Here is a 110,798-nt window from a genome sequence, read left to right as displayed (position 1 = left end):
TAGGCCGGCGCGCGTTCGGCGCCATGCGCCAGCGCCGCTTCCTTATGCTCCAGCTCCTCGGCCTGGAACTTGCGGATCGCCGCGCCCAGTTCGGGATCGTCTTCGCCCAGTTCGGCGAGCTGATCCTCATAATGCTTGTCGATTTCGGTCTCGACCGCCGCCGTGCAGGCCATTGCCGCCTCCGGCCCGATCGCCGCCGTCGCCGCACCCAGCGCAAAGCCGGCAACGTCCCAGATCGGCTGGATGATCGTCGGGCGCACGCCGCGTTCGGCGATCAGCGCGTCGAAATAGGCGCGATGTTCGGCCTCCTGCAACGCCATGCCCTGGATCGCCGCCGACATCGGGCTGCGGTCGCCCATCACCGCCAGCTGTCCGGCATAGATGCGCGTCGCGCCATATTCGCCCGCCTGATCGACGCGGATCATCGATTTGATGCCGCCGGGCCGGGGGTCGCCGGGTCGCCATTTGCTCATGTCCGCCTCCGTGTCGCCAGCATCAGCACCACCAACGCGCCGACGATCGAAAAGATCGCGTTGAACCCGGCCAGCGAGATGCCGAGGAACGACCATTGCGGCACGTCGCAGCGGACCACCGGTTGCCGCACGATCGCCGCCAGCAGGTCGTCGCCGGTCGCGTGCAGCGTATTCGCGCAGGCGGTGACCCCCTGCCACCAATGATATTCGACGCCGGCATGGAACACCCCGATCAGCCCGCTGGTCAGGATCGCCAGCCCGGCAAGGATCACCAGCAGCCGCTTGGCCGAGGTGCGCGGCGCGAAGAAAGACAAGGCCGCCAGCACGATCGCCGCATAATGCGGCCAGCGCTGCCAGTGGCACATCTCGCACGGGTACAGCCCGCCCAGAACTTGCGAGCCGAGCGCTCCCGCGATCAGCGTGAGCGGTAGCAGCAGCGCGATCCAGCGCGCGAGCGGCAGGTCGTTGGCACGCATCGGTTCAGCGCTTGCCAGGCTTGGAGGCAGCCGCCGCCATGCGCGTCGGCGGACCGACCCGGCCCATCGTCTGCAACGCATAATAGAGCTGGAAATCGTCGATGCCGCGCTTCTTGAGCGACTCCGCGGTCTCGGCAAAGCGCGGATCGTCCTTGGTATCCTCGGTCAGCGTCTTGTCGTCGATGCCGGCCTCGTTGACCAGATGGCGGCGCAGATCGGCCTCGCGATAGACCGGGCGGCTCTTATAATCGGGGTCCGAAATCTGCGGCACCTTCAGGTCGGGGTCGATGCCGCCTTCCTGCACCGACCGGCCCGATGGCGTGTGGTAGCGCGCGGTGGTCAGGCGCAGCGCGGTGTTCTTCGACAGATCGAAGATCGACTGGACCGATCCCTTGCCGAAGCTGCGTTCGCCCATCACGATCGCGCGGTGATGGTCCTGCAGCGCGCCGGCGACGATTTCCGACGCCGATGCCGTGCCTGGATTGGTCAGCACGATGATCGGCAGCCCCTGCGCCAGATCGCCCGGCACCATTTCCTCGGCGAAATAGCGTTCGGTATCCGCCTTGTCGCGCCCGCGCTGCGACACGATCTCGCCGCGCGCCAGGAAGGTATCGGATACCTCGATCGCCTGGGTCAGCAGCCCGCCGCCATTGTCGCGCAGGTCGATGACATAGCCCTTGGGCTTGTGGCCCAGCGCCTTGTCGATCCCGGCGATCGCGGCGCGGGTGTCGGCGCCGGTCGTCTCGCTGAACGTGTTGATGTTGATGACGCCGATGCCGTCCTTCACTTCCCACTTCACCGGCTTCTGCACGATCGTGCTGCGCACCAGCGTCAATTCGATCGGCTTGTCGCGGCCGGGGCGGACGATGGTTAGCGACACCTTCGATCCCGTCGGCCCGCGCATCTGCGCGACCGCTTCGTCGAGCGTGCCGCCGACGATCAGCTTGCCATCGACATGGGTGATGTAATCGCCCGACTTGATGCCGGCACGCGCCGCCGGCGTATCCTCGGTCGGGGTGATGACCTTGACCGCGCCGTCCTCCAGCGTGACCGACAGGCCGAGGCCCGAATAATTGCCGGTCGTGGCGATGCGGAGATTCTCAAAATCCTTGGCGTCGAGATAGCTCGAATGCGGGTCGAGCGCCGCCAGCATGCCGCGCATCGCGCCTTCCATCAGCGTCTTGTCATCGACCTTGTCGACATAGGACGCTTTCACCCGGTTGTAGACGTCCATGAAATTGTCGAGTTCGCGGAAACTTCCCGCATCGGCCTGCGCCATCGCGCCGGTGGCGACGGGGACCAGCGCGAGCGCACCGACGATCGCGGTTGCCTGAAGGAACGGACGGGACATACGCATATACGCTTGATGCTTTCGACTGCGGTACGGAAGCCACACTAGCGGGAAATCGTTCGGCGATCAAAGCGCTGTCTCGCTGAACCGGACGTGACGTCCGGTCGCGACCGGGCAAAACCGACCGCAGACGCCGGTATCGAACCGGTACCCGACCCTGTCGTCGCCCCATTCTTCTGTCGCCCCGCTACAAGGGGCGAGGGAATAAGGGCCGTTCAGAACGTCCGATCCGGCACTAGAATGCCGACCAGTCGTCCTCCGCTACCGCGAGCGCGGTGTTGCCGGCGACGTGCGGACGCATCGGGACGACGTTCGTCGGACGGGGGGCGGGTACCGGGACGGCGCGGACGGGCGCGCTGCGATGGCCGGTATCGCCGAGGCGGAAGCTGCTGATCTGTCGGGCCATGCCGTCGGCATCGGAGGCGAGGCTGCGCACCGCCGCGGTCGCCTCCTCGACCATCGCCGCATTTTGCTGCGTCATGCCGTCCATTTCCGAAACCGCCGTATTGATCTGGTGCAGGCCCGTCGCCTGCCGCTCGGCCGAGGCGGCGATGCTGGCGACCTGTTCGTCGATCTGCCCGATACGACTGATGATCCGCGCGAGCGCATCGCCGGTATCGACCACCAGCTGCACGCCGGTGTCGATCTGGCTGGACGATGCGGTGATGCGGGTCTTCACGTCCTTGGCGGCATCGGCGGAGCGCTGTGCCAGCGCGCGGACCTCGCTGGCGACGACGGCAAAGCCCTTGCCGGCATCGCCCGCTCGAGCCGCTTCCACCCCGGCATTGAGCGCCAGCAGGTTGGTCTGGAACGAGATGCCGTCGATCACGCTGATGATGTCGCTGATCTCGGCGGAGGCGCGTTCGATGCCGTGCATCGCCTCCACCGCGCGACGGACGATCTCGCCCGACTGGTCCGCCTCGGCGCGCGCCTCGCTGACGATGCGGTTGGCCTGTGCCGCGCCGGCGGCGGTTTCGCGCACGGTCGAGGTGATCTCGTCCATCGCCGCCGCGGTCTCTTCGAGGCTCGCCGCCTGTTGTTCGGTCCGCTGCGACAGGTCGTCGGACGCCTGGCGGATGTCTTCGGCACCGTTGTTGATGCTGCTGGCGGCTTCGGTCACGGTCGCCAGCGTCGATTGGAGCGCCGCGACGGCGGAATTGAAGTCGGCCTTGATCCGCGCGAACGGCCCGGTCAGGTCGGCATCGACGCGCGAGACCAGATCGCCCTGCGCCAGCCGCGTCAGTGCCGCGCCGAAGCTGTCGACGATCAACGTCGTTTGCTGCTCCTTGGAACGTTCGGCCGCGACCAGCTGGTCGCGCAGTGCCTGGGTCGCGCCGGCCAGCTGGCCCAGTTCGTCGCGGCGGCTCCCGGCCGGGATCGCGACCGCCATGTCGCCCGAGGTCATCCGCTTTAGCGCTTCGACCAGTGTCAGCAGCGGCGCCACGACGAACCGTCGGGTGGCAAAGCCGATGGCAAGGATGACGGCAAGGGTCGCGAGGGTGGTGAAGACGAGCAGCATGTTGGCCGTTCGGGCGATCGCGTTCGCCTCGGCGCTGACCTCGGCCAGATGCGCTTCGATCGCATCGGACAGGGTGCTCATCCCGCCCTCCAGCGTTTCGAAGGCTTTGAGAAAGCCGGGCAGCAGCGCCGTGGCGCGGGCCGGATTAGCGGCCGTGGCATCGGCGATCCGTTCGGCGGTCGCGATATAGGCGTCGACCAATGGCTGTATGTGGCGGGCGCGCGCCGCGATGACGGGGGCATCGGCATAGGCGGCATCGGCCGCCAGCGCCTTGCGCAGCGCCGCCGAATCATCGGCCAGCGCCTTGCGGTTGGCAGCGAGGTCCAGATCGCCGGCGGAGCTGGCCCGCAATATCGACAGCACGTCGCCTCGGATCGCGTCATGCATCATGTCGGCGGTCATGTGGTTGCGCAGCAGGGCCGTTCCCTGGCTGATACTGGCGCGCGCATCGGACTGGCGGCCATTGGCCCAGAGCCTGGCGCCTGCGGATCCCAGCACCAGCAGCGCGATCGCAGCGATTGCCGCCAATACCATCCGGTTGACCGATTGCACGCGGGCCTACTCCGATTCGTTCGCTCGGTACGGTCTCGGCTAAATCGGATAATATACGGTTATCGTGCCATCGACTGCGCGCGTTACAGCATCGCCGCCAGATCGACCGGTACACCGTGGCGGCGCAGCTCGATCGTCACGGGCGGCCCTTCCCCCTGCGGCGCGCGACCGATCGGGGTACCGGCGGCCACTCGCGCGTCGACCGGTCCGACGCTGGCGGCAAGACCGGAAACCGTCGTCGTCCAGCCGCCGCCATGGTCGAGGATTACCACCCGGCGATAGCCGCGGAACCGCTTGCTGAACGCGATTCGCCCCGGCGCGGGCGCGACGACGGTGGCTCCCGGTGCGACGGTCAGCGTCAGCCCTCGCGCGCGCACGCCGCTGTCGCTGATTTCGCCGAAGCCGGTCGCGACGCTGCCGCTGACCGGCAGGCGGTAGGCAGGCGGCGGCAGCGCCGGGGTTGCGGCATCGGGCCGGGGCAGCGGCCCGGGCAGGGCGGTCAGGGCTGCGCGGGTGTCGCGTGCCTCGCCCAGTTCCTCCAGCCGGTCGACGATGTCGCGCGCCTGTTCGCCCAGCGCGATCGCCCGGTCCGATTCGATCAGCGCACCGCGCGCCAGCGCACGCGAACGCAACCGTTGTGCCGCCTCTGCCTGCACCAGTGCCAGCCGCTCATTCTCCAACCGCGCGTTGCTGGCCGCCAGTGCCGCCAGCGCGACACCGGCCTGCGCGCGCAATCGCGCCGCATTGGCAATGGCCGTGCGGACCGCGGCGGTGCGCTGCTGCATCGCCGGGACGACGGTGCCGAGCACCGCGCGGACATGGACCAGATCGTCGGTCGATCCGGGCTGCGCGACCGCCAGCCACGCCGGGCGGCTGGCGAGCGACTGCAACGCCCCGACCAGTCGCGCCACCGGGGCCTGCCGGGTCGCCAGCTCGCCGCGGCGGCGGGCGAGCAATTCGCCGATCAGCGCGACGCGCGCCTGTGCTGCCTTGCGATCCGCTTCGGCCGCGACGATGCGGGCGGCGAGCGCCGCCTGCGCGGCCCGGCTACGTTCGGCCCCGGCGTCGGCGGCACGCGCGGCCCGGTCGAGCAATTGCGATCGCGCGCTGGCCGCCGCGGCTGCCCGGCGCGCGGTTTCCAGCCGTTCGCGTCCCGCGGCCACCGGATCGTCCTGCGCCCACGCCGCCGCACCCGCCAGCGCGGTCAGAGCGACGAACAGGGCAAGCGCGCGCCTCATCCCTCGCGGTGATAGGGGTGGCCGGCGAGGATGCTGGTCGCGCGCCACAATTGTTCGGCCAGCATCGCCCGCGCCATCAAATGCGGCCATGTCGCCCGTCCGAACGCGAGCAACAGATCGGCCTGTGCCCGCTGCGCATCGTCGAAGCCATCGGCGGCGCCCAGCAGGAAGCGTGTTTCGCGCACGCTATCGTCGCGCCAGCGGCCGAGCTGGGTCGCGAACGCCATCGACGGCAGGTCGCGCCCCTTTTCGTCCAGCATCACGATGCGCGTGCCCGGATCGACCGGCGGTATCTTGCCCCCGCTATCGGGCAGTTCGGTGATCTTCGTTGGCCAGCCGACCCGCTTCAGATAGCGGTCGATCAGTTCGGCTTCGGGACCACGCCCGATCCGCCCGCGCGCGACGATATGCAGCAGCACGGGCGGACAGGCTTTATGCGTGCGCGGTCGGGTTCAGCGTATCGCCGAACGCCCACATCCGCTCCAGATTGTAGAAGGTGCGGACTTCGGGGCGGAACAGGTGGACGATCACGTCGCCGGTGTCGATCAGCACCCAGTCGGCGGTCGGCAGCCCTTCGATTCGCGACGGGCGGCCGAACTCGGCCTTGACCCGTTCGGCCAGCTTGGTCGCCATCGATGCCACCTGCCGGCTCGACCGGCCGCTGGCGATGACCATATAATCGGCGATGCTCGACTTGCCCGCGAGCGGGATCGACACCGTCTCGACCGCCTGGTCGTCGTCGAGGCTGGCGAGCACCATGCGGTGCAGCGCTTCGGTCTCGCTCATGGCATCGGTCGGGTCGGTAGGGGTCGGCAAGGGTATCAGCTTTCAGGGGCCTGTGCGCCGGACCGCGCGGGTGGAATTACCCGACGGTGCCAGGCGGGATCGGCGGCGCGGATCGCGGTCGCCGAAGTTGGATCGGGGCGGAAGCGCAAACGGACCAGCGCCGGCAAACTCCACACCGTCCATCGTCTCGCCTGGCCTGCGGGCCGCGCATGGCGCCGCAACCAGCCCATCGCAGGACTAGCGAGGGCGCGCCCATCATAGCCCGGACGCGCGACGACCGCAATCGCCACCGTCCGGGCAATGCCGCGCCAGTCGCGCCAGCGGTGAAACTCCGCGAGATTGTCCGCCCCCATCAGCCAGATGAAGCGATGCTGCGGGTACAGCCGCACCAGTTTGCGCAAGGTATCGACCGTGTAGCGCGTACCCAGCCGCCGTTCGATCGCGGTCGGCCGGATCGGTGCATGCCGCGCGACCCGCCGTGCCGACGCTAGCCGGGCGTTGAGCGGCGCCATGCCGGCGGCGGGCTTCAGCGGATTGCCCGGCGACACCAGCCACCACACCTCGTCCAGCGCCAGCGCGCGCTTGGCGGCAAGCGACACCCGGCGATGGCCGCGATGAGCCGGGTTGAACGATCCGCCGAGCAGGCCGATACGGCTCATCTATCCCAGTCCTCGCGATCATGGCGGATGCGCAGGATTTCGACCTGATCGGGCAAGGTGCGGTAGATCAACAGATAGGGCGCGCCGCGAACCCGCAGCACGCGGCTACCTCCGCTGATCGGCCGTCCGGCGTTTGGAAAACTGTTGAGGATCGCGGAGCGCTGCCGCACCGCAGTCAGAATTTCAGATGCCACGATCGGTGCTGCGTTATCCGGCAGCCACTGGTTGATCCGGCGAAGATCCTCAAGCGCGGGTCTTGTCCAAACGATCAGCGGATCCGGCTCCGGTGCCGTTCGATCATCGCGTCGAGTTCCGCCATGACGACTTCGTGCGGAATCAGTTCGCCCCGGTTGGCAGCATCGATTCCCACTTGCGCGAAAGCCAGCAATTCCTCGTCCTCATGCGCCACGCGACGCAACGCATCGGCGGCGAACTCGTCCCGCGTGATGCCCCTTGCGGCAGCCAGCCGACTGATCGCATCATCGGTCGCGGCATCGATGGCAGTGGTGATCGGTCGCATCTCCATCCGCCCAACCTATGCCGCACGACCCCCGCCATCAAGGCCGGGTCTGACCGGTCCCGCGCACGATCCACTTGTACGTCGTCAGCCCCTCCAGAGCGACCGGGCCGCGCGCATGCAGTCGGCCGGTGGCGATGCCGATCTCCGCACCCAGCCCGAATTCGCCGCCATCGGCGAACTGGGTCGATGCGTTCCACATCACGATCGCCGAATCGACACGCGCGAGGAAATGCTCGGCGGTCGCTTCGTCGGACGTGACGATCGCATCGGTATGATGCGATCCGTGCGCGGCGATATGCGCGATCGCGTCGTCGACCCCGTCGACCAGCTTCACCGACAGGATCGCGTCGAGATATTCGGTGTCCCAGTCGTCGTCATTCGCTTCGAGGATAGCGGGATGCAGCGCCCGCACCTCGGCATCGCCGCGCAATTCGCAGCCGGCATCGAGGAGACCGGTCAGGATCGGCAGCGGATCGGCGTAGGCGCGGTCGATCAGCAGCGTCTCCGTCGCGCCGCAGACGCCGGTCCGCCGCAGCTTGGCATTGACGACGATCTCCCGCGCCATCGCCGGATCGGCGGCACGGTCGACATAGCTGTGGTTCAGCCCGTCGAGATGCGCGAGCACCGGCACGCGCGCCTCGGCCTGGACCCGCGCGACCAGGCTCTTTCCCCCGCGCGGCACGATCAGGTCGATCAGCCCTTCGGCCGCCAGCATCGCGCCGACCGCGGCACGATCGGTCGTCTGGATCAGTTGCACCGCCGCTTCGGGCAGTCCGCCCGCGACCAGCCCACGCACCATCGCCGCGTGGATCGCGCGATTGCTGTGGATCGCCTCGCTCCCGCCGCGCAGGATCGCCGCGTTCCCGGCCATCACCGCCAGCGCCCCAGCATCGGCGGTAACGTTCGGCCGGCTCTCGTAGATGATCCCGATCACGCCGATCGGCACGCGGACCCGGGTCAGCACGAGCCCGTTCGGCCGTTCGCGCCGATCGATGATCTCCCCGACCGGATCGGCCAGTCCCGCCACCGCCTCGACCCCCGCCGCCATCGCCTCCAGCCGGGCCGGGTCGAGCCGCAGCCGGTCGAGCATCGCACCCGACAGGCCGCTCGCCTGCGCCGCGGCGATATCGCGTGCGTTGGCGGCGAGGATGAGGGTGGCGTCTTCGCGGATCGCGGCGGCGGCGAGGCGGAGGGCGGCGGCTTTGCTGGCGGTCGGGGTTGTCGCGAGTCGCTGCGCTGCCATCAGGGCGTCGGCGCCATAGCGGGCGATCGTGTCGGCGGTGCTGTGTTCGGCGGTCATCGCGCTACCCCATCGGTTTGCGCCGCTTTCGCGCAACCGATAGGCCGCGTCCAGTCGAGAAAAGGGGGCGCCCTTTCGGACGCCCCCTTCCTTCCTTGGCGCTATCGATTAGAAATTGACGCGCGCACCGGCATAGAAATACCGCCCGGTCACCGGGAAGATCCCGCTGTCCGACCCGGTGCCGGTCAGGCCATAGGGCGGCAATTGGTCGTTCACATTGTCGACGCCGACGTAAATGCGGAAATTCTTGTTGGCGCGAATGCCGAACTGAATGTCGTGAATGAACACTTCCGGCAAATAGATGATCGGAAAGGCGTCGGCGTTGGTCGGCGGCCGATCCTGTTCGTAATTCTGCAGGTTCCACGACCCCAGCGTCTGGCGACCGATATACTGGGTGGTCAGCGCGATATCGAACGGCCCGGCAAAGAAATTGGCCGAGAACAGGCCGCGCCATTCGGGATCGCCCAGTACATTGTTCCGGCGCGTATAGCGGTCGGGATCGGTCAGGAACGTATATTGCCGCCGCGTTTCCAGCCAGCTGACATTCGCCGACAGGTTCAGGCGGATGTCATCGGTGAAGCTGTGACGATAGGCGACTTCGGCATCGATGCCCGACGTGGTCAACTTCGCATAGTTGAATGGCCCGTTGGTGAAGCCGTTGCCCTGCAGGCCGATGTTGAAGTCGGGGAAGCCGGCGAAGCGGCGGCCCTGCTGTCCCGCAAAGGTAAAGTCCGCGATCGGATCGCTCGACCGGCGGCGAATGACCTGCGCGCAGAACGGATTGTTGATGCCGCCCGGATCGTCATAGCAACGATTGACCAGCGCCTGCGGGGTGATCGTGTCGATCGCCTGCTTGATCTCGATATTATAGTAATCGACCGTCACCGAGAAGCCGGGCAGGAAGCGCGGCGCGAACACGCCGCCCAGCACGAAGCTGCGGCTGACTTCGGGTTCGAGCGCGGCATTGCCGCCGTTGGTGCCGAGGATACCGGAGGTAGGGGCATTGGTCCACGGAACGACTTGCCCGTCGGGCAGGGTGATAGTGGTCGGGATGCCCGCCGCCGCGCAGTTGCGCGCCCGGTTCGGGTCCTGGTTGATGACCGTTTGGCTGCACGGATCGGTGAAGCTGTTGGCGAAGGTCTGGCTGGTTCCGGCATAGAGTTCGGCCAAGTTCGGCGCACGCGTCGCCTGTGCATAGCTGGCCCGGAATCGCAGACCGCGTACCGGCGAATAGATGCCGGCGACGGTGTAGGCATAGACCGCGTCCTGGAGGAAATTATACTTGGATGCGCGTCCCGATGCCTCGACCGACAATTCCTGGACGAAGGGAAGGTCCGCCAGGATCGGCACGCGGATTTCGCCGAATGCTTCCGTGACGCTCACCGCATCGGGGTTCGAATCCTGGATCGAATTCAGGAAGGTATTCGACTGGCCCGGTGCATATTCGCCCTTGGTGAAATCGTCATAGGCCGAGAAATAATCCTCGCGGCGATATTCGACGCCGAAGGCGATGCCGATCGGACCGCCGGGCAGGCGCAAGAATCCCGATGTGTCGCCCGACACCGAATAGACGGCGTTGAGTTGTTCGGCCCATTGCTTGCGCGACGAGGTGTAGAGCGAATAGGCGATGCCGTCGGGCGTGGTCAGCGGGGCACCTTCGCCGAACAGGTTCAGCGGTCGGCAGCTTGCATCATCGTTTGCCGCGCTGGCATCGGCGTTGATACGACACACGATCTGGCCCGATACCGGGTCGCGTACGGCATTAGCGGCGTTGTTGAACTTGCGGATGTCGACGTTGCCACCGGTTTCGTAATAGGTTTCGGTCCGGCCGTAATTGACGAATGCGTCGTAATTCCAGTTGCCGGTGTCGAGCAGCACGCCTCGCGCACCGACGACCGCGCGATAGGTCTGGCGTTCATGCTGTTCGGCGCGGGTGCCGATGTCGTTGTTGAAGCGGAAGAAGGTGAACGCGCTGCTATTGTCGGTCGCGGCTAGTCCGTTGAGCACGCGGATCGTCGAACGTGCCTGTTCAGTCAAATACGGATTATCTAGATAAAAGGTTGGCGTGAGGCGACCATTGACAAAGGTCGGCTGGGTCGAGGTCTGGTTGGCGGTGACTTTGACGTACTTCGCTTCGATATAAGGTTCGAACGCGCTCGACACCTCAAAATGCGACAGCAGATTGACGTTGATGCGATCCAGCCCCGGCAGGAGCATCGCGCCTTCGACGCCGCTCGCGGTGCGGCCACCGAGGACGCCGCCGCCAGTCGGGCGAAGGTCGATGGTCGGCGTATCGCGGACCAGCGTGCCGTCGGGCAGGAAGATATAGTTGCTGTTGATGCGTCCGTTGGTAGGGGACAGTTGTCCAGTGCAGACCGCAGCACGGCGCGCGCCGTTGGTCGCTGTCGCGACCGGGCAGGCGGTGATGACGGTGCCGCCCAGCGAGATGATGCCGAACTTCGATCCCGGGTTGCGGAAGAAGGTCGTGTCGGGGATACCGTCCCCTGCCGGCGGTTCGTTGCGTGCAGTGCCGTCCGGGTTGACGAACGTGGTGCGCTGCGTCTGGTAGAATCCCGGCACGCCCGAGAAAGCGCCGGTCTGCTCATCCCGGTCGCTGAACAGCACCTGGTCGGAATAGGCATATTCTGCCGAGATCGCGATGTTGCCGCGGCCTTCAGCGAAATTCTTGCCCCACAGGCCGGTCACCAGATAGGATCCGCGGTCGCCACGGCTAGACGCGCCACCCTGAACACGGGCGTCGAAGCCCTCGTAATCGCGCTTCAGTACGAAGTTGACGACGCCCGATACAGCGTCCGACCCGTACACGCCCGAATTGCCGCCGGTGACGGTCTCGACGCGTTCGAGCAGGGCGTTCGGAATGGTATTGGTATCGACGCTGAAGGTGCCGGGGTTGCCCGATACGTGGCGACGGCCATTGACCAGAACCAGGGTCCGCGCGGGGCCGAGTCCGCGCAGATCGAGCGCGTTGATGCCAGCAGTGCCGATGCTTGCGGTCGAGTTCGCTTGGTTAAAGGTCGAACGCAGGGCGGGCAGGCGGTTCAGGGTTTCACCGACCGATACCTGACCGACATTTTCGAATTGCTGCGCGGTAAGCGTCGTGACCGGAACGGCGGTATCGAGGTTCGGCCGCGCGATGCGCGATCCCGTGACGGTGATGACCTGCGTCGGGTCCTCGGCATCGTCGACCGACTGACATTCGACGCGTGGATCGCCGGCGATGCAATCGGCGGGACGCGGCGATGTCGTGGTGTCGGTAGTCTGCGCGAAGGCGAATTGCGGTAGCAGCGCGATGCCGGCAAGCGCCGTTGCACCGAGAAGACGGTGTGTTTTCATTGATTGCCCCGTTTTGAACGCGGGAAATACCCGGCGTTTGCAGCAGGAAAATCAATAATCTCGGCCTTGGCAAGCCGTACCCGGACTTCCGTACAACGAGGCAACAAATTGTTACAGAAATCCGATCAACACACCAACGTGCCGTGCAGCACTCGCAGCATATACAAAGGATACGCCTTAGAATTATAATAATGCTACACGGCAACACTTCGTTACAATGGGTTGGTTACCGCTCGACGCACATCGCGATACCCATGCCGCCGCCGATGCACAGAGTCGCCAGTCCCTTCTTCGCGTCGCGGCGCTTCATTTCGTAGAGCAGCGTGGTCAGCACGCGCGCGCCCGATGCACCGATCGGGTGGCCGATCGCGATCGCGCCGCCGTTCACATTCACCTTGTCGGCGCTCCAGCCCATGTCCTTGCCGACCGCGAGTGCCTGTGCGGCAAAGGCTTCGTTGGCTTCGACCAGGTCAAGATCGTCGACGCTCCAGCCGGCCTTTTCGAGCGCGCGGCGCGAGGCGGGGACGGGGCCGATGCCCATCACCGACGGATCGACGCCGGCGGTCGCCCAGCTCTTGATCGTGGCGAGCGGTTCGAGGCCGCGTTTGGCGGCTTCGTCGGCCGACATCACGACCAGCGCGGCGGCACCGTCGTTCAGGCCCGATGCATTGGCGGCGGTCACCGATCCGTCCTTCTTGAACGCCGGGCGCAGGCCCGACACGCCGTCGATGGTCGCGCCGGCACGGATATATTCGTCCTGATCGACGACGGTGTCGCCCTTGCGGCCCTTGATCGTCACCGGCGCGATCTCGTCGGCGAAGCGGCCCTCGCCGCGCGCGGCCTCGGCGCGGTTCTGCGAGCGGACGGCGAATTCGTCCTGCTCGGCGCGGGTCACCTGATATTGCTCGGCGAGGTTTTCGGCAGTGATGCCCATGTGATAGCCGTTGAAGACGTCGGTCAGCCCGTCCTTGATCATCGTGTCGACCATCGTGCCGTCACCCATCTTGGTGCCGGCGCGCATCTGTACGGCATGCGCCGACAGCGACATGCTTTCCTGACCGCCCGCGACCACGATCGTCGCGTCGCCGGTCTGGATCGCCTGCGCCGCCAGCGCGACCGCGCGTAGCCCTGATCCGCAGACCTGATTCAGCCCCCATGCCGGCACTTCCTTCGGCACGCCCGCCGCCATCGATGCCTGCCGCGCCGGGTTCTGGCCTTGTCCGGCGGTCAGCACCTGGCCGAGGATCACTTCCGACACGTCCTCCGGCGCGACGCCGGCTTGGGTCAGCGCGGCGGCGATCGCCTGCCGGCCCAATTCGTGCGCGGGCACCGCGGCAAAGGCGCCGAGAAAGCTTCCGACGGGGGTACGCTTGGCGGCAACGATGACGGCGTCGGTCATGGGCAATCCTTCTCCTAAAGCTTCGCAGGCTATCTAATGTGGGGCGCGTCGCTTAGCCAGCGCGCAAGCGGTTCCCACAGGACGCTTCGTCCGCGACTGCCGACGATCATGCCGACATGGCCGGCGGGGACGATGCGCCGGTCGGCCAGGCCGATCGCGCTGGCGGCGGGGACGATCCGGTCACTTTCGGCGACGAACTCGACCATCGGCACGGCATGCGTGGCGGAGGCGACGTCGCCCGCTACCCGCCAGCGTCCGCCGCCCGGCAGGTCTGCGTCGAACAGGTCGTCGAACAATTCGCGTCCCGCCGCATAGGGAAGCGGTGCCCCGGCATTGGCCCAGTCCTCCAGTGCGAGGAACGCCTGTGCCTTCGCCGATGCGGGATCGAGATCGGCGAAGGCGACATATTTGTCGACGGTGCGCCCCGGATCGAGCTGCCAGAACATCGCCTGCAGGAACTCCATGGGGACCAGCCCCATCTGTTCGGCGGTCGGCTGCGCCATCGTCCATTGATCGGCGATGGCGGCACGCGTCGCCTCGCCGAAGCCGGCGAAATGCCACGGCGTCGCGATCAGCGCGATGCCGGCCGTGTCGACGAACCCTGCCGCCGCGAGCGCGATCGTGCCGCCGAGGCAGTATCCGACCAGCAGCGGCGGTGCGTCGAGCGTCGCACACAACCGCGCCGCCGCCTGCGCATGATCGCCAAGGTCCATCGATCGATCCGCCGGCCCCGGCGCCCCCCAGTCGACCAGCAGCACCCGCAACCCCTGTCCCGCCAGCCAGCGTAGCAGCGAATTGTCGGGCGACAGGTCGAGGACGAAGGGCGGATTGATGAGCGACGGGATCACCACCACCGGTCGCCCGGTCCCGCCATAATCGTGCAGCACGATCCGCCCGTCGCGCGCGACCGGTTCGGGCATCGCCGCGCGCGGCAGGCGCGGCGCGTCCTGATAGGCGCGCAAGCCGGCCAGCGCACGGGCACGCCGGGCGGGGTCGTCGGCGGTTTCGCTGCGCAACATCGAGAGAAACAACGGTAAAGGCCGTGGCCCGTGTTGCGGCGCGGTATCAACCGGTGTAGCCATGAGCATATCTTTCGCGCAAGGATTTCGCATGAAGAAGGCAGCGGCCGACGGCAGCCCCGTCATCATCAAGAAATACGCCAATCGTCGGCTCTATAATACCGAGACGTCGTCCTACATCACGCTCGAGCATCTGGCTGCGATGACGCGCGAGCATCGCGACTTCAAGGTGGTCGACGCCAAGACCGACGACGACATCACCCACAATGTGCTGACGCAGATCATCATGGAGGAAGAGAGCCGGGGCCAGACGCTGTTGCCGGTCAGCTTCCTGCGGCAGCTCATCACGCTGTACGGCGATTCGATGCAGGCGATGGTGCCGGGTTATCTGGAGGCGTCGATGGACAGCTTCCGCCGCAACCAGGAACAGTTCAAGACCGCGGTCGAGGGCGCCTTCGCCCATTCGCCCTTTGCCGAGATCGCCAAGCGCAACCTCGCAATGTTCGAGGCGGCGGCGCATGCGTTCCAGCCGGGCGCGGCCGGTACGCCGACCCCGACCCCCGCGACCTCGACCGAGGCGCCGGCTGCGAAGGTCGACGAAATGGCCGCACTGCGCGCCGAACTGGCGCGGTTGCAGGACAAGGTCGACAAGCTGGGCTGAGCCGGGCGGGGGGAGTTGGACGAACGGCGCTCCACGGCCGCAAAATCCTATCGCTTCCCCCGATAGGCCGGGAGTGCGATGCGGAACCGGATTGCCGCCCCGCGCAGCGCGAACCCGGCTGTCGCCGCCGGCAGCGCGGCCAAGAATGGTGGCAGCCCCAGCGCGACGAGCACCACATGCAGCCCCGCCGCCAGCGCCGCCGCCGTCACATATAATTCGGGTCGCATCAGGATCGACGGCACGCCGGCCAGCACGTCGCGGAGAATGCCACCGACGCACGCGGTCAGCACCCCCATCAGCGCCGCCTGAAGCGGTGGCACGCCATGGCTCAGCGCCTTGGCCGCGCCGAACACGCCGTACGCCGCCAGCCCTGCCGCATCGAGCCAGTCGAGCGCCTTGTCATGCCACCAGCGTTCGGGCGTGAACCAGACCAGCAACGCCATGCCGACACAGATCGCCGCGACCGGCGATCCATGGACCCAGAACACCGGCGCCCCGATCAGCAGGTCGCGCACCGTCCCGCCGCCGACCCCGGTGATGAGCGCGAAGAACGCGGCGGTGACGAAGGTCTGTGCCGCCCGCGTCGCCGCTAGCGCACCCGAGCCTGCGAACACCGCGATACCGATCATGTCGAGCGCGCCGAGCATCTGCCCCAGCGCCTGCGGAGAAGGAACCATGGCGTCTCGCTAACGTACCGCAGGATATGTGGCGAGCGATAGCTTGCCGCACCACCGCCCGATCGGGCAAAGGAACGCCATGCGACGCCTGTCCTCCGCCGCCACGCTCACCACCGTCCTGCTGGCCGCGCTGGCCGGTATCGTCGACGCGCTGGCGTTCAGCGGGCTCGGTGGTTTCTTCGCCTCGTTCATGAGCGGCAATTCGACGCGTTTCGGCGTCGGCCTCGCCCATGGCTGGGACTATACCGCCGCGACCGCCGCCGCGCTGGTCCTGTCCTTCGTCGCCGGGGCGATGCTCGGCACCATCGCCGGCGCCGCGGCGGCCGAGCGGCTGGGACAGGGACGACGGGCGGAGGCGGTGATGGGCCTCGTCACGCTGATGCTCGCGATCGGCGCGGCGATGGCCGCCTTCGCACCGCTGACGCTTGCCATGCTGATGCTGGCCGGCGCGATGGGCGCGCAGAACGGCGTCGTCGCCCCCGATGGCGAGGTAAGGATCGGCCTGACCTATATGACCGGTACGCTGGTCCGCATCGGCCAGCGCCTCGCCCGTCGCCTGCTCGGCGACCGCTCCGCCCCCGGCCTGCGCCGCGACGCGCTGTTGTGGCTCGGCTTCGTCGCCGGGGTGACGATCGGTGCGATCGGCTGGAACTGGCTGGGGCTGGCGGCCTTGTGGGTCGTCGCCGCGCTGTCGGCGCTGCTGACGATGCTGGTCGCCCGCGTCGAACTGCAATAACGCTCCAACTGGATCATGATGGCAACAGGTAGAATCGTTCGTGCTGAGTAGGGGCTGAGCGAAGTCGAAGACCCGTATCGAAGCACCTGCCCCAGAAGGTCCTTAGACACGCCATTTCGATAAGCTCAATGGCTACTCGGACGAACGGGTTGGGCTCATTTCATCACGCTCCAGTCCCGTCTCGGTTCCCAATCCGTTCGGTTCGAGCAGCTTCGAGCCTGTCGAGAACGCCGTTGTTCGAGGCACCCCCTTCTCGACTTCGGTTCCCGACAAGCTCGAAGCGAACCGGGGCCGGGGACGTGGCGGAAGGCGTCAGGCCTCCCCCTCCAGCGGCAACAATCCGCGGACCTCGCCGATGAACCGCACCACCGAAATCGGCTTGGTCACATAGGCGTTGGCTCCCGCCGCGCGCACCCGGTCCTCGTCGTCGCGCCCCGAATAGGCGGTGACCGCCATGATCGGGATCGTGCGCAGCCGCGTATCGCCCTTCAGCATGGTGATGAGCTCCAGCCCGGTCATATGCGGCAGCTGGATATCGGTGATGATCAGGTCGGGCAGGAAACCGCGCGCCTTCGTCACCGCCTCGCGCCCATCGCGGACCGGTTCGGTATCATAGCCATGCGCACGCAGCAGGTCGCAGAACAGCTTCAGGTTCAGTTCGTTGTCCTCGACAACGAGTACCCTTTTTGCCACGCGCGTTGCATCCTTTGATGATCGTGGGGACGGTGTAGGCGATGCGGCAGCGTGAGACAAATATTGACGCAGCGACACTTGCTTTACAAGCACTTGCTTGGATCGTCAGCGATGAAGGCCGCGCGTCGCGCTTCCTTTCGCTGACCGGTGTCGACCCGGCCGACCTGCGCCTGCGTGCCGGACAGCCGGCATTTCTGGTACAGGTGCTCGCCCATCTCGAATCCTACGAACCCGATCTGATCGCCTGTGCCGATGCGCTGGACGTGCCGCCCCCGGCGTTGGTGCGTGCCCGCGCCGAACTGGAGAATGCATGAAACCCTTGCTCATCACCGATTGCGACGAAGTCCTGCTGCACATGGTCCGCCATTTCGGTAGCTGGCTGAAGGACGCTCATGCGATCGACTTCCGTCTGCACGGTGGCGGCTTCGCCGAATCGATGACGCGTGCGGACGGCACGACGCTCGAACCGCTCGAAATGTGGGGCCTGCTCGACGGCTTCTTCCCCGCCGAAATGGCGCGACAGACGCTGGTCCCCCATGCGCGCGAAGCCTTGGCCGCGCTTGCCGAACAGGCCGATATCGTCGTCCTAACCAACCTGCAGGATCATTGCCGCACCCATCGCATCGATCAGCTCGCGACGCACGGCATCGTCCACCGCGTCGAATGCAATCAGGGGGGCAAGGGGCCGCCGGTCGCCCGGCTGGTCGCCGAATATGACCCCAGCGTCACCGTTTTCGTCGACGACCTCGCCGTCCATCACCAGTCGGTCGCCGACACCGCGCCGCAGGTGTTCCGCCTGCACATGGTGTCCGAACCCGATCTCGCCGTCCATGTCGCCCCGGCGCCCGCCGCCCATGCCCGCATCGACGACTGGGTCGAGGCGCAGGGCTGGATCGAGGCCCGCTTCGCCGAAGGGCGTGGGCCACAGGCTTGACCTCGTCCCCGATCAACGGAAAGGAACGCAACCATGGCATATGACATCCCCGCAAAGCTGGCCGAACGCGGCCTTTCGCTCCCCGCCGCCGCCGCCCCGGTCGCCGCCTATGTCCCGGCGGTCGAGGCCGGCGGGCTGCTCCACCTGTCGGGCCAGCTGCCCTTCGAGGACGGCAATCTGATGACCGGCCGCGCCGGCGAAGACCGCGACCTCGCCTATGCGACCAGCGCCGCCCAGAAATGCGCACTGATGATCCTCGCCCAGGCCGAAAAGGCGCTCGGCAGCCTCGACCGGATCGAGCGCGTCGTGAAGCTCGGCGTGTTCGTCAATTCGGCGGGCAGCTTCACCGACCAGCCCAAGGTCGCCAATGGCGCATCGGAACTGATGGTCGAGCTGTTCGGCGATGCCGGCCGCCATGCCCGTAGCGCGGTCGGCGTGCCCGTCCTGCCGCTCGGCGCCGTCGTCGAGATCGACGCGATCCTCGCCATCCGCGCATAAGCCCGTTCGGACCCGCCGCTGTTGCGATCGCGCAACAGCGGCGGGTCACCATGTGTCTCATAAGCAATTTCCGTTGTGCGGCGCGGCACGCTGGGACATATTCGGTCGCAGGGCGTCAGACCGCACGGGCCGAAAAGGTCCACCGAATCGCGGCGACGTTCGAACGCAGGAGAATCACCACGGAACCTAGAAAGGGTTTACGATGCGATTCTCGACCTTCCTTCCGGCCGTCGTCCTGGCCGCCACCACCGCGATGCCTGCCTTTGCGCAGGAGGAAACCGCACCGCCCGAACCGATCACGATCAGCGGCAGCGCGTCGGTCGCCTCCGATTATCGTTTCCGCGGCGTGTCGCAGAGCGACAAGAACGTCGCGGTACAGGGCGGCATCACCATCGCCCATGAAAGCGGCGTCTATATCGGCACCTGGGGTTCGAACCTCGCCGGCTGGGGCACGTTCGGCGGCGCGAATCTCGAACTCGACCTGATCGCGGGCTACAAGAAGACCTTCGGCACCGCGACCGTCGATGCCGGCGTCACCTGGTACACCTATCCGGGCGGTGCCGACGAAACCGACGTCGTCGAATTCTATGGCAAGCTGTCGGGCACCGCCGGTCCGGCGACGCTGACCGCCGGCGTGTTCTACGCGCCCAAGCAGACCTCGCTCGGCTATTTCACCGCATCGGCGACGCCGCCGGTCGCGGGCGACGGCAGCCGCCAGAAGAACCTGTATCTCTCGGGCGACGCCGCCGCCGGCATCCCCGAAACGCCGGTCACGTTGAAGGCGCATATCGGCTATTCGGACGGCAATCCCGGCCTCGGCCCCAACGGCACCAGCCTTGCCCCCACCGGCAAATATTGGGACTGGCTGATCGGCGCCGACTATACCTACAAGAATCTGACGCTGGGCGTCGCCTATGTCGACACCGACATCTCGCGCGCCGAATCGGCCTATATCGAGCCGAACTTCAGCAAGACCACCAACGGCAGCCCGATCGCGGCGAGCACGGTGGTGGTATCGCTGACCGCGGCGTTCTGAGGACGAAGAAACGTAACAACCCCGTTCGTGCTGAGTAGGGGCTGAGCGCAGTCGAAGACCCGTATCAAAGCACCCGCCACAGACGGTCCTTCGATACGCCATTTCGACAAGCTCAATGGCTACTCAGGACGAACGGGAAAAACGTTACCCCAAACCAAACCCGTTCGGTTCGAGCAGCTTCGAGCTTGTCGAGAAGCGTCTGTCGAGGGGGGTCGTTCGAGGCACCCCCTTCTCGATCGTGGTTCTCGACAAGCTCGAACCTACGCTCGAAGCGAACGGGAAAGGGGTAGAGCGCGAAACAAACAGAAAAGGCCGGCCACCCACCTCGGGCGACCGGCCTTTCCCGTACTCGAACCGCAAACCCTTACGGCGTGGTCGTCCGCGCCGTCTGCCCATCGCCCGCCGGCGCGGCGATAATGTCGCGCGTCGTCGCGCCCTTGTCGACGACGTTGGTCCCCGGATCGGCCACGCCCGAACGGATACCGGTATCGGCATCGGCATTGCCCGCCTGTTCCAGCGTCAGCCGTTCGGTCGCGCTGCGCGGGGCCGGACCGCCGAACAGCGCCTGCATTGCCTGAGTCGACGCGGCGGTATCCTGCGGACGCGCCGCGCCCGGCTGCGGCGGCACCAGCGAATAATCGGGCGGGATCACCAGCGGCGCCTGCCGCGCGACCGCGAATTCGTCGGGGCGCGACCGGTTGAGGGCATTGCCCTGACACCCGGCAAGGATCAGGCCCAGGCTGCCGAGAATGATGAAGTTACGCATTGGCCTTCTCCACAGGAACGTCGGTCTTCGGCTTGGGCGTGAACAATGCCCGGACGAGCAGGATCACGACGCCGATCGAAATCGCCGCATCGGCGATGTTGAATACCAGAAACAGGCTGTAGCCGAAAACATGCAGGTCGGCATAATCGACGACATAGCCGAAGCGCACCCGGTCGACGATATTGCCCAGCGCCCCACCCAGCACGAGCCCCAGCCCGATCAGCTCGGGCTTCTGCGTCTCGCGTCGGATCCATACCGCCACCCCGGTCGCGATCAGCGCGGTCATCGCCACCAGCGCCCAGCGCGCGGTCTCGCTCCCCGCCTGCAACAGCCCCAGCGACACGCCGAAATTCTGCACGAAGCGCAGCGTGAAGATCGGCAGCACGTTCAGCTCGGCGCCGGGATAGTCGATACCCATCGGCCCGGTGACCCAGTATTTCACCAGCTGGTCGACTGCGAAGACGAGCAGCGCGATCCCGATCGCCATCTTTCGCATCACGCCACCACCTTCGCGCATCGCCCGCACAGATCGCCGTCCGCCGCCACGTCGGGCAAATGCCGCCAGCAGCGACCGCACTTGGCTTCCTCGGTCCGGGTCACCGCGATCTCGCCATCGCCCTGCGCGACTTTCGCCACGATGAACAGCTCGGCCAGTTCATCGGCGGGCAGCGGCAGCACCGGGACCGTCACTTCGGCCTCAAGGCTGGAGCGCACCGTCTTCGCCCGGCGCAGCGGCTCAATCGCCTCGGTCACCTGCTGGCGCAGCCGGCGCACATCGGCCCATTCGGTGCCGAGCGGCTGGTCGGCGGGCAGATGCGGCAATTCAGGCCATTCGAGCAGGTGCACCGACCCGTGCTCGCTCGGGAAACGCGCCTGCCACACTTCCTCAGCGGTGAACGCAAGGATCGGCGCGGCATAGCGGACCAGTGCGTGGAACAGCACGTCGAGCACGGTGCGATACGCCCGCCGCCGGACGTCGCCCTCGGCATCGCAATAGAGCGAGTCCTTGCGGATATCGAAGAAGAAGGCCGACAGATCCTCGTTCGCGAAATCGGTCAGCGCGCGGGCATAGCGGTTGAATTCGAACGCTTCTGCCGCGCTGCGCAACTCGGTGTCGAGCTGCCCCAGCAGATGCAGGACATAGCGTTCCAGCCCCGGCATCTCCCCGACCGCAACCCGCTCCTCCTCGCCGAACCCGTCCAGCGCGCCCAGCATGTACCGGAAGGTGTTGCGCAGCTTGCGATAGGTATCGCCGGTGCCGGCCAGCACTTCCTTGCCGATCCGAACATCCTCGAAATAATCGGTCTGCGCGACCCACAGCCGCAGGATATCCGCGCCCGATTCGCCGATCACCTTCAACGGATCGACGACATTGCCGAGCGATTTCGACATCTTGCGGCCATTGCCGTCGAGCGCGAAGCCGTGGGTCAGCACCGCCTTGTACGGCGCCTGTCCCCGCGTGCCCGAACTCTCCAGCAACGACGACTGGAACCAGCCGCGATGTTGGTCCGACCCTTCGAGATACAGGTCGGCGCGCGTGCCCTCGCCGAACCGCTTCTCGATGGTGAAGACATGGGTGCAGCCCGAATCGAACCACACGTCGAGAATGTCGGTCACGACCTCATAGTCGGCCAGCGCATAGTCCGGCCCGAGCAGCGCCTGATGATCGGCGGCATACCACGCATCGGCGCCGCCCTCACGGAAGGCGGCCAGAATGCGCGCATTGACCGCATCGTCGCGCAGATAATCGCCGGTCGCCCGGTGCACGTACAGCGCGATCGGCACACCCCACGCCCGCTGCCGGCTGATGACCCAGTCCGGCCGCCCCGACACCATCGCCCCGATCCGGTTGCGTCCCTTCTCCGGCACGAACCGCGTCCGTTCGATCGCGTCCATCGCGATTTCGCGAAGCGTAGCGCCATTACTCTCCCTCTCCCCTTCAGGGGAGTTCCGGGTCGGTTGTGCCCCCGGCACAACCTCAACAGCGCGGGGCGCTGTTGACCCGGAACTGGCCGGGGAGAGGGGCAGTGCGTCGAGGTTTGTGATCGAAAGCAGCGGATCCGCAACCCCCTCTCCCAACCCTCTCCCCTCAAGGGGAGAGGGCTTGGTCGGCCGGTCCATCGGAATGAACCACTGCGGCGTCGCGCGGAAAATCACCTTCGCCTTCGACCGCCAGCTATGCGGATAGCTGTGCGCGAAATCGTCCGACGCCGCCAGCAACGCGCCCGCCTCGCGCAGGTCGCGACAGATCGGCCCTTCCTCCAGCTTGCCGCCACGCCCGGCGGCAACGAACTTCGGGTTGATGACGCTGCCTTCGCCGCCCAGCCACGCCCAGTCGTCGCGATACCGCCCATCGCCCTGCACCGCGAACACCGGTTCGATGCCATGCGCCTTGCACAGCTCGAAATCGTCCTCGCCGTGATCGGGCGCCATATGGACGAGACCGGTACCGGCGTCGGTCGTGACAAAATCGCCCGGCAGCAGCGGACGCGGCTTGGCAAAGAACCCGCCGCGCGCATGCATCGGGTGGCGGGCGGTTGCGCCGGCTAGTTTTGTACCGATAAGTTGCGCTTCAACGAACTGCGCCAATCCTTCGATCTCGGACGCTGTATCTGCTTCACCGTCAAGCTTCTGAAGTTGTAAGCCGGTCCGCGCCTTGAAGCTGTCGATCAGATCGAAAGCGACTACGTACCGCCTGCCGTCATTTGCTTTGAAAAGCTGGTAGGTGATTTCCGGCCCATAAGCCAAAGCCTGGTTCACCGGAATCGTCCACGGCGTCGTCGTCCAGATCACCGCATGGGCACCGACCAGTTCCGGCGCGTTCGGCGCATCGACGATCTCGAATGCCACGTCAATTTGAGTGGAAACGACATCCTCATATTCGACCTCGGCCTCGGCCAGCGCGGTCTTTTCGACCGGCGACCACATCACCGGCTTGGCCCCGCGATAGAGCTGACCCGACATGGCGAACTTCAGCAATTCCTCGGCGATGGTCGCCTCGGCGTCGAACTTCATGGTCAGATAGGGGTCTTCCCAATCGCCCATGATGCCCAGCCGCTGGAACTGGCCCTTCTGCACATCGACCCATTTCGCGGCATAGGCGCGGCATTCGGCGCGGAACTCGGCCGGGGGCACTTCGTCCTTGTTGCGCTTCTTGGCGCGATACGCTTCCTCGATCTTCCATTCGATCGGCAGGCCGTGACAGTCCCAGCCTGGGATGTACGGCGCGTCCTTGCCCATCAGCGACTGGGTGCGGACGACGATGTCCTTGAGCACCTTGTTCATCGCATGGCCCATATGAATGTCGCCATTGGCGTAGGGCGGGCCGTCATGCAGCAGGAAGCGTTCGCGGCCCTGCCGTTCGGCGCGCAGCCGCTCGTACAACCCGATCCGCGCCCAGCGATCGAGGATCGCCGGTTCCTTGGCGGCAAGGCCCGCCTTCATCGGGAAGTCGGTCTTCGGCAGGAAGACGGTGTCGCGCCAGTCGCGCGTGGTGTCGGGCGTATCGGTCATAGGAGCGCTCGCGATTAGCCGATGCCGCGCCGCTACGCCAGCGGGTGATATCGCGGCGACCGCAGCGCTTTCCTACATGCGGGCGACCGGTCAGGATGGCGGCGTTCTTTGCATTGTCGATATCGCTGCCACATCGGACAGAAATGTTCGCGCAAAGGCGCAGAGGACGCGAAGGGGTCGCGTCCGGGGCAGGTGTCCCGCGACCGGGAGACCCTGCCGCCCGCCCGAACAACGAACGATCATCCGAGCCGCCGGGCCCGCCCGGAACGCAACCCCTTTGCGTCCTTAGCGCCTTCGCGCGAATCCAATTTCTTCTTCTAAGCGCCACCGGCGCCAACTTCCGCGCCCGAAAGTGACGGACCAACCCTCCAAGCGATTGGAAAGACTTAAGCGAACGGCCCGTGCAAATCCGCGAACCGTGTCACCTTCGCCAACTTCCGAAGCTACTCCAGCACCGCCCGCGCGCGCTCGCAATCCAGCGCCATCTGTATCTTGAGCGCATCGAGCGACTCGAACTTCGCCTCCGGCCGCAGATAGTCGATCAACGCGACCTCGATCACCTGCCCGTAGAGATCGCCCGAGAAATCAAAGAAATACGGCTCGAGCAACTCGATCGGCTCGCCCGCGATCGTCGGCCGGATGCCCAGATTCGCCGCGCCCTTCAGCACCCGCCCATCGCCCAGCCGCCCGGTCACCGCGTAAATGCCATAGGCCGGCCGCAGATACTTGCCCATCGACAGGTTCGCCGTCGGATAGCCAAGTTGCCGCCCCAGTTGCGCGCCCGCTTCGACCACCCCCTCGACCGCGAACGGCCGGGTCAGCATCGCCGCCGCCTCGCGCGGGCGTCCCTCACGCAGCGCATCGCGGATGCGCGACGACGACACCACCGCCTGTCCGTCCCCGACCGGCGCAACCGTCTCGGCGACGAAGCCATAATGCGCACCCAGCGACCTGAGCACCCCGACGTCCCCGCTGCGGCCCTTGCCGAAGGTAAAGTCGGTGCCCGTGACCACCCCCGCCGCCCCGACCATCGCCGCCAGCCGTTCGGCCGCGAACGCCTCCGCCGACAGCCCGGCCAGCGCCGCATCGAAACCGAACACCAGCATCGCATCGGCCCCGGCGGCCGCGAACAGCCGCTCGCGCTGGTCGAGGCTGGTCAGCCGGAACGGCGGCAGATGCGGCTGGAAATAGCGCCGTGGATGCGGGTCGAACGTCGCGACGATCGCCGGCCGTCCCTCCGCCCGCGCGCGCGCCACCATGCGGGCGACCACCGCCTGGTGGCCGGCATGGAAGCCGTCGAAATTGCCGAGCGCGACGATCCCCCCGCGCATTACCGCCGGGATCGCCGCCCCTCCGTCGAGACGCTGCATGGGGTCGCCCCCTAGCGCCCGGCGGGCGCGGACGAAAGGGGCTGCATGCCCGCGCGCAGCACGCGCAGCGCGTTGCCGCCCATGACCTTGGCGATCTCGCCCGCGGTCAACCCCTGCGCTCGCAGCGCCTCGGCGACCAGCGCGACCCACGCGGTATCGAACCCAGTCGTCACCGCCCCGTCGAAATCGGACCCCAGCGCGACATGGTCGATCCCGGCAATGGCGCGGACATGCACGATCGCGCGGGCGATCGCCTGCGGATCGGTCGAACACACCGCGCCCGGCCAGTAACCGATGCCGACGATCCCGCCGGTCCGGGCGATGCCCTGCACCTCGGCATCGGTCAGGTTGCGGTTGACCCGGCAGGTCGCCTGTACCCCACCATGGCTCGACACCACCGGCCGCTTTGCCACCGCCAGCACCTCGGCCAGCGCGGCATGGCTTGCATGGGCGACGTCGACGATCATCCCCATCGCCTCCATTCGCGCCACCACCTGCCGCCCGAACGGGGTCAGCCCGCCCTTCGCCACGCCGTGCATCGACCCGGCGACCTCGTTGTCGTAGAAATGGGCTAGGCCGGCCATGCGAAACCCGCTGCGATACAGCCGGTCGAGATTGGTCAGGTTGCCGTCCAGCCCGTTCAGCCCCTCGATCGACAACATGCCGCCGACCGGCCGCACCGGCCCGCCCGCCGCCCGCGCCGCCAATAGCGCGTCGAGTTCCCTCGCGCTGGTCACCACCCGCAACTGCCCGTCCGACGCCTTGGCCGCGCGCCGCAGCCGGGTGGCGTGCCACAGCGACCGGTTGAGTAGCGACCCCCAGGTCCTTACCGGCTGCAACTGCGCGATCGCCAGCGGGGTGATGTTGTCGCTGTTGCCGTCGTTCGCCTCATAATTCTGCCCGCGCGGCGTCTTCGTCACCGACGAAAATATCTGCAGCGCGACATTGCCCTCCTGCAACCGCGGCAGGTCGACCTGCCCCCGCGTCGCGCGCGTCAACAGGTCGCGCGACCACAGCAACGTGTCGGCATGCAGGTCGACGATCGGCGCGGCGAAGCGCGGGCGGGGCGGCGTCGCCATCCGCCTCGCGAGCGCGGCAGACGGTTCGACCTTGTTCATCGATCGCTCGACGATGCCCGGCGCCAGCGAGAAGAAGGCAGCCGCCAGAACCGCCAGCAACGCGACGCCCCACCAAACCGCCCTACGCATGTACCGCCAGACCCCCACGGCACCGGACTCGGCGCCGACCCGCCCTTTAGCGGTTCTGCGCGGCGCGGAGCAACGTGACGAAGCTGTATGCCGGACGATCTCCGTCCGCACTGTGCTCCTCGCGCCACGTTTCATGCCATCCGGTAAAGGGCGGCACCACCGCATCGCCTGTCGGTGCGGCATGGACCTCGGTCAGTTCGACCCGCTCGATCCGCGGCAGCAGCAGCGCGATGATCTCCGCACCCCCGATCACCGCCGCATCGGGGCCGGCGAGCGCCAGTGCGGCGTTGGCGTCATGCGCGACCTCGGCCCCTTCGGCCCGCCAGTGGCGGTCCCGCGTCAGCACGATATGCCGGCGGCCGGGCAGCGGCGACGGAAAGCTCTCGAACGTCTTGCGCCCCATGACCATCGCCCGGCCCATCGTCAGCGCCTTGAACCGTTTGAGGTCGGCGGGCAGGTGCCATGGCAGCCGCCCGTCGACGCCGATCACGCCATTGTCGGCGCGGGCGAGGATTGCGTCGATCATATCGCCACCGCCGCCTTGATATGCGGTTGCGCGACATAATCGTGCAGTATGAAATCCTCGTATCGATAGCCGTCGATCGCGTCGGGCCGCCGCGCGATCTCCAGCCGGGGCAGCGGTCCGGGCGTCCGCGCCAATTGCTCGCGCGCCTGGTCAAGATGATTTTCGTAAAGGTGGCAATCGCCACCGGTCCAGATGAACTCGCCGACCTCCAGATCGCATTGCTGCGCCAGCATATGGGTCAGCAGCGCATAGCTGGCGATATTGAACGGCACTCCCAGAAAGATGTCGGCGCTGCGCTGATACAGTTGCAGCGACAGCCTGCCGTTCGCGACATGCGTCTGTAACAGGCAATGACACGGCGACAGCGCCATCGCCTGCAACTCGCCCGGATTCCAGGCGGTCACGATCTGCCGGCGCGATGCGGGATTGGTGCGGATGGTATGGATCAATTCGGCGATCTGGTCGATATGCCGCCCGTCCGTCGCCTCCCAGTCACGCCACTGCTTGCCATAGACCGGGCCGAGATCGCCATTGGCATCGGCCCATTCGTCCCAGATGCTCACCCGTTGCTCCTGCAACCAGCGCACATTGGTGTCGCCGCGCAGGAACCACAGCAATTCGATGATGATCGATCGCAGGTGCAGCTTCTTGGTGGTCAGGACCGGAAAGCCCGCCGACAGGTCGAAGCGCATCTGGTGCCCGAACACCGACCGCGTACCCACGCCGGTGCGGTCGTCGGTCGGTACGCCTTGCGTCAGGGCGCGCTGCATCAGGTCGAGATAGGGGGTCATGGGCCGACACCTTGGAAATCAACGATACCGTTCGTCCTGAGTAGCCATTGAGCTTGTCGAAATGGCGTATCGAAGGACCGTCGCGGATGCTTCGATACGGGTCTTCGACTGCGCTCAGCCCCTACTCAGCACGAACGAGGTTTGTGCGTGTCATTACACACCCGCCGGCCGCTTGCACAAAAAAAGGGCCGGTGCGTCGCCGCACCGGCCCAGGGGTTTTCCGCAGGAGGAAAGTAGTGACCGGGCGGCAGGGGACTAGGCCGCCGCCCGGAAGAGGAGAAACTCAGTAGTTGTAGGCGCGCTCGCCATGCTCGCCGAGGTCGAGACCTTCCAGTTCGACTTCCTTCGAGACCCGGCCGCCGGTCAGCGCCTTGGCGACGAACCATGCGATGGCGGTGCCGACCGATGCCCACACGATGGTGACCAGCACCGCGAACACCTGCACGCCCAGCTTGGCGCCCATGTCGTAGTCGGCCGCACCCGGACCGCCCAGCGACGGAGCATAGACGACCGCGGTACCGATCGCGCCGATGATGCCGCCGACGCCGTGGATGCCGAACGCGTCGAGCGAGTCGTCATAGCCGAGCTTGGGCTTGAGCACGGTCACCGCGAAGAAGCAGACGACCGAGGCGACGGCGCCCAGCACGATCGCGCCGAACGGACCGGAGTTGCCGGCAGCCGGGGTCACCGCGACCAGCCCGGCGATGATGCCCGAGCAGAAGCCGAGCGCCGAACCCTTATGCCCCGAGAATTTCTCGGCCAGCATCCAGAACAGGCCTGCCGAAGCGGTCGCGACGAAGGTGTTGATCATCGCCAGACCCGCGGTGCCGTTGGCTTCGAGCGCCGAGCCGGCGTTGAAGCCGAACCAGCCCACCCACAGCAGTCCGGTGCCGACCATGGTCAGCGTCAGCGAATGCGGAGCCATGCGCTCGGTCGGGAAGCCCAGCCGCTTGCCGAGCAGGATGGCGAGCACCAGCGACGACACGCCGGCGTTGATATGAACCACGGTACCGCCGGCAAAGTCGAGCGCGCCCGCCTTGAAGAAATAGCCGCTGGCCGCCCACACCATGTGCGCGATCGGGAAATAGGTGATCGTCAGCCACACGATGGCGAAGACCATCACCGCGGCGAACTTGATGCGTTCGACCACCGAGCCCAGCACCAGCGCGATGGTGATCGCGGCGAAGGTCATCTGGAAGCTGATGAAGACATATTCGGGGATTTCGACCCCGGCGGTGAAGGTCGCGGCCTGCGACGCCGAGGTGACGCCCGCGAGGAACGCCTTGCCCGGGCTGGAGATGAAGTTCGACAGCGTCGCGTTGGTCACGTCGGGACCGAAGGCCAGCGAATAGCCGTACATCACCCAGATCAGCATCGCGAGCGAGGCGACCGCGCCGATCTGCGTCATCACCGACAGCATGTTCTTGGTCCGGGTCAGACCGCCATAGAACAGCGCGAGGCCGGGGACGATCATCATCAGTACGAGGACGGTCGACACCATCATCCACGCCGTGTCGCCCTTGTTCACCGTCGCGACCGGGGCGGCGGCGGCGGCCGGCGCCTGCAGCGCGGCGTCCTGTGCCCAGGCGGGCAGCGCGGCGAACAAGCCGAGTGCCGCGCCCGCCATCAATTTCTTCGGATGTTGCATGATGCCCCCCATCACAGCGCGGTCAGGTCGGTTTCGCCGGTGCGGATGCGCACCGCCTGTCCGACGTCGAGAACGAAGATCTTACCATCGCCGATCGCACCGGTGTTGGCGGCGGCCTGCACCGCTTCGACCACGCGTGCGGCGATGTCGCTGTCGCACACCACCTCGATCTTGATCTTGGGCACCATGTTGGTGCTGTATTCCGCGCCGCGATAGATTTCGGTCTGGCCCTTCTGCCGGCCGAATCCCTTGACTTCGGTCACGGTCATGCCTGCGACACCGATCTCGGTCAGTGCTTCGCGTACCTCATCCAGCTTGAAAGGCTTGATGATGGCGATGACTAATTTCATGTCGCCCCCTCGTCGCATGATTGCTCAAGGGGACGCTTCGCAACCTCCGTGCCAAACCGCATCTCGCCGGTTTCGAACGGGTTGACGGCTGGCAACCATGGTTACCAAGCGGTTAATTTGTGCAACGCGGCGCGATTGCCTGTTTTTCAGGCAGGTTGGTCGACGATCTTCCGGGCATCGTCCAGATCGTCCGCATCGACCATCACCCGGACCGGGATCAGCAGCCAGCTGCCATCGCCAATGCTCGCCTCGCCATCGAAGGCGACCGCCGAAATGCCTTCGCTTTCGAGCCGCCCGACGATGATCTGCGCCTCGACGCGCGGAAAGCGCCCCAGTTCGGTCAGCGGCATCAGGCGGTGCCGCCGACGGTCAGCCCGTCGATCAGCAGCGTCGGCTGGCCCACGCCGGCGGGTACCGACTGCCCCGATTTGCCGCACATGCCGACGCCCTCATCGAGCGCGAAGTCGTTGCCGATCCCGCGCACCTGCTTCAGCACCTCCGGCCCGTCGCCGATCAGCGTCGCGCCCTTGATCGGTGCGCCGATCCGGCCATTCTCGACACGATACGCCTCGGTGCAGGAAAACACGAACTTGCCCGACACGATATCGACCTGGCCCCCGCCAAAGGATTTGGCGAAGATGCCGTTCTTCACCCGCGACAGCAGCTCGGCGGGGTCATCCTTGCCCCCCGACAGGAAGGTGTTGGTCATGCGCGGCATCGGCGCATGCGAAAAGTCCTGACGCCGGCCATTGCCGGTCGGCGCGACGCCCATCAGTCGGGCGTTCAGGCGATCATGGATATAGCCTTTGAGGATGCCGTCCTCGATCAGAATATTCTCCTGCGTCGGCGTGCCCTCGTCATCGATCGACAGCGATCCGCGCCGGTCGGCGATCGATCCGTCGTCGATCACCGTCACGCCGGGCGCCGCCACCCGCTCGCCGATCCGCCCGGAAAAGGCGCTGGTGCCCTTGCGGTTGAAATCGCCCTCCAGGCCATGCCCGATCGCCTCGTGCAGCAAAATCCCCGGCCAGCCCGCGCCCAGCAGCACCGTCATCTCGCCCGCCGGCGCGTCGACCGCCTCCAGATTGACCAGCGCCTGCGCCAGCGCGACGTCGATCGCGCGGTTCCGCGTCTCGGGCGCGAACAGCGAATCGTAGAGATAGCGCCCACCGATCCCGAAGCTGCCCGTCTCGCGCCGCCCGTTCGCCTCGACCACGATCGACACGTTGAGCCGCACCAGTGGCCGGACATCGGTGGCGATGAAGCCATCGGGCCGCACGATCTCGACCACCGTCCACGACCCCATCAGGCTCGCCGACACCTGCGCCACGCGCGGGTCGCGGGCGCGGGCAGCGGCATCGATCGACTGGCACAGTGCCACCTTGTCGGCGAAGGGGATCAGGTCGAGCGGATCGGCGGCGGTATAGAGGTGCCGGTTGTTCCCACGCGGCGGCGGTGCCTTGGCCCCCTTGGCCGGATCGATCAGCGCCATCGTCTCGCCCGCCCGACGGATCGCCGCCTCGGACAGTTCATTGGCATGGGCGAAGGCGGTCGTCTCCCCCGACACCGCGCGCAGACCGAAACCGGCATGGGTGTCATAAGACGCTGTTTTCAAACGCCCGTCGTCGAAGCCGAACGCTTCCGAGCGGCGATACTGGAGATAGAGCTCGCCATCCTCGGCATTCGCGAGCGTCGCCTGCGTGGCGCGCAGCGCGGCGGCGGGGTCGAGGTCGCCGGAGTAAAGGTACGAGCGGGGATCGGTCGGGGTCATCCACCCAATATAGGATCGCGGCGGCACGGGGGAATGGGGCGCGGAAGTTGGCGAAGGTTACACTAAACGACTGTTGGCGAGAGGGCGAGAGGGCCGCTATCGCATTGATTTGCTGTTATTATTCTTTGCTTGATTGCGATGACGATACTTTTTTGGGTGTCGAAGTTTGCGTACGAAGGGTCGATGCGCGTTGTTGCAGGCCGCTATCCGCGAACATTCTCGCTTTCGGTCCACCAGCGGACGTCGCGGGCTTTTCCAGATTGACAGATAACCTGCTCCAGCGCCGTCGCGAGGCGTTCGATGGTCTCGACGACGGATATTCTTCGAAACCAAAGACGGACATAGGGCCGGTTGGGCTGAATGAAGAGAAGCAGGCCGTCGTCCCATTCGCCATAAAATCCGCAGCCGACCCACAGTGGGAAGGAAGGGTTTTCGATCCGGACCAGCCATCCCCAGTCCTCCAGGATCATCCGCGAAACGATGAATCCGTGCTTTGGCAGTTCATTTTTCAGAAGATTAGCAACGCTTTCGCCGATCAGGCTCTCGCAGTCCGAATCTCGGTCACATAATTCCGAAGACCTGAACTCAAGATTCGTGCGCATCGGCGGAAGGTAGCTAACCATGCTGCGCCTCGCCATCCTAGTCGCACAACGATACCGCCCATATCGAATGGGCGTTCGAGATTATTTTTGCACGGTTCAGAGAACGTGCGGAAGCCTGTCAGGCTGGCGAGTTGTAGGAAAGCTGTTCTGGTAAGCCTCGACTGTCGCCTTCGCGTAGGCCGGGCCGCTACCGGCTCCCGGTCTGCGAAATCAGTGGGAGATGTCAGCCTGCGCTGGGATAGCGTTTGGGGCGGGGCTATCGCCGCCGCGGCGAAGTCGCGTCGTCGGCCGGCGGGCAAGGGCGAGCTTGCCCGTCACCGGCCGTCCGGGCGCCCAGTTCGCTCGCCCGTCAGTCGATCTCAGCGCCCGGCGCCGTCCCCATGATCCTTCAGCTTGCTCTGGTCCGCCCCATCCGCCGGGCCGCCGACCAGCACGAAGCGCCGGTCGCAATAGCCGCAATCGACATAGCCCGTCTCGTCGATCTGCAACCACACGCGCGGATGGCCGAGCGCGGGAGCGATTTCGCCGGCTCCGTCGCAGGCGACGCGGGGGGTGGTGACGCGGAGGAGTTCGGGCGGAGGCAGCATGTCTGCGCGAATAGCAACGCCGCGAACGCTCGACAAGTCGGTGCTTGGCTTGGGGACGGGGCGGGCGTATCGGCAACCCCATGCAAACCCAAGCCGCCATTTCGATCCGCGACCTGTGCAAGACCTACGCCGCGGGGAAGGGCGGGGCGCCCGCCAAGGTCGCGCTGGACGGCGTGTCGTTCGACGTGCCGCGCGGTCAGATATTCGGACTCTTGGGGCCGAACGGCGCGGGCAAGTCGACGCTGATCAACACGCTCGCGGGGTTGGTCAACAAGACCAGCGGTTCGGCGTCGATCTGGGGCTTCGACATCGACCAGCATCCGCGCAATGCCAAGGCGTCGATCGGCATCGTCAATCAGGAAATCCTGTTCGACCCGTTCTTCACCCCCGCCGAAACGCTGGAGATCCAGGCCGGCCTGTACGGCGTGCCCAAGACCAAGCGCCGCACCATGGACCTGCTGCGCGCGGTGCATCTGGAGGACAAGGCCAATGCCTATGCCCGGACGCTGTCGGGCGGCATGAAGCGGCGGCTGATGGTCGCCAAGGCTATGGTCCATTCGCCGCCGGTGCTGGTGCTCGACGAACCGACCGCGGGCGTCGATATCCAGCTGCGCCAGCAGCTGTGGGACTATGTCCGCGAACTCAATGCCGATGGGGTGACGGTGGTGCTGACCACCCATTATCTCGAGGAAGCCGAGCAATTGTGCGACCGCATCGCCATCATCAACCATGGCCGCGTCGTCGCCAACCAGCCGACCCGCGAACTGGTCGGCATGGCGCAGGAAAAGGCGGTCGAACTGACCCTCGATCGCGACCTTGCCGAATTGCCCGACGCGCACTGCTTCGAAAAGGTCGAGCGCAAGGGCGACCGGTTGCTCGCCATCACCTATCGCAAGGACGTGGCCAACGCCGGCGAAGTCCTCGCGGCGGTCAGTGCGCAGGGCTATGGCATCGTCGACGTCGTGACGCGCGAGGCGGACCTCGAGGATGTGTTCCTCAATCTGACGAATAGCTGAGCCGTTCGTCCCCACTGGCGTACCCCGGCGAAGGCCGGGGTCCAGTTACGGAACGGTTATGGACAGCCACTGGCGTCCCCCAACTGGGCCCCGGCCTTCGCCGGGGTACGCCAGTGGGGGGGGCGTCTATTCGCCTTTTGTTCTTGCACTGCTACCGTCCGCAGGCCATTGTAAACCCGCGCAATGTCGGACCCCACCCGCAAGATTATCCATGTCGACATGGACGCCTTCTTCGCGTCGGTCGAACAGCGTGACGCCCCCGAGCTGAAGGGCAAGCCGGTCGCGGTCGGCGGGTCGAGCGGGCGCGGCGTGGTTGCCGCCGCCTCCTATGAAGCGCGGGTGTTCGGGGTGCGCTCCGCGATGCCCTCGGTCACCGCCCTCCGCCGCTGTCCCGACCTGATCTTCGTCCGCCCCCGGTTCGAGGTGTACAAGGCGGTCAGCCAGCAGATTCGCGCGATCTTCCACGACTATACCGATCTGGTCGAGCCATTGTCGCTCGATGAAGCCTATCTCGACGTGACCGAAAACCGCCGCGGCCTGCCCAGCGCCACCGCGACCGCCGAGGAAATCCGCGCGCGTATCCTCGCCGTCACCGGCCTGACCGCTTCCGCCGGGATCAGCTACAACAAGTTCCTGGCAAAACTCGCGTCCGACATGAACAAGCCCAATGGGCAGTTCGTCATTCCGGTAAAGGCCGGCCCGCGCGTCGTCGCGTCGCTGCCGGTCGGCAAGTTCCACGGCATCGGCCCCAAGACGGTCGAGCGCATGGAAGCACTCGGCATCCGGACCGGCGCCGACCTCGCCGGCTGGAGCCTCCCCGACCTGCAACGCACCTTTGGCAAGGCGGGCGGCTGGTATCACGGCATCGCCCGCGCCGAGGATCACCGCCCGGTCCGGCCCAACCGCGTGCGCAAGTCGTCCGGCTCCGAAACCACCTTCCACCACGACCTGACCGATCCGGAAGCGATCGAGGAGCGCGTGCTGGCGATGGCCGACGACGTCTGGGACTGGGTCGAAAAGACCGGACAGCACGGCCGCACCGTGACCGTGAAGGCGAAATATGCCGACTTCCGCATCGTCACCCGCAGCCGCACGCTGACCGCCCCGGTCCACGACCGAGCGACCCTCCACGCGACGGCCCGCAGCCTGATCGCGACGCTCTACCCCTTGCGCATGGGATTGCGGCTGGTGGGGGTGACCATGGCCGGCTTCGGCGCGGGCGAGGGTCCGAGCGGGCAGCTCGACCTATTGTAAGGGCGGGGCCGCACCGCAACCGACCATCGTCATTCCGGCGAAGGCCGGAATCCATTGTGTCGGGTGTTCTCGATTTCGCCGCGCCGTCGCCCCATCCATGGATTCCGGCCTCCGCCGGAATGACAGCGGATCACGGCCGGTCGGCGATCCAACACTTTGACGCCCGCCCGCAACCCGCCTACAACCACACCGTCCCCGGGGGAGCGTTTCGTCACGCTTGAGAGGAAGGCCGCAGCCTTCGACCCGCTGAACCTGATCCGGCTGACACCGGCGTAGGGAGGGAGCGGCCAATTCAGTCCCGCCCCCTCCGCATGGAGTGGAATATGGCAGACATCCCCGCAAAGGCCGAAATCGGCGTCACCACCGGCCCGATCCGTGGCAGCCGCAAGATTCACGTCGGCCCGCTGAACGTCGCGATGCGCGCGATCGACCTCGACCCCTCCTCAGGCGAACCGCCGCTCAACGTCTATGACACCTCGGGGCCGTACACCGATCCCAATGCCCGCATCGACATCATGGCCGGCCTGCCGCAGCTTCGCCGCGACTGGATCATGGCGCGCGGCGACGTCGAGTCCTACGACGCCCGCGAAATCCGCCCCGAAGACAATGGCCAGCTCGGCCCCGACCGTTCGGGCGGGGTCCAGCCCTTCCCCAACGTCGTCAAGCGTCCCCTGCGTGCCAAGGCTGGCGCGAACGTCAGCCAGATGCATTACGCCCGGCGCGGCATCATCACGCCGGAAATGGAATATGTCGCAACCCGCGAAAATCTCGGCCGCGAGATGCTGCGCGAATATGCCCGCGACGGGGAGAGCTTCGGCGCGGCGATCCCCGATTACGTGACCCCCGAATTCGTCCGCGACGAAGTGGCGCGCGGCCGGGCGATCATCCCCAACAACATCAACCATCCCGAAACCGAACCGATGGCGATCGGCCGCAATTTCCTGGTCAAGATCAACGCCAATATCGGCAACAGCGCGGTCGCATCGAACGTCGCCGCCGAAGTCGACAAGCTGGTCTGGTCGATCCGCTGGGGCGCCGACACGGTCATGGACCTGTCGACCGGGCGCAACATCCACGACACCCGCGAATGGATTCTCCGCAACTCGCCGGTGCCAATCGGCACGGTGCCGATCTATCAGGCGCTCGAAAAGGTCGGCGGCATCGCCGAGGAACTGACCTGGGACATTTTCCGCGACACGCTGATCGAACAGGCCGAACAGGGGGTGGATTACTTCACCATCCATGCCGGCGTCCGCCTGCCGTACATCCCGATGACCGCGAAGCGCGTGACCGGCATCGTCTCGCGCGGCGGGTCGATCATGGCCAAATGGTGCCTCGCCCATCACCGCGAATCGTTCCTCTACGAACATTTCGACGAGATCACCGAGATCATGAAGGCGTATGACATCGCCTATTCGCTGGGCGACGGTCTGCGCCCCGGATCGATCGCCGATGCGAACGACGAAGCGCAGTTCAGCGAGCTCTATACGCTCGGCGAACTGACCCACCGCGCCTGGGCGCAGGACGTGCAGGTCATGATCGAAGGCCCCGGCCATGTGCCGATGCACAAGATCAAGGAGAATATGGACAAGCAGCTGCAGGTCTGCGGCGAAGCGCCCTTCTATACCCTCGGGCCGCTCACCACCGACATCGCGCCCGGCTATGACCATATCACCAGCGGCATCGGCGCGGCAATGATCGGCTGGTACGGCACGGCGATGCTCTGCTACGTCACGCCCAAGGAGCATCTGGGCCTGCCCGACCGCGACGACGTGAAGGTCGGCGTGGTGACCTACAAGCTCGCCGCCCATGCCGCCGATCTGGCGAAGGGCCACCCCGCCGCCAAGATGCGCGACGATGCGCTGAGCCGCGCCCGCTTCGAATTCCGCTGGCGCGACCAGTTCAACCTGTCGCTCGACCCCGACACGGCGGAATCCTACCACGACCAGACGCTGCCGGCGGAGGGGGCCAAGACCGCGCATTTCTGTTCGATGTGCGGCCCGAAATTCTGCTCGATGAAAATCACACAGGAAGTGCGCGACTTCGCGGCCAAGCAGAACGCGCCGGCGAATACGTTCCTCGCCGCCGACAAGGCCGACGCGGACCGCGCGGCGTTCGCGGGCGGATCGGTCGCGGCGGACGCGGGCATGGCCGAAATGAGCGAGAAGTTCCGCGAGAAGGGCGGCGAGGTGTATCTGCCGGCGGAGTGAGCCGACCCAAACTCCTCCCCGCTACGCCGGGAGGAGTTTGGAACGAGGTTTACGCGCCAATATCAGGGTAGCATAATCGGTAAATGGCTGATTCTTTGCTCGATCGAATGAAGCAGGACTGGGGGCGTCAGCCGGCTGCAATTTTTGCTCAATGCATATCGATATGTTTGGCTGTCGGCTTGGCTGCGTGGGGTTCTGCTGTTCCGCCATCAGGGGGCGGACTTAAATATTCCGCTTCATCTGCAAGCATTCCCTTAGCCTTGTTGGTCACCGGGGCATCAGTGACCGCTACATTATGCAGGCCGATTTTCCGAAAAACGGTGGTTGGAGGGTTTTCAATCGCATTGGTGCTTGCCTCAGCATGTATGCTGGTTTTTGCGCAGATTGCGGCTGAGCCAATAGTCAAGACCACGCGTTACACTAATGGGAATTACATCGGGCCGCTGATAGATATCGCATATTGGGCAGTTTTTTTGCTTTACGCCGCTATTTGCTCACAACCGGCGACCGAAAGAATTGCGGCAACGTGGGGGAAAACAAAATCAGACGACGGTAAGGAGCATGGCGTTTCTCTCGCCGAACTTGCCCTATTCGCGTTAACGTGGGGTTGGTGCCTGTCCGGAGCCCAGCAAAGGATAGTAGGTGCCTTTGTTGTACAGCGAATCGGGCAGTAGCTAAGCCGGACGTATCAATTCGTGTGTCAGTATCGGGGGAAATCAAACTGGGTTCTTGGTGTCAATAATGATACCGGCACTGCGCAACCTGCACCGCCTGCTCCGCGCCAGCCCCCGTCACCCGGTACACCAACCGATGCTCATGGCTGATCCGACGCGACCACCAGCCTGACAGGTTGCCGCACAACGGCTCGGGCTTGCCCGTCCCCTTGAACGGATGCCGCCGGCATTCCTCGATCAGCCCGTTGATTTTCTCGACCATCTTGGCATCGTTCGCCTGCCAATAGCGGTAATCGTCCCATGCCGTCGGCCAGAACGACACCTTCACGGGAAGGGAACGCCTTCGTCACCTTGCTCGAAGCCCCGCACCGCCTCCAGCAACCGCTCCGCATTCTTCGGCGATCGCAACAGGTACAGCGTCTCCTCGATCGACGCCCATTCGCTGGCCGAAACCATCACGACGCCCTCTCCGCGCTGACGGGTAATCGCCACCGGCACCCGGTCGGCAACGACGCGGTCCATGACCGATTTGAGATTGGCGCGAGACTCGGTGAAGCTGATCGATTCCATGTGACCAATGTACGGAACATTGTACAGAAGGCAAGGGCGCCTCAAAACCCCTGTCCTACAAGTTCCCAATATGTTCCCCTCCCGCGCATGCGCAACCATACTCCGCTCTCCGAGCATTCGCCCGCGCCCGTCCCGGCGCCTGTCTCCTCCAGCGACCTGACCGTGCCGTCCGAGACACCCTATCTCGACGCCAACGGCTATGACCCCGCCGACTATCAATGGGTCCCCGTCCGCCGCAAACCGCGCAGCGATGGCTGGACCGATGCCCGGCAACGCAGCTTCATCGAAGCGCTCGCCGATGGCGGGTCGGTCAGCGAGGCGGCGCGCGCCGTCGGCATGTCGGCCAGCAGCGCCTATCGCCTGCGCCGCTCGCCCGGCGGCGAGGCCTTTGCCCGCGCATGGGATGCCGCCGTCGCCCAGGCGGTGTCGATGCTGGTCGACGTCGCGTTCGACCGCGCGATCAACGGCACCGTCGAACCGGTGCTCGATGCCAATGGGCGGCGGATCGGGTCGCGGCATCGCCCCGGCGACCGGATGCTGATGTTCCTGCTCGCCGCCCATTATCCCGACCGCTACGGCAAACAGCAGCGTCGCCGTCCCGCCCGTGGCGAGGCGGAGGCGCCGCCCCCCACCCCGACGCCCAGCGTGGCGGAGGCGCTCGACGCATTGACCCCGGTACCGCCGGCCGAGCCCGAAAAGCTGATGTCCCCCGCCGATCTCGACGTCGCGATCGAGGTCGCCGACCTGAAGGATGGCGAACTGCCCGGCTGGCTCGACCCCGATCGCCGGGCCGAACCGGTCCCGGTCGCGTCGCCGAGGCCCGAAGCGCGGGCGGTGGAATGGGACGAAGAGGACGAGCTGTACCTGCCCGAACCCGGTCCGCTGGGCGAGGCGTTCGAGATCGAGCTGGAACTGGCCAAGCGCGGCATCACCGTGCCGCGCCCGAAACCGCAGCCGAACCGACGCGCACGCCGCAAGGCGCGGCGAGTGTGAACTTCGTGAACTTTGGACGCGAAAAGGGGCGCCGCGCGACCTGACGCGCGACGCCCCTCATGGCCCGGAACGGCCGACTTACATCTGGTTGCGGACGGCCTGTTCGACCTGCGCATTGTCGTCGTCGTCGGCCTTGTCGGCGGCGTCCTCGCCCATGTCGCGGACGTTCTCGGCCTGCGCCTCCAGCGCGTCCTCGACCTGTTCGTTGCTGGTCATGTCGGCCTGGTCTTCCAGTGCGTCGGCCTTGTTCTCGGTCATCGCCTCGATATTGTCGGCGGCCTTGTCGTCGGCATTGCCACCGCACGCGCCCAGCAGCATCAGCGCGGCCAGACCGGTCGCCGTCATCATCGTCTTCATGGCAAATCCCTTTTATCTCGTTCCCGCCGGATTGGCGGTCGGGCGCATCAATCGCCGATACCCGCCGATGGTTCCGCCAGCGTATCGAGCGCGGGCAGCGACCAGTCGATCGTGCCGCGGCCATGTTCGGCCAGAAAGGCGTTGGCCTGGCTGAACGGACGGCTGCCGAACCACCCGCTATGCGCCGACAGCGGCGAGGGGTGGCGCGCGCGCAGTACTAGGTGACGGCCCCCCTGGCTGACATCGCGGACGAATGCCGCCTTCTTCTGCGCATGCGATCCCCAGAGCAGGAACACGGTCGGCTCAGCCCGTTCGGCGACGGCATGGACCACCGCGTCGGTAAACGCCTCCCACCCGCGCCCGGCATGTGACGCGGCACGGTGCTGTTCGACGGTCAGCACGCTGTTGAGCAGCAGCACCCCCTGCCGCGCCCAATGCTCCAGAAAGCCGTGCGCCGGCGGGGTCAGCCCCAGATCTGTCTGCAATTCCTTAAAGATATTGCGCAGCGACGGTGGCACGGCCACGCCCGGCCGGACCGAAAAGGACAGGCCATGCGCCTGTCCCGGCCCATGATAGGGGTCCTGCCCGAGGATCACGACCCGCACCCTGTCGAGCGGGGTCAGCGCCAGCGCCGCGAACCAGTCGCGCGAATGTGGCAGGATGCGCTTGCCCGCCGCCTTCTCGGCGGTCAGGAAGCTGCGCAGGTCCGCCATCGTGTCGCTGGCCAGCACGGGGCCAAGCGCCGCTTCCCAGCTCGGATCGATGCCCGCGATCATGTCCGCTTGCGGACGAACTCGGCGCGCAGCACCAGTCCCTTGATCCCGTCGAACTTGCAGTCGATCTCCTGCGCGTCGCCGGTCAGGCGGATCGACTTGATCAGCGTCCCGCGCTTCAGCGTCTGGCCCGCGCCCTTGACGGTCAGGTCCTTGATCAGCGTCACCTGATCACCATCGGCCAGCACGTTGCCGACCGCGTCGCGCACCACGACCGCGTCGTCGTCGGCCGCCGGTGCCGCCGCCTGCGATGCCGGCACCCATTCGCCGCTCGCCTCGTCATAGATATAGTCGTCGTCGCCCATGCCGTCCCCCTTGTCGCCGCGGGGGTAGCCGAGCGGGCGGCCTCAGAACAAGCCCGGCACCTCGCGCTGCACGGTCGACGGGCGCTGGGGTTGCAGCAGCGTGCGTCCCTCGACGCCGTCGCCGGCGACGCGCAGGCCGTCGCGGGTCGCGGCCGTCGCCGCCGCCGATCCGATCCGGGTGCAGCTCCGCCCGGCGAGGAAGTCGAGCGCACGGGCGACCGACTGCTCGCGCACGTCGCCCAGCGGATAGTTGATGTCGTCGTTGGCGACGCAGGTGTTGGGCACGACCGAGGCCAGCCCGTCATAATAGGCCGCCGATCGCGCCGAATTCTGCACCGCCAGCGCGACCACGCGCAACCGGTCGTCGCATGCCGCCTTGTCGAGCGCGATCTGCCCGACCGGCTTGCCATAGGTGTTGGTGCCGATCAGCGCCATGTTGTTGCCGAGATAGGGGACGAAGGCATTGATGACCAGTTCGCTCGCCGATGCGGTGCGGCCGGTGCCGATGAAGGCGATCTTGGTCGGCGTCACCGACTGCGCGGTCGGGGCGAAATAGCGCGTCTCGTTCTCGGACGATTTCTCGGGGCGGAAGGTCGTGTAGCTATAGACCTGGCTGGTCGACTTGCCGCCGCCCAGCAGGTCGCCCATCAGATCGGCGACCGAGATCAGCCCGCCGCCATTGTAGCGGAAATCGATGATGAACTCGGTGATCCCCTGCGCGCGGAAGCTGGCGAACGCGTCGCGCAGCGGCTGGTTGGCGGTGGTGATGAAGGTGCGCAGGTTGATATAGCCGACCCGCTTGCCGCCGTCGGTCAGCACCTTGGCGCCATAGCGGGTCGAAACCGGCAACAGCGCGTAATCGGCCTTGGCGACGGTTTCGGTGCGGGTCGTTCCCTCGGCGGTGACGAACTGGAAGGTGCGGCTGGTCCCGACCGTATCGGGGCCGAGCGCGTCGTTCAGCCCGTCGACGCCGCTGCTGTCGATGATCGACGACACGCTGCGCAGATTGCCGCTGCTCGTGCCGATCTGCAGGATCTCGGTCCCGCGATCGATGCCGGCATTCAGCGCCGGGGTGCCTTCGAACGACTCGATCACGAACAGGCGCCGTCCGCTGGAATCCAGTGCGAAGCGGGTACCGAAACCGGCGGTCTCGCCCGCGTCGTAATAAGCGTCTTCCTCGGCGATCGAGGTCAGATAGGTGAAATAGCGGTCGCGCCGCTGCGCCCGCGCGGTCGCGGTCAGCGCGTCGATATAGCCGTCGACCGTGGCATAGGGCGTCGGGTCGAGGCTGGCGGGCAGCGTTTCGGGGAACAGATACCATTCGCGCAGCTGCGCCAGCGCCCAGTCCTGCCGCTCGCGCAGCGAACAGCCCGCGGTACTGGTCGGCGTCGGGGTCGGCGTGGGCACAGGGGTCGGCGAAACACCGCCGCTGCTTCCCCCGCCCAGGACGCTTCCGCCCCCGCCGCCGCCGCAGGCCGACAGCATCGCCAACACGCCCAACGCCGCACCGAACTTTACCCGCACAACGCGCACTCCATGATGTCGCGACAGCCTAGGCCGCGCATCGCCGAAGGGAAGGGGGATTCGCCCGTGCGCTAACGTACTGCGTCGGTTCAGTTCCCCTTCATCGCGTCGAGCAGCCGCTTGACCTCCTGCGACCGGCCGCGCGGCAGGATCAGCACGTCGTTGCCGCTGGCGACGACGATCAGGTCGCTGACCCCGACCATCGCGATCCGCACCCCGTCCGACCGGACGAGGCAGCCGGTCGCATCGAGCAGCGTCACGTCCCCGCCGGTGGCGTTATGGGCATCGTCGCGGTCGCTGATCGTATGCAGCGCGTCCCAGCTGCCGACATCGCTCCACCCCATCGTCACCGGCGCGACCGCGACCCGGTCGTCGCGCTCCATCACCGCATAGTCGATCGAGTCGGACGGGCTGGCGGCAAAGGCTTCCGCGTCGGGGCGGATGCAATTGCCGTCGCGCTGCGCCCGGTCCATCGCGCCCTGCGCCGCGTCCAGCATCGCCGGCACGAACCGGCCGATCGCTTCCAGGAATCGGTCGGCGCGGAACAGGAAGATGCCACCGTTCCATGCATGGTCGCCCGATGCCAGCATCGCCTGCGCCGCATCTAGCGGCGGCTTCTCGACGAAGCGGTCGACGCGGTGGACCCCTTCGGCCAGCGGCGCGCCGACCTTGATCCAGCCATAGCCGGTCTCGGGCGCATCGGGGGCGATGCCGAACGTCACCATCCAGCCGTCCTCGACCAGCGGCAGCGCGCGGTCGATCGCGGCGCGGAAGGCGTCGAGGTCGTGAATGACATGGTCCGACGGCATGACCAGCAACGGCGCGTCGCCGCCGCCTGCCGCGATCGCCGCCAGCGCGATGGCGGGTGCGGTGTTGCGGCCCATCGGCTCGAGGATGATCGCCTGCGGGTCCGAACCGATGGCGGAGAGCTGTTCGGCGACGGCATCGGCATGGGCGGCGTTGGCGACGACGATCGGCGCGGCAAAGCCGTCGCCCGCGGCCCGGCGCGCGGTCAGCTGCAGCATCGTCTCGGCGGCGGTCAGGGCCAGGAACTGCTTGGGCCGTTCGGGACGCGACATCGGCCACAGACGGGTGCCCGCCCCCCCGGACAGAATGACGGGGACAATGGCGGACGAAACGGGCATGGATCGGATCTCCGGAAAGGATCAGGCAGGCGAAATCCGCCCGCCCGGACGGGCAAGCGACTGTTGCGATACAACAACGATGTGACAATGCGTATCCATCGCGTTCAGTATTTCTTTGCCCTTTCGCGCGATACGGGCTGGGTGTCGGACTGGCTTACACCTGTATCGAGAGCCCGGCGATGATTCGGCTGTTCAAACACTATATCCCGCACGCCGTCTTGCTGCTGGGGTTGCTCGACTTTCTGGCGCTGCTGGTCGCGGCCGAACTCGGCTGGGTCACGCGGGCGATGCAGATCGACATGGGCATCGACCCGATCCACACCCGTATCCCGCAATTGCTCAGCTTCGCGATCAGTCTGGAAACCGCCCTGGTCGCGGTCGGCATCTACGGCACCGATGCGCTGCAATCGATCAAGTTCGCCGCCGCACGGCTGATCGTCGCGGTCGCGGTCGGCGCGATCCTGCTGGCGGTCGTGTTCTTCCTCGCGCCGTCGATCACCTTCTGGCGATCGAACCTCGTCTACGCGTTGGGCTTCGCGGCAGTCCTGCTGCTGGTGCTGCGCATCCTGACCGGCGCACTGCTCGGCGGACAGGCGTTCAAGCGGCGAATCATCGTGCTGGGGGCGGGGCCGCGTGCGCAGCGGCTTAAGGAACTGTGCCAGACGCCCGGCGCCGGTTTCGTCGTCGTCGGCTATGTCGCGATGAGCGAGGCGAACCGGGTGATCCCCGAAGCGATCGCCCGCGACGCCATCTACAACCTCGCCGACCATGTCGTGCTGCTCGGTGCTTCCGAAGTCGTGCTGGCGCTGGAGGAACGCCGCAACGCCCTGCCGCTCAAGGACCTGCTGCGCATCCGCACGACCGGCGTGCATGTGAACGAAATCTCGACCTTTCTCGAACGCGAGACGGGCCGGGTCGACCTCGACAGTGTCAGCCCGTCATGGCTGATCTTCTCCGACGGCTTCTCGTCGGGGCGCATGGTGTCGAGCGCGTTCAAGCGGCTGTTCGACGTGACCGCCAGCCTGTTGCTGCTGACGCTGACACTGCCGGTGCTGGTCGTCGCCGCGATCGCGGTGAAGCTCGACAGTCGCGGGCCGGTCTTCTACCGCCAGCGCCGCGTCGGGCTGTACAGCACCGGTTTCGACATTCCCAAGCTGCGTTCGATGCGCACCGATGCCGAGGCGGCAGGCACCGCCGTCTGGGCCGAAAAGAACGACCCGCGCATCACCCGCATCGGCCGTATCCTGCGCAAGACGCGGATCGACGAACTGCCGCAATGCTGGAGCGTGCTGATCGGCGAGATGAGCTTCGTCGGCCCCCGCCCCGAACGCCCCGAATTCGTGTCGGCGCTGGAGGACAAGCTGCCCTATTATGCCGAACGGCATATGGTGAAGCCCGGCATCACCGGCTGGGCACAGATCAACTATCCCTATGGCGCGTCGATCGACGATGCTCGGCAGAAGCTCGAATACGACCTCTATTACGCCAAGAACTATTCGCCCTTTCTCGACCTGCTGATCCTGCTGCAGACGCTGCGGGTCGTGATCTGGTCGGGCGGCGCGCGGTAGGCGCATGCTGATCGGGATCATCGTCTGGGGTCATGCGATCGCCGCCTTGCTGTTCGGCGCGCTCGCCTTCTGGACCGCCGATCGCGGCGCGGCCGATGCCGCCCTGCCGCGCGGCTGGCTGTCGGTGTCGCTGGCGCTCACCGCGCTGTGGACGCTGTCGGTCGCCGGGATCGGCGACGGGCAGGCGATCTCGCATCTGTTCGCCGGGCTGCGCACGCTCGGCTGGCTGGTGCTGCTGATCGCGATCCAGCATCGCGCCGGGGCGAAGGGGGCGGGGCTCGGTCGCACGCTCGCTTATGGCAGCGTCGCGGCGGTCGATCTTGCGCAACTGGTCCTCGACCTCGCCGCCGCCGCCGCGCCGGCGACCCAGGCGGCGGCAATGATCGCGCAGGTGTCGACGGTGCTCGGCGCGCTGGCGGCGCTCGGCGCGTTGCTGCTGCTGCACGGCATGTTCCCGGCGGCGACCAGTGCGGCGACGCGGCTGGTGCTGGTTGCGGCCGGTGCCTTCTGGCTGATCGACGTCAATCTGTGCATCGCCGCCTATCTGCTGGGCCAGGTGCCGGAGGAACTGGTCGCGGCGCGCGGCGTCGCGCTGGCGGCGCTGGCGCTGATCGTCGCGCTCGCGCTGTCGCGGCCGGGCGAGGGCGGGGTGCAATTGTCGCGGACCGCCACCTTCCACACGCTGTCGGCGCTAGGGCTGATCGCCTATTTCGTGGTGACGATCATGGCGACCAGCCTGATCGCGACGCTGGGCGGCGGCTATGCCCGGATCGGTCAGACCGCGTTCGTGTTCGGATCGACGGTCGCGGTGCTGACCGCCGCTTCGTCGGGCTGGCTCCGGGCCTGGGTCAAGGTCAAGCTGGTCAAGCATCTCTTCGCCCATCGTTACGACTATCGCGCCGAATGGACCCGCTTCACCGAGACGCTGGGCGAACCGAAGGGCGCCGCACCGCTCGACGAGCGACTGGTCAAGGCGGTGGCCGACCTGACCGATTCGCCCGCCGGGCTGCTGTTGGTCGCGGAAGGGGAAGGGCTGGCGGTCGAGGCATCGTGGCGCTGGGAGGGCGATGCGCTGGGCGATGCGGGGGACAGCATCGCGCTGGCCGGGCATCTGCGCGCGACCGGTCGCATTCTCGAACTCGATCCGCTCCGCGAACGCTGCGAAGGGCCGGACGGCGCGGCGGTCCCGGCGGCGATGCTCGCGCATGGCGAGGCATGGGTGGTCGTACCGCTGCCGCATCTGGGGCAACTCGCCGGGGCTATTCTGCTGGCGCGGCCGCTGGTCGCGCGTGCGCTCGATTGGGAGGATTTCGATCTGCTGCGCATCGCCGGGCGCCAGGTGGCGAGCTATCTGGCCGAGGAACGCGCGCAATCGGCACTGGCCGAAGCGCGCCGGTTCGAGGAGTTCAACCGCCGCTTCGCCTTCATCCTGCACGATGTGAAGAACATCGTCAGCCAGCTGAGCCTCGTCGCCCGCAACGCCGTGCGTCACGCCGACAATCCCGATTTTCGTGCCGACATGGTCGCAACGCTCAATGAATCGGCCACGCGAATGAACGATCTGCTCACCCGCCTGTCCGAACGCGAGCCGGCGCGCGAACAGGCGCTGCGTCCGGTCGCGCTGGCGACCGTCGCGGCGGGATCGGCGGCGCGGTTCCGGGCGCGGGGGGCAGTGGTGGTCGATGGCCCGGCGACGCTCTACGCCTCGGCCGATCCCATGCGGTTGCAGCAGGTGATCGATCATCTGGTTCACAACGCGCTCGACGCGGGTGGCGCTGATCCGGTTCGCATCGTGCTGGGCGCGGCGGGCGACCGGGTGTGGATCGAGGTGATCGACACCGGCATCGGCATGACCGGGCAGTTCATCCGCGATGACCTGTTCCGGCCGTTCGTGTCGTCGAAACCGTCGGGCTTCGGCATCGGTGCGTTCGAGGCGCGCCAATTAGCGGTCGCCATGGGCGGCCGGATCGACGTCGACAGCCAGCCCGGCCGGGGGTCGCGCTTCCGCGTGACGCTGGTGGCGGCCGTCCCCATGCTGGAGCAAGCGGCATGACTACCCGCAAATGCCTGTTGATCGTCGAGGACGATGCCGGGCTGCAACGCCAGTTGCGCTGGGCCTATGAAGGCTATGACATCATTGTCGCGGGCGATCGCGAGGCGGCGATCGCCGCCGTCCGTGCGGAGGAACCGCAGGTCGTGACGCTCGACCTCGGCCTGCCGCCCGATCCCGACGGCGTGAGCGAGGGCTTCGCGACGATGGAAGCGATCCTGCGCGTCAAACCCGATACCAAGATCGTCGTCGCCAGCGGCCATGGCGACCGGGCGAGCGCGCTCCGTGCCATCGATCTGGGGGCATGGGATTTCTATGCCAAGCCGATCGATATCGACGCACTGGGCCTGATCGTCGCGCGCGCCTTCCACGTCCATGCGCTGGAGACGGAGAACCGCCGGCTCGCCGAGCGGATCGAGGGACAGGCGGTGCTGGGCGGCATGATTACCGCCGCACCCGAAATGTTGAAGGTCACGCGGACGATCGAGCGCGTCGCCCCCGCCGACGTGTCGGTGATGCTGCTCGGCGCGTCGGGGACCGGCAAGGAATTGCTGGCGCGCGGCGTCCACGACGCATCGCGGCGCAAGCGCGGCAATTTCATCGCGATCAACTGCGCCGCCATCCCCGAAACGCTGCTCGAGAGCGAGTTGTTCGGGCATGAGAAGGGCGCGTTCACCGGCGCGGTCAAGACGACCGAGGGCAAGATCGAACAGGCGGCGGGCGGCACGCTGTTCCTCGACGAAATCGGCGACGTGCCGCTGCCGCTCCAAGTCAAGCTGCTGCGCTTCCTCCAGGAACGGGTGATCGAGCGGATCGGCGGACGCAAGCCGATCCCCGTCGACACGCGGATCGTGTGCGCGACGCACCAGGATATCGACGCGATGGTCGCCGATGGCCGCTTTCGCGAGGACCTCTATTACCGGCTGGCCGAGATCGTGGTGCGCATCCCGTCGCTCAGCGAACGGCCCGGCGATCCGGCGCTGCTGGCAAGGCACTTCCTCGACCGGCACGCGGCGCAAATGGGATTGGGGCAGAAGCGCTTCGCGGCCGACGCGCTGGCCGCGATCGAGGGATGGGGCTGGCCCGGCAACGTCCGCGAGCTGGAAAACCGGGTAAAGCGCGCGGCGATCATGGCCGATGGCAAGGCGGTGACCGCCGCCGATCTCGACTTAGGCACCGCACAGGCGACATCGGGACCGATCAATCTGAAGGCGGTGCGCGAGGCTGCGGACCGCTCGGCGATCCGCTCGGCACTGGCACAGGCGCAGGGCAATATTTCGGGCACCGCGCGGTTGCTCGGGATCAGTCGCCCGACGCTCTACGACCTGATGAAAAGCTATGACCTGCAACCCTGACCGATCGATCCGCGCGCTGCTCGGCATAAGCGGGCTGGCGATCGTCGCGGGCATGCTCGCGACGATCGGCGGCGTGCTGCCCGCGCGTGCCGATGCCGCCGATGCGAAGACCAAACTCGCGCAGGCGTTGGCGCAATATGAGGGTGGCCATTGGACGCAGGCGCGCGAAGCGGCGCAGGCGGCAACCGCTGCCGATCCGAACTACGGTCTGGCACAGGCGGTACTTGCCCGCACCCATCTGGTGCTCGGCGAAGGCGTCGCAGCGCAGGGCGCGATCGACCGGGCGGTGGCGGCGGGCTTTGATCCCGACCGCATTCATCAGCTCCGCGCCCATGCCAGGTTGCTTCAGGGCGACGCGACCGGCGCGATCGCCGAGGCCGACCGGACGCCGGCCCGCTACCGCCCGTATGCCGACCGCATTCGCGCGCAAGCGCTGGCGGCCGGTGGGGACGTCGCCGCCGGGCTGAACGCATTAGAAGGAATCGTCGCCGGCACCCCGCAGGATGCGGCGTCGTGGGTCGCGCTCGGCCAGTTGCGGATGGGTGCCGGCGATATGGTCGGTGCGGTCAATGCCGCGGCCGCCGCGGTGCAGGCGGCCCCGTCGTCCCCCGACGCACTCCGCCTGCGCGCCGAAACGGTCCGCGCGCAATATGGGCTGGTCGCGGCACTGCCGTGGTTCGAGGCAGCGTTGCAGCGCGATCCGTACGGTTACTACACCCTCATCGAATATGCCGCGACGCTCGGCGATGCCGGCCGGGCCAGCGCGATGCTGGACGCGGTGCGGCGGGCGATGGCGGTCCGGCCCGACAGCGCGCAGGGCTATTATCTGCAGGCGGTGCTCGCGGCGCGCGCGGGCGACTATGATACCGCGCGCAGCATCCTCGACAGGACCGGGCGCGGCGTCGCCGGGGTGCCGGGGGCATTGTTGCTCGGCGCCTCGATCGATCTGGCGCAGGGTAATGCGGGACAGGCGGCGGTCGCGCTACGCGAACTGGTCGCGCGGCAGCCGACCAACGTCACTGCGCGCAAGCTGCTGGCGCTGGCACTGTTACAGAGCAATGCTGCGCAGGACGCTCTGGACTATATCCGGCCGGCAGCGGCGCGGGGGGACGCCGACAGCTATACGCTGACGCTGACTGCGCGGGCGATGGAGCGGCTGGGCGACCGGGCGGGGGCTGCGGCGATGCTCGACCGTGCCGCCTCGCCCGCGCGCGGCCGTTCGAGCGCGTTCGCGCCTGACGACGATCTGGCGATGCTGGCCGAGGATGCGCGGCTGACCCCCGGCGATCCGGCGGTGGCGGTCCCCTATATCCGCGCGCTGGCGGCGGCGGGCAACACCGCCGAAGCGGTCGCGGCGGCTCGGCGGGTCACGACGGCCAATCCCGGCGCGCCCGCCGCGCAACTGGTGCTGGGCGATGCGCTGTCCGCTGCCGGGCGGATGGCCGAGGCGGCCGATGCCTATGCCCGCGCCGCCGCGACCCGCTTCGACGAGGCGACGATGCTGCGGCTGGTCGACGCGCGCGACCGCGCCGGGCAGCGCGCGCAGGCGAGCGCGGCGCTCTCGCTCTACCTTGCGCAGAACCCGACGAGCGTCGCCGCGTTGCGGCTGGCGGGGCAGTGGCAGGCGGCCGCAGGCGAAGACGCTGCCGCGATCGACACGCTCGAACGGCTGCGCGCGCTGGTCGGCGACCGCGATGCGGCCTTGCTGGCAGCCCTCGCCAACGCCTATGCCGGCACCGGGCAGCCGGGCATCGCGCAGGATTATGCCGCTGCCGCCTACCGCATCGCGCCGGCCAATCCGCTGGTGACCGATGCGCTCGGCTGGGCGTTGTTCGCGAACGACAATATCGGCGCGGCGATCCCGGTGATGGCGAAGGCGGTGCGGATCGCGCCCGCCCATGCCGGCATCCGCTGGCACATGGCGCAGATCGCCGCCGCCGCCGGGGATCGTCCGGCCGCCATCGCCAATGCCCGCGCGGCGCTGGCCGACCGGGGCTTTGCCGATCGCGCCGCGGCGCAGGCGTTGATCGCGGGGTAGCGGCTGGTTAGGGCCGGCGGCATGACCGATCCACTCCTTCGCATCGCCGCCGCGCTCGAACGCCTGTCGCCACCGCCGCCGCCCGCCGCCGATCCGCTGGCGCATCCGGCCTATGGCTGGGACGGGGCGGTGCTGTCGGCAGCGCGCGGCTTCCGACCGCTGCCGATCGAGCGGCTGGTTGGGATCGATGCGCAGAAGGACGCACTCACCGCAAATCTGGCGCGGCTGGCGTCGGGGGCGGCGGCGCACGACGTGCTGCTGTGGGGCGCGCGCGGTACCGGCAAGTCGGCGCTGGTTAAGGCAGCGGTCGGGCAGGTGCAGGCGGACGGCGGTGCGCTGGCGCTGGTCGAGGCACCGGCGACGGCGCTCGCCAAACTACCGGCGCTGTTCGCGCTGCTGGCACCGGTCGAACGCGCGTTCGTGGTATTCGTCGACGATCTGGGCTTCGACACGCCCGCCGATGGCCGCGCGCTGCGGTCGTTGCTGGAGGGCGGCGCGGAAGGGCGTCCGCCCAACGTCCGGCTGATCGTCACCGCCAACCGCCGCCATCTGGTCCCGCGCGACCTGAAGGAACAGGATAGCGCCATCAACCCGCGCGACGGCATCGACGATGCGCTGGCACTGGCCGACCGGTTCGGCCTGTCGCTCGGCTTCCACGTGGTCGATCAGGATCATTATGTCGCGATCGTCGAACGCTATTGCGCGGCGTACGAACTGCCGTTCGACGGACAGGAAGCGATCAACTGGGCGACGAAGCGCGGCAGCCGCTCGGGGCGGGTGGCGTGGCAATATGTGACCGAACTGGCGGGCCGGCACGGCAAGGCCATCTAAATCCTCCCCGGCACGGGGAGGATTTACGCCTCCGCCATCTCCGCCAGCGCCAGCCAGCGCTCCTCCGCCGCATCCTTTTCGGTTCGCGCTTTCTCGATCTGCGCGGTCAGTGCTGCGAAGCGCTTCGGGTCCTTCGTATACAGCACCGGATCGGCAAGCAGCGCCTCGTCGCGTTCGATCGCCGCCTCCAGTTCCTCGATCCGCTTGGGCAGCAGGTCGAGGTCGCGCTGATCCTTGTAGCTCATCTTCGTCGATTTAGGCTTCGGCGCTGCCGCCTCGACCGGCTTGGCCTTGGCCTTCGCCGCCGTCCGCTCACGACGCTTCGCCACCCAATCGGCATAGCCGCCCGGCACGACATCGACATGGCCAGACCCGTCCAGCCCCAGCGTCACCGTCACCGTCCGGTCGAGAAAATCGCGATCGTGGCTGACGATCAGGACGGTGCCGGCGTAGTCGCCGATCACCTCCTGCAACAAATCCAGCGTTTCGAGGTCGAGATCGTTGGTCGGTTCGTCGAGCACCAGCAGGTTCGACGGCCGCGCAAACTCGCGCGCCAGCAACAGCCGCGACCGCTCGCCCCCCGACAGCGTGCCGATCCGCGCCTCGGCGATCGACGGATCGAACAGGAACTCCTTCAGATAACCATGGACATGCTTCTTGGAGCCATTGACCTCGATCCAGTCGCCGCCATCGGCCAGCACGTCGCGCACCCGCTTTTCCGGCGCCATCAGCTTGCGCTGCTGGTCGATGACGATCCCGTCGAGCGTCTGCGCGCGCATGATCTTGCCCGCATCCGGCTCCAGATCGCCGGTCAGCAGCCGCAGCAGCGTCGTCTTGCCCGCACCATTGCCGCCGACGATGCCGATCCGGTCGCCGCGCCGGACGCGCAGCGAAAAGTCCTTGAGCACCGTGCGGTCGCCGAACGCCTTGGTCACATGCTCGGCGTCGATCACCACCTTGGTCTTGGTATCGTCGGCTTCGACCTGAATCTTGGCGGTGCCCTGCGGCCCCTGCATGGCTGCCCGCTGCGCCCGCAATTCGTGCAGCTTTTCCAGCCGCCCCATGTTGCGCTTGCGCCGCGCGGTGACGCCGCGATGGAGCCAATGCTCCTCGATCTTGAGCTTCGCGTCGAGCCGCTGCGCCGCGCGTTCCTCTTCGGCGGCGGCCTGTTCCATCCACGCCTCGAACCCGCCGAACCCGATCTCCGCCCGGCGGATGCCGCCACGATCCAGCCACAACGTCGACTTGGTCAGCCGCGTCAGGAAGGTGCGGTCGTGGCTGATGACGATGAACGCGCCGTTATAGCGGTTCAGCCATTCCTCCAGCCATTCGATCGCCGACAGGTCGAGATGGTTGGTCGGCTCGTCGAGCAGCAGCACGTCGGGATTTTCGGCCAGCGCCCGCGCGATTGCCGCCCGCCGCCGTTCGCCGCCCGACGCCGTCGCGGCTTCGCGGTTCAGGTCGATGCCCAGCTGGTCGGCGATCGCGTCGACCTCATGCTCGGCCGGCGCACGCGGTCCGCGCAGCGCGAAGTCGCGCAAGGTCGCATAGCCATCGACCTTCGGATCCTGTTCCAGCAGCACGACATGCGTGCCCGGCACGATCGTCCGGCGCCCTTCATCGGCATCGATCGATCCCGCGATCAGTTTGAGCAGCGTCGTCTTTCCCGCGCCATTGCGCCCGATCAGCGCCAGCCGGTCCCGTTGCCCGACATGGATGTCGAGCCCGCGAAACAACCAGCCATTGCCCTGGATCAATCCAAGGCCCTCATAGGACAATATCGGTGCAGCCATGTGTGGCAGGTAAGCCGCAGTCGCGAACGAAGCAAGTTACGCCAGCCTGTCTGCCCTATTCACGGGGTGTTCAACGCCTTGCCCCTATGCCACGCCCTATGTCGATGGTCGTTCGGTTCCTCGTTCTGGGATTGCTGGCGGTATCGGGGGTCGCGCAGGCGATGCCCGATCAGTTGCTGCGCGATCATCAGGCGGCCCGGACCGCGCGGGCGGAAGGCAGGATCCTGCCGCTGCGCGAGATCGAACGCCGCGTCGTTCCGCAGGTTCGCGGCGCACAGTATCTCGGCTTCGACTATGATCCCGATCGCGGGATTTACACGCTCAAATTCCTGCGCGATGGGGCGGTGATCTGGGTCGATGTCGATGCCCGTACCGGCCAGGTCACCGGCCGCAGTCGTTAAGCAACTAGGGGAGAACAGCCGATGCGCGTCCTGATCGTCGAGGACGAACCCAATCTCGGCCGCCAGCTGCGTGCCACGCTGGAGGGCGCGGGCTATGCCGTCGACCTCGCCACCGATGGCGAGGAGGGGCATTTTCTCGGATCGACCGAAACCTATGACGCGATCATCCTCGACCTCGGCCTGCCCGAGATCGACGGGCTGACCGTGCTCGACCGCTGGCGCAAGGAAGGGCGCAGCGCCCCGGTGCTGGTGCTGACCGCGCGCGACAGCTGGTCGGACAAGGTCGCCGGGCTCGATGCCGGCGCCGACGATTATGTCGCCAAGCCGTTCCAGACCGAGGAACTGATCGCCCGCCTGCGCGCGCTGATCCGCCGTGCCTCGGGCAATGCCTCGGCCGAACTGACGGCGGGCGATATCCGCCTCGACACGCGGTCGGGCAAGGTCACGCGCGCCGGCGAACCGGTGAAGCTGACCGCGCAGGAGTACAAGCTGCTGAGCTACCTGCTCCATCACAAGGGCAAGGTCGTCAGCCGCACCGAATTGATCGAGCATATCTACGATCAGGATTTCGATCGCGATTCGAACACGATCGAAGTGTTCGTGACGCGCATCCGCAAGAAGCTGGGCGCCGACGTCATCACGACGATCCGGGGCTTGGGCTACAGCCTCGACGAACCGGGCGCGCCGAAGCCGGCGGGCGCCGAGGACTGAGCACAACATGGCGACCGGCGCCGACCCTGCCCCCCGCGCGCCGGCGCCGTGGCCCTATGTCCGGGTGACGGGGTCGCTGTCGCGGCGGATGATCGTCGTCGCGGCGCTGTGGATCATGCTGTTGCTGGCCGGCGGCGGCTTCGCGCTCGACCGCGTGCTGGTGTCGGCGGTGACGCGCAACACCGACGACGGCCTCGAATATCTGCTCAATTCGCTGATCGTGTCGGCGGAGATCGATTCGACCGGCGAGGTGACGTTCAACCGCCAGTTGTCCGACCAGCGGTTCCTCGAACCCTATTCGGGGCTGTACTGGCAGGTGAGCGGCCCAGGGCACGAAACCTGGCCGTCGCGTTCGCTCTGGGACCGCAAGCTGCCGGTCGATCGCAGCCATCGCTACACCGATATCCGCGTCTATGACGCCAAACCCTTTCCCGAACAGAAGCTGCGCATCGTCGAGCGCGACCTGACGCTGCCGGGATCGCCGACTGTTTGGCGGTTCCAGGTCGCCGAGTCGCGCGACGTGCTGGACGGGCTGATCGCCGCGCTGCGCAAGACGCTGGTACGCTCGTTCGCGCTGCTCGGGCTGGGGCTGATCGTCATGGCGACGCTCCAGACTTGGTACGGCCTGCTGCCCTTGCGGGCTGTGCGCGATGCGATCGCGCGGCTGCGCGCCGGGCAATCGGCGCGGGTCGAGGGATCGATGCCCGCCGAGGTCGCACCGCTGGTCGAGGAACTGAACGCGCTGGTCGAACATAACGACCGACAGGCGGAGGAGGCGCGGCGCCATGCCGGCAACCTCGCCCATGCGCTCAAGACCCCGCTGACCGTCATCATGAACGCCGCCGCCGCTGGGCAGGACGATCTGGCCGACACCGTCATCCGCGAGGCGCGGACGATGCGGCGGCAGGTCGACCACCACCTCGCCCGTGCGCGCGCGGTCGGACGGCGCGGATCGGCACATAGCCGCGCGGAGGTCTGGACGTCGGTCGAGGCGGTCGAGCGCGCCGTCGCCCGCCTCTATCCCAATGTCCGCATCGATATCGACGGACAGAAGGATCTGGTGGCGCGGATCGAGCGGCAGGACCTCGACGAAATTCTCGGCAATCTGGTCGAGAACGCCGCCAAATATGGTGGGGGCAGCGTATTCGTGACGGTGCGTGCCGATGCCGGCTTCGTCGAACTGCTGGTCGAGGATGACGGGCGCGGCATCCCCGAGGCCGACCGGCTGCGCATCTTCGATCGCGGCGTCCGGCTCGATTCGGGGAAGCCCGGCACCGGTCTCGGCCTCGCCATCGTCCGCGACGTCGCGGAAATTTACGAAGGCACCGCCTCGCTCGAGGAAAGCGAGGACCTGGGCGGATTGCTGGTCAGGTTGCGGCTGCCGGCTGCCTGAAGGTCGCGCATCGCCTCCGCCGCGATCGTCACGCTGCGCTTGCGCGCCGCCGGATCGAACATCGCGCCGGTGATGATCACCTCATCGACCTGGGTGCGCTCGATGAACCTGGCCAGCCCATTGCGCACCGTCTCCGGCCCGCCGATCGCCGAACATTCGAGGACATGGTCGAGCATCGCATTGCCCTGCGTACCGATCCGCTCGCGATAGCCGGCGACGGGCGGGGGCAGCTCGATCGGCTGGCCGGTACGGATCGCGACGAACATCTGTTCGGTCGAACTGGCAAGCAGCCTTGCCTCGTCATCGGTATCGGCCGCCAGCACGATGAACGCGGCGGCGGCATAGGGCTTGTCGAGCACCGCCGACGGGCGGAAGTTGCGCCGATAGGCCTCCAGCGCCTGATCGAGCGCGGCCGGTGCAAAGTGCGAGGCGAAAGCATAGGGCAGGCCGAGCATGGCCGCCAGTTGCGCACCGAACAGCGACGATCCAAGGATCCACAGGTCGACCTTCGCCCCGGCCCCCGGCACCGCGCGAATGCCGCCGCGTGCATCATCGGCGAAGTAACGCTGCAACTCGACCACGTCCTGCGGAAAGGCATTGGGGTCGCTGTCCAAGGTCCGGCGCAGCGCACGGGCGACGATCTGGTCCGATCCCGGCGCGCGGCCGAGACCCAGGTCGATCCGCCCCGGATACAGTGCGTCGAGCGTGCCGAACTGTTCGGCTATGGTCAGCGGCGCATGGTTCGGCAGCATGATCCCGCCTGCACCGACGCGGATCGCCTTGGTCGCGGCGGCGATATGGCCGATCACCACCGCCGTCGCCGCGCTGGCGATGCCGGGCATGCCGTGATGTTCGGCGACCCAGTAGCGATAGTAGCCAAGGGCTTCGGCATGGGCGGCAAGGTCGGCAGCGGCGGCCAGCGCTTCGCCGGAAGTGCCCCCCTGACGGACGGGGACGAGGTCGAGCATCGAATAGCGGGTCATGGCAAGGAGATGGGGCGTCGGTTGCCGATTGCTACCCAATCCCGCATTGCCCGGCCCCAAGCAAAGCTACGGCAGTAACTCGCCCCGCATCACGGTGACGCACTGCCCGCCCAATATGGCACGATCCCCGGCCAGCCCGCAGGTCAGATGCCCGCCCCGCGCGCTCGCCTGATAGGCGGTGAAGCGGTCGCGCCCAAGCCGTTCGGCCCAGAAGGGGGCGAGCGCGGCATGCGCCGATCCCGTCACCGGATCCTCGTCGACGCCCCAAGCGGGCACGAACACCCGGCTGACGATATCGGCGACGTCGCCCGGCGCGGTGACGATCGCCATCACCTCGCATGCCGACAGCGCCGCCATGTCGGGCGCGCAGGCGCGGACCGCCGCGGCATCAGGCAGCAGGATGATGCTGGTCTGCTGCGCGCCCGAAACGCTGGCGAATACTTCGCCATCGCACCCCAGCGCGGCGAGCAGCGCCGCATCGGGCGCAGGCGCGACCAGCGTCACCGGCAGGTCGAGCGTATAGCCATCGCCGTCGCGCCCGACCGTCAGCACCCCCGCCTTGCGCGTGGCGAAGCGAACGACGTCCCGCTCGCCCAACACGACATGCCCGCTGGCGAGCGTGGCATGACCACACATCGCGATCTCGACGGTCGGCGTGAACCAGCGAAGCGCATAGTCGGCCTCGCCCCCCGTCGGCACGAGGAACGCCGTTTCCGACAGATTATGTTCGAGCGCGATCGACTGAAGCAGCGTGTCGTCGGGCCATGCGTCGAGCAGCATCACCGCCGCCGGATTGCCCGCAAACGGCCGGTCGGTGAACGCGTCGACGACTGTGAACGGCATCACCATCAATAGCTGCCCACGCGCTTGCCGAACCAGTGCGGCGTCACGTCTGCTTCAACCAGCGGATTGTCGGTGTCGACATGGCCTTCGGGATCGAGATGAATCAGCACCTCGACCTTGGGGAAGGCGCGGCGCAGCGCGTGTTCGACCCCTTCGACCACGTCGTGCGCGTCGGCGACGGTCATGTCGCGCGCGACCTCCATATGGAATTGCGCGAAGTCGTGGCTGCCCGAACGGCGCGTGCGGAAGTCGTGGATGCCGCGCAACCCCTCCTGCCGGGCCGCGACGTCAAGGAACGCGCGCCGTTCCTCCTCCGGCCATTCCTTGTCCATCAACTGGTCGATCGCCTGGCTCGATGCCTGAAACGCGCCCCAGCCCAGCCACAGCGCGATCAATATGCCCATCACCGGATCGGCGCCGCGAATGTGGAATACCTGGTCGAGCACCATCGCGACGATCACCGCGAGGTTGAGCAGCAGGTCGGACTGGTAATGGACATTGTCGGCGCGGATCGCGACCGATCCGGTGCGGTCGATGATCGATTTCTGATAGGCCAGCAGTGCGAAGGTCGCCACCATCGCGATCACCGACACGCCGATGCCGAATTCGACGTCCTGAGTCTCTCCCGGCGCGCCGAAGGCCGCGATGGCCCGCCATGCGATGCCCGCCGCCGAAGCGGTGATGAGCATCACCTGAAACAGTGCCGCCAGTGCCTCCGCCTTGCCATGGCCGAAGCGATGGTCATGGTCGGCGGGCGTCGCGGCGAGGCGCACGCCGTATAGCGTCACGAGGCTGGCGAGCAGGTCGAGCGCGGTGTCGGCAAGGCTGCCGAGCATCGCCACCGACCCGGTATGCCATGCTGCGAACCCCTTCAGTCCCAGCAGGAACAGCGCCATCGTCACCGACGCGATGGCGGCGCGCGTGGCGAGCGGGATCACCCGCTTGCGTTCGGTCTCGGTCATGGGAACAGCAATCCTTCCGACCAGCCATGGGCGGTCGCAGTGAACAGGCGGCGTTCGTGCAGCCGGTGCGCACGATCCTGCCAGAACTCGATGACCTTCGGCGTCACGCGGTAACCGCCCCAGAAGGGTGGGCGGGGCACGTCCTGTCCCGCGAACCGATCCGACATTTCGGCAAAGCGCGCCTCGAACGTCTCGCGCGAATCGAGCGGTCGCGACTGGTCCGATGCCCAGGCGCCAAGCTGCGAATCGCGACTGCGCGATGCGAAATAGGCGTCGGACTCGGCATCGGTTGCGCGTGTCACCGCACCTTCGATCCGAATCTGCCGCCGCAGCGATTTCCAGTGGAACAGCAGGGCAGCATTCGGATTGGCGGCGAGGTCGGCGGCCTTGCGTCCTTCGCGATTGGTATAGAAGACGAAGCCGTCGGGGCCATGGCCCTTGAGCAGCACCATCCGGACCGACGGGCGTCCGTCGGCATCGGCGGTGGCGAGCGCCATCGCATTGGGATCATTGGGCTCGCTGGTTTTCGCTTCGGCGAACCACTGATCGAACAGGGCAAAGGGATCGGTCATGTCCCGCCACATACGCATTTTCGGCGGCGATTTCACCCCGGTGCTATCGCCCGGCGCGGAACGAGTCATTCCGCTGCGAATTGAATCGGTTGAGCAACAATTCGGGGACCTCCAGCATGGCGGCGCGCGCATATTGGCAGGGGCAGATTCGCCTCGCCCTCGTTTCGATCCCGGTCGAAATCTACAGCGCCACCAAATCGGGGGCGAGCATCAGTTTCCGCCAGATCCACGAACCCAGCGGCAAGCCGATCCATTACGAGAAGTCAGTCACCGGCATCGGCCCGGTCGATCCGGACGAGATCATGAAGGGCTACCAGATCGAGAAGGGCGAATATGTCCTGCTCGACCAAGAAGAGATCGACGCGGTCAAGCTGGAGTCGAAAAAGACGCTGGAGCTGACCCAGTTCGTCGACGCCCACGAAATTGACGTGATCTATTACGAGAAGCCCTATTTCGTGGTGCCCGCCGACGATCTTGCCGAAGAGGCATTCATCGTGCTGCGCGAAGCGCTGAAGCGGACGAAGAAGGTCGGATTGGGCCAGTTGGCGCTGCGCGGACGCGAATATGTCGTCAGCCTCAAACCCTGTGGCCGCGGGCTGGTGCTGGAGACGCTGCGCTATGCCGATGAGGTCAACCGCGCGCAGGGTTATTTCCGCGACATTCCCGATGGCAAGCCCGACGAGGACCTGCTCGATCTCGCCGAAACGCTGATCGCGAAAAAGACCGCGAAGTTCGATCCGCAGGAATTTCACGACCGCTATGTCGATGCGCTGAAGGATCTGGTCGAGCGCAAGGTGAAGGCCAAGGGGCGCAAGATCGTCGATACCAGCGAAGAGGAACGCCCGAGCGGCGGCAATGTCGTCGACCTGATGGCCGCGCTCAAGAAGTCGCTGGAGAAGGGCGGCGCGGCGAAGGCGAGCGACGCCAAGCCGGCGCCCAAGAAACGCGCCGCCCCCAAGGCCAAGCCGTCCGCCAAGACCACCGCCCGCAAGCCGGCGGCGCGCAAGCGCGCCTGACATGGCCGCGTCCGATCCACTGGCGACGTATAACGCCAAGCGCGATTTCGCGCGCACCGCCGAACCGGCGGGGACGCTGGCGAAGGGCAAGGGCAATCGCTTCATCGTCCAGAAGCATGACGCCACCCGGCTGCATTATGATTTCCGACTGGAGATCGACGGCGTGCTCAAAAGCTGGGCGGTGACGCGCGGCCCCAGCATCGACCCCGATCAGAAGCGCCTTGCCGTCCGTACCGAGGATCATCCTTTATCCTATGCGGAATTCGAAGGCGTGATCCCGGCGGGCGAATATGGCGGCGGCACGGTGATGCTGTGGGACGAGGGGACATGGTCGCCGATCAAGGGCAAGTCGGCCAAGGATCTGGAAAAGGGGCACCTCCATTTCGTGCTGGCGGGGCAGCGGATGCGCGGCGAATGGCTGCTGGTCCGGCTGAAGCCTCGGGGCAAGGAAAAGCGCGAGAACTGGCTGCTGCGCAAGGTCGCCGATGGGCAAGCGGGTGGTACCGACACGCTGACCGATACGCTGCTGACCAGCGTCACGACCGGGCGGACGATGGAGGAGATCGCCGCCGACAAGCCGCCGGCAAAGCCGAAGAAGCGCGCCAAGGCCAAGGCGAGTCGACCCGGTTTCACCGAACCGCAACTGGCGACTCTGGTCGACAGCGTACCGGCGGGCAGCAACTGGCTGCACGAGGTCAAATATGACGGCTATCGCATCCTGATCGCGACCGGTGGCGACGGCCCGCGCCTTTATACCCGTACTGGGCTGGACTGGACGGACAAGTTTCCGGGCATCGCCGACGCGGCGGCGAGCCTGCCGCCGGGGTTGCTGCTCGATGGCGAGGTCGTCGCGCTGCACGACGGCAAGCCCGATTTCTCGACGCTGCAGGCGGCGATCAAGGAAGGCGGCGACATGCGCTGCTTCCTGTTCGACCTGCTGGCGGATAGCGGCGGCGACCGGCGCGACGAGCCGCTGGTGCGGCGCAAGGAGCGGTTGCAGGCGGCGCTGGCCGGTGCCGATGCGCGGCTGGCCTATTCCGAGCACGTCACCGGATCGGGCGAGCAATTGTTCGAGGCGATGTGCCGTGAGGGGTATGAGGGGATCGTGTCGAAAACGGCCGACGCCCCCTATCGCGGCACCCGGAGCAGAGCCTGGGTGAAGGTCAAATGCACCCATCGACAGGAATTCGTCATCGTCGGCTGGAGCCCCAGCGAGGCGCGTGGGCGGCCGTTCAAGTCGCTGTTGCTGGCGGTGCAGGGCAAGGACGGGCTGCGCTATGCGGGGCGGGTCGGCACCGGGTTCGACGCCGCGACCATGGCGGAAGTGCGCGACGCGCTGGCGCCGCTGGAGCGCAAGACCGCGCCGCTCGACCTGCCGGCACCGGTGCGGCGCGGGGCGCGGTTCGTGAAGCCCGAACTGGTCGCCGAGATCGCCTTTGCCGAATTTACTGCGGATCAGATCGTCCGCCATGCCAGCTTTCTGGGGCTACGCGGCGACAAGGCGGCCAAGGACGTGGTGCGCGAGACGCCGGCGCCGGTCGAGCGGACATCGGCGGTGCGGATCACCAGTGCCGACCGGGTGATCTTTCCGGGCGACCGGCTGACCAAGGGTGATCTGGCCGACTATGTCGATGCGGTCGCGCCGCTGTTGCTGCCATGGGCGGCGAACCGTCCGATCAGTCTGGTGCGCTGTCCGCAGGGGCGGGCCAAGGCGTGCTTCTTTCAGAAACATGATGCGGGTAGTTTCGGTGATGCGGTCGACCGCGTCGAGATTGCCGAGAAGGATGGCGGGCGCGAACCCTATCTGTTCGTCCGCGACGCCGCCGGGCTGCTGGCCTGCGTGCAGATGGGGACGATCGAGTTTCACGGCTGGGGCGCGGGGGTCGGCGATGTCGAGCGGCCCGACCGGATGGTGTTCGACCTCGACCCCGATGAGGGGCTCGATTTCGGCGATGTGAAGCGCGCGGCACACGACCTGCACGGGCATCTCGCCGATCTCGGACTGGCGAGCTTCGCGATGCTGTCGGGGGGGAAGGGCGTGCATGTCGTCGTGCCGCTGACCCCGCAGGCGCAGTGGCCGGCGGTCAAGGATTTCGCCGATCGCTTCTCGCGCGCGCTGGCGCAGGCCGAGCCAGATCGCTTCGTCGCGACGATGGCGAAGGCGAAGCGGAAAGGGCGGATCTTCATCGACTGGCTGCGCAACCAGCGCGGCAGCACCGCCGTGCTGCCCTATTCGGCGCGGGCACGGGCCGGGGCGCCGGTGGCGGCCCCGGTCGCATGGCGCGAACTCGACGATATCGACAGCCCGGTGCGCTGGACGATCCGCGACGCCGCCGACCTGCGCCAGCGCGCCGACAGCCGGCTGCTCGCCGGCTGGGGCGTCGCCGATCAGGTGTTGCCCGATCGGTGATTACTGCGCGCGGCGCTCCGCCAGCGCGCGCTCCCACGACAGCGCGTCGCGGACGATCTGGTCGAGATCGGCATGTTGCGGGCGCCAGGGCAGCGTCGACAGGATGGTGCTGTTGTCGGCGACCAGCGCGTCAGGATCGCCGGCACGGCGCCCTTCGAGGCGGCGGTCGATGGTCAGGTTGGTGACCCGGTCGACGGCGTCGAGCACCTCGAGCACCGAATAGCCGCGGCCATAGCCGGCGTTCATCGTGTGGTTCTTGGTCGGATCGGCCATCAGCAGGTCGAGCGCATGGACATGGGCATCGGCCAGGTCGGTGACGTGGATATAGTCGCGCACGCCGGTGCCGTCGGGGGTCGCGAAATCGGTGCCATAGACGCCGACATGGCTGCGCTTCCCGATCGCCGCCTCGACCGCGACCTTGATGAGGTGGGTGGCACCCGCCGTCGACTGGCCCGAGCGGCCTTTGGGATCGGCGCCCGCCACGTTGAAATAGCGCAGTGCCGCATAGTTGATCGGGTGCGCGGCGGCGACGTCGGCCAGCATGATCTCGGTCATCAGCTTCGACATGCCATAGGGATTGATCGGCTGTTTCGGGCTGTCCTCGCGCACCGGCACGACCTCGGGAATGCCGTAGGTCGCGGCGGTCGAGGAGAAGATGAAGTGCTTCACCCCCTCGGCCACCGCGCTTTCGATCAGGCTGCGCGAGGCGGCGGTGTTGTTGCGGTAATATTTGAGCGGGTTCTCGACCGATTCAGGGACGACGACCGATCCGGCGAAGTGGAGGATGGCATGGACCTTGTGCTCGCGCAGCGCCGCACGGACGGCATTGTCGTCGGCGATGTCGGCGACGACCAGCGCGGCGCGCGAATCGACCGCCCAATCGAACCCGGTGACCAAATTGTCGATCACGACGACGTCATGTCCGGCGTCGAGCAACGCCAGCACCGCATGGCTGCCGATATACCCCGCCCCGCCCGTCACCAGAACCTTGCCGTCGCTCATCTTGTCTGTCCCCGATTGTACCGCCGCAGCGCGCGCCTATCTCCCTGACAGAAGGAGATTACGCAATGGCTACCGAACAGGCGATCTTCGCCGGTGGATGTTTTTGGTGTACCGAAGCGGTATTTCGCGATGTAATCGGCGTCGAAGAGGTCGAAAGCGGCTATATCGGCGGCACGACCGAGCATCCGACCTACAAGCAGGTCTGTAGCGGCGATACCGGCCATGCCGAGGCGATCCGCATTACCTACGACCCGGCGGTCATCGGCTATGACGAGATGCTCGACATCTTCTTCGCGACGCATGATCCGACGCAGCTCAACCGCCAGGGCAATGACGTAGGTACGCAATATCGCTCGGCGATCTTCCCGATGTCCCCCGAACAGGAAAGCGCGGCGCGCGCCGGGATCGAGCGGGCGGGCGAAGGCCGCGGCAAGATCGTGACGACGATCGAACCGCTCACGACCTGGTATCCGGCCGAGGATTATCATCAGGAATATTGGGAAGGCGAAGGACAGCGCAATCCCTATTGCCTCGCGGTCATCCCGCCCAAGTTGCAGAAGCTTCGCAAGAGCTTCGCTGCGCGGACGCGGAGTGCCGAGACCGCCTGATCGCACCCGGAACCGATGTAAATGCCGCTGGCCTGTTACGGGGCTTTGGTGCAAGGGCCGTGCCAACCATGGCGCGGCCCTTGTGTCGTCTCCGGGAAATTGCTATTCGGAACATGGCCTTGGGGGCATATGACATGGGGGCGATGGACGACCCCGCGAAGACGGACCGGCTGGCGGCGATACGCGATCATCGCCTGACACAGCCGACCGGGGACGCGGTGCAGGACGATCTGGTGCGGTTGGCGGCACAGATATGTGCGGCCCCGGTTGCACTTATCACCGTCATCGATGCCGATTGGCAGTGGTTTTCCGCCCGGGTCGGCACCGACGCTCCCGGCACCTCGCTCGACGACGCGATCTGTGTCCATGCGCTCGATGCCGACGACATGCTGGTCATTCCCGACCTGTCGGCCGATCCCCGGACCTGCGACAGCGGGATCGTGACCGCCGGACCGATGGTGCGCTTCTATGCCGGCGTGCCGTTGCGCCTGAACGGTGTGGCGATCGGGACGCTGTGCGTGCTCGATGTCGCGCCCCGGCCGGGGGGGGTAAGCGACCTTCAGCGCGAGATGATGCGCAGCCTCGCGCGGCAGGTGGTGACGACGCTGGAGACGCGGCGGCTGCTCGCCGAACGCGAAGCCACGCTGGCACGGATCGCCGATGCCGAGACGGCGCTCAGCGGTAACGAACAGCGCTGGCAGGGATTGTTCGAGAATCTGGGCGACGGCTTCGCACTGGGCGAGGCGCTGCGCGGCAAGGACGGCCGGGTCGTCGACTGGCAGTTTTTCGATGCCAATCCGGCATGGTACGCGCTATGGGGCATCGATCGCGCGACGATGCTGGCCAAGACCGGACGGGTGCTCGATCTGGCCGCACCGGCGCGCTGGGCCGATGACCTGCACGGATTGCTGCGCGACGGGACGCCGGTCGGCTTCGTCCACCATATCCCTACGCTGCGCCGCTGGTTTCGCGGGCATTGTTTCCGGATCGATAGCGAACGCTTCGGCGCGATCCTGCAGGACATTACCGACGAACGTGGCGCCGACGGCCGGCAGACCGCGCTGATCGAACTCGGCGACATGCTGCGCGACTGTCACGACGCCGCTGCGGTGGCGCAGGTCGCATCGACACTGGTCGGCGGGACGCTGGACGTCGCCGGCGCCGGATTCGGTCGCATCGATGCGACGACGACGCATATCGAGATCGAGCCCGACTGGACGCAAGCCGGCGAACCGATGCTGGCCGGACGCCGCAACCTGTCCGATTTCGGTACATTGCACGACGCGATCGAGCGCGGGGAGGCGGTGGTCGTGCGCGACGTGCAGACCGATTCACGCACGCTCGGTCGCGCCGATGCGTTGCTGGCGATGCCGATCGGCGCCTTCGTCATCGTGCCCGTGCGTCGCGACGGCCGTACCGTGTCGGCATTTCTGGTCCACGACCCCGCGCCCCGCAGTTGGCGGGCAGAGGAGATCGGGTTCCTGCGCAAGGTCGCGGACCGGGTCGAGGTCGGCATGGGACAGGTCGAATCGGAAGCACGCCAGAGCCTGTTGATCCAGGAACTGGCGCACCGGTTGAAGAATACGCTGTCGATGGTGCAGGCGATCGCGTCACAGACGCTGCGCGGCGCGGCCGATCGGGAGCCGCTCGCCGCGTTCGAACGGCGGCTGCAGGCGCTGGGCGTCGCGCATGACGTGCTGGTCGACCGCAACTGGGTCGGTGCCGACATGCGCACGACGATCGGCCAAGTGCTGGCGGTGTTCGGCTGCGACGATCGCATCGCCCTGTCGGGTGGCGACGTCGCGCTCGGCGCGCGCGCGGCGCTTTCGCTGGCGCTGATCCTGCACGAACTGGGCACGAACGCCGTCAAATATGGCGCGCTTTCCGATGCTGCCGGTCGGGTATCGATCGACTGGACTGTTACCGACGGGGTACTTCGCTTCGACTGGCGCGAGACGGGTGGTCCATCCGTATCGGCACCGAGCCGGCGCGGTTTCGGATCGAAGCTGCTTCGACTGGGGCTGACCGGCAATGGTGACAGCGAAATTCGCTTCGATCCGGCGGGGATCGTGGTGACGATGCACGCTACGCTGTCCGACCTGACCGCAAGCTGACGCTATTCCGGTCGCTTGCGACCGACCTGCCGTACTCGACCTTCCAAAACAAAAAGACCGCCCGGTGAGGGGCGGCCCTTTGTTCTCCGTCGGTAAACCGGACGCTTAGCGTACCGTACCGCGACGGACGAGGTTTACGATCGCGAGCAACACGATCGCGCCGACCAGCGAATACAGGAAGCTCGTGACGGTGATGCCGTTATTGATGTTCGCCCCGGTCACGAAACCGGCGATCACCGCACCGACAATGCCGACGACGATGTTCAAAAAGATGCCCTGCTGCGCGTCGGTCCGCATGATGATGCTGGCCAGCCAACCAACGACACCGCCCACGATGAGCCAGAGAATGATACCCATTTGACGTCCCTCCATTTGGTGCCTGCGACCCGGCCTGTGCGTACCGGGTGTACAGATGGAAAGACTCACAACGGACTAGCTTGTTCCGCCTCCGTATTTAACGGATACTCAATATTTCCGCTGCTGCCGTTCGTATAACGTCTTGTAGTGCTGAATCCGCGTCACTCGCAGCCCCGGCATGCCCGACCGGTCGACTGCACGCTGCCACCCGGCGAATTCCTCCGCCGACAGGTTGTAGCGCATGCAGACGTCGTCGACGCTCAGCAACCCGCCGTTGACCGCCGCGACCACTTCCGCCTTGCGCCGCACGACCCAGCGAGTCGTGTCGGGCGGTGGCAGCGAGTCGATCGTGAGCGGTTCGCCGAGCGGACCGATCACCTTTGCCGGACGGATTTTCTGGTTCTCAATCATACTGGACCTCGAGCCGGGGTGGGGACCCCTGAAACCTACTTCTGCGGTCATGCGGGCTTACGTTTGAACATGGGCTAAAACGGCTAGGTAAACATGGTCTTCATTCGCGCTGGGCCCATGCGGGTTTCACGACGGAACGGTGTTCCGCCACGATACACGGGTCGAGCAACGCCGCCGTCCAGCGGTTGAACGCGCCGTCGGTCGGGGTCAGCAGCGATACCGGCGCACGTTTCCACGCGAGCCGCGTCTGCAACCGGGCCGTCGGCGTCGCCGCCTGCCGCCCCGTCGCCGCAGCCAGCAGCACGGCCAGCTCGGTCGGCAACGGCGTGACCGCTATCCCACGGTCGAAACGGGCGAAACTCAGGTCCAATGCATCTTTCCCTCATGGGTTTCTAACGACATAGCTACGCCGGACAACTGAAGGTCCGGTAAATGGCACGGTATTTTTGCAAGCCGGCCGTGAAAGGATTATCGGCGGGATCATGAATGCCGCTGATTTTCAACTCGAATCACCGATTTCCGCGCGGCGGATCGTCGTCGCCATGTCGGGCGGGGTCGACAGTTCGGTCGTCGCCGCCCTTGCCCATGCGACCGGCGCGGAGACGATCGGCGTCACGCTGCAACTGTACGACCATGGCGCCGCGGTCGGACGTGCCGGTTCCTGCTGTGCCGGGCGCGACATTCGCGATGCGCGGGCGGTATGCGACCGGCTGGGCATCGCGCATTACGTCTTCGATCACGAGACCAGTTTCCGCGAAACGGTGATCGACGATTTCGCCGATGCCTATCTGGCAGGGCGTACCCCGATCCCGTGCGTCAAATGCAATATGGGGCCGAAGTTCACCGACCTGTTCGCACTGGCCCGCGATCTGGGGGCGGATTGCCTCGCCACCGGCCATTATATCCGGCGGGTGGTGGGGCCGAATGGCGCGGAACTGCACCGCGCGGTCGATCCGGCGCGCGACCAGAGCTATTTCCTGTTCGCGACGACGCAGGACCAGCTCGATTTCCTGCGCTTCCCGCTGGGGGGCATGCCCAAGGCGCGCGTGCGCGAGATCGCCGCCGAATTGGGCCTCGGCGTCGCCGGCAAGCCCGACAGCCAGGACATCTGTTTCGTACCCGATGGCGATTATGCCGGGCTGGTCCGCAAGCTGCGCCCGGAAGCCAATGACGGCGGCGAGATCGTCGATCTGGGCGGTCGGGTGTTGGGCCGGCATGCCGGTTTGGTCGGCTATACCGTCGGGCAGCGGCGCGGGCTGGAGATCGGTGGCCTTGCCGAACCGCTCTATGTCGTGCGGCTGGAACCGGCGACGAAGCGGCTGGTCGTGGGACCGCGCAGCGCGCTGGCGGTGGGCGCGGCGCGGTTGTCGGAGATCAACTGGATCGGCGGCGATCATGCCGGCCCGCTGACCGCGAAGGTGCGGTCGATGGCGAAACCCGTGCCGGCACGGCTGGACGGGGACCGGCTGGTATTCGACGCCCCCGAATATGGCGTCGCGCCGGGGCAGGCGGCGGTACTCTATGCCAACGACCGCGTTCTCGGCGGCGGCTGGATCGAAGGTACAGAAGCCGCGTAAAAAATCCTCCCCGGTACGGGGAGGGGGGCCAGCGAAGCTGGTGGAGGGGGTTCGCCGCGCAACGCAACGGCTGCGAGTGCCGACACCCCCCTCCACCATGCTGCGCATGGTCCCCCTCCCCGTACCGGGGAGGAACTTGCGGCCATCGCCACCACCGCCTACAGCCCGCGACCGATGCTACCTGCGCTCGCCCATGTCCGCGACTGGATCTTCGATCTCGACAACACGCTGTATCCGGCGTCGTCGAACCTGTTCGCCGAGATCGAGGCGCGCATGGGGCAATATATCTGCGACCTGCTCGACTGCGACGCGGCGGAGGCGCGCCGGGTGCAGAAGATGCATTTCCATAACCACGGCACGTCGCTGTCGGGGTTGATGGCGGAACAGGCGGTCGATCCGCACCATTTTCTTGATTTCGTTCACGATATCGACCTTTCGCCGCTGGTGCCCGATCCCGATCTGCCGCGCCTGTTGGCCGGGCTGCCGGGACGCAAGCTGGTCTTCACCAATGGCGATGCGCCCTATGCGCGGCGCGTGCTGGAAAAGCTGGGCCTGTCGGGCAGTTTCGCCGGCATCCACGACATTCATGCCACCGCCTATCGGCCCAAACCGCATGCCAGCGCCTATGAAGGACTGTGCGCGGCATGGGAGATCGACCCGACGACCGCGCTGTTCGCCGAAGACATGGCGCGCAACCTGATCCCGGCCAAGGCGGCGGGGATGACCACCGTCTGGGTCGACAACGGGTCCGAACAGGGGCCGGGCGTGGCCCGTGACCATATCGATTACATCACGCACGACATCGTCGCGTGGCTACGCTTCGTGGAGGAATCATGACCGACCTTGCCGCCCAGATCGACGCCGCCTGGGAAAACCGTGCCGAACTGACCGTCCATACCCAGGGCGAGGTCCGCGACGCGGTCGACGCCGCGCTGGCGCTGCTTGATTCGGGCGAAGCACGGGTGGCCGAACCGGTCGGCGACGGCTGGCAGGTCAATCAGTGGCTGAAAAAGGCGGTGCTGCTGTCGTTCCGCCTGAACGACAACACCATCATGGACGGCCCCGGCGGCACCAACTGGTTCGACAAGGTGCCAAGCAAGTTCACCGGCTGGGGCGAGCATCGCTTCCGCGAGGCGGGCTTCCGCGCGGTGCCGGGCAGCATCGTCCGCCGCGGCGCCTTCGTCGGCAAGGGCGCGATCCTGATGCCGAGCTTCATCAATATCGGTGCCTATGTCGGCGAAGGCACGATGGTCGATACCTGGGCGACGGTCGGCAGCTGCGCGCAGATCGGCCGGAACGTGCACCTGTCGGGCGGGGCGGGCATCGGCGGCGTGCTGGAACCGCTGCAGGCCGATCCGGTCATCATCGGCGACGGCGCGTTCATCGGCGCACGGGCCGAGGTCGCTGAGGGTGTCCGCGTGGGTGAGGGCGCGGTGCTGTCGATGGGCGTGTATCTGGGTGCCTCGACCAAGATCATTGACCGCGCGACCGGTGAAGTGTTCCGCGGCGAGGTGCCGCCCTATGCGGTGGTGGTACCCGGATCGATTGGTGGCGGCGACGGCAAGCCGGCGCTGTATTGTGCGGTGATCGTCAAGCGCGTCGATGCGCAGACCCGGTCGAAGACCAGCATCAACGACCTGCTGCGCGACTGATGCCGGCCCCGCCGCCGGTCAGGGGGCGGTGGCGTCGACCGGCGGCTGGTTCGCCAGCGACTTCGCCACCGCTTCGGCCTGCGCCAGCACGCGCAGGACATTGCCCTGCGCCAGCGCGCTGAGGTCGCTGTCGGACCAGCCACGTCGCGCGAGTTCGGTGAAGAGCAGCGGATAGCCGTCGACGCCGCCCATGCCTTCGGGACCGGTGCCCGAAATGCCGTCATAATCGCCGCCGATGCCGACATGGGCGCGCCCGGCGACCTTCGCGATGTGCTCGACATGATCGGCCATCGTCGCGGCGGTGACGCGGGGGGCGGGGTTGACCGCTTCCCATGCCTGCAGTTCCGGCGGCGTCTCGCGACCATATCGGTTGCCCGGCAGCCCCTGTGCCTTGGCATAGGCGCCGCGCCGATTGTCCCAGCCGTTCCACGCGCTCGACAGGAAGGCAGGATAGGCGTTGACCATCACCACGCCGCCATTACGCCCGATCGCCGCCAGCAAGGAATCGGGAATGTTGCGCGGCCGGTCGGCAATGGCGCGGGCGTTGGAGTGCGAGGCGATGACTGGCGCCTTCGTCACCGCCAGTGCCGCCGCCATCGTCGCGTCGGACACGTGCGCGACATCGACCAGCATCCCCAGCCGGTTCATCTCCGCCACGACCTTGCGGCCAAAATCGGTCAGCCCGTTCGCCTGTGGGGCATCGGTCGAACTGTTGGCCCAGCCGACGCTCTTGCCATGGGTCAGGGTCATGTAGCGGACGCCGAGGTTATAAAATTGTCGTAGAACCGAGAGGCGGCCATCGATCTGATGACCGCCCTCGACACCGATCAGCGAGGCAATACGGCCGCTCTTCGAAATTCGCGCCATGTCGGCGGCGTCGCGAGCCAGCGCCATGCGCGCCGGATTGGCGGCGATCATGCGGCGGACGATGTCGATCTGTTCGATCGTCGTCTCCACCGCCTGCGGACCTGTCGTCGTCGCCGGAATCCATACCGACCAGAATTGCCCGCCGACATGCCCCTTCGCCATGCGTGGCAGGTCGGTCTGGAGCGGCGGTTCGATGCGGCTGGTGTCGGCGTTCAGGTCGACCGCCTCGACCGCGGCATGATGCCCGTCGCGGATTTCCCATGGCAGGTCGTTATGCCCGTCGATGATCGGGGTGCGCGCCAGCACGCGTTCGGCACGCGCGATATCGGCGGCGGACGGGGCGGGGGCCTGCGCGGCGAGCAGGAACAGGGGGAGCAGCATCGGGCGCCAAGCTAACGCGTCGCGTAGGACGCCGACAAGTGCTACAGCGGGATACCTCCATGCGTTCGCTGCATGGCCGGTGGGAGATGCGCCGATGGTTGCCCTGTTGCTGCTGCTGGCCGGTCAGGCCGCGACGCCCGCCCGCCCGATCCCGTCGCCGCCCGAGCGGATCTCGATCTTGGTCGATCCCTGCGCATCGCAGCGGCGCAATTCGCAGGACGACGAAATCCTAGTGTGCGGCGAGGCGGCACGGACGCCACGTATCCCGCTGCCGTCGGAGCGGACCCCGCCCGACCGACCGCTGGCATCGAACCCTTATGCCGACGGGCGTGGGGCGATGGGCGCGACAGCCAGTCCGTGCGCAACCAGGTCGGAAGGGTGCACGACCGGGGTCGATATCTTCGGCGGGGGAACGTTCCTCGTGCGGGCGGTCGGCAAGCTGATCGATCCGAACAGTTGCTGCGAAGAGCCGGGCGAGGCGACCAATGTCGGCAAGCTGCTTAGTGACATGGTGCGCGGGGTGAAGGGCGGGCCGTCGAAGAAGGAACGGGCCAAGCGCGTGGCGATTCCGCTCGATCCGGCGGTGCCGTTGCCGGTGGCGGTGACGCCGTAGGAGCTTGCTGAAAGGCTTCCGATCCTCTCCGGCACGGGGAGGAGGACCATGCACAGCATGGTGGAGGGGGCTGTCCGCAAATGGGGCGGTAGCGTTCCTGGCCCGCCCCCTCCACCAGCTACGCTGGTCCCCCTCCCCGTGCCGGGGAGGATTTGCGGTCCGACCGTGGGGGGAAATTTGCTTGACGCTGACCCTGGGGCGCAGCGCTCGACCAGACCGGTCCCTTCGACAACGGCCGACGCGGAAGTAAATCCCGCGTCGTCGGTCGTCGCTGTGGCGACGCCGGCCGGCCGTCGCTTTGTGCGCTCGGGGCTTTGCCCCTTGCGCACCGGTCAGCAGCTTCGCTGCTTCACTCAAAGCTTGGTGGTCAACTCCGGCACCACGGTGAACAGATCGCCCACCAGCCCAACATCGGCCACCTGGAAGATCGGTGCGTCCTCGTCCTTGTTGATCGCGACGATGACCTTCGAATCCTTCATTCCCGCCAGATGCTGGATCGCGCCGGAGATGCCGACCGCGATATAGACTTCCGGAGCGACGATCTTGCCGGTCTGGCCGACCTGATAGTCGTTGGGGGCATAGCCGGCGTCGACCGCCGCACGGCTCGCGCCGACCGCGGCGTTCAGCTTGTCGGCCAGCGGATCGATCAGCGCGTGGAACTGCTCTTCCGATCCGAGCGCGCGACCGCCCGAGACGATGATCTTGGCGCTGGTCAGCTCGGGGCGTTCCGACGCGGCGATTTCGGCACCGACGAACTTCGATACGCCCTTGTCACCGGTCGACGTGACGACTTCGACAGCGGCCGAGCCACCCGTCGCTTCGGCCTTGTCGAACGCGGTGCCGCGCACCGTCAGCACCAGCTTGGGATCGCTGGTCTTGACCGTCGCGATCGCATTGCCGGCATAGATCGGGCGGGTGAAGCTGTCCGGTCCCTCGACTGACAGGATCTCGCTGATCTGCATGACGTCGAGCAACGCGGCGACGCGGGGCGCGATGTTCTTGCCGGTCGTCGTCGCGGCGGCGACGAACGCGTCGTGGCTGCCCATCAGCTCGACGACCAAAGGCGCGACATTCTCGGCAAGGTTATGGGCATAGGCCGCGTCGTCGGCGACCAGCACCTTGGTGACGCCTGCAATCTGCGACGCAGCCTGTGCGACGCCGTCGACGCCTTGTCCGGCGACCAGCGCCTCGACCTCACCCAGCTTGGCGGCGGCGGTGACGGCCGCAAAGGTCGCGTCCTTGACCGACTGCCCGTCATGTTCGACCCAAACCAGCGTCTTCATGCGACCACTCCCAGCGTCTTCAGTTTGCCGACCAGTTCGTCGACATCGGAGACCTTCACACCCGCCTGCCGCTTCGACGGTTCCTCGACCTTGACCGTCGTCAGACGCGGCGTGACGTCCACGCCAAGATCGGCGGCAGTCTTGGCCGCGAGCGGCTTCGACTTGGCCTTCATGATGTTGGGCAGCGAGGCGTAGCGCGGTTCGTTGAGGCGCAGGTCGGTGGTGACGATCGCCGGCAGGTTGAGCGCGACCGTCTCCAGCCCGCCATCGACCTCGCGGGTGACGTTGACGCTCTCACCCGACACCTCGACCTTGCTGGCGAAGGTGCCCTGCGGATAGCCGGTCAGTGCGCCGAGCATCTGGCCGGTCTGGTTGTTGTCGTCGTCGATCGCCTGCTTGCCGAGGATGACCAACTGCGGCGCTTCTTCGTCGATCACCGCCTTGAGCAGCTTTGCGACGCCGAGCGGTTCGACCTTGGTCTCGCAGGTGATCAGGATCGCGCGGTCGGCGCCCATGGCGAGAGCTGTGCGCAGCGTGTCCTGCGACTTCTGTTCGCCGATCGAGACGACGACGATCTCGGTCGCCACGCCCTTTTCCTTCAGGCGGATCGCTTCCTCGACCGCGATCTCGTCGAACGGGTTCATGCTCATCTTGACGTTGGCGAGGTCGACGCCCGACCCGTCCGCCTTCACGCGGGGCTTCACATTGTAATCAAGCACACGCTTGACCGGCACCAGCACCTTCATGGGCACTCCCTCTCAAAACGTTTTGCGCGGTGGCATCGCGGGTTTCTGTGGCGGTTCTGCGTGGGTTTCGCAAGTCCGGTATGGAAACGCCGGGACGCCGTAGCGGCAGGCGGCGACCCTAGCCCGAATCGCCCTGCCACCCCAACGAAAAAGGGCCCGGACGTTTCCGTCCGGACCCTGTTTCCGACTGATCCGCCGCTTACAGCAGTCGGACCAGAACCATCACGACCAAGGCGCCCGCCCCAAATCCTTTGACAAACGACCATGCCAGTCGCGTGCCGCCAGGAGCGGGCCGGACCGCCATGGCTCAGGCGGCCTTCTGCACCTCGGCGACGATCTTCTTGGCGGCATCGCCGAGGTCGTTGGCGGGAACGATCGCCAGACCCGAATTGGCGAGGATGTCCTTGCCGGCCTGCACGTTCGTCCCTTCGAGGCGGACGACCAGCGGCACCGACAGGTTCACTTCCTTCGCGGCGGCGACGATGCCTTCCGCGATGATGTCGCACTTCATGATCCCGCCGAAGATGTTGACGAGAATGCCCTTCACCGCCGGATCGGCGAGGATGATCTTGAACGCCGCGGTGACCTTTTCCTTGTTCGCGCCGCCGCCGACGTCGAGGAAGTTGGCCGGGAACATGCCGTTCAGCTTGATGATGTCCATCGTCGCCATGGCGAGGCCGGCGCCGTTGACCATGCAACCAATGTCGCCGTCGAGCTTGATGTAGGCGAGGTCGTACTTCGACGCCTCCAGCTCCATCGCGTCTTCTTCGGTGGTGTCGCGCAGTTCCATCAGGTCCTTGTGACGGAACATGGCGTTGCCGTCGAAGCCGACCTTGGCATCGAGCACGACCAGCTTGTTGTCTTCGGTGACGGCGAGCGGGTTGATCTCGATCTGCTCGGCATCGGTGCCGAGGAACGCGTCATACAGCTTCGACGCGACGCTGGCGGCCTGCTTGGCGAGGTCGCCGGTCAGTTCGAGCGCGGCGGCGACGGCGCGGCCGTGATGCGGCATGAAGCCGGTCGCGGTGTCGATGTCGATCGAGTGGATCTTTTCGGGCGTGTCATGCGCGACGGTTTCGATGTCCATGCCGCCTTCGGTCGAGGCGACCATCGAGACGCGGCCCGTCGCGCGGTTGACGAGCAGCGCGAGGTAGAATTCCTTCGCGATGTCGACGCCGTCGGTCACGTACAGGCGGTTGACCTGCTTGCCCGCGTCACCGGTCTGGATGGTGACCAGCGTGTTGCCGAGCATGTCGGTGGCATGAGCGCGGACTTCGTCGGCGGTCTTGGCGAGGCGGACGCCGCCCTTGGCGTCGGGACCCAGTTCCTTGAACTTGCCCTTGCCGCGGCCGCCGGCGTGGATCTGCGCCTTCACGACATAGAGCGGTCCGGGCAGCTTCGACGATGCCTCGACGGCTTCCTCGACGCTCATCGCCGAGAAGCCGGCGGGCACCGGCACGCCGAACTTCGCGAGCAGTTCCTTGGCCTGATATTCGTGAATGTTCATGGATTCGCCTTCCGCCTCTCGGGTGGGTGTCTGTTAAGTTGGCAAAGTTGCCACGCCTAGAGCACATGCCGGAGGCCGAATCCAGCCCAAATCGACCTTAATGCAACTGCGTCGCAAATGCTTTACGATATATCGGTCAGGACCGGGGCGGGGGATCGACCGATCGCGATTTGCCGCAGGCCCCCGCTATGGCGTCGCAATGTTCTGCCCGAGCCGCTATATGCGCGCGATGCACTGGGCAATCGGCATCCTGATCTTCGTCGCGACCGTGATCTTCATGGAAGGGTTCGCCTATGTCGCGCATCGCTGGCTGATGCACGGGCCGGGCTGGTTCCTGCACGCCAGCCATCATGCGCCGCGCCACGGCAATTGGGAATGGAACGACCTGTACGCCGCGATCTTCGCGGTGCCGTCGGTCGTCCTGCTGCTGGGCGGGGTGCAATGGGGCTGGTGGCCCGGCACGATCTGGATCGGCGCGGGCATCGCCGCGTACGGCGCGATCTATTTCGGATTCCACGACATCATCGTCCATCGCCGGTTGCAGCACCGCTATTTACCGAAGTCGAGCTATATGAAGCGGATCATCTCCGCCCACCGGCTGCACCATGCGGTCGAGACAAAGCAGGGCACGGTCAGCTTCGGCTTCCTGTGGGCGCCCAAGCCCGAAGACCTGAAGGCCGAACTCAAACGGCGCGGCAATGCCGGGGTACGCGCCGCCACCGCGAAGACCCGCGACCCCATCGAGCATCCATGACGCCGGAGGGCTGGCAGGCACGCGCGCTGTCATGGGCGCTAGCGATCTTCGCGACGCTGGCGATGGTCGGGGCAGTCGCGACCATGTCGACCGACGGCGGAACGTCGCGTTCCGGCGCCGAAGTTGACACCGGCCCGGTGCAACGGGTCGATCCGCGCACCGGTGAGCCGGTGCCCGCGACCCCGCCCGCGCCGTTCACGACCGGCGCGCCCCGCGTCGAAACGCCGCAAAGCATCGCGACCGCGCGACAGGCCGACGCCACCCGGGCGGTATCGCGCTGGCTGGAAGTGCTGACCTATGCCGTGCTGGCGCTGGTCGCGGTGCTGGCGGTCGGCGTGCTGGCGCTGTTCCGTATCGCGCAGGCATTGGGCGAACCGCGCGACTGACGCGGTGATCGACGATCCGTTCTTCTATGCGCTGGCGGTGCCGGCGGTGGTGATGCTGGGCCTCGCCAAGGGCGGCTTTTCGGGCATGGGCGCACTGTCGCTGCCGATGCTGGCACTGGCGGTCGATCCGGTGCGCGCGGCAGCGATCCTGTTGCCGATCCTGATCGTGCAGGACGTGGTCGGCGTCTGGGCGTTCCGGCGGACGATCGACTGGCGGGTGATCGGGTGGATGCTGCCCGGCGCCGGGATCGGCATCATCCTCGGCTATCGTTTTGCCAGCAGCGTGCAACCTTCGGCGGTATTGGCGCTGGTCGGGGGGATTTCGATCGCGTTCGGACTGTGGCGGCTATGGACCGAACGGCATGGGATGCCGGTCGCGCAAGCCTCCCCCGGCTGGGTCGGCACGCTGTTCGGCGTGGCGTCGGGTTTCACTAGCCAGATCGCCCATGCCGGACAGCCGCCGTTCCAGCTATGGGTGCTGCCGCGTCAACTTCCGCGCGATATACTGGTGGGGACGACGGCGCTGTTCTTTGCGGCCGTCAACTGGCTGAAGGTGCCAGCCTATCTGGCGCTCGGGCAGTTCACGCCCGCCAATCTGGCGACGGCGGCGGTGCTGCTGCCGGTGGCGATCGCGTCGACGGTGGCGGGCGTATGGCTGGTGCGGCGCGTGGCGGCGCGCCGATTCTATACCGCGATCTATGTACTGATGATCGTGGTCGGCGTGAAGCTGGTGTGGGACGGGGTGTTGTGAGCAGGTCGCGTTGCGTCGCTAAAGACGTTGCACATCGCCGCCAATCGCGACATCCGTAGTATATGCCGCATTTCAGTGACTATATCGCGTTCGCGGATGAGAGCGGCGACCATGGTCTAGTTTCAATCGACCCGCAATTTCCCGTCTTCGCGCTCGTATTCTGCCTGTTTCGGAAAAGTGAGTATGTCGATCGGGTCGAGCCAGCCTTTCGTCGGTTGAAGTTCAAGTATTTTGGTCACGACGCGGCAATCCTGCATGAGCGAGAGATACGGAAACAGGAACCTCCATTCGCGTTCCTGCGCCAGGATTCTGCGATCCGAGAAGCTTTCATGTGCGATATCAATGCGATCGTCGCAGACGTGCCGGTAAGCGTCTATGCAGCGGTCATCGATAAGGTCGCGCACAAGGCGCGCTATGCCAACCCATGGAATCCATATGAAATCGCCATGCAATTCTGCATGGAGAAGTTAAGCCTTCAGCTCAGCGATGATGGACAGGCAGGCCGGATAACCCATATCCTGTTCGAAGGGCGGGGGCGTGAGGAGGATCGGCAACTCGAGCTTGAGTTTCGGCGTGTCGCGGCGAACGACAAGCGATGGGGATGGCGGTCGATCGATTTCACGCGGACGCCGCTGGAGCCTGTATTCGTTCCGAAAGCGGCCAATCTGGCGGGCCATCAGCTGAGCGACCTGATCGCCCGCCCGCTCGCGTTACGCGTGCTACGACCGGACCAACCGAATCGGGCTTTCGACATCATCGAAACGCGGATCAAGGATCTTAAAATTTTTCCGTGACCCAATGAACGAAGGGGCTCCGGCATACCGAAGCCCCAACGTCGACCGGGGAAGCCCAATCCTTGTTCGGTATATGAGACCGATATGCGAAATTGGCAACAACGGCTCCAGCTATTCGGGTAAGCGTGCTCGGCGCCATGGCGCAGGCCGGAGCCTAGTCGGGAAGGCTTTTCCGTACCTTGTCGACGTCCTGCAACTAGGCCGCGACCTTCGCCGGGATACGAAGATTTTCGCAGAGGTTTCGAACAGGCGGGAACGCTCGGTCGGCCGGCCAGCCCGCCAACTAACTATTTGTTTCGATTTGGTATCGACCAAAAATTTCGCACTTCAGTCGTGTCACGTCCTTCCCGCTACCTAACGATCCAGGAACGATGGCGACCTGTTCCGAGTCCAGTTCCTGCTACCGTGAGTTCGCAAAGAAATTAGGCGCTTGGACAGACGCATATTTATCTTAAGCATATGAAAATCAGTCAGAACATCATTGATTTGATTGGTCCGGTATCGTGGGTAAAGCGATTGGTATCGTCTCGCGATATTGCCGAATACTGTTGTACGCATTACCCGTTCGTCCCGCTTTGAACGGCGCGTTGCGGGCGGTCCGGTCGATCCGTCCCGCTCGCGTCCAGCGAAGGGGAGAACAGCAGTGAAGACGCGTTTGATCGCCGCCGCGATGGTGGCTGCCAGTTTCGCATCCGCAACGCCCGCCATCGCGCAGAAACTGGCCAAGCCGTCGGCGGGTCAACGGTTGCAGGAGCAGACGGCGAACGACGTGCCGCGCTGCACCCGCAAACTGGGCACCGTTTCGATCGTCGATGGCGACAATTCGTCCTACTGGACCGCGTGGAACCTCGCGCCGCCGTCCAAGCTGCTGAAGGTGTTGGTCGCCCGGTCCGGCTGCTTCAATATCATCGATCGCGGTAGCGGGCTGAACGCCGCCGAGAAAGAGCGCGCGATCGGCGGCAATCTGGGCCTGCAACGCGGATCGAATGTCGGGCAGGGGCAGATCAAGGCCGCCGATTATGTGCTCGTCGCCGAGGTGCAGGGCGCCAATTCGAATGTCAGTGGCAACGGTATTGCCGGCGGGGTCGGTGGATTGCTGGGCGGGCGCGTCGGCGGGTTGATCGGCGGGCTTCGCAGCAAGAAGATGGAGGCGAACACGGTGCTATCGCTGACCAACGTCCGCACGACCGAAACGATCGCGACCGAAGACGGCTATGCCGCGAAGAACAACATCTCGCTGGGCGGGGGCGGGTTCTTCGCCGTGGCCGGCGCGGTCGGCGGCGGATATGACAATACCGATATCGGCCGGATCGTAACCCTGTCGTTCATCCAGGCCTATGCCAAGATGGTCAACAGCCTCGGCCTCATCCGGCCCGGCGCGGAAGGGACGGCGCAGGCGGCCCCGGCCAAGACCTTCACCGCGCAGGCGCCGGTGGCGATGCGGGCATCGGCGGTTGCCTCCGCCAAGGTCATCCGCACCTTGCCGGTCGGCAGCATCGTCTATCCCACCGGCAACAAGAACGGGCTGTTCTGGGAAGTCGCCGACGAAAACGACAATGTCGGCTGGGTGCTGAACACGAAGCTGGCTCCGTCGCAGGCCTCGCCCGACGCGCCGGATATCCACTGATCGGTTACAGGCTCTGGAGGCCTTTACGTCGAACCGGCGTCGTCCCAGCCTGCGCTGGGATGACGTCTGGCTCGGTTCGGCTAGATCAGTATCCGGGGCGGCGTTTCCGTAAGGGCGAGCGCCCGCTAAGGCGTTGCGTCTGCGGCACGTCCCCTCCACCGTCCTGCGGACGGTCCCCCTCCCCGATGAACGGGGAGGATCACCGCTCAGTCGAACAGGCTCGACACCGACGATTCGTCGGCGATGCGGCGGATCGCTTCGGCCAGCAGGGGCGCGATGGTCAGGTGGCGGATCTTCTTGCCCTGCGCGATCACGTCGTGGTTGCCGATCGAATCGGTGATGACCAGTTCTTCGAGCGCCGACGCCTCGACCCGGGCGACCGCGCCGCCCGACAGCACGCCGTGGGTGCAATAGGCGACGACGCCGACCGCGCCAGCCTGTTTCAAGGCGGCGGCGGCGTTGCACAGCGTGCCGGCCGAATCGACGATATCGTCGATCAGGACGCAGAAGCGTCCTTCGACATCGCCGATGATGTTCATCACTTCCGATTCGCCGGCGCGTTCGCGACGCTTGTCGACGATGGCGAGCGGGGCGTTGTGGAGGCGCTTGGCGAGGCTGCGGGCGCGGACCACGCCGCCGACGTCGGGCGACACGACCATCAGGTTATGCTCGCCGAAGCGGGTCTTGATATCCTCCGACATGACCGGCGCGGCATAGAGATTGTCGGTCGGGATATCGAAGAAGCCCTGGATCTGCCCGGCATGGAGATCGACGCAGAGCACGCGGTCGGCGCCGGCCTCGGTCACGATATTGGCGACCAGCTTGGCCGAGATCGGGGTGCGCGGTCCGGGCTTCCGGTCCTGTCGGGCATAGCCGAAATAGGGGATGACCGCGGTGATGCGCCGTGCCGACGCGCGCTTCAGCGCGTCGATCATGATCAGCATTTCCATCAGATTGTCGTTGACCGGATAGCTGGTCGACTGGACGACGAACACGTCCTCGCCGCGGACATTCTCCAGCACCTCGACGAAGATTTCCTCGTCGGCGAAGCGGCGGACGCTGGCTTTCGTCAGCGGGATTTCCAGATAGTCCGCGATCGCGGTCGACAGGGGAAGGTTGGAATTGCCCGCCAGCAGCTTCATGGGTGCGCCCGTATCCATGATGGAAAGAATGGGTGCGCCATAGAGGGCGCGGACGATTTGTGAAACCCATGTGACGCCGGCGTTTGCGCCGATGCGACAAATGGGCGATTGGGCGGCCCATGACCGTCACCCGTTTCGCCCCCAGCCCGACCGGCTTCCTCCATATCGGCAATCTGCGCACCGCGCTCCACAACTGGATGTTCGCGAAGATGGCGGGCGGGCGGTTCCTGCTCAGGATCGACGACACCGATGGGGCGCGCAGCGAAGAGCGGTTCGTCGAGGCGATCCGGCGCGATCTGGCGTGGCTGGGGCTGGTGCCCGATGGCGAGGAACGGCAGTCGGCGCGGTTCGATCGCTATGAGGCGGTGTTCGCCGACATGGTCGCGAGCGGGCGGATCTATCCAGCGTATGAGACGCCCGAGGAACTGGATTTGCGGCGCAAGATCTTGGCGGGGCGGGGGTTGCCGCCGGTCTATGATCGGGCGGCATTGAAGCTGAGCAACGATGATCGCGTGCGGCTGGAGGCTGAGGGGCGGCGGCCGCACTGGCGCTTCCGGCTGGAGGCGGCGCCGATCGAGTGGGACGATATGGTGCGGGGGCCGCAGCGGTTCGACGGGGCGCTGCTGTCCGATCCGGTCGTGCGGCGCGCCGACGGGTCGTGGCTGTATCTGCTGCCCTCGGTCATCGACGATGCCGATATGGGGGTGACCCATGTCGTGCGCGGCGAGGATCACGTGTCGAATACCGCGACGCAGATGCAGATGTTTCAGGCGATGGGCGCGACGCCGCCGGACTTTGCGCATGAGGCGCTGCTGGTCGGCAACGAGGGAAAGCTGTCGAAGCGGCTGGGGTCGCTGGGCGTCGACCATTTCCGGGAGCAGGGGGTCGAGCCGGAGGCGGTGGTGGCGCTGCTGGCGCGGCTGGGGACCAGCGATCCGGTCGAAGCGGTAGTCGATCCGGCACCGTTGATCGATGCGTTCGATTTCGGCCGGTTCGGGCGGGCGCCGGCGCGGTTCGACGAAGCGGAACTGGCGCAGGTCAATGCGCGGATCATGCATCAGTTGCCGTTCGAACGGGTCGCGACGATGCTGCCCGCAGGGATGGATGCGGCGGCGTGGGAGGCGGTGCGCGGCAATCTGGAGCGGGTGGCGGATGCCGCCGACTGGTGGCGGGTGGTGACCGGGCCGGTCGACAAGCTGCCGGTGGCGGATGAGGATCGGGCGTTCCTGGCCCGCGCGGCGGAAGTTGCGGCGGGGCTGGACTGGAGCGATCCTTGGAGCGAACTTACGGCTACACTGAAGGCGGAGACCGGACGCAAGGGCAAGGCGCTGTTCCTGCCGCTGCGCCGCGCGCTGACCGGCATGGACCATGGGCCGGACATGGCGGCGCTGTTGCCGCTGATCGGTCGCGAGCGGGCGGTCGAACGGTTGAGAAGCTGACGCGCACGTCAGCTTTACAGACCCGACGATAGGGTATCTCATCGCATCAGCCGATTGGACGGCAGGAGATACGAATCGAAGGGACGGTGGCATGGCATATCAGGGACAACGTGGCCTGAGCCCGGTGGGCTTGGGCGTTGCGATTGCGATCAATGGCGGCCTGCTGGCGCTGGCGATGATGACGGCGACGACCGTCATGCGCGGGCCGGTCGACAAGCCGCTGGAAACCGAAGCCATCCCGATCGACCCGCCGCCGCCGCCGATCGACGAGGTGAAGCCGGTCGAGCGGGTCGTCAACGATCCCACGCCCGCGCCGCTGCCGGTCGTGCCGCCCGCGCCCTATCCGGTGCCGGGGCCGGCGATGGAGAGCACCGACGTCATCCCGCCCGCACCGCCGCCGCCGGTACCGCTGCCGACAACGCCGAGCGGGGTGGGTACCGGCACGCCGGTGACGGTCGCGACGCCGCTGCCGGTGCTGGTCGCGGCGAGCGTCGACCCGCGGTATCGCGCCGATTTCCAGCCCGACTATCCCGCCTTCGAACGCAATATCGGCCGCGACGGCGTGGTCGTCGTCCGGGTGTTGGTCGGCAGCAACGGGCGGGTCAGCGCCATCGAACCGGTGCGATCGACCAGCGATGCGTTCTTCGAGGCCACGAAGAAGCGCGCGCTGTCGAAATGGCGCTTCCGTCCCGCGACGCGCGATGGGGAGGCGGTCGAAAGCTGGCGCGAAATGACGGTGCGCTTCACGATGCAGGATAGCTGAAGGCTGGAAGAATCGGTTCATGCGAAGGCGCGGATCAGGTTGCAGCGGGCGCAACCTTTTTCGCGTCTTCGCGTGAATCATCCTTTTTTCGAAGGCGGCACCGGGGGCTGGCGCAGATACGCCCCCACGCCTATCTTGGGCGGCGTGAAGCTGCGTCACCTCTTCTCGCCGGTCCATGCCATCCGCGATTTCGCGAATTTCGCCCGTGCGCGCGAGAAGCATGAATGGTGGTTCCTGCTGGCGTCGATCTGCGTCGTGCTGGTGATCGGCTGGGCCTTCGTCCACGATTCCTATTTCGAACGGGCGTACAAGCCGAACATCATCTATTTCGAAAGCTGGCCCGCGAACCGCACCGATGCGGAGATCATCGCCCAGCAGAAGATCGACCAGGCCAAGCAGGAGGCCGAACAGGCCGAGTTCGAACGCGAACGCGCCAAGCGGCAGGCAGAGTGGAAGAAGATCGACGACAAGCTGAAAAGCTGGGGCATCTGAACCAGTCTGACGAGGATGCGCGCTGGATGGGCGCGGCGCTGACGCTGTCGGCGCGAACGCGTGGGAGCACCGCGCCCAATCCCAATGTCGGTTGCGTCATCGTCGCGGACGGCCGGGTCGTCGGGCGCGGCTGGACCCGGGCGGGCGGGCGGCCGCATGCCGAAGCCGAAGCGCTGGCGCAGGCGGGCGATCGGGCACGGGGCGCGACCGCCTATGTCACGCTGGAGCCGTGCGCCCATGTCTCGACGCGGGGGCCGGCCTGTTCCGATTTGCTGATCGAGAGCGGCGTGGCGCGGGTCGTCATCGGCCTGACCGATCCCGATCCGCGGACCGATGGACGGGGGATCGCCCGGTTGCAGGCGGCGGGGATCGAGGTGGTTGCCGGCGTCCGGAGCGAGGAAGCGGCGCGGGCGATGGCGGGGTTTTTGACGCGGCGCGCGCTGGGGCGACCGTTCGTCACGCTGAAACTGGCGCTGTCACTGGATGGCGCGGTATCGCGCGCCGATGGGCAGAGCCAGTGGATCACTGGACCACGCGCGCGCGCGCACGGCCATGTCGAGCGCAGTCGCCACGAGGCGATCCTCGTCGGGCGCGGTACGGCGGAGATCGACCGGCCGAAGCTGGACGTGCGGCTGCCCGGCCTGACCGGTCGCAGCCCACAGCGGGTCGTGCTGTCGGCCGATTGCGAAGCCATGGACGGGTTCACGATGCTGCCGGGGATCGAGGCACTGGTCGATCTGCCGGGCGACCATGTGCTGGTCGAGGGCGGGGCGGCGACGGCGGCGGCGTTTCTGCGCGCCGATGCGGTCGACCGGCTGCTGTTGTACCGCGCGCCGATCCTGATCGGGCATGGCCGGACGCTGCCCGATATCGGGCTGACCGATCTGGCGGCGGCGCACGGGCGATGGCGGCTGCACGACGCCCGGATGCTTGGCAGCGACCGGCTGGAGGTCTACGAGCGCGTCAGGATCGAGCGATAGACCGACCGGTGCCTCCCGCCCGCGCGGGAATGGCGCGGTGGCTGCCGAACGATCCACGATGAGGAGCGAAGCGTGTTTACCGGAATAGTCAGCGACGTGGGGCGCATCGAATCGATCGACGGGCCGGGCGACCTGCGGGTGCGGATCACCTGCGCCTATGACACGACCACCATCGACATGGGGGCATCGATCGCCTGTTCGGGCGTGTGCCTGACCGTGGTCGACAAGGGGCCGGGCTGGTTCGCGGTCGATGTGTCGGGCGAGACGGTGTCGCGCACCGCCGATCAGTGGGTCGCGGGACGTCCGCTGAACCTCGAACGCGCCTTGAAGCTGGGCGACGAACTGGGGGGCCATATCGTCACCGGCCATGTCGACGGCGTCGGCACGGTCGTCGCCACCGAGAGCGACAAGGATTCGACCCGCGTCACCTTCGCGATCGGTCGCGCGCTCAGCCCGTTCGTCGCGACCAAGGGGTCGGTGACGATCGACGGCGTGTCGCTGACCGTCAACGACGTCGCTGATGACGCCGATGGTACGCGCTTCACCGTCAACCTGATCCCGCATACCCAGGCGGTCACGACGCTTGGGACGCTCACGCAAGGGCAGTCGGTCAATATCGAGATCGACGTGCTCGCCCGTTATCTGATGCGAATGGAACAAGTCCGTGGCCAACGCTGAACTGGCGGGTCTCCGCCACGCTTTCCTGTCGTCCCCCGAAGAGATCATCGACGAGGCCCGCAACGGGCGGATGTTCATCCTGGTCGACGACGAAGACCGCGAGAATGAGGGCGATCTGGTCATCCCGGCGCAGATGGCGACGCCCGACGCGGTCAATTTCATGGCACGGCACGGGCGGGGGCTGATCTGCCTCGCCATGACCAAGTCGCGGGTCGAGCAACTCGGCCTCGACCTGATGGCGCGCAACAACGGTACGCGGCACGAGACCGCCTTCACCGTCTCGATCGAGGCGCGCGAGGGGGTGACGACCGGTATTTCGGCCGCCGATCGCGCGCGGACGATCGCGGTGGCGATCGACGCCAGCAAGGAAGCGTCGGAGATCGTGACGCCGGGCCATGTCTTCCCGCTGGTCGCGCGCGAAGGCGGCGTGCTGGTCCGCGCCGGCCATACCGAGGCGGCGGTCGACGTGTCGCGCTTGGCCGGCCTCAATCCCTCGGGCGTGATCTGCGAGATCATGAACGAGGACGGGACGATGGCGCGGATGGACGACCTGGTCGGCTTTTCGCAGCTGCACGGCCTGAAGATCGGGACGATCCGCGACCTGATCGCCTATCGCCGCCGCCACGACCATCTGGTCACGAAGCGCGCGGAGACGGTGTTCGAGAGCGAATGGGGCGGCGAATGGCGCGCCATGACCTTCTGGAACAAGGCGACGGGCAGCGAGCAGGTGGCGCTGGTCAAGGGGTTGATCGATCCGAGCAAGCCGACACTGGTGCGGATGCATGCGCTGTCGCCCTTTGCCGATCTGTTCGGCGAAGGCGGCGAGCGGGGCGGATTGCTGCGCAAGTCGATGCGGATCATCGGTGAGGAGGGTGCCGGCGTCGTCGTGGTCATCAACCGGCCGCGGCCCGATGGCCTGACGCTGGCGATCCATGCGCGTAGCGGTGCGCCGGTGCCCGACATGGAGGAACTGCGCGACTATGGCGTCGGCGCGATGATCCTGAACGAACTGGGCGTCGAGGACATGGTGCTGCTGACCAACACCCACCACACGCTGGTGGGGCTCGACGGATATGGGCTGAAGATCGTCGGCGAACGGCCGATCACGGAGAATTGATATGGCGAAGATACTGATCGTCGAGGCGCGATTTTACGACCATCTGAACGATCTGCTGCTCGAAGGCGCACGGGCGGCGATCGAGGCGGCGGGGCATGAACATGAGACGGTGACCGTCCCCGGCGCGCTGGAGGTACCGGGTGCGATCGCGATCGCCGATGCCGCCGAGACCTATGACGCGTTCGTCGCGCTTGGGGTCATCATCCGTGGCGAGACCTATCATTTCGAGGTCGTGTCGAACGAGAGCGCGCGCGGGATCATGAACCTGTCGCTGGAGGGGGTGCCGGTCGGCAACGGCATCCTGACCGTCGAGAACGAGGCGCAGGCGCTGACCCGCGCGAAAAAGGACGAGAAGGACAAGGGCGGCGAGGCGGCCAAGGCGGCGCTGGCGATGCTGGCATTGCGCGAGCGGTTTTCGGTGTGACGACTTAGAACGTGATGACATTAAGCCAACCCGTTCGTCCTGAGTAGCCATTGAGCTTGTCGAACTGGCGTATCGAAGGACCGTTGGTAGCAGGTGCTTCGATACGGGTCTTCGACTTCGCTCAGCCCCTACTCAGCACGAACGGTTCTACCTGTTGTCATCATGTTCTAGATCCTCCCCCGCACGGGGAGGAATTCAGGCGGGCGCCGTTGCTCCGACCGGGCCCACATCGGCCGGTTCGCCGCGCGAATAGACGCCGGTGAGGAGACCCGCCGCCAGCACACGACCGGCCATCGCCTCGACCACCGCGCTGCGGCCCGGATTGGGGTCGAGATGCGGGGCGTCCTTCAGCGCAAAGAGCTGGAAGGCGTAGCGATGCTCGCCATGGCCGGTCGGCGGATCGGGCGGCAGCCAGCCTTCGCGTAGATAGCTGTTGCGGCCGACATCGCCGTGCACCGCATCGCCGTCGCCATCGGGGCGGATCGCGCCTTCGGCAACCTGTCCGTCGCCCGGCGCGATATCCCACAGAATCGCGTGGACGAGGGGCTGGGTCGAGGGAGCGTCGGGGTCCTCGACGATCAGCGCCAGCGAGGTCGCGTCCGCCGGTACGCCGCGCCAGTGGAGCGGGGGCGACACCCCTTCGCCATCGGCGGTGAAACGTTCGGGCAGCCGCTGTCCATCGGCAAAGGCGAGGCTGGCGAGGTCGAGGCTGGCGAAGCTGCCCAGCGCCGGATCGACGATCGTCAGCTTCGACGCGCCGGCGCGGACATTGTGCAACAGGGCGCCGAGCCACCCCGGAACATGTTCGAGCATGATGGTCCTTTCGTCGCGGTTTCCCGCCGATAACCGGTGAGACCGCCGCCGGGGTCCGCCGCGCGCGCATAAATCGGCGCCGCGATGCGGCGATCCCGCCCGTTGATGCGTTGGCGAATGGGGACAGGGAAAAACCGACCAATCGATAAGGGTGGCGATGATCGACTGGTGGCGAAGTTACTGCGGGTCCGCGCCCGTAGCTGGTGACTGGTTGGCGCGATGGAATGGCGATCCGCTGTTGATCACGCTGCTGCTCGCCGCGCTGGTGTTGGCGGCGCGGTTGCCGGTCGGGCGGCGCGGTGCCGGTCTGTCGGGCATCACCGTGCTGGCGATCACCTTCGTCTCGCCGCTCTGTGCGTTGAGCGTCGCGCTGTTTTCGGCGCGGGCGGTGCATCATCTGTTGCTAATTGGGTTCGCGGCGCCATTGCTGGCGATGGCGTGGCCGGTGCGTGGGCGGGTGGCGGTGACGCTGCCGCTGTCGACGGCGATCTTGTGGGCGTGGCATCTGCCCGTGCTCTACGATGCGGCGTTGGCGCATGTCGGTGTCTATTGGCTGATGCAGGCGACGTTGCTGGCGAGTAGCTGGGCCTATTGGGCGTCGATCCGGCGGGCATCGGCTATGGAGGCGGTGGCGGGTATCGCCGGTGGCGCGGTGCAGATGGGCTTTCTGGGCGCGCTGCTGACCTTTGCCGGACGGCCGCTATACGAATCGCATATCGCGACGACCTTCGCGTTCGGGATCGGGCCGCTGGCCGACCAGCAGATGGCGGGGCTGATCATGTGGGTGCCGGGCATGGCACCCTATGCCGTCGCGGCGGCGTGGATCGCGGCGCGGCGCTGGCAGGACTTTGCGACCGGGCGGGCGGCGGCATGATCCTGACCTGGGTCAAGGGGCTGCATATCGCCGCGCTGATCCTGTGGTGCGCGGGGCTGGTGGCGTTGCCGCTGGTGCTGTCGAAGCATGACGTGGGCGAGCGGCAGGCCGATTATGCGCGGCTGCGGCGGATTACCCATTATGGCTATACCCGGATCGTTACCCCTGCAGCGGTGATCGCCATCGCCGCCGGTACCGCGCTGATCTTCCTGCGCGGGGTATTCGTGCCGTGGATGTTCGCGAAGCTTGTCGCGGTCGGGCTGCTGGTCGTGATCCACGGGCTGACCGGCCATGTCGTGGTGCTGATGAGCGAGCGGCGCGGCGAATATGCGCCGCCATCGTCCAAGCCGCTGCTGGCGGTGACGCTGGCGACGATGACCGCAGTGCTGACGTTGGTGCTGGGTAAGCCGGTCCTGCCCGACCTGGTTCCGGCGTGGCTGAAGACGCCGCAGCATCGTCAATTGCCGGTAGAGGCGACCCCGACTTGATATTCGAACACCAACTTGCCGCCATGCCAGCCGGTAAAGCCGGTGAAGCCGAGCGCGAACAGCGAGAGCAGGATGCCATAGGGCAGCACCGCCGTCTCATAGCCGGTGGTCAGGCGATAGCCCCAGTTCGCGCCGAGGATCGAGAGCAGCATCACCGCGATGATGAAATGCGTCCAGCTCGCCGCGCGCGCGCGGATGCCGGGGACGGCGAGCAGCTCGACGGTACCGGCGATCCCGGCGAGGACGCCGAGCAGGAAGCCGGCGCCCGACGCCCAAAGCGCGGCGCGCGCCCAAAAGCTGTCCCCGGTCCACCAGTAGATCGCATCGGCGCCGAAGGTGCAGGCGGTCAGCGCCACCGGAAAGGCGACCAGCATCGCGTGAATCGGGTGACCGGCGACCGCGACCTTCGATTCGGTGCGGTGGAACGCCGGATTGGCGCGGATCGGGTCGACCAGTCGTTCGTCGACCGCGGCATCCGGTTCGGTCATGCGGCATTCCCCCTGCGGCGCTTTATCGTCGGGGGGACAACGGTGCTGGCCGCCGGTGGTTGCGCCGGGCCGTTGTCGGTGCTCGACCCGGCCGGGCCGCATGCCGCGTCGGTCGCGACCCTGTGGTGGGTGATGCTGGCGGGGGCGGTGCTGCTCGCCGGGCTGGTTTTCGCATTGCTTGCGCTGGCGATGGTGCGGCGGCACAGCAAGGCAGCGGTGGTCGAGCGGCGCTGGATCATCGGGCTGGGGCTGGTGATGCCGAGCGCGGTGCTGCTGGCGCTGCTCGGCTATGCGCTGTTCCTCGGCGGGCGCATCCTGCCGACGCCCGCGCCGGATACGGTGACGATCGGGGTGGAGGCGCGGCGCTATGCGTGGGCCTTTCGGCATCCGGGCGGGCAGGTGACGCAAGGGGTGCTGCACATCCCGGCGGGGCGTCCGGTCGATCTGGTCATTACCGCCACCGACGTCATCCACAGTTTCTGGGTGCCGCGGCTGGCCGGCAAAATGGATGCGATACCGGGACATACCAACCGGTTGCGGATCGTCGCGGCGCGGCCCGGCACCTATCGCGGCGAGTGTGCCGAATATTGCGGCACCGGCCATCGCGAGCATGGCTTCACGGTGATCGCGCATGATGCCGCCGGCTGGGCGGCGCTGAGGCAAGGCCAATGAAGGCGCTGAAACTCCATCGCGACCTGACCGCGATCTGGCGGACCGAACCGGGCCTGCGCGGGCAGCTACGCTCGGTCAACCATTCGGACATGGGGCGGCGCTTCATTCTCGGCGCGTTCTTCTTCTTCGCCGTCGGCGGGGTGCTGGCGATGCTGATCCGCGCGCAGCTCGCCACGCCGCACAGCGCGTTCGTGGGACCGGCGGTCTATAACCAGCTGTTCACGATGCATGGCAGCGTCATGATGTTCCTGTTCGCCATCCCGATGTTCGAAGGGCTGGCGATGTACCTGTTGCCCAAGATGCTGGGTGCGCGTGATCTGGCCTATCCGCGGCTCTCCGCGCTGGGATGGTGGTGTTACGTGTTCGGCGGCAGCATCCTGATCGTCGCGATGCTCGCCGGGGTCGCACCCGATGCCGGCTGGTTCTTGTACCCGCCGCTCTCGGGCAAGACCTATACGCCCGGAATCAATTCCGACGTCTGGCTGCTGGGCGTCACCTTTGTCGAGATTTCGGCGATGTGCGCGGCGATCGAGATCGCGGTGTCGATCCTCAAGCTGCGCGCGCCGGGCATGCGCCTCGACCAGATGCCGTTGTTCGCATGGTATATGCTGGCGACCGCCGGCATGATGCTGTTCGGATTTCCGCCGCTGATCCTGGGATCGATCCTCCTGGAGGTCGAGCGCGCGTTCGGCTGGCCGTTCTACGATCCGCAACTGGGTGGATCGCCGCTATTGTGGCAGCATCTGTTCTGGCTGTTCGGCCACCCCGAAGTCTATATCATCTTCCTGCCCGCCGCGGGCGCGGTATCGACAATCCTGCCGGTGATGGCCCGGACCAAAATCCTCGGATACGGCGCGCTGGTCGCGGCGATCATGGCGCTGGCGTTCCTCAGCTTCGGGCTGTGGGTCCACCACATGTTCACGACCGGCATTCCGCACATGGCGCTGGGTTTCTTTTCTGCCGCGTCGACACTGGTCGCGATCCCGACGGCGGTGCAGATCTTCGCCTGGCTCGGCACCTTATGGGCGGGGCGGCCGCAACTGAAACTGCCTATGCTGTATCTGATCGGCTTCTTCGTGGTGTTCGTGCTGGGGGGCCTTACCGGGGTGATGCTGGCGGTGGTGCCGTTCGACGGACAGGCGCACGATACCGCCTTCGTCACCGCGCATCTCCATTATGTGCTGGTCGGCGGGTTCGTGTTCCCGATGCTGGCCGCCGCCTATTACTGGCTGCCGCACTTCACCGGGCGCGGGCGGGTGATGCGGCTGGGCGAGGCGGCGTTCTGGCTGATCTTCATCGGCTTCAACATGACCTTCTTCCTGATGCACCTGACCGGATTGCTGGGAATGCCGCGGCGGATCGATACCTATCCCGCGGAAATGGGGTGGATGTGGCTGAACCTGTTGTCGTCGGTCGGCAGCTTCCTGATGGCGTTCGGCTTTGCATTGTTCGCGATCGATGTCGGGTTGCAGATCTGGCTTGGCCGCTTCCATCGCCGCAATCCGTGGAACGCGGCGACGCTGGAATGGGCGATGCCGACCCCGCCCACCGCCTATAATTTCGCCAGCCTGCCGCGCGTCGCCGGGCGCGATCCGGTCGAGGATCGGCCGAACCTCGCGGTCGAACTGGCGCGGGGGGAGGGGTGGCTGGGTCATACGCGACATGGCTGGCGCGAGACGATGGCGGTCGACATGGTCAGCGGCGCGCCCGATCATATCGTCATCCTGCCGACCAACAGCTGGCTGCCGATCACGACCGCCGCGGTTCTGGGCGGATTTTTCCTGTCGATGCTGTTCGGACTGTATCCGGTTGCGCCGTTGTTCCTGATCGCGGTCGTGTTTCTGGGCTGGCGCTGGGCATGGAGCAATGGACGGCGGCGCGATTACGGCCCGTTGCCCGCCGGACCCGGCGGGGCGATGCTGCCGATCGCAAGCGAGGTTACGGGGACGACCGGCTGGTGGGGCAGCGTCTTCGCGTTGGCGGCCAGCGCGACGCTCTTCGCCTCGCTGTTGTTCGGCTATGCGTTTTTGTGGACGGTCGCGCCCGACTGGCCGCCGCCGGTGCGGGTGGCGCGCGCGCCGTTCGAACTGGTGCTGGCGCTGGGCGGGGCGGCGGTCGCCGTCGTCGCGATGCGCCGGGGGCGATGGGCGGCAGCATGCTGCGGGCAGGTTGCGATCGTCGCGGCGCTGCTCCTGTTGGTGACGCTGCGACTGCCCGGACCGACGACCCATGCCTATGCAGCGACGGGGGCGATGGTTTCGGCCTATGCGATCTTCCATGCCGCGCTGGCGGCGGTGATGCTGGCGTTCCTGCGCGCGCGGGCCAAGGCCGGCTTTATCGGCGGAGCACGGCAGGGCGAGTCGCGCACCGTGCGGTTGTGGAGCGACCATGCGGCCGTGAGCGGGATCGTCGCCGCCATAGTCGTCGCGCTGCCGGGATGGTTCGCGTGACTGCGCTGCTGCGCATGACCGCCGGCCTAACGCATTGGGCGGTGGCGTTCTGCGTGTTGTATGGCCTGCACGGCATCGGCTGTGCCGGCGGATGGGCAGCGGTCGCGATCGGGCCGGTCAGCGTACAGCGGCTGGTGCTGTTGCTGGCGTGGATCGGGGCAGTATTGGCGAGCGTCGCGCTGACGCTATGGTTGTACCGGACGCGCGGCGACGCGTCGACCGACCAGATCGGCATCGTGCTCGGCTGGATCGGGGTCGCGGCGATCGTCGTCACCGGGCTGCCGATCGTGACGTTGCCGGCCTGTCTATAGGATACGAACCGCGTCTGCTGCGTTGCAGCATCGATTGACAACCGGGAGATCGACATGGCCACATCGACCGACCGCGCCTTGCGCTGGCCCTACAGGGTGGTGGCGCGCACGGTGCCTATGGCTGGGGTGTGCTCGACCGGCTGCTCGAAGAGGATCTGCCGATCGTTGCGGTCAGCGGCGCGTCGGCCGGGGCGCTGAACGGGGCGGCACTGGTCAGCGGCATGGCGATCGATGGGCGGCAGGGGGCCAAGGATGCGCTTGCGCGGCTATGGGGCAGCGTGTCGCGCAACTCGCCGTTGCAAGCGTTCGATACCGATTTCTGGATGATGCCGGCGTTCGAGCCGCTGTTGCGGAAATCGCTAGAATTCAGCAAGCTGATCAGCCGCTACATCGCGCCGCTGTCGCCGGGGTTGCGCGACATGCGGGCGCTGCGGCGAGTGGTCGGCGACAGCCTCGACCTGACCGCGCTGACCGCGCGCCATGCCATCCCGCTGTCGATTGCGGCCACCCGGGTCGCGACCGGGGCGGCGCGGCTGTTCCACAATGACGAGATCACGCTCGACGCGCTGATGGCGTCGGCCTGCCTGCCCGAATTGTTCGGACCGGTGACGATCGACGGCGAACCCTATTGGGATGGCGGCTTTTCGGCCAACCCGGCGCTCGAGCCATTGATCTTCGGCGGGCATGGTCAGACCGATATGCTGATCGTGCAGATCACGCCCTTTGCCACGGCCGAGACGCCCGATACGCTGGTCGAGGTGATGGCGCGGATGAGCGATATCGGCTTCAACGCTTGTCTGCTCCGCGACCTGAAGGCGTTGACGGAAGTGCAGGCGATCGCCCGGCGCGCCCCGCCGATCGACGACAATTTCACCGCGCTCGCGCAGACCAATTTGCATCTGATGGAGGCGGCACCGGCGCTGTCCGATCGCGGCCCTACCGGCAAGAGCGACACGCGCCGGTCGCAACTGGAGGCGTTGCGCGAACTGGGACGGGCGACCGCCGATGCGTGGCTGGCCGAACATGGTGCACGGCTGGGGCAGGGATCGACGCTGACCGAATTGCCCGAGGCGGTGGCGGCCTGATCATGCGGTGACGATCGTGCCGTCGTCGACCGTCACCGGCCAAGGCGTCAACGACTGGCCAGGGCATGGGCCGCCAAGGCATTTGCCATCGTCGATCGCGAATAGCGCGGCGTGCCAGCTACAGGTGATCGCGCTGCCATCAGGCGTCAGATAGGCGTCGAGCGTTTGCGCGAGCGGCAGGCCCATATGCGGGCAGCGATCGACATAGCCGACCACCGCATCGCCGCGCCGCACGACGAAGCCGTGGAACCGCCCGGCGCGCAGTTGCAGCACGAAGTTGCGCGCGCGGCCGTCGGCGACGTCGGTCAGCGGGCCGAGCTTCACGCCCGCCGGGGTGGCAAAGACGCGGGCGTCGCTCATTCGGGCAGGCGCGCCTTCGCAAAACCGGTCCAGACATCGTCGTAATCGAGCTGCATGGTCGGCGCGGCCATCGCCCAGCGGCTTGGCTTCACGACATGGCGGGTTTCGAACATGAACGCCATCGTGTCAGTGATCTTGTGCGGTTTGGGGTCGGCGGCGACCGCCTTGTCATAGCTTGCCTGATCGGGGCCGTGGCCGTTCATCTGGTTGTGCAGCGATGCGCCGCCGGGCGCAAAGCCGCCCTCTTTCGCATCATAGGCGCCGGTGATGAGGCCCATGAATTCGCTCATGACGTTGCGGTGGAACCAGGGCGGGCGGAACGTACCTTCGGCGACCATCCAGCGCGGGGGGAAGATCACGAAGTCGCAATTGGCGGTTCCGGGCGTGTCGCTGGGGCTGGTCAGCACGGTGAAGATCGACGGGTCGGGATGGTCGAAGCTGACGGTGTTGATGGTGTTGAAACGGGTCAGGTCGTAGCGGCAAGGGGCGAGATTGCCGTGCCAGGCGACGACGTCGAACGGGCTGTGGTCGAGGGTGGTGGTCCACAGGCTGCCCTGGAATTTCTGGATGACCTCGCACGGGGCGTCGCTGTCTTCATACCATGCGGATGGCGTCTCGAAATCGCGGGGGTTGGCGAGACCGTTGGCGCCGATCGGCCCGAGATCGGGCAGGCGGAACAGGCTACCGTAATTTTCGCAGACATAGCCGCGCGCCGCTCCGTCGGGCAACCCGACGCGGAAGCGGACGCCGCGCGGGATGACTGCGATCTGTAGCGGGGCAAGGTCGATGCGGCCGAGTTCGGTGTCGATCGCAAGGGCGCCTTGCTGCGGCACGATCAGCAGCTCGCCATCGGCCGAGAAGAAGGCGCGGTCCATGTCCTTCGTCGCGGCATAGAGGTGAATGCCGACGCCGCTCTGCGCGGCGACGTCGGCAGTCGCGCCGTAGGTGACGAGGCCGTCGACCCAGTCGGTCGGTTCGGCCGGCAGCGGCAACGGGTCCCAGCGCAGGCGGTTAGGGCTGGGCGGCGGGCCGGCGATTGGGGCGGTCTGGAGGGTCTTCGCACCGGCATAGGGCACGAACGCGCCATGGTTGGCGGTCGGGCGCAGGCGGTAGAGCCATGAGCGGCGGTTCTCGGCGCGGGGCGCGGTGAAGGCGGTGCCGGAGAGTTGTTCGGCGTAGAGGCCGAACGGAACATGCTGCGGGCTGTTGCGGCCGATCGGCAAAGCGCCGGCGACCGCTTCGGTGGCGATGTGGTTGGCGAAACCGGGGTGGTAGGTCATGGTCACCTCATCATTCCTCCCCGCGAGCGGGGAGGATTTTGGTCGTTGCCCGCCGGGCCGACCGTCGCGGCGAAGCCGCGCCTTGTGGCCCGGCTCCGTCGCGCTGGCCGGTCGACGGCAGCGCCTGCGCGCTGCACCGCGACCGAAGCGTCGCTTCGGTCTTGGTCAGGCGTCGACCGTGATTACCCCGCGCCGGATCTGATCCAGTTCGATGCTTTCATACAGCGCCTGGAAATTACCGTTGCCGAAGCCCTCATTGCCCTTGCGCTGGATGATCTCGAAGAAGATCGGCCCGAACATCGGTTCGGTAAAGATCTGCAACAGCAAGCCTTCCTCGCCGACATTGCCGTCGATCAGGATGCGGTTGCGCTTGAGGCGTTCAAGGTCCTCGCCATGGCCGGGCACGCGCTTGTCGACCAGTTCGTAATAGGTCTCGATCGTGTCCTGCAACTTCACGCCGCGCGCGCGCAGCTTTTCGACGGTTTCGAAGATGTCCTCGGTGGTGAAGGCGAGGTGCTGGATGCCTTCGCCATTATAGTCGCGGATGAATTCCTCGATCTGGCTCTTGTCGTCCTGGCTTTCGTTCAGCGGGATGCGGATCGCCTTGTCCGGTGCGATCATCGCCTGGCTGAACAGGCCGGTCGCCTTGCCCTTGATGTCGAAATATTTCTGTTCTTCGAACCCGAAAATCTGGTTGTAGAAGGCCGACCAGGTGCGCATCTGCCCGCGCTTCACATTGTGGGTCAGGTGGTCGAGCAGGTCGAGACCGACATTGTTTTTGGCCTCCGCTTCGGCAGCACCGGGAATCGCGTCCCAATCGTCGTACAGCGACCCGGCCGCACCGTGGCGGTCGACCAGATACAGCATCGATCCGCCAATCCCCTCCAGCGCATAGCCTTCGCCCAGTACGCCGCGTGCGGGATTGGCCGGTTTGGCGCCGCGTATGACGGCGGCCTCGAACGCAGCTTTCGCATCAGCGACGCGGAACGCCATGCCCGCTGCCGATGGTCCGTGCTGCGCAGCAAAGTCCGCAGCATGGCCGTCAGGAATACGGTTCAGCAACAGGTTGACGCGCCCCTGTTTATAGCGCACGACGTCGCGGTCACGATGCTTCGACGCGGCGACGAAACCGAACTGTTCGAGCTGCGCGGCCATGCGATCGAGATCGGGGGCGGTGAATTCGCAGAATTCAAACCCGTCGAGACCCATCGGGTTGACGTCCATATGCTCCACCGGTGCACCCTCCTAGTTCGTATCAATTGATACGAACCTGATCCTAACCATAGCCGGTGTCAAGCGTCTCCCAAGGTGTCGGCGAGAAGCGGTCGGCGAAGAATTCGACGAAGGCGGTAACCGCCGGGCGCGGTTGCGCGGCGTGCAGCGCATGGATGGCCAGATCGCGCGCGCCCGTCCATTCGGGCAGGATATGGATCAACCGCCCGTCGGCGAGCGCGGTGCCGACGTCCCAGAGCGAGCGAAGCGCGATGCCGACCCCGGCAAGTACCAGTTCGCGGACGATCTCGCTGGAGTCGGTGCGGACGTGCGATATCCCTTCGACCAGTGCGCGTTTGCCGGGACGGAGCAGCGTCCATGGCAATTGCCCGTCGGCGGCGAGCAGCCGATGGCCGGGTAGCGCGGCGGGGCTGGTCGGCGCGCCGTGCGCGGCAAGATAGGCGGGGCTGGCGCAGACCACACGCCGATTGCCGGCCAGCCGCCGTGCGACATAACCGGCGGGCGGATCGGCAGTGATGCGGATCGCGCAATCGATCCGCTGCGCGGCGAGGTCGACATAGCCGTCGGACAGCGTCAACTCGAGCGCGATCGCCGGATAGGCGCGCAGGAAATCGCCAAGATGCGGCGCTATGTGCAGCCGCGCGAACGAGGTTGGTGCGGCGATCCGCAACGGACCGGCAGGGGCCGCGGCGGCGCCGGCGACACGTGCCTCCGCTTCGGTCAGTGCTGCAAGAATCTGAGTCAGTTCGCCATAGAGTTGCGCGCCGACCGGGGTCGGATGGAGCCGCCGCGTGGTCCGCTCGATCAGCCGCACGCCGAGCCGCGCCTCCAGCCGTGCCAGCCGTTTCGACACGATCGCCGGCGAGACGCCCCAGCTCCGCGCGGTCGCGGCGATGCTGCCGTTGTCGAGGATCGCGACGAACAGCGCATGGTCAGGATCGAAGGCCATTCGTTCCTCCATGGAATGACTGTGCTGTGATTATGATCGCTACCGACACGAAAGGCGATACGATATGTCTGCGGTATACAACAACCGTCTTCCCAGCCTCTGCCGGAATGACGATGTGCGAGGAGAATGTCGTGCCGCAAGCCTATGTCGATCGCGCCGGACTGTCGGTCGCCGCCGAACTGGCCGAGTTCGTCGAGGCGCAGGCGCTGCCCGGTACCGGCATTCCCGCCGATTCCTTCTGGGAAGGCGTTGCCGCGATTTTTGCCCGCTTTGCCCCCGAGAACCGCGCGCTGCTGGCCCGGCGCGATGCGTTGCAGGTGCAACTGGATGCTTGGTTCGTCGAGCGCGCGGGCCAAGCGATCGACCCGGCCGAACAGGAGGCATTCCTGCGTTCGATCGGCTATCTGGTCGACGAACCCGCGCCGTTCACGATCGATCCGACCGACGTCGATGCGGAGATCGCGACCCTGGCCGGGCCGCAACTGGTCGTTCCGATCCTGAATGCGCGGTTCCTGCTCAACGCCGCCAATGCGCGCTGGGGCAGCCTGTACGATGCGCTGTACGGGACCGATGCGATCCCCGGTACGGCGGCGCCCGGCGGCTATGACGCGGCGCGCGGGGCGGCGGTTATTGGGTGGGCGAAGGCGTTTCTGGACGAAGCAGTGCCGCTGGCGGGAGGAACCTGGCGTGACTGGACCGGGGAGACGCCGGGACTGGCCGATTCGACGCAACTGGTCGGACGCGCAGGTAACAATCTGCTGCTGCGCCATCACGGGCTGCACATCGAACTGGTCATCGATCGCGACCATGCGATCGGCCGCACCGATCCGGCCGGGCTGGCCGATATTCTGCTCGAATCGGCGCTGATCACGATCTGCGATCTTGAGGATTCGGTCGCGGCGGTCGATGCCGCGGACAAGGTCGCCGCCTATGCCAATTGGCTGGGGCTGATGCAGGGTGATTTGTCGGCGAGCTTCGCCAAGGGCGGACGGACGGTCACTCGCACCCTTGTCGCCGATCGCCACTATGTCGGCAGCGATGGCGGGGAACTGGTGCTGCCGGGGCGATCGCTGTTGTTCGTCCGCAATGTCGGCCATCTGATGACGACGCCCGCGCTGCTGCTGGCCGACGGCAACGAGGCACCCGAAGGCATACTCGACGCGATCGTTACCAGCATGATCGCGCTGCACGACGTGAACGGTCCGCGGGCCAACAGCCGGACCGGATCGATCTACATCGTCAAGCCCAAGCAGCATGGGCCGGAAGAGGTCGCCTTCACCGACCGGCTGTTCGACGCAGTCGAGGATCTGCTGATCCTTCCCCGTCACACGATCAAGGTCGGGGTGATGGACGAGGAACGGCGCACCTCCGCCAATCTGGCGGCGTGCATCCATGCCGTCCGCCACCGGATCATATTCATCAATACCGGCTTTCTCGACCGTACCGGCGACGAACTGCACAGCGCGATGCATGCCGGCCCGATGATCCCGAAGGGCGAGATGAAGGGAGCGGCATGGATCGCGGCGTACGAGGATCGCAACGTCCAGATCGGCCTAGCCTGTGGCCTTGGCGGTCGGGCACAGATCGGCAAGGGGATGTGGGCCGCGCCCGACCGGATGTCGGACATGCTGGCGCAAAAGGTCGCGCATCCGATGAGCGGAGCGAGCACCGCATGGGTACCGTCGCCGACCGCCGCGACCCTGCACGCGCTGCATTATCACGCGGTCGATGTTGCGCAGCGACAGGCGGCGCGGGCGAGCGAACCGGTTGCGCCGTTGGCACAGTTGCTGACCCTGCCGTTGGCGACGGGACGTAATTGGCACGCGGACGAGGTCGCGCGCGAACTCGACAATAATGCGCAGGGGATCCTCGGCTATGTCGTGCGCTGGGTCGATCAGGGCATCGGTTGTTCGAAGGTGCCCGATATCCATGACGTCGGGTTGATGGAGGACCGCGCGACGCTGCGCATTTCATCGCAGCATATCGCCAACTGGCTGCTGCACGGGGTTTGCACGGCAGCGGATGTGGATGCGGCGTTCGATCGGATGGCGGTCAAGGTCGATGCGCAAAATGCCGACGATCCGGCCTATCGGCCGCTGGCGGGCGGTGTCGCGCTGGCCGCGGCGCGGGCGCTGGTGTTCGAGGGGTTGGCGCAGCCCAATGGCTATACCGAGCCGTTGTTGCATGCGTATCGGAAGGTAGCGAAGGCAGCAGGGTGATGGCAGGGTGATGGCAGGATGGCGACATGAACGACCTTCGCCGCTTTCTTATTGAGGCACTCACGCGGGTCGCAAATGGCGGCGACATTGATAACGCGGAACTCGATGTTGCCGTACCTGACCCGTTTGTCCTCCATCCCGTTGAGCGGACCGCATGGCGAGAGTTGAGTCACTGGGCGGACGACGATGACATCAGAACGAAAGACGCGCGCTACGCCATCCTGAAGCGCAAGCGTATGCGAGATTGTCTGTTGGAGTTGAAAGGGGCCAGCCGCTGACCGCCTAAGCACTCACTTTACCGCCACGCCCCCCGCCGCCGGCTCCAGCGCGTTGATCGCGGCATGCACTCGCGCCTCGATCTCCTCGCGGGGCAAGCCGGGCGGGATCGGTTCGAGCAGGCGAATCGTGATCACACCCGGCCGGCTCGGCCCGCGGCGCGGCATGCAGTGGCCGCTGTCAAGCGCGACCGGGATCACGGCCATGTTCAGCGCCTTGTACAGCCCCGCAAAACCGGAGCGCAGCGGCGGGGCTTCGCCGACGGGGACGCGTGTTCCTTCGGGAAAGATCAGGACCGAGCGGTTTTCCTTTCGCGCGGCGGCGGCTTCCTTCAGCATCTGGCGCAGCGCCTTGGACGATGCATCGCGGTCGACGCCGATCGCCCCGTATGCGCGGGCGGTCTTGCCCCAGAAGGGCATGTCGATCAGTTCGCGCTTCATCACGATCAGCGGGCCGTCGATCCGCTCGGCCATCTCCAGCGTTTCGAACATCGCCTGATGCTTGACCGCGAACAGATAGGTGCCGGGCGGGCGTACCCCTTCGACGCGGACCCGCACGCCCAATATCCAATGCGCGAGGAAACGATGCACGCGGATCCAGACATGCGCATGGGTGTGCATTGCATCGCGACTGACCGCAGCCGATAGCGGCGCGCTAAGCACGATCGGCACCGACGCGGCGTAGAACAGGATGCGGAACAGCCACGTCCGGACCCACGCGATCACAGATCGATCCCCAGCCGCATCACGATCCCCCGCACCACATATTTATTATACTCGCCGAACAGCAGCGCGAAGCCCGGATGGCCGGTCACTGGATCGCGGACGATCTCGACCGAATTGCCCAGCGCATGGCGCAACTCCATGGTCGCGCGCGCCATATGCCAGTTCGAGGTGACCAGGCGGATCGAGCGATAGCGGTTGCGGCGGACCCATTCGGCGGTCTCGTCGGCGTTGGAGCGGGTGTCGACCGCTTCCTTGCCCAGATCAACGCAGCAGCGGAACAACGCGCGCGGCGCATCGATCGCGGCGGCCAGTTCGCGCGGGCGGACATCGGGATCGACGCCGGTGATGAGCATCCGCCGCGCCTGCCCTGCCGCCAGTACGGCCAGCCCGCGCTCGATCCGGCCCGACCCGCCGGTGGGCACGACGACGCCGTCGGTCCGCCGGTCGAGGGCGCCGGGTTGCGGCAGGGTCACCGCGAACAGCGCGAAGCCGAGCGCGTAGAGCAGCAGCAGAACCGAGAGGATGCGTCCCATCACAACACCCGCGCCAGCCGCCGCAGCACCGCGACCCGCGCCGCGAACATGGCGAGCAGGGTGAAGGCGACGGGCAGCAGCGCGATCACCAGCCAGTCGAGCGGTTGCAGCGAGACGCCATCGGCCAGTTGTGAATCGAGCGATGCCATACGCTGGCCGAGCGCCGCCACCAGCAGGGCGCCGGCCAGCGCGCCGATCAGCCCGCCGGTCAGCGTGTCCTGCCCGATGCGCCGCTGGAACAGCCGCGCGATCTGAAGATCGGTCGAACCCAGCATGTGCAGGATGTCGATCGTTCCGCGATGCGTATCAAGCCCCGCCCGCGCCACCAGCAGTACGACCGCCGCCGTCGCACTCGCCATTACCAGCACCAGCCCGAGCGCGGTCCAGCCGAGCGCGGCGACGAAGGCGCGGACCGGGGCGAGCCAGGTCGCATGGCGATCGACGCGGATGCCGTCGCCGACGGCCTTTGCCAGCGCCTCGACCCGGGCCACCGTCGCGTCGTCGCCGCTGCGCAAATCGACATCGACCATTGCCGGCATCGGCAGATCGGCGTCGAGCCCGGCCTCGCCCAGCCATGGTTCGAGCAGTTCGGCAAGGCGGGCGCGGTCGACCTCATTCGCGCGGGCGACGTCGGCAGAGGCACGCAACCGGTCAAGCAGCGTCGCGGTCACTGCATCGCGCCGGGCGGCGTCTCCCTCGATCACCTGTACCGTCAGTCGCGCCGCCAGTTGCCGGTCGAGTGCGCGGCCGGCCCCCTGTGTCGACAGGCCGAGCGCCGCGCTCAGAGTCGTCAGGAAGATCATGATTGCCATGATCCACACCATCGCCCGCCGCCCCTGCCGGTCGTCGAGCAGCGGCTGCACCGCCGCGCGCCCGATCATGCCGCAACCATGGGGTCGAGCAACCGCCCGCCGTCCAACTCCATCACCAGCGCGTCGGGGACGCGGTGGAGCAGGTGATGGTCGTGGGTCGCCATGACGACAGTGGTGCCAAGCCGGTTAAGCGAGGCGAACAGCTTGAGTAGGCGTTCGGCCATGATCGGATCGACGTTACCGGTCGGTTCGTCGGCGACGAGGATTTCGGGGCGGGTGATTACCGCGCGGGCGATGGCGACGCGCTGTTGCTCGCCGCCCGACAGCGTCGGCGGACGGGCATCGGCGCGGTCGGTCAACCCGACCCATGCCAGCATCTCGGCGACCGGCCCGGCCAGTTCCTCCTCAGGCATGCCGGCGACGCGTAGCGGCAGCGCGATATTGTCGCGGGCCGACAGATGCGGGACCAGACGGAAATCCTGAAACACCACCCCGATCCGCCGCCGGAACCCGGGCAGGCGTTCGCGCGGCGACAACACCATATCCTCCCCGAACAGGCGGATCACGCCCCGGCTGGGCCGCTGGGCGAGATAGAGCAGGCGCAGCAGCGAGGTCTTGCCCGCGCCCGATGCGCCGAGCAGGAAATGGAACGTGCCTTCGCGGAGCGTGAAGCTGAGGTCGCTCAGCGTTTCCGGCCCGTGACCATAGCGAAGGCCGACATTCTCGAACTGAACGATACTGGCCACGTGCGCCCTTGGATTCCGCCGGTGACCAACGCCAATCGCACATGGGGGCGTTTGTCTCAAGCCGGGCAACATCGCGCCTTGCCCGGATGGCGTCTGCGCCGTAGATTCAACGTTCGATTTCAAGCCGCGCCCGGTTCGCTCCGCATCAACGGTGGCGCGGCGCGGCTCATGCAGGGGGCAGGGGACGCGATGATCCTCGAATGTACGCAATGCCATATGCGCTATCTGGTCGCCGATTCGGCGATCGGACCGGCCGGGCGAACGGTCCGTTGCGCGGGATGCCGGCATAGCTGGTTCCAGCCGCCGGCGATGGTCGATCTGGGCCATGGCATGCCCGAAACCCTACCGCCCGCCGAACCGGTCCGCGTGCCGCAGCCGGTGGTCGCCGATGCCGCGCCCGACATGGCGCGCGCCGCGCCGGCCAGCGACTATGCGCCCGCCGCCGCCCCGGTCTTTGCCGAATCGGCCTATGCCGCCGATGTGCCGCGTCCGCTCCGCGCGCGCACCGCCGAACCGGCGCGACGCTATGTCGACCCCGACGCCGAGCGTGGCGAGACGGTCAGCGCCTTCGCCCATCAGCCGCCCTTCGTCCCGCGCCGCAATCCCTCGCGCCGCCGCACCGCGATGGCGGTCGCTGCCGGCGTCGCGATGCTCGCTGCGACGGGGGCGATCCTCTATACCGGCACGCCGGGCATTGCCGAACAACTGGGCCTGCCGATCGCATCCAACGCCGACAATGCGCTGAAATTCGCGATCAACACCCCCGAACGGCGGCTGTTGTCGAGCGGCAACGAATTGTTCGCCGTATCGGGTAAGATCATCAACGAGACCGGCAGCCGCCAGCGCATTCCCGATATCCGCGCGGTGCTGAAGGACGATCAGGATCGCAGCGTCTATAGCTGGACGATCAAGCCGCAGACCCGGGTGATCGGACCGAGCGGCGCGCTCAGTTTCAATAGCGCCGCGCTCGACGTGCCGGCCAACGCCAAGGAACTCGAACTGAGCTTCGCCTCGGGGTTGTAAGTGTCGCGCAACGACCGCTGATCGCCGGGCTACGCCTTGCGTTCGGCGGCTGCATTTGCCACTGCGCGGACCCATGAACGCGCCCGCTCCCAAGCCCTGGATCCTCGACATCGCTCCGTATGTTCCCGGCCGGTCCAAGACCGATGACGGGCGGCAGGTGGCGAAGCTGTCGTCGAACGAAAATCCGCTCGGCACCTCGCCGCATGCCCGCGCCGCTTTCGCGACCGCGGACCGTAGTCTCGAACGCTATCCCGATGCCGGTGCCGGCGATCTGCGCGCGGCGATCGGGCAGGCGCATGGGCTGGATCCGGCGCGGATCATCTATGGCACCGGATCGGACGAGGTGCTGCATCTGGCCGCCGGCGCCTATGCGGGGCTGGGCGATGAGGTCATCTTCGTCCGCTACGGTTTTGCCGTCTACGAGATTGCGGCGCGGCGGGTCGGGGCGACCCCGGTGATCGCGCCGGACAAGGATCATGCGACCGATGTCGATGCCATCCTGTCGTGCGTGACCGATCGGACGCGGGTCGTGTTCGTCGCCAATCCCAATAATCCGACCGGCACCTATGCGCCGCGTGTCGAAATCGCACGGCTGCATGCCGGGCTGCCGTCGCATGTGCTGCTGGTGCTCGATCAGGCCTATGCCGAATATCTCGATCCCGCAGAGGACGATCACGGCCTCGAACTCGCCAAGACCCAGCCCAATGTGCTGGTCACGCGGACCTTTTCGAAGATCCACGGGCTTGCCGCCGAACGGATCGGCTGGGGCTATGGATCGGCGGAGGCGATCGACGCGATGCACCGCATCCGCGCACCGTTCAACGTCACTACCGCCGGACAGCAGGCGGCGATCGCCGCGATCCGCGACAAGGGCTTCGTCGAGGCCAGCCGCGAGCATAACCGTCAGTGGCGGACATGGTTCGAGGGTGAGATCGCGGCGATGGGCAATGCGGGCCTGCGCGCCGTGCCGTCCAAGGCCAATTTCGTGCTGGTGCTGTTCGAAGGGCCGGTCAGTGCGGGTGATGCGTATCAGGCGTTGATGGACAAGGGCTATATCGTCCGCTGGCTGCCCGGGCAGGGGCTGGCCAATGGTCTGCGCATTTCGATCGGGACCGAGGCGGAGGTGCGCGGCATCGCCGCTGCGCTGCGCGAGATCGTGGGCGGCTGATGCTGCCCTTTTCCCGCGTCGCCATCATCGGGCTGGGGCTGATCGGATCGTCCATCGCGCGGGCGGTGCGCGCCGAGATGCCGACGGTGCGGCTGACCGGGCATGACGCCTCGGCCGAGGCGCGCGAACAGGTACGCGCGTTGGGGCTGGTCGACGATTGTACCGACCATGCCGGGGCGGCGGTGATCGATGCCGATCTGGTCATCCTGTGCGTGCCGGTGGGCGCGATCGGCGCGGTCGCCGCCGAGATCGCCGACGACCTGCCCGCCGGCGTGATCGTCAGCGATGTCGGGTCGAGCAAGGCGGGGGTCGCCGCCGCCTTTGCCGAAGCGTTGCCGGGCGTGACGGTGGTACCGGCGCATCCGGTGGCGGGGACCGAGCGCAGCGGGCCGGAGGCGGGCTTCGCGACGCTGTTCAAGGGCAGGTGGTGTATCCTGACCCCGGCGGCCGATGCCGATCCGACAGCGGTTGAGCGCGTCGGCGAGTTCTGGCGGCGGCTGGGTGCCGATATCGATACGATGGACGCGCAGCATCACGACCTGGTGCTGGCGGTGACCAGTCATTTGCCGCACCTGATCGCCTATACCATCGTCGGTACCGCGTCCGACCTCGAGGCGGTGACGCAGAGCGAAGTCATCAAATATTCGGCGGGGGGCTTTCGCGACTTCACCCGCATCGCCGCTTCCGATCCTACGATGTGGCGCGACGTGTTCCTTGCCAACAAGGATGCCGTTCTGTCGATGCTGCAGCGTTTTTCCGAGGACCTGTTCGCGCTGCAACGCGCGATCCGCTGGGGCAACGGCGACGAATTGTTCGACCTGTTCACCCGGACGCGCGCGATCCGGCGGTCGATCGTCGAGCAGGGGCAGGACGATGCCCGCGAGGATTTCGGGCGGAACCACGGTTAAGCTTTCGCGTCCGAGCAAACCCGTTCGTGCTGAGTAGGGACTGCGCGGAGTCGAAGGCCCGTATCGAAGTACGTGTTTCGGACGGTCCTTCGATATACCCCTTCGACAAGCTCAGTGGCTACTCAGGACGAACGGTTTGGCACGTCATCCCGGCCTGTGCCGGGATGACGGTAGGGCGGCTTACTTCGCTTCGACCACCGGCAGCCACACCGCGCTTGGGCTGGCACCACCTCGTTCGATGGTCACCGTCGCCTTCTTGTACGCGTCCTTGGGCGCGGTGAAGATGTTCGGGACATAGGTTTGCGGGTTGCGGTCGTACAGCGGGAAGAGCGACGACTGGACCTGCACCATGATGCGGTGGCCCGGCTGGAACACATGGTTCACGGTCGGCAGGCGGAAGCGGTAGCGCTGCGTCTTGTTCGCCGGGATCGGCGAGGGTTTGGCGAAGTCGTTGCGATAGCGGCCGCGGAAGATGTCGAGGCTGATCGGAAGCTGATAGCCGCCCATCGCCGGCTGACCGGGCACGACGTCGGGATAGACGTCGATGACCTTCACCACAAAATCACCGTCGGTGCCGGTCGTCTTGGCAAAGATGTCGGCGATCGGCGCGCCCGATACCTTGACCGGCTGGGTCAGGACCGGGGTCTGGTAGGTCATGACGTCGGTGCGGCCATCGGCATGGCGCTGGTCGCTGACCAGCCACGCCTTCCACCGGCCGTCGTCGAAATTCACCGGGCGCGAAAGGTGTGGAACCGGTTTGGCGGGGTCGGAGACATAGGCGTCGCCACCGGCCTTGGCCGCGGTGAAGCCGAGATCGCCGTCCGCGCCCAGATAGATGGGTTTCAGCGGCGCGGCGCAGCCCTTCTCGCACGCCAGCGGCCATTGGGGCAGTTCGTCCCAACGATTCTCGCCGGTGTTGTAGATCAGCGCCTGGGGCGGGGTGAAGGCGGGGCGGCCGTCGCGCAGATATTGGTCGAAGAAGGGGAAGAGGTAATTCTCCCGCCATTGCAGCGCGGTGTCGCCGTTGAACTTCAGGTCGCCAAGCGTCGAGCCGTCGTAATTCGCGCCGCTGTGCCGCCAGGGCCCCATTACGAGGAAGTTGTTGCCGCCCTTGCCCTTCGCCTTCAGCGCCTCCCATGCGGTGATCGCGCCGTACATGTCCTCCTGATCCCACAGGCCCTGTTCCCACATGGTCGGGACGTTCGAGGGATTGGCAGCGATCAGCTTGTCGAGCGCCTGTCCCTGCCAATAGGCGTCGTAGGACGGGTGGGCGACGAAGCGCTGCCAAAAGGGAAGCTGGGCATAGCCCGACGCCTTGGCCCAGTCGTTGGCGGAACCCACGTTTCGGAACTGGTCGTAGTCATCATAGGTCGTCGAGGGCGGGGCGGCGCCGGCGCCCTTGTAGCCGGTCTGGCTGCCGATCCAGCCAATATTGGCGAGGCGGAACGCGCCGTAATGGAACCAGTCGTCGCCCATCCAGCCGTCGATCATCGGGCTTTCGGGTGCGGCGACCTTCAGCGCGGGATGCGGGTTGAGCAGCGCCATGACGACGGTGAAGCCTTCATAGGACGACCCCAGCATCCCGACGCGGCCGTTGCTTTCGGGGAGGTTCGCCTTGTTTACCAGCCAGTCGATCGTGTCGTACGCGTCAGTGACATGGTCGACGTTCGTCGGGTTGAGTGGCCCGCGGACCGGGCGGGTGACGACATACTCGCCCTCCGACCCGTATTTGCCGCGAATGTCCTGGAACACGCGGATATAGCCGGCACGGGTGAACACCTCGTCGCCCTGCGGCAGGGTGGCGACATAGCTGGTGCTGTCGGAACGGGCGACGCGGCCCGAGGCGTTGTAGGGCGTGCGGGTCAGCAGGATCGGGGCGTTCACCGCGCCCTTCGGGATCATAATGACCGTGTGTAGCTTCACCCCGTCGCGCATCGGGATCATCACTTCGCGCTTCACATAGTCGTATTTGTCGGTCGGCGGCACGAAATTGGCCGGGATATCGCCCTTGGTCGGCCAGATATCGGGGCCGGGGGCGGCAGTCTGCGCCGCAAGCGACGTGGCGCCGAGCGCGAGGGTGCAGGCGAGAAGCAGTGGGCGGATACGCATCTATACGGGCTCCGGGAGATGATGTTTCATCGTCCGGCGGTGCGAGCATGAAGTCAATACGGACTGTTTCGAAGGTTACGAAGTTGCCACGCCGTCAGCGTCAAACAGCAGCGGCGCCGCCCCCGGTTCGGGGGCGACGCCGCCAGATAAGTTGACACTCGGAGGGCTTACGCGCCCTGCGGGGTCGGCGATCCGAAGGGGCCGCGCGGGCGGCGGGTCTTGGGGATCGAGGTGCCGCCAGCCGCCAACGGGGCGGTGGGCGTGCCTTCGTCACGGCCGATATCCTCGCCCGCGATCAGGCGCTTGATCTCGTCGCCCGACAGGGTTTCATATTCGAGCAGCGCGCCGGCCAGCAGGTGAAGCTGATCGACATGATCGGTCAGCAGCTTGCGGGCGCGGTCCAGACCACCTTCGACGATGCGCTTGATCTCGCTGTCGATCAGTTCGGCGGTCTTGTTCGACATGCGTGCCGGTGCCGAGGACGAATAGCCGAGGAAGCTTTCGCCCTGCGGTTCGGCATATTCGACCGGGCCGACCGCATCGGACATGCCCCAGCGAGTGACCATGTCGCGGGCAAGGCTGGTCGCCTGCTGAATGTCGCCCGAGGCACCCGACGACACCTTGTCATAGCCGAAGATAATTTCCTCGGCGATGCGACCGCCCATGGCGACCGAGAGGTTCGCGTACATCTTGTCGCGGTGATAGCTGTACGAGTCGCGTTCCGGCAGCCGCATGACCATGCCCAGCGCACGGCCGCGCGGAATGATCGTCGCCTTGTGGATCGGGTCCGATGCCGGTTCGTGAAGCGAAACAATGGCATGGCCCGCCTCGTGATAAGCGGTCATGCGCTTTTCATCGTCGGTCATGACCATCGAGCGCCGCTCGGCACCCATCATGACCTTATCCTTCGCTTCCTCGAATTCCGAGTTGGCGACCAGTCGCTTGCCCTTGCGCGCCGCCATCAGCGCCGCTTCGTTGACGAGGTTGGCGAGGTCAGCACCCGAGAAGCCCGGCGTACCGCGCGCGATCACGCGTGGATCGACGTCGGGCGCCAGCGGCACCTTCTTCATATGGACCTGCAGGATCTTGATCCGACCCTCGATATCGGGGCGCGGCACCACGACCTGTCGATCGAAGCGGCCCGGACGCAGCAGTGCAGGATCGAGCACGTCGGGGCGGTTGGTCGCCGCGACGATAATGATGCCTTCGTTCGCTTCGAACCCGTCCATTTCGACCAACAACTGGTTCAGCGTCTGTTCGCGCTCGTCATTGCCGTTGCCGAGGCCGGCGCCGCGATGGCGGCCGACCGCGTCGATTTCGTCAATGAAGACGATGCAGGGGGCCGACTTCTTGGCCTGTTCGAACATGTCGCGGACGCGGCTGGCGCCGACGCCGACGAACATTTCGACGAAGTCCGAACCCGAAATGGTGAAGAAGGGCACACCTGCCTCACCCGCGATGGCGCGGGCGAGCAGCGTCTTGCCGGTACCGGGCGAACCGACGAGCAGCGCGCCCTTCGGGATCTTGCCGCCCAAGCGGGCGAACTTGGTCGGGTCCTTGAGGAAGTCGACGATCTCGGTCAGCTCGGCGCGCGCCTCGTCGATGCCGGCGACATCGTCGAAGGTGACCTTGCCTTCCTTCTGCGTCAGCATCCGCGCGCGCGACTTGCCGAAGCCCATCGCGCCGCCGCCGCCGCCGCCCTTCTGCATCTGGCGCAGGACGAAGAAGGCGATGCCCAGGAACAGCAGGAAGGGCAGCGACTGGTACAGCATGACCAGCCAGATATTCGGCCCTTCGTCGGGACGCGCGTTCATGACGACGTTCTTCGCACGCAGCCGTTCGATCAGGTTGGGATCGTTCAGCGCGTTGGTACGGAACTTGTCGTCATTGGTATAGGTACCGGTGATGGTGCTGGTCGCAATGTTGACGTCGCGGACCGACCCTTCGTCGACCTTGTTCAGGAAGGTCGAATAGGGGATCACCTGACCCTGATTCTGCGTCGACGGGCCGTTGAACAGCTGGACGAAGATCGCGAGCGACACGAGGATGCC

The 110,798-nt window shown here is 66.5% G+C and carries 112 protein-coding genes and 1 riboswitch (2 of these 113 cut by a window edge); of the genes, 50 read left to right on the top strand and 62 right to left on the bottom strand.

What is annotated here, in order from left to right; genetic code table 11:
• The 14 genes from AAIO73_RS08540 to AAIO73_RS08475 all read right to left on the bottom strand — a co-directional run.
• On the bottom strand, window positions 1-473 hold the 5' portion of the coding sequence (locus tag AAIO73_RS08540) for a demethoxyubiquinone hydroxylase family protein (protein WP_242119474.1). Its footprint begins 67 nt before the window's first position; 473 of the gene's 540 nt are visible here — the first part of the coding sequence; it begins with the start codon at window positions 471-473; the stop codon falls past the left edge of the window.
• The gene (locus AAIO73_RS08535) at window positions 470-949 is read right to left on the bottom strand and encodes a disulfide bond formation protein B (RefSeq protein WP_345877280.1); all 480 of its coding nucleotides are present in this window, start codon (window positions 947-949) and stop codon (window positions 470-472) included. Before AAIO73_RS08535 ends, AAIO73_RS08540 begins: the two co-directional genes overlap by 4 nt.
• 4 nt (window positions 950-953) lie before the next feature.
• Window positions 954-2,300: a carboxyl-terminal processing protease CtpA gene (ctpA, locus tag AAIO73_RS08530; RefSeq protein WP_345877389.1), complete on the bottom strand. Its 1,347-nt coding sequence runs from the start codon at window positions 2,298-2,300 to the stop codon at window positions 954-956.
• A gap of 235 nt (window positions 2,301-2,535) precedes the next feature.
• Window positions 2,536-4,371, bottom strand: a complete 1,836-nt coding sequence (locus AAIO73_RS08525) for a methyl-accepting chemotaxis protein (RefSeq protein ID WP_345877279.1) — start codon at window positions 4,369-4,371, stop codon at window positions 2,536-2,538.
• Between the two features lie 83 nt (window positions 4,372-4,454).
• Window positions 4,455-5,609: a murein hydrolase activator EnvC family protein gene (locus AAIO73_RS08520; protein ID WP_345877278.1), complete on the bottom strand. Its 1,155-nt coding sequence runs from the start codon at window positions 5,607-5,609 to the stop codon at window positions 4,455-4,457.
• Window positions 5,606-6,028 (bottom strand): 23S rRNA (pseudouridine(1915)-N(3))-methyltransferase RlmH, encoded by a 423-nt coding sequence (locus AAIO73_RS08515; protein WP_345877277.1) that lies wholly within the window; start codon window positions 6,026-6,028, stop codon window positions 5,606-5,608. The genes AAIO73_RS08520 and AAIO73_RS08515 overlap by 4 nt, the downstream gene beginning before the upstream one ends.
• Before the next feature lie 13 nt (window positions 6,029-6,041).
• Window positions 6,042-6,395 carry a ribosome silencing factor gene (gene rsfS / locus AAIO73_RS08510; protein WP_242119482.1) on the bottom strand — a complete coding sequence of 118 codons (354 nt, stop codon included), beginning with the start codon at window positions 6,393-6,395 and terminating at the stop codon, window positions 6,042-6,044.
• A 35-nt stretch (window positions 6,396-6,430) separates the two neighbouring features.
• The gene (locus AAIO73_RS08505; RefSeq protein WP_345877276.1) at window positions 6,431-7,054 is read right to left on the bottom strand and encodes a nicotinate-nucleotide adenylyltransferase; all 624 of its coding nucleotides are present in this window, start codon (window positions 7,052-7,054) and stop codon (window positions 6,431-6,433) included.
• Window positions 7,051-7,323: a type II toxin-antitoxin system RelE/ParE family toxin gene (locus AAIO73_RS08500; protein WP_345877387.1), complete on the bottom strand. Its 273-nt coding sequence runs from the start codon at window positions 7,321-7,323 to the stop codon at window positions 7,051-7,053. Before AAIO73_RS08500 ends, AAIO73_RS08505 begins: the two co-directional genes overlap by 4 nt.
• Window positions 7,323-7,580 carry a CopG family transcriptional regulator gene (locus AAIO73_RS08495; RefSeq protein WP_345877275.1) on the bottom strand — a complete coding sequence of 86 codons (258 nt, stop codon included), beginning with the start codon at window positions 7,578-7,580 and terminating at the stop codon, window positions 7,323-7,325. Before AAIO73_RS08495 ends, AAIO73_RS08500 begins: the two co-directional genes overlap by 1 nt.
• Window positions 7,581-7,611: 31 nt before the next feature.
• Entirely contained in the window at window positions 7,612-8,874 is a 1,263-nt protein-coding gene (locus AAIO73_RS08490; protein ID WP_345877274.1) for a glutamate-5-semialdehyde dehydrogenase, read from the bottom strand.
• A 108-nt stretch (window positions 8,875-8,982) separates the two neighbouring features.
• Window positions 8,983-12,228, bottom strand: a complete 3,246-nt coding sequence (locus AAIO73_RS08485; RefSeq protein ID WP_345877273.1) for a TonB-dependent receptor domain-containing protein — start codon at window positions 12,226-12,228, stop codon at window positions 8,983-8,985.
• 226 nt (window positions 12,229-12,454) lie between these two features.
• Window positions 12,455-13,627 carry an acetyl-CoA C-acetyltransferase gene (locus tag AAIO73_RS08480; protein WP_345877272.1) on the bottom strand — a complete coding sequence of 391 codons (1,173 nt, stop codon included), beginning with the start codon at window positions 13,625-13,627 and terminating at the stop codon, window positions 12,455-12,457.
• Between the two features lie 29 nt (window positions 13,628-13,656).
• The gene (locus tag AAIO73_RS08475) at window positions 13,657-14,646 is read right to left on the bottom strand and encodes an alpha/beta fold hydrolase (RefSeq protein ID WP_345877271.1); all 990 of its coding nucleotides are present in this window, start codon (window positions 14,644-14,646) and stop codon (window positions 13,657-13,659) included.
• Between the two features lie 91 nt (window positions 14,647-14,737).
• Between AAIO73_RS08475 and phaR the strand changes: the two genes are divergently transcribed.
• Entirely contained in the window at window positions 14,738-15,307 is a 570-nt protein-coding gene (gene phaR, locus AAIO73_RS08470) for a polyhydroxyalkanoate synthesis repressor PhaR (protein WP_242119490.1), read from the top strand.
• Between the two features lie 47 nt (window positions 15,308-15,354).
• Here phaR and AAIO73_RS08465 read toward each other — a convergent pair whose 3' ends face one another.
• Window positions 15,355-15,984 carry a trimeric intracellular cation channel family protein gene (locus AAIO73_RS08465; protein ID WP_345877270.1) on the bottom strand — a complete coding sequence of 210 codons (630 nt, stop codon included), beginning with the start codon at window positions 15,982-15,984 and terminating at the stop codon, window positions 15,355-15,357.
• Window positions 15,985-16,063: 79 nt separating this feature from the next.
• On the opposite strand from AAIO73_RS08465, the gene AAIO73_RS08460 reads away from it, so the two are divergent.
• Window positions 16,064-16,720: a YoaK family protein gene (locus AAIO73_RS08460; RefSeq protein ID WP_345877269.1), complete on the top strand. Its 657-nt coding sequence runs from the start codon at window positions 16,064-16,066 to the stop codon at window positions 16,718-16,720.
• A 312-nt stretch (window positions 16,721-17,032) separates the two neighbouring features.
• On the opposite strand, the gene AAIO73_RS08455 is transcribed toward AAIO73_RS08460, so the two are convergent.
• Window positions 17,033-17,413 (bottom strand): response regulator, encoded by a 381-nt coding sequence (locus AAIO73_RS08455; protein WP_345877268.1) that lies wholly within the window; start codon window positions 17,411-17,413, stop codon window positions 17,033-17,035.
• 41 nt (window positions 17,414-17,454) lie between these two features.
• On the opposite strand from AAIO73_RS08455, the gene AAIO73_RS08450 reads away from it, so the two are divergent.
• From AAIO73_RS08450 to AAIO73_RS08435, 4 genes are all read left to right on the top strand, one after another.
• Window positions 17,455-17,727, top strand: coding sequence for a DUF3572 domain-containing protein (locus tag AAIO73_RS08450; protein ID WP_345877267.1), 273 nt, complete (start codon window positions 17,455-17,457; stop codon window positions 17,725-17,727).
• A complete protein-coding gene (locus AAIO73_RS08445; protein WP_345877266.1) occupies window positions 17,724-18,347 on the top strand; it encodes an HAD family hydrolase in 624 nt (207 codons plus the stop codon). The genes AAIO73_RS08450 and AAIO73_RS08445 overlap by 4 nt, the downstream gene beginning before the upstream one ends.
• 33 nt (window positions 18,348-18,380) lie before the next feature.
• Window positions 18,381-18,845 carry a RidA family protein gene (locus tag AAIO73_RS08440; protein WP_055998998.1) on the top strand — a complete coding sequence of 155 codons (465 nt, stop codon included), beginning with the start codon at window positions 18,381-18,383 and terminating at the stop codon, window positions 18,843-18,845.
• A gap of 202 nt (window positions 18,846-19,047) precedes the next feature.
• Entirely contained in the window at window positions 19,048-19,881 is an 834-nt protein-coding gene (locus AAIO73_RS08435) for a TorF family putative porin (protein ID WP_345877265.1), read from the top strand.
• A gap of 364 nt (window positions 19,882-20,245) precedes the next feature.
• Here the strand turns inward: AAIO73_RS08435 and AAIO73_RS08430 are convergent, their stop codons facing one another.
• The 13 genes from AAIO73_RS08430 to AAIO73_RS08370 all read right to left on the bottom strand — a co-directional run bounded on the left by AAIO73_RS08430 (window position 20,246) and on the right by AAIO73_RS08370 (window position 33,013).
• Window positions 20,246-20,647: a DUF3035 domain-containing protein gene (locus tag AAIO73_RS08430; protein ID WP_345877264.1), complete on the bottom strand. Its 402-nt coding sequence runs from the start codon at window positions 20,645-20,647 to the stop codon at window positions 20,246-20,248.
• Window positions 20,640-21,143 carry a signal peptidase II gene (lspA, locus tag AAIO73_RS08425; protein ID WP_345877385.1) on the bottom strand — a complete coding sequence of 168 codons (504 nt, stop codon included), beginning with the start codon at window positions 21,141-21,143 and terminating at the stop codon, window positions 20,640-20,642. The genes AAIO73_RS08430 and lspA overlap by 8 nt, the downstream gene beginning before the upstream one ends.
• Complete coding sequence (locus AAIO73_RS08420; protein WP_345877263.1) at window positions 21,143-24,160, bottom strand: isoleucine--tRNA ligase; 3,018 nt, start codon at window positions 24,158-24,160, stop codon at window positions 21,143-21,145. Before AAIO73_RS08420 ends, lspA begins: the two co-directional genes overlap by 1 nt.
• Before the next feature lie 443 nt (window positions 24,161-24,603).
• Entirely contained in the window at window positions 24,604-25,530 is a 927-nt protein-coding gene (locus AAIO73_RS08415) for a bifunctional riboflavin kinase/FAD synthetase (protein ID WP_345877262.1), read from the bottom strand.
• Between the two features lie 11 nt (window positions 25,531-25,541).
• Complete coding sequence (locus AAIO73_RS08410; protein WP_345877261.1) at window positions 25,542-26,738, bottom strand: dipeptidase; 1,197 nt, start codon at window positions 26,736-26,738, stop codon at window positions 25,542-25,544.
• Between the two features lie 46 nt (window positions 26,739-26,784).
• Window positions 26,785-27,264, bottom strand: a complete 480-nt coding sequence (locus tag AAIO73_RS08405; protein WP_345877260.1) for a dihydrofolate reductase — start codon at window positions 27,262-27,264, stop codon at window positions 26,785-26,787.
• Window positions 27,261-28,055, bottom strand: coding sequence for a thymidylate synthase (locus AAIO73_RS08400; RefSeq protein WP_345877259.1), 795 nt, complete (start codon window positions 28,053-28,055; stop codon window positions 27,261-27,263). Before AAIO73_RS08400 ends, AAIO73_RS08405 begins: the two co-directional genes overlap by 4 nt.
• A 283-nt stretch (window positions 28,056-28,338) precedes the next feature.
• Window positions 28,339-29,703: an ammonium transporter gene (locus tag AAIO73_RS08395; RefSeq protein WP_345877258.1), complete on the bottom strand. Its 1,365-nt coding sequence runs from the start codon at window positions 29,701-29,703 to the stop codon at window positions 28,339-28,341.
• Window positions 29,704-29,714: 11 nt separating this feature from the next.
• Window positions 29,715-30,053 carry a P-II family nitrogen regulator gene (locus AAIO73_RS08390; protein ID WP_056458445.1) on the bottom strand — a complete coding sequence of 113 codons (339 nt, stop codon included), beginning with the start codon at window positions 30,051-30,053 and terminating at the stop codon, window positions 29,715-29,717.
• 146 nt (window positions 30,054-30,199) lie between these two features.
• A complete protein-coding gene (locus tag AAIO73_RS08385; protein ID WP_345877257.1) occupies window positions 30,200-30,403 on the bottom strand; it encodes a putative signal transducing protein in 204 nt (67 codons plus the stop codon).
• The gene (gene tldD / locus AAIO73_RS08380; protein ID WP_345877256.1) at window positions 30,403-31,824 is read right to left on the bottom strand and encodes a metalloprotease TldD; all 1,422 of its coding nucleotides are present in this window, start codon (window positions 31,822-31,824) and stop codon (window positions 30,403-30,405) included. Before tldD ends, AAIO73_RS08385 begins: the two co-directional genes overlap by 1 nt.
• A 203-nt stretch (window positions 31,825-32,027) precedes the next feature.
• The gene (locus AAIO73_RS08375; RefSeq protein WP_345877255.1) at window positions 32,028-32,426 is read right to left on the bottom strand and encodes a hypothetical protein; all 399 of its coding nucleotides are present in this window, start codon (window positions 32,424-32,426) and stop codon (window positions 32,028-32,030) included.
• Between the two features lie 359 nt (window positions 32,427-32,785).
• Window positions 32,786-33,013: a zinc-finger domain-containing protein gene (locus AAIO73_RS08370; protein ID WP_345877254.1), complete on the bottom strand. Its 228-nt coding sequence runs from the start codon at window positions 33,011-33,013 to the stop codon at window positions 32,786-32,788.
• 80 nt (window positions 33,014-33,093) lie between these two features.
• Here AAIO73_RS08370 and AAIO73_RS08365 point away from each other — a divergent pair, with 80 nt between their 5' ends.
• The 4 genes from AAIO73_RS08365 (at window position 33,094) to AAIO73_RS08350 (ending at window position 38,167) form a co-directional block, all read left to right on the top strand.
• Window positions 33,094-34,029: an ABC transporter ATP-binding protein gene (locus AAIO73_RS08365; RefSeq protein ID WP_345877253.1), complete on the top strand. Its 936-nt coding sequence runs from the start codon at window positions 33,094-33,096 to the stop codon at window positions 34,027-34,029.
• A gap of 183 nt (window positions 34,030-34,212) precedes the next feature.
• A complete protein-coding gene (gene dinB, locus AAIO73_RS08360; protein WP_345877252.1) occupies window positions 34,213-35,283 on the top strand; it encodes a DNA polymerase IV in 1,071 nt (356 codons plus the stop codon).
• Window positions 35,284-35,469: 186 nt separating this feature from the next.
• A riboswitch (TPP riboswitch) is annotated at window positions 35,470-35,579 on the top strand.
• 27 nt (window positions 35,580-35,606) lie between these two features.
• Complete coding sequence (thiC, locus tag AAIO73_RS08355; protein ID WP_345877251.1) at window positions 35,607-37,493, top strand: phosphomethylpyrimidine synthase ThiC; 1,887 nt, start codon at window positions 35,607-35,609, stop codon at window positions 37,491-37,493.
• A gap of 83 nt (window positions 37,494-37,576) precedes the next feature.
• The gene (locus AAIO73_RS08350) at window positions 37,577-38,167 is read left to right on the top strand and encodes a hypothetical protein (RefSeq protein ID WP_345877250.1); all 591 of its coding nucleotides are present in this window, start codon (window positions 37,577-37,579) and stop codon (window positions 38,165-38,167) included.
• Window positions 38,168-38,228: 61 nt separating this feature from the next.
• Here the strand turns inward: AAIO73_RS08350 and AAIO73_RS08345 are convergent, their stop codons facing one another.
• Both AAIO73_RS08345 and AAIO73_RS08340 read right to left on the bottom strand, forming a co-directional pair.
• Window positions 38,229-38,495 carry a Txe/YoeB family addiction module toxin gene (locus tag AAIO73_RS08345; RefSeq protein WP_345877249.1) on the bottom strand — a complete coding sequence of 89 codons (267 nt, stop codon included), beginning with the start codon at window positions 38,493-38,495 and terminating at the stop codon, window positions 38,229-38,231.
• On the bottom strand, window positions 38,492-38,737 hold the full coding sequence (locus AAIO73_RS08340) for a type II toxin-antitoxin system Phd/YefM family antitoxin (protein ID WP_056458416.1): 246 nt from the start codon (window positions 38,735-38,737) through the stop codon (window positions 38,492-38,494). Before AAIO73_RS08340 ends, AAIO73_RS08345 begins: the two co-directional genes overlap by 4 nt.
• Window positions 38,738-38,824: 87 nt before the next feature.
• Here AAIO73_RS08340 and AAIO73_RS08335 point away from each other — a divergent pair, with 87 nt between their 5' ends.
• Window positions 38,825-39,730, top strand: a complete 906-nt coding sequence (locus AAIO73_RS08335; RefSeq protein ID WP_345877248.1) for a hypothetical protein — start codon at window positions 38,825-38,827, stop codon at window positions 39,728-39,730.
• Between the two features lie 78 nt (window positions 39,731-39,808).
• Here AAIO73_RS08335 and AAIO73_RS08330 read toward each other — a convergent pair whose 3' ends face one another.
• From AAIO73_RS08330 to AAIO73_RS08310, 5 genes are all read right to left on the bottom strand, one after another.
• The gene (locus AAIO73_RS08330) at window positions 39,809-40,087 is read right to left on the bottom strand and encodes a hypothetical protein (protein ID WP_345877247.1); all 279 of its coding nucleotides are present in this window, start codon (window positions 40,085-40,087) and stop codon (window positions 39,809-39,811) included.
• A gap of 47 nt (window positions 40,088-40,134) precedes the next feature.
• Complete coding sequence (gene ung, locus AAIO73_RS08325) at window positions 40,135-40,863, bottom strand: uracil-DNA glycosylase (RefSeq protein ID WP_345877246.1); 729 nt, start codon at window positions 40,861-40,863, stop codon at window positions 40,135-40,137.
• Window positions 40,860-41,165 carry a zinc ribbon domain-containing protein YjdM gene (locus AAIO73_RS08320; RefSeq protein WP_345877245.1) on the bottom strand — a complete coding sequence of 102 codons (306 nt, stop codon included), beginning with the start codon at window positions 41,163-41,165 and terminating at the stop codon, window positions 40,860-40,862. The genes ung and AAIO73_RS08320 overlap by 4 nt, the downstream gene beginning before the upstream one ends.
• Before the next feature lie 42 nt (window positions 41,166-41,207).
• On the bottom strand, window positions 41,208-42,650 hold the full coding sequence (locus tag AAIO73_RS08315) for a S41 family peptidase (protein ID WP_345877383.1): 1,443 nt from the start codon (window positions 42,648-42,650) through the stop codon (window positions 41,208-41,210).
• A 128-nt stretch (window positions 42,651-42,778) separates the two neighbouring features.
• Entirely contained in the window at window positions 42,779-43,834 is a 1,056-nt protein-coding gene (locus AAIO73_RS08310; protein WP_345877244.1) for a mannose-1-phosphate guanylyltransferase/mannose-6-phosphate isomerase, read from the bottom strand.
• Window positions 43,835-44,013: 179 nt separating this feature from the next.
• Between AAIO73_RS08310 and AAIO73_RS08305 the strand changes: the two genes are divergently transcribed.
• Genes AAIO73_RS08305 through AAIO73_RS08285 form a run of 5 tightly spaced genes read left to right on the top strand, consistent with a single transcriptional unit; the run spans window position 44,014 to window position 51,676 of the window.
• Window positions 44,014-45,402 carry a TIGR03013 family XrtA/PEP-CTERM system glycosyltransferase gene (locus AAIO73_RS08305; protein ID WP_345877243.1) on the top strand — a complete coding sequence of 463 codons (1,389 nt, stop codon included), beginning with the start codon at window positions 44,014-44,016 and terminating at the stop codon, window positions 45,400-45,402.
• Window positions 45,403-45,406: 4 nt separating this feature from the next.
• Window positions 45,407-47,455, top strand: coding sequence for an XrtA/PEP-CTERM system histidine kinase PrsK (gene prsK, locus AAIO73_RS08300; RefSeq protein ID WP_345877242.1), 2,049 nt, complete (start codon window positions 45,407-45,409; stop codon window positions 47,453-47,455).
• The gene (gene prsR, locus AAIO73_RS08295; RefSeq protein ID WP_345877241.1) at window positions 47,452-48,807 is read left to right on the top strand and encodes a PEP-CTERM-box response regulator transcription factor; all 1,356 of its coding nucleotides are present in this window, start codon (window positions 47,452-47,454) and stop codon (window positions 48,805-48,807) included. Before prsK ends, prsR begins: the two co-directional genes overlap by 4 nt.
• On the top strand, window positions 48,791-50,845 hold the full coding sequence (locus tag AAIO73_RS08290; RefSeq protein WP_345877240.1) for a tetratricopeptide repeat protein: 2,055 nt from the start codon (window positions 48,791-48,793) through the stop codon (window positions 50,843-50,845). Before prsR ends, AAIO73_RS08290 begins: the two co-directional genes overlap by 17 nt.
• A gap of 21 nt (window positions 50,846-50,866) precedes the next feature.
• Entirely contained in the window at window positions 50,867-51,676 is an 810-nt protein-coding gene (locus AAIO73_RS08285) for a DUF815 domain-containing protein (RefSeq protein ID WP_345877239.1), read from the top strand.
• Window positions 51,677-51,699: 23 nt separating this feature from the next.
• On the opposite strand, the gene AAIO73_RS08280 is transcribed toward AAIO73_RS08285, so the two are convergent.
• Window positions 51,700-53,469, bottom strand: a complete 1,770-nt coding sequence (locus AAIO73_RS08280; protein WP_345877238.1) for an ATP-binding cassette domain-containing protein — start codon at window positions 53,467-53,469, stop codon at window positions 51,700-51,702.
• Between the two features lie 98 nt (window positions 53,470-53,567).
• Between AAIO73_RS08280 and AAIO73_RS08275 the strand changes: the two genes are divergently transcribed.
• From AAIO73_RS08275 to AAIO73_RS08265, 3 genes are read left to right on the top strand one after another with little or no spacing between them, the layout of a single operon-like run.
• Entirely contained in the window at window positions 53,568-53,870 is a 303-nt protein-coding gene (locus AAIO73_RS08275; RefSeq protein WP_345877237.1) for a PepSY domain-containing protein, read from the top strand.
• 21 nt (window positions 53,871-53,891) lie between these two features.
• Complete coding sequence (locus AAIO73_RS08270) at window positions 53,892-54,581, top strand: response regulator transcription factor (protein ID WP_056458383.1); 690 nt, start codon at window positions 53,892-53,894, stop codon at window positions 54,579-54,581.
• Window positions 54,582-54,588: 7 nt separating this feature from the next.
• On the top strand, window positions 54,589-55,974 hold the full coding sequence (locus AAIO73_RS08265; RefSeq protein ID WP_345877236.1) for a sensor histidine kinase: 1,386 nt from the start codon (window positions 54,589-54,591) through the stop codon (window positions 55,972-55,974).
• On the opposite strand, the gene AAIO73_RS08260 is transcribed toward AAIO73_RS08265, so the two are convergent.
• The 4 genes from AAIO73_RS08260 to pdxH all read right to left on the bottom strand — a co-directional run bounded on the left by AAIO73_RS08260 (window position 55,896) and on the right by pdxH (window position 59,334).
• Window positions 55,896-56,957, bottom strand: a complete 1,062-nt coding sequence (locus AAIO73_RS08260) for an LLM class flavin-dependent oxidoreductase (protein WP_345877235.1) — start codon at window positions 56,955-56,957, stop codon at window positions 55,896-55,898. The genes AAIO73_RS08265 and AAIO73_RS08260 overlap by 79 nt on opposite strands.
• 66 nt (window positions 56,958-57,023) lie before the next feature.
• Window positions 57,024-57,806, bottom strand: a complete 783-nt coding sequence (locus AAIO73_RS08255; protein ID WP_345877234.1) for a PhzF family protein — start codon at window positions 57,804-57,806, stop codon at window positions 57,024-57,026.
• Window positions 57,806-58,762, bottom strand: coding sequence for a cation diffusion facilitator family transporter (locus tag AAIO73_RS08250; RefSeq protein ID WP_345877233.1), 957 nt, complete (start codon window positions 58,760-58,762; stop codon window positions 57,806-57,808). Before AAIO73_RS08250 ends, AAIO73_RS08255 begins: the two co-directional genes overlap by 1 nt.
• Window positions 58,759-59,334, bottom strand: a complete 576-nt coding sequence (gene pdxH, locus AAIO73_RS08245) for a pyridoxamine 5'-phosphate oxidase (RefSeq protein WP_345877232.1) — start codon at window positions 59,332-59,334, stop codon at window positions 58,759-58,761. Before pdxH ends, AAIO73_RS08250 begins: the two co-directional genes overlap by 4 nt.
• A 116-nt stretch (window positions 59,335-59,450) precedes the next feature.
• Between pdxH and ku the strand changes: the two genes are divergently transcribed.
• Both ku and ligD read left to right on the top strand, forming a co-directional pair.
• A complete protein-coding gene (gene ku / locus AAIO73_RS08240) occupies window positions 59,451-60,350 on the top strand; it encodes a non-homologous end joining protein Ku (protein WP_345877231.1) in 900 nt (299 codons plus the stop codon).
• A gap of 1 nt (window position 60,351) precedes the next feature.
• Entirely contained in the window at window positions 60,352-62,760 is a 2,409-nt protein-coding gene (gene ligD / locus AAIO73_RS08235; protein WP_345877230.1) for a DNA ligase D, read from the top strand.
• Here ligD and galE read toward each other — a convergent pair whose 3' ends face one another.
• Complete coding sequence (galE, locus tag AAIO73_RS08230) at window positions 62,761-63,762, bottom strand: UDP-glucose 4-epimerase GalE (protein WP_345877229.1); 1,002 nt, start codon at window positions 63,760-63,762, stop codon at window positions 62,761-62,763.
• A 65-nt stretch (window positions 63,763-63,827) separates the two neighbouring features.
• Here galE and msrA point away from each other — a divergent pair, with 65 nt between their 5' ends.
• Both msrA and AAIO73_RS08220 read left to right on the top strand, forming a co-directional pair.
• Window positions 63,828-64,370, top strand: a complete 543-nt coding sequence (msrA, locus tag AAIO73_RS08225) for a peptide-methionine (S)-S-oxide reductase MsrA (RefSeq protein ID WP_345877228.1) — start codon at window positions 63,828-63,830, stop codon at window positions 64,368-64,370.
• A 143-nt stretch (window positions 64,371-64,513) separates the two neighbouring features.
• Window positions 64,514-66,484 (top strand): GAF domain-containing protein, encoded by a 1,971-nt coding sequence (locus tag AAIO73_RS08220; RefSeq protein WP_345877227.1) that lies wholly within the window; start codon window positions 64,514-64,516, stop codon window positions 66,482-66,484.
• A gap of 105 nt (window positions 66,485-66,589) precedes the next feature.
• Here the strand turns inward: AAIO73_RS08220 and AAIO73_RS08215 are convergent, their stop codons facing one another.
• The 3 genes from AAIO73_RS08215 to AAIO73_RS08205 form a co-directional block, all read right to left on the bottom strand.
• Window positions 66,590-66,841, bottom strand: coding sequence for a GlsB/YeaQ/YmgE family stress response membrane protein (locus AAIO73_RS08215; RefSeq protein WP_056458690.1), 252 nt, complete (start codon window positions 66,839-66,841; stop codon window positions 66,590-66,592).
• Between the two features lie 108 nt (window positions 66,842-66,949).
• Window positions 66,950-67,252, bottom strand: coding sequence for a CtrA inhibitor SciP (gene sciP, locus AAIO73_RS08210; protein ID WP_242119584.1), 303 nt, complete (start codon window positions 67,250-67,252; stop codon window positions 66,950-66,952).
• A 100-nt stretch (window positions 67,253-67,352) separates the two neighbouring features.
• Window positions 67,353-67,622 (bottom strand): hypothetical protein, encoded by a 270-nt coding sequence (locus AAIO73_RS08205; protein ID WP_345877226.1) that lies wholly within the window; start codon window positions 67,620-67,622, stop codon window positions 67,353-67,355.
• A 112-nt stretch (window positions 67,623-67,734) separates the two neighbouring features.
• Between AAIO73_RS08205 and mnmA the strand changes: the two genes are divergently transcribed.
• The 3 genes from mnmA (at window position 67,735) to dapD (ending at window position 70,481) form a co-directional block, all read left to right on the top strand.
• A complete protein-coding gene (gene mnmA / locus AAIO73_RS08200) occupies window positions 67,735-68,829 on the top strand; it encodes a tRNA 2-thiouridine(34) synthase MnmA (protein WP_345877225.1) in 1,095 nt (364 codons plus the stop codon).
• A 174-nt stretch (window positions 68,830-69,003) separates the two neighbouring features.
• Window positions 69,004-69,666 carry a pyrimidine 5'-nucleotidase gene (locus AAIO73_RS08195; protein WP_345877224.1) on the top strand — a complete coding sequence of 221 codons (663 nt, stop codon included), beginning with the start codon at window positions 69,004-69,006 and terminating at the stop codon, window positions 69,664-69,666.
• On the top strand, window positions 69,663-70,481 hold the full coding sequence (gene dapD / locus AAIO73_RS08190; RefSeq protein WP_345877223.1) for a 2,3,4,5-tetrahydropyridine-2,6-dicarboxylate N-succinyltransferase: 819 nt from the start codon (window positions 69,663-69,665) through the stop codon (window positions 70,479-70,481). Before AAIO73_RS08195 ends, dapD begins: the two co-directional genes overlap by 4 nt.
• Window positions 70,482-70,499: 18 nt before the next feature.
• Here dapD and AAIO73_RS08185 read toward each other — a convergent pair whose 3' ends face one another.
• Window positions 70,500-71,729 (bottom strand): dipeptidase, encoded by a 1,230-nt coding sequence (locus tag AAIO73_RS08185; RefSeq protein ID WP_345877222.1) that lies wholly within the window; start codon window positions 71,727-71,729, stop codon window positions 70,500-70,502.
• Window positions 71,730-71,823: 94 nt separating this feature from the next.
• Between AAIO73_RS08185 and AAIO73_RS08180 the strand changes: the two genes are divergently transcribed.
• The gene (locus AAIO73_RS08180; protein WP_345877221.1) at window positions 71,824-72,342 is read left to right on the top strand and encodes a hypothetical protein; all 519 of its coding nucleotides are present in this window, start codon (window positions 71,824-71,826) and stop codon (window positions 72,340-72,342) included.
• Between the two features lie 353 nt (window positions 72,343-72,695).
• On the opposite strand, the gene AAIO73_RS08175 is transcribed toward AAIO73_RS08180, so the two are convergent.
• The 3 genes from AAIO73_RS08175 to sucC form a co-directional block, all read right to left on the bottom strand.
• Entirely contained in the window at window positions 72,696-73,625 is a 930-nt protein-coding gene (locus AAIO73_RS08175) for an electron transfer flavoprotein subunit alpha/FixB family protein (protein ID WP_345877220.1), read from the bottom strand.
• Complete coding sequence (locus AAIO73_RS08170; protein WP_345877219.1) at window positions 73,622-74,371, bottom strand: electron transfer flavoprotein subunit beta/FixA family protein; 750 nt, start codon at window positions 74,369-74,371, stop codon at window positions 73,622-73,624. The genes AAIO73_RS08175 and AAIO73_RS08170 overlap by 4 nt, the downstream gene beginning before the upstream one ends.
• 307 nt (window positions 74,372-74,678) lie before the next feature.
• A complete protein-coding gene (gene sucC, locus AAIO73_RS08165; RefSeq protein WP_345877218.1) occupies window positions 74,679-75,878 on the bottom strand; it encodes an ADP-forming succinate--CoA ligase subunit beta in 1,200 nt (399 codons plus the stop codon).
• A gap of 199 nt (window positions 75,879-76,077) precedes the next feature.
• Between sucC and AAIO73_RS08160 the strand changes: the two genes are divergently transcribed.
• From AAIO73_RS08160 to AAIO73_RS08140, 5 genes are all read left to right on the top strand, one after another.
• On the top strand, window positions 76,078-76,632 hold the full coding sequence (locus AAIO73_RS08160) for a sterol desaturase family protein (protein ID WP_345877217.1): 555 nt from the start codon (window positions 76,078-76,080) through the stop codon (window positions 76,630-76,632).
• Entirely contained in the window at window positions 76,629-77,018 is a 390-nt protein-coding gene (locus AAIO73_RS08155; RefSeq protein ID WP_345877216.1) for a hypothetical protein, read from the top strand. The genes AAIO73_RS08160 and AAIO73_RS08155 overlap by 4 nt, the downstream gene beginning before the upstream one ends.
• 4 nt (window positions 77,019-77,022) lie before the next feature.
• Window positions 77,023-77,769 carry a sulfite exporter TauE/SafE family protein gene (locus tag AAIO73_RS08150; RefSeq protein ID WP_345877215.1) on the top strand — a complete coding sequence of 249 codons (747 nt, stop codon included), beginning with the start codon at window positions 77,023-77,025 and terminating at the stop codon, window positions 77,767-77,769.
• A 62-nt stretch (window positions 77,770-77,831) separates the two neighbouring features.
• Window positions 77,832-78,563, top strand: a complete 732-nt coding sequence (locus AAIO73_RS08145) for a DUF3800 domain-containing protein (protein WP_345877214.1) — start codon at window positions 77,832-77,834, stop codon at window positions 78,561-78,563.
• Window positions 78,564-79,233: 670 nt separating this feature from the next.
• A complete protein-coding gene (locus AAIO73_RS08140) occupies window positions 79,234-80,190 on the top strand; it encodes a CsgG/HfaB family protein (protein ID WP_526023789.1) in 957 nt (318 codons plus the stop codon).
• A gap of 206 nt (window positions 80,191-80,396) precedes the next feature.
• Here AAIO73_RS08140 and AAIO73_RS08135 read toward each other — a convergent pair whose 3' ends face one another.
• On the bottom strand, window positions 80,397-81,332 hold the full coding sequence (locus AAIO73_RS08135) for a ribose-phosphate pyrophosphokinase (RefSeq protein WP_056458326.1): 936 nt from the start codon (window positions 81,330-81,332) through the stop codon (window positions 80,397-80,399).
• Between the two features lie 119 nt (window positions 81,333-81,451).
• Between AAIO73_RS08135 and gltX the strand changes: the two genes are divergently transcribed.
• The 7 genes from gltX (at window position 81,452) to ribH (ending at window position 87,225) form a co-directional block, all read left to right on the top strand.
• The gene (gene gltX, locus AAIO73_RS08130) at window positions 81,452-82,771 is read left to right on the top strand and encodes a glutamate--tRNA ligase (protein WP_345877212.1); all 1,320 of its coding nucleotides are present in this window, start codon (window positions 81,452-81,454) and stop codon (window positions 82,769-82,771) included.
• Window positions 82,772-82,862: 91 nt separating this feature from the next.
• Entirely contained in the window at window positions 82,863-83,534 is a 672-nt protein-coding gene (locus tag AAIO73_RS08125; protein WP_345877211.1) for a TonB family protein, read from the top strand.
• 144 nt (window positions 83,535-83,678) lie between these two features.
• A complete protein-coding gene (locus tag AAIO73_RS08120) occupies window positions 83,679-84,026 on the top strand; it encodes a hypothetical protein (RefSeq protein WP_242119619.1) in 348 nt (115 codons plus the stop codon).
• Window positions 84,027-84,052: 26 nt separating this feature from the next.
• Window positions 84,053-85,006, top strand: a complete 954-nt coding sequence (gene ribD / locus AAIO73_RS08115) for a bifunctional diaminohydroxyphosphoribosylaminopyrimidine deaminase/5-amino-6-(5-phosphoribosylamino)uracil reductase RibD (RefSeq protein WP_526023788.1) — start codon at window positions 84,053-84,055, stop codon at window positions 85,004-85,006.
• 72 nt (window positions 85,007-85,078) lie between these two features.
• Window positions 85,079-85,684: a riboflavin synthase gene (locus AAIO73_RS08110; protein WP_345877210.1), complete on the top strand. Its 606-nt coding sequence runs from the start codon at window positions 85,079-85,081 to the stop codon at window positions 85,682-85,684.
• On the top strand, window positions 85,671-86,801 hold the full coding sequence (gene ribB, locus AAIO73_RS08105) for a 3,4-dihydroxy-2-butanone-4-phosphate synthase (protein WP_345877209.1): 1,131 nt from the start codon (window positions 85,671-85,673) through the stop codon (window positions 86,799-86,801). The genes AAIO73_RS08110 and ribB overlap by 14 nt, the downstream gene beginning before the upstream one ends.
• Before the next feature lies 1 nt (window position 86,802).
• Window positions 86,803-87,225 (top strand): 6,7-dimethyl-8-ribityllumazine synthase, encoded by a 423-nt coding sequence (gene ribH / locus AAIO73_RS08100; RefSeq protein ID WP_345877208.1) that lies wholly within the window; start codon window positions 86,803-86,805, stop codon window positions 87,223-87,225.
• 195 nt (window positions 87,226-87,420) lie between these two features.
• Here ribH and AAIO73_RS08095 read toward each other — a convergent pair whose 3' ends face one another.
• Window positions 87,421-88,038 carry a YbhB/YbcL family Raf kinase inhibitor-like protein gene (locus AAIO73_RS08095; RefSeq protein ID WP_345877207.1) on the bottom strand — a complete coding sequence of 206 codons (618 nt, stop codon included), beginning with the start codon at window positions 88,036-88,038 and terminating at the stop codon, window positions 87,421-87,423.
• A 157-nt stretch (window positions 88,039-88,195) separates the two neighbouring features.
• On the opposite strand from AAIO73_RS08095, the gene AAIO73_RS08090 reads away from it, so the two are divergent.
• Together AAIO73_RS08090 and AAIO73_RS08085 are read left to right on the top strand one after the other, a co-directional pair.
• Entirely contained in the window at window positions 88,196-88,912 is a 717-nt protein-coding gene (locus tag AAIO73_RS08090) for a cytochrome c oxidase assembly protein (RefSeq protein ID WP_345877206.1), read from the top strand.
• Window positions 88,909-89,400, top strand: coding sequence for a CopD family protein (locus AAIO73_RS08085; protein ID WP_345877205.1), 492 nt, complete (start codon window positions 88,909-88,911; stop codon window positions 89,398-89,400). Before AAIO73_RS08090 ends, AAIO73_RS08085 begins: the two co-directional genes overlap by 4 nt.
• Here the strand turns inward: AAIO73_RS08085 and AAIO73_RS08080 are convergent.
• The gene (locus AAIO73_RS08080; protein ID WP_345877204.1) at window positions 89,370-89,888 is read right to left on the bottom strand and encodes a DUF2231 domain-containing protein; all 519 of its coding nucleotides are present in this window, start codon (window positions 89,886-89,888) and stop codon (window positions 89,370-89,372) included. The two genes, AAIO73_RS08085 and AAIO73_RS08080, sit on opposite strands and share 31 nt — an antisense overlap.
• A gap of 42 nt (window positions 89,889-89,930) precedes the next feature.
• Here AAIO73_RS08080 and coxB point away from each other — a divergent pair, with 42 nt between their 5' ends.
• The 4 genes from coxB to AAIO73_RS08060 all read left to right on the top strand — a co-directional run bounded on the left by coxB (window position 89,931) and on the right by AAIO73_RS08060 (window position 94,406).
• Window positions 89,931-90,560 carry a cytochrome c oxidase subunit II gene (coxB, locus tag AAIO73_RS08075; protein WP_345877203.1) on the top strand — a complete coding sequence of 210 codons (630 nt, stop codon included), beginning with the start codon at window positions 89,931-89,933 and terminating at the stop codon, window positions 90,558-90,560.
• On the top strand, window positions 90,557-93,010 hold the full coding sequence (gene ctaD, locus AAIO73_RS08070; RefSeq protein WP_345877202.1) for a cytochrome c oxidase subunit I: 2,454 nt from the start codon (window positions 90,557-90,559) through the stop codon (window positions 93,008-93,010). Before coxB ends, ctaD begins: the two co-directional genes overlap by 4 nt.
• Window positions 93,007-93,321: a hypothetical protein gene (locus AAIO73_RS08065; RefSeq protein ID WP_345877201.1), complete on the top strand. Its 315-nt coding sequence runs from the start codon at window positions 93,007-93,009 to the stop codon at window positions 93,319-93,321. The genes ctaD and AAIO73_RS08065 overlap by 4 nt, the downstream gene beginning before the upstream one ends.
• 62 nt (window positions 93,322-93,383) lie before the next feature.
• Window positions 93,384-94,406, top strand: coding sequence for a patatin-like phospholipase family protein (locus tag AAIO73_RS08060; RefSeq protein ID WP_345877378.1), 1,023 nt, complete (start codon window positions 93,384-93,386; stop codon window positions 94,404-94,406).
• Here AAIO73_RS08060 and AAIO73_RS08055 read toward each other — a convergent pair whose 3' ends face one another.
• The 4 genes from AAIO73_RS08055 to AAIO73_RS08040 form a co-directional block, all read right to left on the bottom strand.
• Window positions 94,407-94,766, bottom strand: coding sequence for a Rieske (2Fe-2S) protein (locus AAIO73_RS08055; RefSeq protein WP_345877200.1), 360 nt, complete (start codon window positions 94,764-94,766; stop codon window positions 94,407-94,409).
• Window positions 94,763-96,046, bottom strand: coding sequence for a homogentisate 1,2-dioxygenase (hmgA, locus tag AAIO73_RS08050; RefSeq protein ID WP_345877376.1), 1,284 nt, complete (start codon window positions 96,044-96,046; stop codon window positions 94,763-94,765). The genes AAIO73_RS08055 and hmgA overlap by 4 nt, the downstream gene beginning before the upstream one ends.
• A gap of 165 nt (window positions 96,047-96,211) precedes the next feature.
• Window positions 96,212-97,270 (bottom strand): 4-hydroxyphenylpyruvate dioxygenase, encoded by a 1,059-nt coding sequence (hppD, locus tag AAIO73_RS08045; protein ID WP_345877375.1) that lies wholly within the window; start codon window positions 97,268-97,270, stop codon window positions 96,212-96,214.
• Between the two features lie 52 nt (window positions 97,271-97,322).
• Window positions 97,323-98,228, bottom strand: coding sequence for a LysR family transcriptional regulator (locus AAIO73_RS08040; RefSeq protein WP_345877199.1), 906 nt, complete (start codon window positions 98,226-98,228; stop codon window positions 97,323-97,325).
• 107 nt (window positions 98,229-98,335) lie between these two features.
• Here AAIO73_RS08040 and AAIO73_RS08035 point away from each other — a divergent pair, with 107 nt between their 5' ends.
• Entirely contained in the window at window positions 98,336-100,447 is a 2,112-nt protein-coding gene (locus AAIO73_RS08035; RefSeq protein ID WP_526023778.1) for a malate synthase G, read from the top strand.
• 26 nt (window positions 100,448-100,473) lie between these two features.
• The gene (locus tag AAIO73_RS08030) at window positions 100,474-100,725 is read left to right on the top strand and encodes a hypothetical protein (RefSeq protein ID WP_345877198.1); all 252 of its coding nucleotides are present in this window, start codon (window positions 100,474-100,476) and stop codon (window positions 100,723-100,725) included.
• A gap of 12 nt (window positions 100,726-100,737) precedes the next feature.
• Here the strand turns inward: AAIO73_RS08030 and AAIO73_RS08025 are convergent, their stop codons facing one another.
• Genes AAIO73_RS08025 through ftsE form a run of 4 tightly spaced genes read right to left on the bottom strand, consistent with a single transcriptional unit; the run spans window position 100,738 to window position 103,539 of the window.
• The gene (locus AAIO73_RS08025) at window positions 100,738-101,448 is read right to left on the bottom strand and encodes a lysophospholipid acyltransferase family protein (protein WP_345877197.1); all 711 of its coding nucleotides are present in this window, start codon (window positions 101,446-101,448) and stop codon (window positions 100,738-100,740) included.
• A complete protein-coding gene (locus tag AAIO73_RS08020; protein WP_242119637.1) occupies window positions 101,445-101,984 on the bottom strand; it encodes a YdcF family protein in 540 nt (179 codons plus the stop codon). The genes AAIO73_RS08025 and AAIO73_RS08020 overlap by 4 nt, the downstream gene beginning before the upstream one ends.
• Window positions 101,981-102,862, bottom strand: coding sequence for a cell division protein FtsX (locus AAIO73_RS08015; protein ID WP_345877196.1), 882 nt, complete (start codon window positions 102,860-102,862; stop codon window positions 101,981-101,983). Before AAIO73_RS08015 ends, AAIO73_RS08020 begins: the two co-directional genes overlap by 4 nt.
• Window positions 102,859-103,539: a cell division ATP-binding protein FtsE gene (ftsE, locus tag AAIO73_RS08010; RefSeq protein WP_345877195.1), complete on the bottom strand. Its 681-nt coding sequence runs from the start codon at window positions 103,537-103,539 to the stop codon at window positions 102,859-102,861. The genes AAIO73_RS08015 and ftsE overlap by 4 nt, the downstream gene beginning before the upstream one ends.
• 189 nt (window positions 103,540-103,728) lie before the next feature.
• Here ftsE and AAIO73_RS08005 point away from each other — a divergent pair, with 189 nt between their 5' ends.
• The 3 genes from AAIO73_RS08005 (at window position 103,729) to AAIO73_RS07995 (ending at window position 106,638) form a co-directional block, all read left to right on the top strand.
• On the top strand, window positions 103,729-104,562 hold the full coding sequence (locus tag AAIO73_RS08005) for a zinc-ribbon domain-containing protein (protein ID WP_345877194.1): 834 nt from the start codon (window positions 103,729-103,731) through the stop codon (window positions 104,560-104,562).
• 73 nt (window positions 104,563-104,635) lie between these two features.
• The gene (hisC, locus tag AAIO73_RS08000; protein WP_345877193.1) at window positions 104,636-105,730 is read left to right on the top strand and encodes a histidinol-phosphate transaminase; all 1,095 of its coding nucleotides are present in this window, start codon (window positions 104,636-104,638) and stop codon (window positions 105,728-105,730) included.
• Window positions 105,730-106,638 carry a prephenate/arogenate dehydrogenase family protein gene (locus tag AAIO73_RS07995; protein WP_345877192.1) on the top strand — a complete coding sequence of 303 codons (909 nt, stop codon included), beginning with the start codon at window positions 105,730-105,732 and terminating at the stop codon, window positions 106,636-106,638. Before hisC ends, AAIO73_RS07995 begins: the two co-directional genes overlap by 1 nt.
• 180 nt (window positions 106,639-106,818) lie before the next feature.
• On the opposite strand, the gene AAIO73_RS07990 is transcribed toward AAIO73_RS07995, so the two are convergent.
• Both AAIO73_RS07990 and ftsH read right to left on the bottom strand, forming a co-directional pair.
• Window positions 106,819-108,747, bottom strand: coding sequence for a CocE/NonD family hydrolase (locus AAIO73_RS07990; RefSeq protein WP_345877191.1), 1,929 nt, complete (start codon window positions 108,745-108,747; stop codon window positions 106,819-106,821).
• 167 nt (window positions 108,748-108,914) lie between these two features.
• Window positions 108,915-110,798 carry the 3' portion of an ATP-dependent zinc metalloprotease FtsH gene (ftsH, locus tag AAIO73_RS07985; RefSeq protein ID WP_345877190.1) on the bottom strand. Its footprint extends 81 nt past the window's final position, so only the last 1,884 of its 1,965 coding nucleotides appear in the window; the start codon falls outside the window, past its right edge; its stop codon occupies window positions 108,915-108,917.

This window comes from Sphingomonas epibiotica (assembly GCF_039615155.1).
In the GTDB taxonomy this organism is placed as follows: domain Bacteria; phylum Pseudomonadota; class Alphaproteobacteria; order Sphingomonadales; family Sphingomonadaceae; genus Sphingomonas.
Note: the sequence above shows the minus strand (reverse complement) of the source record. Positions and strands in the feature narration are given on the sequence as shown.

Excerpts from the sequence above, each read along its gene's own strand:
- AAIO73_RS08430 (WP_345877264.1), bottom strand. The coding sequence starts at position 20,647 with ATGCGTAACTTCATCATTCTCGGCAGCCTGGGCCTGATCCTTGCCGGG.
- AAIO73_RS08460 (WP_345877269.1), top strand. The coding sequence starts at position 16,064 with ATGCGACGCCTGTCCTCCGCCGCCACGCTCACCACCGTCCTGCTGGCC.
- AAIO73_RS08415 (WP_345877262.1), bottom strand. The coding sequence starts at position 25,530 with ATGCAGCGTCTCGACGGAGGGGCGGCGATCCCGGCGGTAATGCGCGGG.
- mnmA (WP_345877225.1), top strand. The coding sequence starts at position 67,735 with ATGAATGCCGCTGATTTTCAACTCGAATCACCGATTTCCGCGCGGCGG.
- AAIO73_RS08395 (WP_345877258.1), bottom strand. The coding sequence starts at position 29,703 with ATGCAACATCCGAAGAAATTGATGGCGGGCGCGGCACTCGGCTTGTTC.
- sciP (WP_242119584.1), bottom strand. The coding sequence starts at position 67,252 with ATGATTGAGAACCAGAAAATCCGTCCGGCAAAGGTGATCGGTCCGCTC.
- AAIO73_RS08155 (WP_345877216.1), top strand. The coding sequence starts at position 76,629 with ATGACGCCGGAGGGCTGGCAGGCACGCGCGCTGTCATGGGCGCTAGCG.
- AAIO73_RS07995 (WP_345877192.1), top strand. The coding sequence starts at position 105,730 with ATGCTGCCCTTTTCCCGCGTCGCCATCATCGGGCTGGGGCTGATCGGA.
- lspA (WP_345877385.1), bottom strand. The coding sequence starts at position 21,143 with ATGCGAAAGATGGCGATCGGGATCGCGCTGCTCGTCTTCGCAGTCGAC.
- AAIO73_RS08265 (WP_345877236.1), top strand. The coding sequence starts at position 54,589 with ATGGCGACCGGCGCCGACCCTGCCCCCCGCGCGCCGGCGCCGTGGCCC.
- AAIO73_RS08370 (WP_345877254.1), bottom strand. The coding sequence starts at position 33,013 with ATGCTGCCTCCGCCCGAACTCCTCCGCGTCACCACCCCCCGCGTCGCC.
- AAIO73_RS08285 (WP_345877239.1), top strand. The coding sequence starts at position 50,867 with ATGACCGATCCACTCCTTCGCATCGCCGCCGCGCTCGAACGCCTGTCG.
- AAIO73_RS08005 (WP_345877194.1), top strand. The coding sequence starts at position 103,729 with ATGATCCTCGAATGTACGCAATGCCATATGCGCTATCTGGTCGCCGAT.
- dinB (WP_345877252.1), top strand. The coding sequence starts at position 34,213 with ATGTCGGACCCCACCCGCAAGATTATCCATGTCGACATGGACGCCTTC.
- AAIO73_RS08085 (WP_345877205.1), top strand. The coding sequence starts at position 88,909 with ATGATCCTGACCTGGGTCAAGGGGCTGCATATCGCCGCGCTGATCCTG.
- AAIO73_RS08315 (WP_345877383.1), bottom strand. The coding sequence starts at position 42,650 with ATGCTGTCGGCCTGCGGCGGCGGCGGGGGCGGAAGCGTCCTGGGCGGG.
- AAIO73_RS08520 (WP_345877278.1), bottom strand. The coding sequence starts at position 5,609 with ATGAGGCGCGCGCTTGCCCTGTTCGTCGCTCTGACCGCGCTGGCGGGT.
- ligD (WP_345877230.1), top strand. The coding sequence starts at position 60,352 with ATGGCCGCGTCCGATCCACTGGCGACGTATAACGCCAAGCGCGATTTC.
- gltX (WP_345877212.1), top strand. The coding sequence starts at position 81,452 with ATGACCGTCACCCGTTTCGCCCCCAGCCCGACCGGCTTCCTCCATATC.
- AAIO73_RS08465 (WP_345877270.1), bottom strand. The coding sequence starts at position 15,984 with ATGGTTCCTTCTCCGCAGGCGCTGGGGCAGATGCTCGGCGCGCTCGAC.
- AAIO73_RS08475 (WP_345877271.1), bottom strand. The coding sequence starts at position 14,646 with ATGTTGCGCAGCGAAACCGCCGACGACCCCGCCCGGCGTGCCCGTGCG.
- ctpA (WP_345877389.1), bottom strand. The coding sequence starts at position 2,300 with ATGTCCCGTCCGTTCCTTCAGGCAACCGCGATCGTCGGTGCGCTCGCG.
- AAIO73_RS08215 (WP_056458690.1), bottom strand. The coding sequence starts at position 66,841 with ATGGGTATCATTCTCTGGCTCATCGTGGGCGGTGTCGTTGGTTGGCTG.
- AAIO73_RS08390 (WP_056458445.1), bottom strand. The coding sequence starts at position 30,053 with ATGAAATTAGTCATCGCCATCATCAAGCCTTTCAAGCTGGATGAGGTA.
- AAIO73_RS08055 (WP_345877200.1), bottom strand. The coding sequence starts at position 94,766 with ATGAGCGACGCCCGCGTCTTTGCCACCCCGGCGGGCGTGAAGCTCGGC.
- hisC (WP_345877193.1), top strand. The coding sequence starts at position 104,636 with ATGAACGCGCCCGCTCCCAAGCCCTGGATCCTCGACATCGCTCCGTAT.
- ung (WP_345877246.1), bottom strand. The coding sequence starts at position 40,863 with ATGATCGCGGGCATCGATCCGAGCTGGGAAGCGGCGCTTGGCCCCGTG.
- AAIO73_RS08145 (WP_345877214.1), top strand. The coding sequence starts at position 77,832 with ATGCCGCATTTCAGTGACTATATCGCGTTCGCGGATGAGAGCGGCGAC.
- AAIO73_RS08255 (WP_345877234.1), bottom strand. The coding sequence starts at position 57,806 with ATGGTGATGCCGTTCACAGTCGTCGACGCGTTCACCGACCGGCCGTTT.
- AAIO73_RS08450 (WP_345877267.1), top strand. The coding sequence starts at position 17,455 with ATGCGGCAGCGTGAGACAAATATTGACGCAGCGACACTTGCTTTACAA.
- AAIO73_RS08180 (WP_345877221.1), top strand. The coding sequence starts at position 71,824 with ATGGTTGCCCTGTTGCTGCTGCTGGCCGGTCAGGCCGCGACGCCCGCC.
- AAIO73_RS08290 (WP_345877240.1), top strand. The coding sequence starts at position 48,791 with ATGACCTGCAACCCTGACCGATCGATCCGCGCGCTGCTCGGCATAAGC.
- AAIO73_RS08375 (WP_345877255.1), bottom strand. The coding sequence starts at position 32,426 with ATGCGCACGAATCTTGAGTTCAGGTCTTCGGAATTATGTGACCGAGAT.
- galE (WP_345877229.1), bottom strand. The coding sequence starts at position 63,762 with ATGAGCGACGGCAAGGTTCTGGTGACGGGCGGGGCGGGGTATATCGGC.
- AAIO73_RS08250 (WP_345877233.1), bottom strand. The coding sequence starts at position 58,762 with ATGACCGAGACCGAACGCAAGCGGGTGATCCCGCTCGCCACGCGCGCC.
- AAIO73_RS08080 (WP_345877204.1), bottom strand. The coding sequence starts at position 89,888 with ATGACCGAACCGGATGCCGCGGTCGACGAACGACTGGTCGACCCGATC.
- AAIO73_RS08420 (WP_345877263.1), bottom strand. The coding sequence starts at position 24,160 with ATGACCGATACGCCCGACACCACGCGCGACTGGCGCGACACCGTCTTC.
- tldD (WP_345877256.1), bottom strand. The coding sequence starts at position 31,824 with ATGACCCCGACCGATCCCCGCTCGTACCTTTACTCCGGCGACCTCGAC.
- AAIO73_RS08160 (WP_345877217.1), top strand. The coding sequence starts at position 76,078 with ATGTTCTGCCCGAGCCGCTATATGCGCGCGATGCACTGGGCAATCGGC.
- AAIO73_RS08310 (WP_345877244.1), bottom strand. The coding sequence starts at position 43,834 with ATGCCCGTTTCGTCCGCCATTGTCCCCGTCATTCTGTCCGGGGGGGCG.
- hmgA (WP_345877376.1), bottom strand. The coding sequence starts at position 96,046 with ATGACCTACCACCCCGGTTTCGCCAACCACATCGCCACCGAAGCGGTC.
- AAIO73_RS08505 (WP_345877276.1), bottom strand. The coding sequence starts at position 7,054 with ATGAGCCGTATCGGCCTGCTCGGCGGATCGTTCAACCCGGCTCATCGC.
- AAIO73_RS08535 (WP_345877280.1), bottom strand. The coding sequence starts at position 949 with ATGCGTGCCAACGACCTGCCGCTCGCGCGCTGGATCGCGCTGCTGCTA.
- AAIO73_RS08400 (WP_345877259.1), bottom strand. The coding sequence starts at position 28,055 with ATGACCCCCTATCTCGACCTGATGCAGCGCGCCCTGACGCAAGGCGTA.
- ku (WP_345877231.1), top strand. The coding sequence starts at position 59,451 with ATGGCGGCGCGCGCATATTGGCAGGGGCAGATTCGCCTCGCCCTCGTT.
- AAIO73_RS08490 (WP_345877274.1), bottom strand. The coding sequence starts at position 8,874 with ATGACCGCCGAACACAGCACCGCCGACACGATCGCCCGCTATGGCGCC.
- pdxH (WP_345877232.1), bottom strand. The coding sequence starts at position 59,334 with ATGACCGATCCCTTTGCCCTGTTCGATCAGTGGTTCGCCGAAGCGAAA.
- phaR (WP_242119490.1), top strand. The coding sequence starts at position 14,738 with ATGAAGAAGGCAGCGGCCGACGGCAGCCCCGTCATCATCAAGAAATAC.
- AAIO73_RS08220 (WP_345877227.1), top strand. The coding sequence starts at position 64,514 with ATGGACGACCCCGCGAAGACGGACCGGCTGGCGGCGATACGCGATCAT.
- AAIO73_RS08495 (WP_345877275.1), bottom strand. The coding sequence starts at position 7,580 with ATGGAGATGCGACCGATCACCACTGCCATCGATGCCGCGACCGATGAT.
- AAIO73_RS08035 (WP_526023778.1), top strand. The coding sequence starts at position 98,336 with ATGACGATGTGCGAGGAGAATGTCGTGCCGCAAGCCTATGTCGATCGC.
- sucC (WP_345877218.1), bottom strand. The coding sequence starts at position 75,878 with ATGAACATTCACGAATATCAGGCCAAGGAACTGCTCGCGAAGTTCGGC.
- AAIO73_RS08170 (WP_345877219.1), bottom strand. The coding sequence starts at position 74,371 with ATGAAGGTGCTGGTGCCGGTCAAGCGTGTGCTTGATTACAATGTGAAG.
- rsfS (WP_242119482.1), bottom strand. The coding sequence starts at position 6,395 with ATGAGCGAGACCGAAGCGCTGCACCGCATGGTGCTCGCCAGCCTCGAC.
- AAIO73_RS08090 (WP_345877206.1), top strand. The coding sequence starts at position 88,196 with ATGATCGACTGGTGGCGAAGTTACTGCGGGTCCGCGCCCGTAGCTGGT.
- hppD (WP_345877375.1), bottom strand. The coding sequence starts at position 97,270 with ATGGACGTCAACCCGATGGGTCTCGACGGGTTTGAATTCTGCGAATTC.
- msrA (WP_345877228.1), top strand. The coding sequence starts at position 63,828 with ATGGCTACCGAACAGGCGATCTTCGCCGGTGGATGTTTTTGGTGTACC.
- AAIO73_RS08385 (WP_345877257.1), bottom strand. The coding sequence starts at position 30,403 with ATGCCGCTGACCGAACTGGGGCGCTTTCCGCGCGTCGAGGCGCAGATC.
- ribH (WP_345877208.1), top strand. The coding sequence starts at position 86,803 with ATGGCGAAGATACTGATCGTCGAGGCGCGATTTTACGACCATCTGAAC.
- AAIO73_RS08405 (WP_345877260.1), bottom strand. The coding sequence starts at position 27,264 with ATGATCGACGCAATCCTCGCCCGCGCCGACAATGGCGTGATCGGCGTC.
- AAIO73_RS08445 (WP_345877266.1), top strand. The coding sequence starts at position 17,724 with ATGAAACCCTTGCTCATCACCGATTGCGACGAAGTCCTGCTGCACATG.
- AAIO73_RS08270 (WP_056458383.1), top strand. The coding sequence starts at position 53,892 with ATGCGCGTCCTGATCGTCGAGGACGAACCCAATCTCGGCCGCCAGCTG.
- AAIO73_RS08275 (WP_345877237.1), top strand. The coding sequence starts at position 53,568 with ATGTCGATGGTCGTTCGGTTCCTCGTTCTGGGATTGCTGGCGGTATCG.
- AAIO73_RS08030 (WP_345877198.1), top strand. The coding sequence starts at position 100,474 with ATGAACGACCTTCGCCGCTTTCTTATTGAGGCACTCACGCGGGTCGCA.
- AAIO73_RS08485 (WP_345877273.1), bottom strand. The coding sequence starts at position 12,228 with ATGAAAACACACCGTCTTCTCGGTGCAACGGCGCTTGCCGGCATCGCG.
- AAIO73_RS08125 (WP_345877211.1), top strand. The coding sequence starts at position 82,863 with ATGGCATATCAGGGACAACGTGGCCTGAGCCCGGTGGGCTTGGGCGTT.
- thiC (WP_345877251.1), top strand. The coding sequence starts at position 35,607 with ATGGCAGACATCCCCGCAAAGGCCGAAATCGGCGTCACCACCGGCCCG.
- AAIO73_RS08305 (WP_345877243.1), top strand. The coding sequence starts at position 44,014 with ATGATTCGGCTGTTCAAACACTATATCCCGCACGCCGTCTTGCTGCTG.
- AAIO73_RS07990 (WP_345877191.1), bottom strand. The coding sequence starts at position 108,747 with ATGCGTATCCGCCCACTGCTTCTCGCCTGCACCCTCGCGCTCGGCGCC.
- AAIO73_RS08320 (WP_345877245.1), bottom strand. The coding sequence starts at position 41,165 with ATGGGCGACGACGACTATATCTATGACGAGGCGAGCGGCGAATGGGTG.
- AAIO73_RS08095 (WP_345877207.1), bottom strand. The coding sequence starts at position 88,038 with ATGCTCGAACATGTTCCGGGGTGGCTCGGCGCCCTGTTGCACAATGTC.
- AAIO73_RS08175 (WP_345877220.1), bottom strand. The coding sequence starts at position 73,625 with ATGAAGACGCTGGTTTGGGTCGAACATGACGGGCAGTCGGTCAAGGAC.
- AAIO73_RS08350 (WP_345877250.1), top strand. The coding sequence starts at position 37,577 with ATGGCTGATTCTTTGCTCGATCGAATGAAGCAGGACTGGGGGCGTCAG.
- AAIO73_RS08365 (WP_345877253.1), top strand. The coding sequence starts at position 33,094 with ATGCAAACCCAAGCCGCCATTTCGATCCGCGACCTGTGCAAGACCTAC.
- AAIO73_RS08435 (WP_345877265.1), top strand. The coding sequence starts at position 19,048 with ATGCGATTCTCGACCTTCCTTCCGGCCGTCGTCCTGGCCGCCACCACC.
- ctaD (WP_345877202.1), top strand. The coding sequence starts at position 90,557 with ATGAAGGCGCTGAAACTCCATCGCGACCTGACCGCGATCTGGCGGACC.
- AAIO73_RS08015 (WP_345877196.1), bottom strand. The coding sequence starts at position 102,862 with ATGATCGGGCGCGCGGCGGTGCAGCCGCTGCTCGACGACCGGCAGGGG.
- dapD (WP_345877223.1), top strand. The coding sequence starts at position 69,663 with ATGACCGACCTTGCCGCCCAGATCGACGCCGCCTGGGAAAACCGTGCC.
- AAIO73_RS08040 (WP_345877199.1), bottom strand. The coding sequence starts at position 98,228 with ATGGCCTTCGATCCTGACCATGCGCTGTTCGTCGCGATCCTCGACAAC.
- AAIO73_RS08340 (WP_056458416.1), bottom strand. The coding sequence starts at position 38,737 with ATGGAATCGATCAGCTTCACCGAGTCTCGCGCCAATCTCAAATCGGTC.
- AAIO73_RS08280 (WP_345877238.1), bottom strand. The coding sequence starts at position 53,469 with ATGGCTGCACCGATATTGTCCTATGAGGGCCTTGGATTGATCCAGGGC.
- AAIO73_RS08185 (WP_345877222.1), bottom strand. The coding sequence starts at position 71,729 with ATGCTGCTCCCCCTGTTCCTGCTCGCCGCGCAGGCCCCCGCCCCGTCC.
- ribD (WP_526023788.1), top strand. The coding sequence starts at position 84,053 with ATGGGCGCGGCGCTGACGCTGTCGGCGCGAACGCGTGGGAGCACCGCG.
- AAIO73_RS08135 (WP_056458326.1), bottom strand. The coding sequence starts at position 81,332 with ATGAAGCTGCTGGCGGGCAATTCCAACCTTCCCCTGTCGACCGCGATC.
- AAIO73_RS08140 (WP_526023789.1), top strand. The coding sequence starts at position 79,234 with ATGGTGGCTGCCAGTTTCGCATCCGCAACGCCCGCCATCGCGCAGAAA.
- AAIO73_RS08440 (WP_055998998.1), top strand. The coding sequence starts at position 18,381 with ATGGCATATGACATCCCCGCAAAGCTGGCCGAACGCGGCCTTTCGCTC.
- AAIO73_RS08195 (WP_345877224.1), top strand. The coding sequence starts at position 69,004 with ATGCTACCTGCGCTCGCCCATGTCCGCGACTGGATCTTCGATCTCGAC.
- AAIO73_RS08260 (WP_345877235.1), bottom strand. The coding sequence starts at position 56,957 with ATGACCCGCTATTCGATGCTCGACCTCGTCCCCGTCCGTCAGGGGGGC.
- AAIO73_RS08480 (WP_345877272.1), bottom strand. The coding sequence starts at position 13,627 with ATGACCGACGCCGTCATCGTTGCCGCCAAGCGTACCCCCGTCGGAAGC.
- AAIO73_RS08410 (WP_345877261.1), bottom strand. The coding sequence starts at position 26,738 with ATGCGTAGGGCGGTTTGGTGGGGCGTCGCGTTGCTGGCGGTTCTGGCG.
- AAIO73_RS08335 (WP_345877248.1), top strand. The coding sequence starts at position 38,825 with ATGCGCAACCATACTCCGCTCTCCGAGCATTCGCCCGCGCCCGTCCCG.
- AAIO73_RS08330 (WP_345877247.1), bottom strand. The coding sequence starts at position 40,087 with ATGAAGACGATGATGACGGCGACCGGTCTGGCCGCGCTGATGCTGCTG.
- prsR (WP_345877241.1), top strand. The coding sequence starts at position 47,452 with ATGACTACCCGCAAATGCCTGTTGATCGTCGAGGACGATGCCGGGCTG.
- prsK (WP_345877242.1), top strand. The coding sequence starts at position 45,407 with ATGCTGATCGGGATCATCGTCTGGGGTCATGCGATCGCCGCCTTGCTG.